General features: G+C 57.3%; 82 protein-coding genes, 1 tRNA gene and 2 pseudogenes (1 of these 85 running past the window's edge). 34 read left to right on the top strand and 51 right to left on the bottom strand.

Features of this window, described 5'->3' with window-relative positions; translation table 11 throughout:
* The 3 genes from L1A08_RS00445 to L1A08_RS00435 form a co-directional block, all read left to right on the top strand.
* On the top strand, positions 1–3,736 hold the 3' portion of the coding sequence (locus L1A08_RS00445) for an outer membrane protein assembly factor BamB family protein (RefSeq protein WP_238752993.1). 1,382 nt of this gene lie to the left of the window's left edge; 3,736 of the gene's 5,118 nt are visible here — the last part of the coding sequence; its start codon lies beyond the left edge, outside the window; the stop codon is at positions 3,734–3,736.
* 74 nt (positions 3,737–3,810) lie between these two features.
* Positions 3,811–4,746, top strand: a complete 936-nt coding sequence (locus tag L1A08_RS00440; protein WP_238752992.1) for a cation diffusion facilitator family transporter — start codon at positions 3,811–3,813, stop codon at positions 4,744–4,746.
* A 199-nt stretch (positions 4,747–4,945) separates the two neighbouring features.
* On the top strand, positions 4,946–6,025 hold the full coding sequence (locus L1A08_RS00435) for a hypothetical protein (RefSeq protein WP_238752991.1): 1,080 nt from the start codon (positions 4,946–4,948) through the stop codon (positions 6,023–6,025).
* A 186-nt stretch (positions 6,026–6,211) separates the two neighbouring features.
* Here L1A08_RS00435 and pruA read toward each other — a convergent pair whose 3' ends face one another.
* A complete protein-coding gene (gene pruA, locus L1A08_RS00430) occupies positions 6,212–9,220 on the bottom strand; it encodes an L-glutamate gamma-semialdehyde dehydrogenase (protein WP_238752990.1) in 3,009 nt (1,002 codons plus the stop codon).
* 312 nt (positions 9,221–9,532) lie between these two features.
* Here pruA and L1A08_RS00425 point away from each other — a divergent pair, with 312 nt between their 5' ends.
* The 3 genes from L1A08_RS00425 (at position 9,533) to L1A08_RS00415 (ending at position 11,956) form a co-directional block, all read left to right on the top strand.
* Positions 9,533–10,063, top strand: coding sequence for a GNAT family N-acetyltransferase (locus tag L1A08_RS00425; protein WP_238752989.1), 531 nt, complete (start codon positions 9,533–9,535; stop codon positions 10,061–10,063).
* Positions 10,064–10,157: 94 nt separating this feature from the next.
* A complete protein-coding gene (locus L1A08_RS00420; RefSeq protein WP_238752988.1) occupies positions 10,158–10,655 on the top strand; it encodes a CAP domain-containing protein in 498 nt (165 codons plus the stop codon).
* Between the two features lie 149 nt (positions 10,656–10,804).
* Positions 10,805–11,956, top strand: coding sequence for an FAD-dependent oxidoreductase (locus tag L1A08_RS00415; RefSeq protein ID WP_238752987.1), 1,152 nt, complete (start codon positions 10,805–10,807; stop codon positions 11,954–11,956).
* A gap of 478 nt (positions 11,957–12,434) precedes the next feature.
* Here L1A08_RS00415 and L1A08_RS00410 read toward each other — a convergent pair whose 3' ends face one another.
* Positions 12,435–13,979, bottom strand: coding sequence for a S41 family peptidase (locus tag L1A08_RS00410; protein WP_238752986.1), 1,545 nt, complete (start codon positions 13,977–13,979; stop codon positions 12,435–12,437).
* Positions 13,980–14,592: 613 nt separating this feature from the next.
* On the opposite strand from L1A08_RS00410, the gene L1A08_RS00405 reads away from it, so the two are divergent.
* The 3 genes from L1A08_RS00405 (at position 14,593) to L1A08_RS00395 (ending at position 18,159) form a co-directional block, all read left to right on the top strand.
* A complete protein-coding gene (locus L1A08_RS00405) occupies positions 14,593–15,420 on the top strand; it encodes a hypothetical protein (protein WP_238752985.1) in 828 nt (275 codons plus the stop codon).
* Positions 15,421–15,675: 255 nt separating this feature from the next.
* Positions 15,676–17,097: a sigma-54-dependent transcriptional regulator gene (locus L1A08_RS00400; protein ID WP_238752984.1), complete on the top strand. Its 1,422-nt coding sequence runs from the start codon at positions 15,676–15,678 to the stop codon at positions 17,095–17,097.
* 126 nt (positions 17,098–17,223) lie between these two features.
* Positions 17,224–18,159 carry a hypothetical protein gene (locus tag L1A08_RS00395; protein ID WP_238752983.1) on the top strand — a complete coding sequence of 312 codons (936 nt, stop codon included), beginning with the start codon at positions 17,224–17,226 and terminating at the stop codon, positions 18,157–18,159.
* Positions 18,160–18,280: 121 nt separating this feature from the next.
* Here L1A08_RS00395 and L1A08_RS00390 read toward each other — a convergent pair whose 3' ends face one another.
* The gene (locus L1A08_RS00390; RefSeq protein WP_238752982.1) at positions 18,281–18,928 is read right to left on the bottom strand and encodes a hypothetical protein; all 648 of its coding nucleotides are present in this window, start codon (positions 18,926–18,928) and stop codon (positions 18,281–18,283) included.
* A 73-nt stretch (positions 18,929–19,001) separates the two neighbouring features.
* Positions 19,002–20,195, bottom strand: coding sequence for a hypothetical protein (locus L1A08_RS00385; RefSeq protein ID WP_238752981.1), 1,194 nt, complete (start codon positions 20,193–20,195; stop codon positions 19,002–19,004).
* A gap of 236 nt (positions 20,196–20,431) precedes the next feature.
* On the opposite strand from L1A08_RS00385, the gene L1A08_RS00380 reads away from it, so the two are divergent.
* Positions 20,432–20,932, top strand: coding sequence for a hypothetical protein (locus L1A08_RS00380; protein ID WP_238752980.1), 501 nt, complete (start codon positions 20,432–20,434; stop codon positions 20,930–20,932).
* Positions 20,933–21,031: 99 nt separating this feature from the next.
* On the opposite strand, the gene L1A08_RS00375 is transcribed toward L1A08_RS00380, so the two are convergent.
* Both L1A08_RS00375 and L1A08_RS00370 read right to left on the bottom strand, forming a co-directional pair.
* A complete protein-coding gene (locus L1A08_RS00375; RefSeq protein ID WP_238752978.1) occupies positions 21,032–22,450 on the bottom strand; it encodes a hypothetical protein in 1,419 nt (472 codons plus the stop codon).
* Positions 22,451–22,895: 445 nt separating this feature from the next.
* The gene (locus L1A08_RS00370) at positions 22,896–24,095 is read right to left on the bottom strand and encodes a Gfo/Idh/MocA family protein (RefSeq protein WP_390896830.1); all 1,200 of its coding nucleotides are present in this window, start codon (positions 24,093–24,095) and stop codon (positions 22,896–22,898) included.
* 306 nt (positions 24,096–24,401) lie between these two features.
* Here L1A08_RS00370 and L1A08_RS00365 point away from each other — a divergent pair, with 306 nt between their 5' ends.
* The gene (locus tag L1A08_RS00365) at positions 24,402–24,908 is read left to right on the top strand and encodes a hypothetical protein (RefSeq protein WP_238752973.1); all 507 of its coding nucleotides are present in this window, start codon (positions 24,402–24,404) and stop codon (positions 24,906–24,908) included.
* A gap of 7 nt (positions 24,909–24,915) precedes the next feature.
* Here the strand turns inward: L1A08_RS00365 and L1A08_RS00360 are convergent, their stop codons facing one another.
* Genes L1A08_RS00360 through L1A08_RS00350 form a run of 3 tightly spaced genes read right to left on the bottom strand, consistent with a single transcriptional unit; the run spans position 24,916 to position 32,950 of the window.
* The gene (locus L1A08_RS00360) at positions 24,916–26,106 is read right to left on the bottom strand and encodes a class I SAM-dependent methyltransferase (RefSeq protein ID WP_238752971.1); all 1,191 of its coding nucleotides are present in this window, start codon (positions 26,104–26,106) and stop codon (positions 24,916–24,918) included.
* Positions 26,103–29,636: a UvrD-helicase domain-containing protein gene (locus L1A08_RS00355; RefSeq protein WP_238752969.1), complete on the bottom strand. Its 3,534-nt coding sequence runs from the start codon at positions 29,634–29,636 to the stop codon at positions 26,103–26,105. Before L1A08_RS00355 ends, L1A08_RS00360 begins: the two co-directional genes overlap by 4 nt.
* Before the next feature lie 5 nt (positions 29,637–29,641).
* Complete coding sequence (locus L1A08_RS00350) at positions 29,642–32,950, bottom strand: PD-(D/E)XK nuclease family protein (protein ID WP_238752967.1); 3,309 nt, start codon at positions 32,948–32,950, stop codon at positions 29,642–29,644.
* Between the two features lie 286 nt (positions 32,951–33,236).
* On the opposite strand from L1A08_RS00350, the gene L1A08_RS00345 reads away from it, so the two are divergent.
* The gene (locus L1A08_RS00345) at positions 33,237–34,775 is read left to right on the top strand and encodes an SDR family oxidoreductase (protein ID WP_238752965.1); all 1,539 of its coding nucleotides are present in this window, start codon (positions 33,237–33,239) and stop codon (positions 34,773–34,775) included.
* Positions 34,776–34,883: 108 nt separating this feature from the next.
* Positions 34,884–36,878, top strand: a complete 1,995-nt coding sequence (locus L1A08_RS00340) for an outer membrane protein assembly factor BamB family protein (protein ID WP_238752963.1) — start codon at positions 34,884–34,886, stop codon at positions 36,876–36,878.
* 8 nt (positions 36,879–36,886) lie between these two features.
* Here the strand turns inward: L1A08_RS00340 and L1A08_RS00335 are convergent, their stop codons facing one another.
* From L1A08_RS00335 to L1A08_RS00310, 6 genes are all read right to left on the bottom strand, one after another.
* Complete coding sequence (locus L1A08_RS00335; protein WP_238752961.1) at positions 36,887–37,849, bottom strand: hypothetical protein; 963 nt, start codon at positions 37,847–37,849, stop codon at positions 36,887–36,889.
* 218 nt (positions 37,850–38,067) lie between these two features.
* Positions 38,068–38,484 carry a hypothetical protein gene (locus tag L1A08_RS00330; RefSeq protein ID WP_238752959.1) on the bottom strand — a complete coding sequence of 139 codons (417 nt, stop codon included), beginning with the start codon at positions 38,482–38,484 and terminating at the stop codon, positions 38,068–38,070.
* Positions 38,485–38,505: 21 nt separating this feature from the next.
* The gene (locus L1A08_RS00325; RefSeq protein ID WP_238752957.1) at positions 38,506–38,763 is read right to left on the bottom strand and encodes a hypothetical protein; all 258 of its coding nucleotides are present in this window, start codon (positions 38,761–38,763) and stop codon (positions 38,506–38,508) included.
* A 40-nt stretch (positions 38,764–38,803) separates the two neighbouring features.
* Positions 38,804–39,067, bottom strand: a complete 264-nt coding sequence (locus L1A08_RS00320; RefSeq protein WP_238752955.1) for a hypothetical protein — start codon at positions 39,065–39,067, stop codon at positions 38,804–38,806.
* An 82-nt stretch (positions 39,068–39,149) separates the two neighbouring features.
* Positions 39,150–40,550, bottom strand: a complete 1,401-nt coding sequence (locus tag L1A08_RS00315) for a COG3014 family protein (protein ID WP_238752953.1) — start codon at positions 40,548–40,550, stop codon at positions 39,150–39,152.
* 148 nt (positions 40,551–40,698) lie between these two features.
* Positions 40,699–41,364: a penicillin-binding protein activator LpoB gene (locus tag L1A08_RS00310; RefSeq protein ID WP_238752952.1), complete on the bottom strand. Its 666-nt coding sequence runs from the start codon at positions 41,362–41,364 to the stop codon at positions 40,699–40,701.
* Positions 41,365–41,716: 352 nt separating this feature from the next.
* Here L1A08_RS00310 and L1A08_RS00305 point away from each other — a divergent pair, with 352 nt between their 5' ends.
* Positions 41,717–42,196, top strand: coding sequence for a hypothetical protein (locus tag L1A08_RS00305; RefSeq protein WP_238752949.1), 480 nt, complete (start codon positions 41,717–41,719; stop codon positions 42,194–42,196).
* Between the two features lie 87 nt (positions 42,197–42,283).
* On the top strand, positions 42,284–43,279 hold the full coding sequence (locus L1A08_RS00300; protein WP_238752947.1) for a DUF1559 domain-containing protein: 996 nt from the start codon (positions 42,284–42,286) through the stop codon (positions 43,277–43,279).
* A gap of 64 nt (positions 43,280–43,343) precedes the next feature.
* On the opposite strand, the gene L1A08_RS00295 is transcribed toward L1A08_RS00300, so the two are convergent.
* Genes L1A08_RS00295 through L1A08_RS00275 form a run of 5 tightly spaced genes read right to left on the bottom strand, consistent with a single transcriptional unit; the run spans position 43,344 to position 49,294 of the window.
* Positions 43,344–44,168, bottom strand: coding sequence for a metallophosphoesterase family protein (locus L1A08_RS00295; protein WP_238752945.1), 825 nt, complete (start codon positions 44,166–44,168; stop codon positions 43,344–43,346).
* A complete protein-coding gene (locus L1A08_RS00290) occupies positions 44,168–45,070 on the bottom strand; it encodes a radical SAM protein (RefSeq protein ID WP_238752943.1) in 903 nt (300 codons plus the stop codon). Before L1A08_RS00290 ends, L1A08_RS00295 begins: the two co-directional genes overlap by 1 nt.
* Positions 45,058–46,281 (bottom strand): hypothetical protein, encoded by a 1,224-nt coding sequence (locus L1A08_RS00285; protein WP_238752941.1) that lies wholly within the window; start codon positions 46,279–46,281, stop codon positions 45,058–45,060. The genes L1A08_RS00290 and L1A08_RS00285 overlap by 13 nt, the downstream gene beginning before the upstream one ends.
* A gap of 18 nt (positions 46,282–46,299) precedes the next feature.
* Entirely contained in the window at positions 46,300–47,424 is a 1,125-nt protein-coding gene (gene thiO / locus L1A08_RS00280; RefSeq protein WP_238752939.1) for a glycine oxidase ThiO, read from the bottom strand.
* A 49-nt stretch (positions 47,425–47,473) separates the two neighbouring features.
* Complete coding sequence (locus L1A08_RS00275; protein WP_238752936.1) at positions 47,474–49,294, bottom strand: c-type cytochrome domain-containing protein; 1,821 nt, start codon at positions 49,292–49,294, stop codon at positions 47,474–47,476.
* 329 nt (positions 49,295–49,623) lie between these two features.
* Here L1A08_RS00275 and larE point away from each other — a divergent pair, with 329 nt between their 5' ends.
* Positions 49,624–50,505, top strand: a complete 882-nt coding sequence (gene larE, locus L1A08_RS00270) for an ATP-dependent sacrificial sulfur transferase LarE (RefSeq protein ID WP_238752934.1) — start codon at positions 49,624–49,626, stop codon at positions 50,503–50,505.
* Here larE and L1A08_RS00265 read toward each other — a convergent pair.
* From L1A08_RS00265 to L1A08_RS00235, 7 genes are all read right to left on the bottom strand, one after another.
* On the bottom strand, positions 50,494–51,099 hold the full coding sequence (locus L1A08_RS00265; protein ID WP_238752932.1) for a flagellar basal body-associated FliL family protein: 606 nt from the start codon (positions 51,097–51,099) through the stop codon (positions 50,494–50,496). The two genes, larE and L1A08_RS00265, sit on opposite strands and share 12 nt — an antisense overlap.
* Before the next feature lie 347 nt (positions 51,100–51,446).
* Positions 51,447–52,088 (bottom strand): AbiU2 domain-containing protein, encoded by a 642-nt coding sequence (locus L1A08_RS00260; RefSeq protein ID WP_238752930.1) that lies wholly within the window; start codon positions 52,086–52,088, stop codon positions 51,447–51,449.
* A gap of 182 nt (positions 52,089–52,270) precedes the next feature.
* Positions 52,271–53,155 (bottom strand): UDP-N-acetylmuramate dehydrogenase, encoded by an 885-nt coding sequence (gene murB / locus L1A08_RS00255; RefSeq protein WP_238752928.1) that lies wholly within the window; start codon positions 53,153–53,155, stop codon positions 52,271–52,273.
* Complete coding sequence (murC, locus tag L1A08_RS00250) at positions 53,127–54,542, bottom strand: UDP-N-acetylmuramate--L-alanine ligase (protein ID WP_261362665.1); 1,416 nt, start codon at positions 54,540–54,542, stop codon at positions 53,127–53,129. Before murC ends, murB begins: the two co-directional genes overlap by 29 nt.
* Positions 54,543–54,628: 86 nt before the next feature.
* A complete protein-coding gene (locus L1A08_RS00245; RefSeq protein ID WP_238752924.1) occupies positions 54,629–55,123 on the bottom strand; it encodes a Fur family transcriptional regulator in 495 nt (164 codons plus the stop codon).
* Positions 55,124–55,187: 64 nt separating this feature from the next.
* Complete coding sequence (locus L1A08_RS00240) at positions 55,188–55,490, bottom strand: flagellar biosynthesis anti-sigma factor FlgM (protein WP_238752922.1); 303 nt, start codon at positions 55,488–55,490, stop codon at positions 55,188–55,190.
* A gap of 283 nt (positions 55,491–55,773) precedes the next feature.
* Positions 55,774–56,106 carry a hypothetical protein gene (locus tag L1A08_RS00235; protein WP_238752920.1) on the bottom strand — a complete coding sequence of 111 codons (333 nt, stop codon included), beginning with the start codon at positions 56,104–56,106 and terminating at the stop codon, positions 55,774–55,776.
* Between the two features lie 380 nt (positions 56,107–56,486).
* On the opposite strand from L1A08_RS00235, the gene L1A08_RS00230 reads away from it, so the two are divergent.
* Positions 56,487–60,311, top strand: a complete 3,825-nt coding sequence (locus L1A08_RS00230) for a hydantoinase B/oxoprolinase family protein (protein ID WP_238752918.1) — start codon at positions 56,487–56,489, stop codon at positions 60,309–60,311.
* Positions 60,312–60,314: 3 nt separating this feature from the next.
* Here the strand turns inward: L1A08_RS00230 and L1A08_RS00225 are convergent, their stop codons facing one another.
* Both L1A08_RS00225 and alaS read right to left on the bottom strand, forming a co-directional pair.
* Complete coding sequence (locus L1A08_RS00225) at positions 60,315–60,530, bottom strand: hypothetical protein (protein WP_238752916.1); 216 nt, start codon at positions 60,528–60,530, stop codon at positions 60,315–60,317.
* 140 nt (positions 60,531–60,670) lie between these two features.
* The gene (gene alaS / locus L1A08_RS00220) at positions 60,671–63,286 is read right to left on the bottom strand and encodes an alanine--tRNA ligase (protein ID WP_238752914.1); all 2,616 of its coding nucleotides are present in this window, start codon (positions 63,284–63,286) and stop codon (positions 60,671–60,673) included.
* A gap of 460 nt (positions 63,287–63,746) precedes the next feature.
* Here alaS and L1A08_RS00215 point away from each other — a divergent pair, with 460 nt between their 5' ends.
* Together L1A08_RS00215 and L1A08_RS00210 are read left to right on the top strand one after the other, a co-directional pair.
* Positions 63,747–64,973, top strand: a complete 1,227-nt coding sequence (locus L1A08_RS00215) for a PQQ-like beta-propeller repeat protein (protein WP_238752910.1) — start codon at positions 63,747–63,749, stop codon at positions 64,971–64,973.
* A 248-nt stretch (positions 64,974–65,221) separates the two neighbouring features.
* Complete coding sequence (locus L1A08_RS00210) at positions 65,222–65,716, top strand: hypothetical protein (RefSeq protein WP_238752908.1); 495 nt, start codon at positions 65,222–65,224, stop codon at positions 65,714–65,716.
* A 239-nt stretch (positions 65,717–65,955) separates the two neighbouring features.
* Here the strand turns inward: L1A08_RS00210 and pheS are convergent, their stop codons facing one another.
* The 4 genes from pheS to infC form a co-directional block, all read right to left on the bottom strand.
* Positions 65,956–66,957 carry a phenylalanine--tRNA ligase subunit alpha gene (pheS, locus tag L1A08_RS00205; protein ID WP_238752906.1) on the bottom strand — a complete coding sequence of 334 codons (1,002 nt, stop codon included), beginning with the start codon at positions 66,955–66,957 and terminating at the stop codon, positions 65,956–65,958.
* 140 nt (positions 66,958–67,097) lie between these two features.
* On the bottom strand, positions 67,098–67,448 hold the full coding sequence (gene rplT / locus L1A08_RS00200; protein ID WP_238752904.1) for a 50S ribosomal protein L20: 351 nt from the start codon (positions 67,446–67,448) through the stop codon (positions 67,098–67,100).
* 125 nt (positions 67,449–67,573) lie between these two features.
* Positions 67,574–67,879, bottom strand: coding sequence for a 50S ribosomal protein L35 (gene rpmI, locus L1A08_RS00195; protein WP_390896829.1), 306 nt, complete (start codon positions 67,877–67,879; stop codon positions 67,574–67,576).
* 119 nt (positions 67,880–67,998) lie between these two features.
* Positions 67,999–68,484, bottom strand: a complete 486-nt coding sequence (gene infC, locus L1A08_RS00190; RefSeq protein WP_315860528.1) for a translation initiation factor IF-3 — start codon at positions 68,482–68,484, stop codon at positions 67,999–68,001.
* A 402-nt stretch (positions 68,485–68,886) separates the two neighbouring features.
* On the opposite strand from infC, the gene L1A08_RS00185 reads away from it, so the two are divergent.
* Entirely contained in the window at positions 68,887–71,430 is a 2,544-nt protein-coding gene (locus L1A08_RS00185) for a tetratricopeptide repeat protein (RefSeq protein ID WP_238752900.1), read from the top strand.
* A 151-nt stretch (positions 71,431–71,581) separates the two neighbouring features.
* On the opposite strand, the gene L1A08_RS00180 is transcribed toward L1A08_RS00185, so the two are convergent.
* The 3 genes from L1A08_RS00180 to L1A08_RS00170 all read right to left on the bottom strand — a co-directional run bounded on the left by L1A08_RS00180 (position 71,582) and on the right by L1A08_RS00170 (position 75,362).
* Complete coding sequence (locus L1A08_RS00180) at positions 71,582–72,199, bottom strand: riboflavin synthase (RefSeq protein WP_238752898.1); 618 nt, start codon at positions 72,197–72,199, stop codon at positions 71,582–71,584.
* A gap of 46 nt (positions 72,200–72,245) precedes the next feature.
* Positions 72,246–74,732: a glycogen debranching protein GlgX gene (glgX, locus tag L1A08_RS00175; RefSeq protein ID WP_238752896.1), complete on the bottom strand. Its 2,487-nt coding sequence runs from the start codon at positions 74,730–74,732 to the stop codon at positions 72,246–72,248.
* Positions 74,733–75,023: 291 nt separating this feature from the next.
* Positions 75,024–75,362: a hypothetical protein gene (locus L1A08_RS00170; RefSeq protein ID WP_238752894.1), complete on the bottom strand. Its 339-nt coding sequence runs from the start codon at positions 75,360–75,362 to the stop codon at positions 75,024–75,026.
* 213 nt (positions 75,363–75,575) lie between these two features.
* Between L1A08_RS00170 and L1A08_RS00165 the strand changes: the two genes are divergently transcribed.
* Positions 75,576–76,091: a signal protein PDZ gene (locus L1A08_RS00165; protein WP_238752892.1), complete on the top strand. Its 516-nt coding sequence runs from the start codon at positions 75,576–75,578 to the stop codon at positions 76,089–76,091.
* Positions 76,092–76,156: 65 nt separating this feature from the next.
* Here L1A08_RS00165 and L1A08_RS00160 read toward each other — a convergent pair whose 3' ends face one another.
* The gene (locus L1A08_RS00160) at positions 76,157–76,912 is read right to left on the bottom strand and encodes a polysaccharide lyase family 7 protein (RefSeq protein ID WP_238752878.1); all 756 of its coding nucleotides are present in this window, start codon (positions 76,910–76,912) and stop codon (positions 76,157–76,159) included.
* A 223-nt stretch (positions 76,913–77,135) separates the two neighbouring features.
* Here L1A08_RS00160 and L1A08_RS00155 point away from each other — a divergent pair, with 223 nt between their 5' ends.
* The 6 genes from L1A08_RS00155 to L1A08_RS00130 all read left to right on the top strand — a co-directional run bounded on the left by L1A08_RS00155 (position 77,136) and on the right by L1A08_RS00130 (position 85,665).
* Positions 77,136–78,548 carry an efflux RND transporter periplasmic adaptor subunit gene (locus L1A08_RS00155; RefSeq protein WP_238752876.1) on the top strand — a complete coding sequence of 471 codons (1,413 nt, stop codon included), beginning with the start codon at positions 77,136–77,138 and terminating at the stop codon, positions 78,546–78,548.
* A 2-nt stretch (positions 78,549–78,550) separates the two neighbouring features.
* Entirely contained in the window at positions 78,551–81,718 is a 3,168-nt protein-coding gene (locus tag L1A08_RS00150) for an efflux RND transporter permease subunit (protein WP_238752874.1), read from the top strand.
* Positions 81,719–81,738: 20 nt separating this feature from the next.
* Positions 81,739–82,815 (top strand): tRNA dihydrouridine synthase, encoded by a 1,077-nt coding sequence (locus tag L1A08_RS00145; protein WP_238752872.1) that lies wholly within the window; start codon positions 81,739–81,741, stop codon positions 82,813–82,815.
* Positions 82,816–83,050: 235 nt separating this feature from the next.
* Complete coding sequence (locus L1A08_RS00140) at positions 83,051–84,352, top strand: HD-GYP domain-containing protein (RefSeq protein WP_238752870.1); 1,302 nt, start codon at positions 83,051–83,053, stop codon at positions 84,350–84,352.
* 108 nt (positions 84,353–84,460) lie between these two features.
* A tRNA-Val gene (locus L1A08_RS00135) sits at positions 84,461–84,534 on the top strand.
* Between the two features lie 84 nt (positions 84,535–84,618).
* Positions 84,619–85,665: a tyrosine-type recombinase/integrase gene (locus L1A08_RS00130; protein WP_238752868.1), complete on the top strand. Its 1,047-nt coding sequence runs from the start codon at positions 84,619–84,621 to the stop codon at positions 85,663–85,665.
* A gap of 197 nt (positions 85,666–85,862) precedes the next feature.
* On the opposite strand, the gene L1A08_RS00125 is transcribed toward L1A08_RS00130, so the two are convergent.
* From L1A08_RS00125 to L1A08_RS22900, 4 genes are all read right to left on the bottom strand, one after another.
* Positions 85,863–86,657 (bottom strand): hypothetical protein, encoded by a 795-nt coding sequence (locus L1A08_RS00125; RefSeq protein WP_238752866.1) that lies wholly within the window; start codon positions 86,655–86,657, stop codon positions 85,863–85,865.
* Positions 86,658–86,693: 36 nt separating this feature from the next.
* Complete coding sequence (locus L1A08_RS00120) at positions 86,694–88,949, bottom strand: Mov34/MPN/PAD-1 family protein (RefSeq protein WP_238752864.1); 2,256 nt, start codon at positions 88,947–88,949, stop codon at positions 86,694–86,696.
* Positions 88,946–90,082, bottom strand: coding sequence for a hypothetical protein (locus L1A08_RS00115; RefSeq protein ID WP_238752862.1), 1,137 nt, complete (start codon positions 90,080–90,082; stop codon positions 88,946–88,948). Before L1A08_RS00115 ends, L1A08_RS00120 begins: the two co-directional genes overlap by 4 nt.
* Positions 90,083–90,402: 320 nt before the next feature.
* Positions 90,403–90,549 carry a 3TM-type holin gene (locus tag L1A08_RS22900; RefSeq protein WP_390896828.1) on the bottom strand — a complete coding sequence of 49 codons (147 nt, stop codon included), beginning with the start codon at positions 90,547–90,549 and terminating at the stop codon, positions 90,403–90,405.
* 416 nt (positions 90,550–90,965) lie between these two features.
* On the opposite strand from L1A08_RS22900, the gene cas9 reads away from it, so the two are divergent.
* Together cas9 and L1A08_RS00105 are read left to right on the top strand one after the other, a co-directional pair.
* A complete protein-coding gene (gene cas9 / locus L1A08_RS00110) occupies positions 90,966–91,949 on the top strand; it encodes a type II CRISPR RNA-guided endonuclease Cas9 (RefSeq protein WP_390896827.1) in 984 nt (327 codons plus the stop codon).
* A gap of 640 nt (positions 91,950–92,589) precedes the next feature.
* On the top strand, positions 92,590–93,927 hold the full coding sequence (locus L1A08_RS00105) for a hypothetical protein (RefSeq protein ID WP_238752858.1): 1,338 nt from the start codon (positions 92,590–92,592) through the stop codon (positions 93,925–93,927).
* A 408-nt stretch (positions 93,928–94,335) separates the two neighbouring features.
* Here the strand turns inward: L1A08_RS00105 and L1A08_RS00100 are convergent, their stop codons facing one another.
* Both L1A08_RS00100 and L1A08_RS00095 read right to left on the bottom strand, forming a co-directional pair.
* Positions 94,336–96,300 carry a C1 family peptidase gene (locus L1A08_RS00100; protein WP_238752856.1) on the bottom strand — a complete coding sequence of 655 codons (1,965 nt, stop codon included), beginning with the start codon at positions 96,298–96,300 and terminating at the stop codon, positions 94,336–94,338.
* A gap of 202 nt (positions 96,301–96,502) precedes the next feature.
* Positions 96,503–100,381, bottom strand: coding sequence for a patatin-like phospholipase family protein (locus L1A08_RS00095; protein WP_238752854.1), 3,879 nt, complete (start codon positions 100,379–100,381; stop codon positions 96,503–96,505).
* Between the two features lie 272 nt (positions 100,382–100,653).
* Between L1A08_RS00095 and L1A08_RS00090 the strand changes: the two genes are divergently transcribed.
* Positions 100,654–101,754, top strand: coding sequence for a hypothetical protein (locus tag L1A08_RS00090; protein ID WP_238752853.1), 1,101 nt, complete (start codon positions 100,654–100,656; stop codon positions 101,752–101,754).
* 41 nt (positions 101,755–101,795) lie between these two features.
* Positions 101,796–102,803 carry a hypothetical protein gene (locus tag L1A08_RS00085; protein WP_238752851.1) on the top strand — a complete coding sequence of 336 codons (1,008 nt, stop codon included), beginning with the start codon at positions 101,796–101,798 and terminating at the stop codon, positions 102,801–102,803.
* Positions 102,804–102,807: 4 nt separating this feature from the next.
* On the opposite strand, the gene L1A08_RS00080 is transcribed toward L1A08_RS00085, so the two are convergent.
* From L1A08_RS00080 to L1A08_RS00070, 3 genes and pseudogenes are all read right to left on the bottom strand, one after another.
* Complete coding sequence (locus L1A08_RS00080; protein WP_238752849.1) at positions 102,808–103,788, bottom strand: hypothetical protein; 981 nt, start codon at positions 103,786–103,788, stop codon at positions 102,808–102,810.
* An 80-nt stretch (positions 103,789–103,868) separates the two neighbouring features.
* Positions 103,869–104,186 (bottom strand): hypothetical protein, encoded by a 318-nt coding sequence (locus tag L1A08_RS00075; protein ID WP_238752847.1) that lies wholly within the window; start codon positions 104,184–104,186, stop codon positions 103,869–103,871.
* A 492-nt stretch (positions 104,187–104,678) separates the two neighbouring features.
* Positions 104,679–105,014, bottom strand: a pseudogene (locus L1A08_RS00070) (transposase); the annotation flags it as partial.
* A gap of 916 nt (positions 105,015–105,930) precedes the next feature.
* Between L1A08_RS00070 and L1A08_RS00065 the strand changes: the two are divergent.
* Complete coding sequence (locus L1A08_RS00065; RefSeq protein ID WP_238752843.1) at positions 105,931–106,308, top strand: transposase; 378 nt, start codon at positions 105,931–105,933, stop codon at positions 106,306–106,308.
* Positions 106,209–106,754, top strand: a complete 546-nt coding sequence (locus L1A08_RS00060; protein ID WP_315860526.1) for a transposase — start codon at positions 106,209–106,211, stop codon at positions 106,752–106,754. Before L1A08_RS00065 ends, L1A08_RS00060 begins: the two co-directional genes overlap by 100 nt.
* Positions 106,755–107,462: 708 nt before the next feature.
* Here the strand turns inward: L1A08_RS00060 and L1A08_RS00055 are convergent.
* The 3 genes and pseudogenes from L1A08_RS00055 to L1A08_RS00045 all read right to left on the bottom strand — a co-directional run bounded on the left by L1A08_RS00055 (position 107,463) and on the right by L1A08_RS00045 (position 110,717).
* A complete protein-coding gene (locus tag L1A08_RS00055) occupies positions 107,463–108,248 on the bottom strand; it encodes a hypothetical protein (RefSeq protein WP_238752839.1) in 786 nt (261 codons plus the stop codon).
* Between the two features lie 274 nt (positions 108,249–108,522).
* Positions 108,523–109,665, bottom strand: a pseudogene (locus L1A08_RS00050) (IS701 family transposase).
* A 305-nt stretch (positions 109,666–109,970) separates the two neighbouring features.
* A complete protein-coding gene (locus L1A08_RS00045) occupies positions 109,971–110,717 on the bottom strand; it encodes an integrase core domain-containing protein (protein WP_238753211.1) in 747 nt (248 codons plus the stop codon).
* A 119-nt stretch (positions 110,718–110,836) separates the two neighbouring features.
* Between L1A08_RS00045 and L1A08_RS00040 the strand changes: the two genes are divergently transcribed.
* Positions 110,837–110,992 carry a hypothetical protein gene (locus L1A08_RS00040; RefSeq protein ID WP_238752837.1) on the top strand — a complete coding sequence of 52 codons (156 nt, stop codon included), beginning with the start codon at positions 110,837–110,839 and terminating at the stop codon, positions 110,990–110,992.
* A 244-nt stretch (positions 110,993–111,236) separates the two neighbouring features.
* On the opposite strand, the gene L1A08_RS00035 is transcribed toward L1A08_RS00040, so the two are convergent.
* Together L1A08_RS00035 and L1A08_RS00030 are read right to left on the bottom strand one after the other, a co-directional pair.
* Positions 111,237–112,223 (bottom strand): hypothetical protein, encoded by a 987-nt coding sequence (locus L1A08_RS00035; protein ID WP_238752835.1) that lies wholly within the window; start codon positions 112,221–112,223, stop codon positions 111,237–111,239.
* Positions 112,224–112,253: 30 nt separating this feature from the next.
* A complete protein-coding gene (locus L1A08_RS00030) occupies positions 112,254–115,313 on the bottom strand; it encodes an RHS repeat-associated core domain-containing protein (protein WP_238752833.1) in 3,060 nt (1,019 codons plus the stop codon).
* Between the last annotated feature and the right edge of the window lie 30 nt (positions 115,314–115,343).

The raw sequence follows: 115,343 nt of genomic DNA, 5'->3' as shown, positions 1-115,343 counted from the left end.
CCTGACAAACCGGCTCGTCGCGCTTGAGCTGTCCCCGGAAACCGACACGACCTCAGCGGCAGTGCCGGAGTGGTCGATCGACTACCGTGGCCTGTTGACTCGGGTGGACGGCCCCTCTGATGCGCGGCCACATGATCTGGCCGGCCATTTCTTCTTCGGTTCGCCGACGATCTCCGGAACGATCGCCTTTGTTGTCAGTGAGTTCGACAGCCAGATCTGTGTGTCCGCTCTGGAGTCCGCAACCGGTCGGCTGATCTGGACTCAGTCGATCAGCTATGTAGACCGGCCCCTGGCCCATGATGTTGTGCGGGCGAATCAGGCGATTCCGCTCATCTGCACGAATGGTCTGATTCTCTGCGACAATGGCAACGGCCAGCTGATCGCCCTGCATGCCGACCTCGGCACCCTTGCCTGGACAGTTTGCTACGCAGACTCCGACAGCCGTCAGGCTTCGGGTCGCTGGACCTACTCTCAGTCAACACGATACTCGCATCCCGGAGCATTCAATTATCCGGTGGTCTGCGGAGATCAGGTGATTGTCCTGCCGGATCGCTCGCAGTCGATTCAGTGCTGCGATCTGCGTACAGGAGAAGCCCTCTGGTCCATTCCGCGAAAAGGTGCCGAGTATCTGGCGGGAGTCTCGACAACTCACGTCGACTCGCAAAATCGCGAAGAGGAATTCCTGCTCGTTGTTGGTAGCCACAATTGCCGCGCCGTGAATCCGGAGACTGGGGAGAATCTGTGGGAAACGCAGACCGGAATCGTGTGCGGGCACGGAATTCAGGTGGGCGACGTCTTCCTCCTGCCAGTCGCTGATGAGCGGTCGATTCTTCCGGCTACTCCACAGGAGAGTGCCGATTCGGCTGCTCGAGCGGGACGATCGGGTCAGATCATTGCCTTGAATATCTCGGACGGCCGGTCGGTCGGTTCCGATCTGCGGCTGCAGGATGGCCGTCTCGACGAGCAGCCTTCGACAAGCGATCGCTATCAGTTTCCTCTCGGCAACCTCATGTCTTATCGGGATCTGATCGTTTCAGTCGGCATCGACCGAGTCGTGGCCTTCCGCCAGGCTGGAGCCGTCATCAGAGAATTAAACGAGGTTGCCAAAGCCGATGCTCTCAGCGAAACGCAGTTGCAAACTCTCGCGGAAGCCGAGGTCATCATGGGTCGCACCGATGAAGCCGGAAGACATCTCCGCCAGGCGATGCAACTCGCGATGGCTGACCGCGACACGCGTCAGACGACAGTGAATCTGTATCGGGAATTGCTCTACCAGAAACTGGAAGAAGATCGTCGACTCAGCAGCCGCAACGAAAGCGTGGCACTGCTTGAGGAGATCGAAAGTCTGGTTGAGAATGAGGAACAGCGAGCTCGCTTCCTGGTCAAAGAGATTGAACACCTGATCGTCGCGCGGGACACAGCCGGACTGTGGCAGGCGACCGATCGATTTGCCAGCATCGGGCTGCACATCGCCATCCCCGCCAGCGGACATCCCGGTCATGTCACAACTTCGACCAGTTGGATTCCCGGAATCTACAGCCAGTTGCTCGGTGAACTGTCTCGCGAAGAGCGGAAGAAACTGATTGCCGAGATTCGCGATGATCGTCTGTCTCAACTCGGGCTCCTGAGTGTTCCTCAACTGGAGACGTTCCTGGAGCTGCTTTCAGATGACTTCGAGAACCAGAGCGTTTCCGTCGCGTCTGGCGAATGCTCGGAGGAGGAAGGCGGCTGGTCGGAATCGGACTCCAATGAGATTCACGAACTGCGGGATCATGTCGCACGAGAACTGGCTGAACGAGCCGCGAGAACGGGAGCGTATCAGCGAGCCGAGTTAATCCTGCTGAGCATGAAGAAGTCGTGCCTGCCGGCGACGCGGCACTATGCCATGCAGGGACTGATTTCGCTGTATTCGAAACTGGACTGCCACACCCTGGCCGCCGCGAATCTGGCGGAGCTTTCGTCCTCAATGGATACGATGAAACGGCACACCCAGCTCAACTGGCAGCCGGAACTGTTCAACGCCGACAGCGGAGACAGTCATTTCCTGAAACTGCTCGGACACACCACGCCGGATCCGGAACAACTCAGCGTGGTTTCTGCGGACCAGAACTTCATGGTGCACTTCGATCGTCAGCATCCGACGTGGCGGGCTTACCGCCAGGCCAACGGGCCACTGGCTCCCGTGCAAAGTGTTTCCATCACGAGCAGACCTTCCTATCCGTTGCTTCACGACGGGCCGTTCATGAAGTCGCGGCTCCTGCACGAGAACACGCGACAGGGATGGTTGATGGTCCACAGAACTTACGAACGAAACGAACTCGACTCCGGGTCTTCTGAAGTGCTGGCCGCGATGCAGAACAGCGACGACTCGAGCGGATCCTCTGTCGAGGAGCAGCACGTGATGTTCCTCGATCGCCACACCGGCCGTGTCCGTTGCGAGTTCGTGCTGCCGGGATCTCGGGTCAGTCTGGGCAATGGAACTTCGAAGCAGACGGGCCATCTTCTGCCCGTTATCGCAGAAGGTCGCCTTTATGGAATCTCGCTTCTGGAAGGGAAGCCGATCTGGGAACGCGGCGTGGCGAATCACTGCTCGATCCTGGCCAGCAGATCGCTGAGCTGCACCCATGACGAAGCCGGTGTCGCCCGATACACGCCGCATCACGGAGTCCGCTGCGGCGACCGTAAACACCGAGTGGAGCTCGGCCCCGTCGGTGAAGGGTTCTGCATTGTGCAGACATCCCGAGCCGTGACATGCATCGATCCCGGAAACGGCCGCCTGCTGTGGAAGCGAACGGATCTGAACCCGCAGGGTGGATTGTGGGCCGATCGCAACACAGGGTTAATCGGCGACGAAGATGTACTCGCCTATTTCCATCCGGACCAGAACACGTACACCCTGCTTTCAACCCGCACCGGGGAAGTCCTCCGCGAGATGCAACTGGAGCATCCGCCGTACCATGTTCAGCGCACCCGACAGGCCTTCGGACGATGCATGCTGTATCTGGCCGTCTCGGCCGAGTCGCCGCATCAGCGGTCGTTGCGGCTGTGGGATCCGAAGAAGGAAGAACTGCTGCTCGATCAGCCGTTCGGCGCCCACGACCTCTATCACACCTCTGAGAATGAGATCACTCTGCTGCTCGACAACCGGCACCTCAAGATCTTCCGCCCCGACGAAGCCGAGATGGTGATCGATCTTGTCCTCGACAACGATTTCGACCAGGCCAACTATCTGCGAGTCGTGCGATGCGGAACGCGGTATCTGGTGAATCTTTACCAGACCCAGCGCATCGACGAAGCCGATGGCTACACCAGTCGCTTCACCGATGCGCCCTGGGATTTGACACACATAAACGGGCAGGTCCTGGCAGTCGACACTCGCACCAATGAACTGGAGTGGACCCGCGTGCTGTCGCATCGCTCGGTCGTCGAAGATCAGGGAGAAGACCTTCCCTTCCTCCTGTTGTGCGCCACGCATCAGAAGCGGCCCGGTGATCAGAACCGCACGCTGCTGCTCGAGGTTCTCGACCCGGCAACGGGCAATACCCTGTTATCGAGGAACGACCTGGACATGAATCGGCTCCTGCTGCTTAATCATGACCGGGGTCAACAGACGGTTGTGCTTTCCGGCCTGAAAGAGGATCTCGTCATCAACTATGGGGCGGAGAAACTGAGCCGGGCCCGGCGATTCCTCTCCCGAGAGATCATTGCCGCAGAAATGGGACGCCACGATTACTGATTGCTCTCGATCGATTGTGATGACGTGATACACTGGCCGGGCAGTTCCCGAGGTTCCCAGGAGTCACACGAGTCATGCACGATCACGCCCACCACTTCCACTACAATCGGGCCTTCCGATGGGGCGTGTCGCTGAACGTCTTCTACGTCCTCGTGGAAGCCGGTTTCGGATTCCAGATCGGATCGCTCGCGCTCCTCTCCGACGCGGGCCATAACCTGGGCGATGTTCTGGGGCTGCTTCTGGCATGGAGCGGGCACGCTCTCTCCCAGATCCCCCCCAGCTCCAAACGGACATACGGGTATCAGTCGGCCACTATCCTGGCCGCGTTGTTCAATGCCCTCATTCTCCTGATGGCGACTGGCGGTATTGTCTGGGAAGCAATCGGCCGTTTTCAGGAACCGAGCGTGCCAGACAGCCAGACGGTGATCATTGTCGCCGGCATCGGGGTCGTCGTGAATTTCGTCACGACGCTGCTCTTTGTGCAGAAGCATGATCACGACCATGACCTGAATATCCGCGGAGCCTTTCTCCACATGGCGGCTGATACCGGAGTGTCGCTGGGCGTTGTGATTGGTGGAATCGTGATCTACTACACGGGGTGGACTCTGGTGGACCCCGTTCTGAGTCTTCTCATCGCCGCTCTGATTCTATGGGGAACGTGGGGGCTGCTGACCGAGTCGGTCAACATGGCCATGCAGGCGGTGCCGCAGTCGATCGATCTTCATGCCGTAGCCGCCGCCCTGCGGGACGATCCCGGCGTCACGGAAGTGCACGACCTGCACGTCTGGGCGATGAGCACGACGAACATCGCTTTGACAGCTCATGTGATTCGACCTGATTCCACAGGCGACGCTGAGTATCTGAGGGAGATGTCGCGCGTGCTCCGGGAGAAATTCAAGATTCGTCACACGACGATCCAGATTGATCGGCAAGCCGACGCCCCGGACTGTCAGGCGCATTCGGCCTGCAACATGTTCGGGGAAACACCGAGGAATCCCACGACCGACTAAGAGCTTCGCTCGGACACCTTTCCCCCGACATCCCCCGCCTGGCTGCGGTCCGATACGTCTGAACGGGAACCTCGGAGGGTATTCATCAGATCTTCACCAACCGATTTGCCGGGGCGTCGGCGGCCTTCTACCATGCGCACCGCGATAGTCGTTCGCGTTCGTGTCCGCTGCTTCTCCAATCAGATCAGGCTGGCAAGTCATGTCCACCGCCTCCTCCTCGTCCAGCTCCGGCGTTATGAAGCCATCCCCCTCGTCGGAGGTATCTTCACGGACTCTCGGGATCTTCCCGGTCGAAGAATTCCGCGTGGAGTCGAGTTTCGAGTTTCAGGGCTTCCTCCTGCTCTGCGGCCTGATGCTGGTCACCGCATTCGTCACAGGGATCGTCTTTGGTTTGATCCACGCCTTTCTGTGGGTGCTCGTTGTCTCACCGATTTTGATCGGCGTCCTGCACGGCGGCGTCATGCTGAAGTTCCTGCACATCTTCGGCGTGCGAGACATGGGAAGCCTCATTACAGCCAGCGTCCTCGCGGCACTGTTTACACTGACGATTACCTACGCCGTAGAGTTCTTTGTCTCGCAGAGCCGGCTCTCGACTTCGCTGGGGTCTCAAGCAGAAATCTATTGGACCGTCGCGCAGAACTACGAGGCGTTCTCCACTCGCGCAGACACAACCGGTCCCGCCAGAAACGCGTTCGATCATTTCCAGGGCAACCCGGAACTTTTGCAGCGGATGCAGGCCAGCACGTTCCCGCAATACGTTTCGTACACGTTCCGCCAGCCGATTTCGTTCGCTCTCGACGGAAGTTCGGCTCCGAACTCACTCGGCCTGACGGGCTCGATCATCTACCGGTTTACCGAGTTGCTCATCATTGCCTCGCTACCGATTCTGATGGGCATGACGATTCGCAACCGTCCATATTGCAACCGCTGCGGGACCTGGAAAACGTCCCAGATGTTCGGCCCGTTCAAGAGCCGCCGCGACGTGCATGAAACTCTCAAGAGTGGCCGTCTGGTCGCCCTGAACTATGTCGAGTACCCCGACCAGGAAGATGTGTTCGTCGAGTTCTACACCTGCAAGCGGTGCCATAATGAATCGCCGGTCGACATTGTCACGCACCCGGTTGATCCTAAAAGGGCCTTCGCCGGGACGAAAGAGCTCGCTCGGATGACTTATCCAACGGAGGCCTACACGCCGCTCCATCTCGCCTGTTGTGTGTCGCAGACCTCCAGCGAAAGCGGCATCCAACGGATCCGCCTGCAGAACGTCCGCGGCCATTGACCGCTGTACCGGCGGGCATCTCGCAACCGGATGGGTTCGTCACGTTCTGTTAACGTGGCTGCGGCATGCGGAAGATTCCTGTTGTCCGTGCCCTTCCCACTGAGGCGGACGGGCCACGCTTCTCGATGATGCCTCAACCTGATGCGTCTGGAACAGGCAGAGCCGTATCCCAGCATCGGACATCCGTTACGCCTCTTCCGGAGCGAATCCTCGACGAAGCGTATTCTCGGTGATATTCACCGGGATCAGGAATTCGTGGAGGTAATCGGGACCGCCAGCTTTAGTGCCGATGCCCGACATGCGGAAGCCGCCAAACGGCTGACGGAAGACCAGCGCTCCTGTGCAGGGCCGATTCAGATAGAGGTTGCCAACACGGAATTCGGCTCGGGCCCGCTTCAGATTCACCGGGCTGCGACTGTAGACTCCGCCACTGAGGGCGTAGTCGGTGTCATTGGCGATCTTGAGAGCATCGCTGAAGTCGCGGGCATTCATCACCGCCAGAACCGGTCCAAAGATCTCTTCCGTGGCGATTCGATCCTGGGGCCTGACTCGGGTGAAGACATGCGGGGAAACGTAGCACCCCTGCTTCTTGAGTTTGGCGGGGACTTCGACGCTGGCCAGAAGCTCCGCTTCTTCGAGCCCGATTTCGATGTACTGCTCAATGCTTTCCTGAGCGTCCTTGTCGATCACAGCTGGAATCCGCGTGCCCGGTTCGTCGGAGCGTCCGATGGTTAAGCTCTGGATGGCTTCCTTCAGGCGATTGCAGAACTCTTCGTAGACAGACTGCAGGACAATGACCCGTGAACAGGCGGAGCACTTCTGCCCGGCATAACCGAAGGCGCTGGCGAGAACGCCCGTGATCGCTTCATCGAGATCGGCATCATCATCGACGATGATGGCGTTCTTACCGCCCATCTCGGCGATAACTCGTTTGACGCTGCTGTGAGCGGAGGTGGTTTCGGCGGCCTTCTGATTGATCTCGAGTCCTACCGACCGCGAACCCGTGAAGGCCACGACGTCGATATCCGGACTGGTCACCAGTGTTGGTCCGATCTCCTGGCCGTTGCCGGGCAGGTAGTTCACGACACCATCGGGGATGCCGGTCGCGCGAATGATTTCCATCAGTTTGGCGGCGATCACCGGAGACTGTTCAGCCGGCTTCATGACAACCGTGTTTCCCGTCACCAGTGCGGCAGCCGTCATCCCGGTCAGAATCGCCAGCGGGAAGTTCCACGGTGCAATCACGACGGCGACGCCGCGGGGACGGTACGAGTACTCGTTCTCTTCGCCGGGCAGATCGACATGCAGGGAGCGTTCCATTTCACGCATCTGAATCGAATAGTACCGGCAGAAGTCGATCGCCTCGGCGACATCGGCATCAGCATCTTCCCAGGGCTTACCGGATTCGTACACAATCCACGAGGCCATCTCGAGGCGGCGTTCCTGCAGCCCGTTGGCTATCAGATCGAGATACTCGGCTCGATGATCCGCGTCGATCGCCGACCACGATGCCATCGCCCACTTGGCAGTCTCAATCGCTTCTTCAGCCAGCTCGTTCGTTGCCGACGAGACGCGGCCGACAATCAGTTCCTGATCGAAGGGACAACGCGAGTTGAGCATCTGCCGCGTCTCATAGGCTTTGCCGCCGATGACAATCGGATATTCCTGACCGAGTTCTTCGCGCACCGATGCGAGTGCCGCTTCCATCGCTTCCTGATTCTCCTTCTGAGAGAAATCGATGGTCGGTTCGTTCTGGAACGGAAGCGGAGCCGCCCTGGGGGTTGTCTCGGTTTTCTCAGCAGCTTTTTTGGCGGGGCTCATCATGAGTTCCTCGAAAGATCGTTGTTCCTGATAACTCTGGCGAAGGAAGGAATCGTTGGATGTGTTTTCCAGTAATCGGCGAACCAGGTAGGCCATCCCCGGAATCAGCTCGCCGAACGGGGCGTAAATTCGAACCCGGTAGCCCATTTCTGAAAGGACCTGAGCTTCATCCTGCCCCATGCCGTAGAGCATCTGAATCTCAAAGGCATCGCGGGGCACTTCCTTGAGTTTGGCCACGGCAATCGCGTGAGCGATACTTCGCAGGTTGTGACTTCCGATCGCCGGGGCCAGCCAGTCGTAGTTGTCGAAGAGAAACTCGGTCAGTTCCTCGAAGTTGGCATCGGTTTCCCATTTCTGCTCGAACACTGGGACCGGCCAGTTTTTCAATCCCGCCACAATGGTTTCGTAATCCCAGTAGGCGCCCTTCACAAGTCGAACCGTGATCGGCACGCCGCGCTGCTTCACCCACTCGAGTAGACCTTCAAGATCTTCGCGGGATTCCTTCAGATAGGCCTGACAGACGATCCCCACGTTCGGGTAATCAGCAAACTCTTCTTCCAGCAGAATCGTCTTGAAGATCTCATAGGTGAGATCCTTGTAAGCAAACTGCTCCATGTCGATGTTCACGAATACGTCGTGCTGCATCGCCAGCGTCAGGATCGGCCGAAGCCGGGCGGCGACTCGCTTTAATGTGCCAGCCGGATCGATCGGGTTGAAGTCGGCCGTGAGAGCGGACAGCTTCAGCGAAATGTTCATGCGGGGAATCGGCCCGAGATGATCGGAATCGATCTGCTGGGCTTCGGGCAGCGAATCGAGCTTTGGGGCCAGTCGACGAATCAGGTCCAGATAGGCTTCCTGATACGCATCGGCTTCGGGCTCGCTGAGGACCGCCTCGCCCAGATGATCCAACGTGGTTGCGAAGCCGGAATCCCGAATCTTCATCACCGATCGGATGATCTCGTCGGCATTGGCTCCGGCGATAAACCGGTTCGCCATCCGCCGGGCATTGGTCCGGGCATTCACCGCCAGAGCCCGGCCAAGAACGCGGTTACCGTCGGTAACATGCAGAGCCATTCGAGCCGCCAGCGGGAGGTTCTGCTGGACGTCTTCGAAATATTCGTGGAGGTGCCGATTCAGCGATTCGTGATCCCGAAGCATCGGGAGGACATCCACGAAGCGAAACATCTGAACCTTGACCGACTCGTCGGCCATCGCCCAGCCGAGAATGCGATCCTCCAGCCAGCGACGATCGACCAGCGAGGGTCGTTGATGATTCAGGCGTGACCAGATCCTCCGGCCTGTCGCCAGTGTTTCGTCTTCCGCCTGGGGTACTGTCTGTGCTGCCTTCCGCTCTGCCACACTATCACCAGTCATGTCGGCTCCACCGACCACAGTTGTCATCGAAATCTGCAGGACGATCCTGTCCGCGAACGTTCACCCCGGCCAGAAGATGGAGAAATCCCTGAGGTTCCGAACCGGGTGAGCCATTCTAGATCCCCTCCGAGACCAGCAAAAGGGAGTGCCCCCGAAAAGGGCGGAAACCTTACGATTCCCGGCGATTCATCGACGTTCATCGATATCTGTGCAGATTGAATTTCTGTCCCGTCTGGGATTGTAACCTGACCGGAGATGTCGATACTCTGTGGTAGACCTTCATCCCCAACCTCCCCTCCCCATCGGTGCTTGATGACCTGCATTATTCGCAAGGAAAAGGAACAGGATCGCGCTGCGGTCAAAGACATCAACACAATCAGTTTCGGCTCGCCTGCAGAAGCCGATCTGGTGAGGGCGCTGCAGTCGCAGGGATACGAAGTGGTCTCTCTGGTCGCGGAAGTGGACCAGCAGATCGTCGGGCACATCCTTTTCAGTCGCGTGCTTGTCGTTTCTGAGAACAAAACGTGGACCGCACTCTCGCTGGCTCCGATGTGCGTGCTGCCGGAGTATCGTCGACAGGGAATTGGCACACGGCTGATTGCCGCGGGGCTGGAAGCCTGCCGAGCTCAGGGGCATTCCGCCATCGTTGTCCTGGGCGATCCCGCTTACTACTCCCGCTTCGGATTCTCTTCGGAACTGGCTCTCGGACTCGAATCGCCTTACTCGAACTACGGCGGCTGGATGGCACTGGAGTTGACTCCCGGCGTTCTCGCCGGACGCCCCGGTCATGTCGAGTATCCGCCCCCTTTTCAGGCATTGGTCGGGACTGAAACCGCGCACTGACAGCCGCTCAAGAAACGTCTTGCGGCAGCGGCATTTCGGTTTACGATGCATCTACAGTCATTGATTTATCCATCACTGTGGAAGCCTTGTTGCCATGAAGAACTCAATCCCCCTGCTCCTGCTTCTCCTCTGCATTTCTCCCTCCGTTCGCGCAGACGAACCACATAAGGGGCAGGCGCTGTCCGAACTGGAATCGCTTCTTGTTGAGAAGGTAAACGCCTACCGCCAGGAAAATGATCTTGGGACGCTCAAAGTCAACGAGAAGTTGAACGTGGCTGCCCTGGCTCATGCCGACACGATGATTGAGACAGACAACTTCAGCCATCAGGCCGGCGACAGCAATCCTTCTGATCGCGTTGAGAATGCAGGCTACACCTGGATGTTCGTAGCCGAGAACCTCGCCTTCCGCTCCGGGTACGATGGCTATTCCACCGAAGAACTGGCACGAATCACCCTTGAAGGCTGGCAGAACTCGCCGGGTCACAACAAGAACCTGCTCGCCGAACAGCCCACCGAAACCGGCATCGCGATCAAGGAAGACACCAAATCGGGCCGGACTTACACCGTGATGCTGTACGCAACTCCCCGCTAGACTGCGTTCCCTCGGCTGACAACGATCGCTGGACAGCACGCAAGCTGCAGTCTTCTGGAACCAACCCGCCGATTCTGCCATGATGCGGGTCGAAATCATCGGCTGGTCACGGCCGACTCTCCAGAATCGACCACAGCGAAGCGGGCTTCATGAATATTGGAATCTCCGGATGCGGCATCGCCGGCACAGCTGCCGCCGCCTTTCTGGCTGAAGCAGGACACAACGTCACCCTGTTCGAACAGGCTCCCGAATGCCGAGCGATTGGAGCGGGAATTCTGCTGCAGCCGAGCGGACAGGAAGTTCTCGATCGACTCGGTCTTCGACAAACCATCGAAGCAGAGTCGGCGAAGCTCGACGGACTCGACGCCCGGCTGACCAACGGACGTCAACTCGTGCGACTTCGTTATTCAGAGAAGAAAGACGAGTACGGCCTCGGCGTGCATCGGGGCCTGCTCTTTTCACAACTGCTCACACTCTGCCAGTCCCGGAACGTGGAGATTCGCACCGGACAGACGGTTGTCGGTCATCGTGAAACCGAACAGGGAGGCCGATTCCAGCTAAGCGACAGTGCCGAATCGGAAGAATTCGATTTCCTCATCGCAGCCGACGGGTCCCGCTCGCAATTGCGGGCAACATCAGGCCTGTCGTTCACGTGCCGAGAGTACGACTACGCCGCACTCTGGGCGACCGGACCGCACAGCGTCATTCACGATCGGCTGTTTCAGATGGTCGACGGCACAGAACGCCTGCTCGGACTTCTGCCCCTCGGGCAGAATCGAGCCAGCTTCTTCTGGGGCGTGCGAACTGATTCGGTCGATGCTCTTCGGGCCAGTTCGTTCGCCGACTGGCAGCGAGAAGTCTTGGCGATGTGTCCGGACGCAGCCGATCTGTTGCAGACGCTGACCTCGTTCGATGACCTCATCTTCGCCACCTACCGACACGTCGAGATGAAACGCTGGCACACCGGGCGAATCATCTTTATGGGCGACGCTGCTCATGCCACCAGCCCGCATCTCGGACAGGGAGCAAATCTGGCCCTGGAAGATGCCGCCTGCTTTGCGGATGCCCTTCGGTCAGCGAACGATTTTCAGGCAGCCTGTCAGCAGTTCGAACAGCAGCGGAGAGCCAAACTCAACTACTACCAGTGGGTGACGAAACTGCTGACTCCCTACTTCCAGTCGGGTTCTCAGTTGCGAGCTCTGGCGCGGAACGCTGCTCTTCCCCTGTTGCCCAGACTGCCGCTGATCGGGGCGATGATGACGAGCACGCTCGGCGGCCGCCGCAATGGCTGGTTCGGATAAGTAATCTGTCGAGTCGGCGCTGGCGATTGTCACTTGAGCGACACGGCACGGATGGCACAGAGATCCCTCAGTCGATGCCAGTTTCAGGAAGGCTCTGCAGACGAAGACCTTACGGGTGGCCCTGATAGCTGTGCTATCAGGGCGGCGAAGCCGTAGGAAGATGCAACTGCAGCATGCCTCAACGTGCTCCCTTCCGCCTGTTTTTCTGGTGACAATCCTGTCTCTCCATTCGATGTCCAATTGCACTTCGCCAACGGCTGCGCCGCCCCGAAAGAATCTTTCGGGGCCACCCCTTTCGGTAACTCAGGAATGTTCCGACAACGTTGGCAACTACTGATTCCTCTCCGTGTTGCAACGCAACAAGAGGCTTGTCTTGGGCGATGATTTCATCCCGACGGATAGCTCCGTAAAACAAAAAAACCGGCGACCCGTTTCCGAGTCGCCGGTCGGCGATTACCACGTTGTCATTCAGGTTAGCTTAGCTGTTCGGCAATCGCTTGTTGTTGATCTGGTTAACGATGCTCTGTGGCTTTCCTGAGTTGATCAGTTCCAGAGCCTTTTCAATATCGGCATCCTGGCTGGTGATCACTTCAGTTTTTTCCACGATCACATCCGGGGTCACACCAGCCCCCGACATTTCGCGTCCGTTCGGGGAGAAGAACTTGGCGGTGGTCAGTTTCAGGTTTCCCGAAACAGTTCGCAGCGGCAGGTGAGTCTGAACAGTTCCCTTACCGTAGCTCTGACGTCCCACGATCACACCCCGTCCGTTGTCCTGAATGGCAGCTGCGAAGATTTCGCTGGCCGAAGCCGAGTTTTCATCAACCAGCACCACCAGGGGCACTTTCCAGGTCTGAGCGAACTTGGCACCCTGCTGAGTGTTGTCCGAGTAGTTGCGTCCCTTGGTCTGAACGATCGTTCCCTGGGGCAGGAACTTGTCGCACATTTCGACACAGATGTTGAGCAGACCACCCGGATTTCCACGCAGATCCAGAACCAGATTCTTCATTCCTGCATTGTGCAGCTTCCACAGAGCGGCATCGAGCTGCTTGGCCGTTTCGTCAGCGAACTGATCGATGCGGATGTATCCGGTGCCAGCTTCGTCGAGCATACGAGCTTCCGAAACCGACTCCAGAACCAGCTTACCGCGAACCACATGAATCATTTCCGTCCGTTCACCCCGCAGAACATTGAGGAGGACCGGGGTTCCGGCAGGACCGGCGATGAGCCCGGCGATATCCTGCAGAGACTTCGATTCGGTCGCTTCTCCGTTGATGCTGCGGATGATATCTCCACGCTGCACGCCAGCCTTTTCAGCGGGGCTGCCCTGGACAGGACGGACCACCACTGCACCCTGATCGTGCTGCTTCATTTCGACGCCGATTCCGACGAGTTCTTCGCGTGACTTCAGGTCAGCCCGAGGAGCAGACACCTGCACGTTCGGGTTGAAAGCGGAGTACTTGTCGAGCGAGTCGATATTACCGTTGATGAATTCCATACCGACGGCGGTCGGGTTGATGCCGATTCCGCCAGCCAGCTGGTACATGCTCCAGCTCATGGCTTGAGCAGCTTCGTTGGCTGTCCGAACGTTGGTTTCGTCAGCCATCCGACGAAGTTCCGCCCGAGCCCGAACCAGTGTTTCTTCGCTGGCCTTCACATTGTTGGCCTTCAGGAAGGTCGGGTTTTCCAGAGCAGCGGCGATATGATTCAGAGCGTGGCGAGTCCGAACTTCGTAGGTGTTCGGGTCGACGTGACGCTCATCAATCAGGTTGCTCACTTCCATGAACAGGTTACGCAGCTGACTGTCGCTGGTGGTCCGCAGAAAAGTCTGCAGCTTGCTGTCGTTGACCCGGTAGCTGATCCGCTGCTGAGTCGCTTCTGGAGAGAGGTCGGCCACGTAGTTCTTACCGAGCTCGCCGGCCAGACCTGTCGAAGTCATTCCACCCACAGCCAGGACAGCTGACAGAGCCATCAGGCGAAGTTTCGGTTCCCACTTCTTCCAGTTAGTCTTGAACTTGTTCAACATCTCTCGTCTCCTTTCGAATGTTTTTACTGAGTGCGAGTGTCTCACGTTCGCATTCAGAAGTTCGTCTCTCGTCTCAGCGGTGTGCCAGGCCTCAGGGTGTCATCGATTCCTTTGTTCTCTTCGATGACTGGCTTCGTTGTTTGTTACCACCTGAGTTTTCGTCACAACCGTCTTGCCCGTCAGGGCTGTCAGGGCTTAATGCATTGAGCGTGCCAATGAAAAAATTGATTTTTCACTTCATCCATAACTCACTGCTCCACAACACCTTCCGATATGCATGTAACTTTTACACGTGTCGACAACCTGTCGAAATTGCAACTTTGGGGTAGACGTGATCGTGGAAAAAGATACGTGAGAGAAAGTTGACAATTTCGAGCATTTTCCAAGAAATCGTCCCCAAATTTGAAGCTGTAGAACCTGCGAAGACTTTCCGGATGCGGATTTTGCCCGAGTCCGATGTACCGCGACTGCCTTCGTCGGGAGGCTTCGACAGGTCTGAGACCGCATCGAACTGGTCGAAACGGCAAATGGACCGCTACACTGGATCGAGGAACGCCCGCCTCTGGTTTCTGATTGAACAGCGGGTGATCCGCTGTCAGCCCCGGACGCGTACATGCTTAAACTCAGTCCCCGTTCGATGTTGCATTCACCTCCGCAATTCCGGATCGCCACGGTCGCGGCTTCGGCGAACCAGATTGAGCGACTGACAACCAGCCTGCCGGCCGGAATTCCGCTGCATCACTGCGAGGATCTCGATCAGCTTTGCGAAGCCGCGAATTATGACGCCAACCTGATCCTGATCTTCCAGAGCTATCAGGATCAATTCGCGCCAGCGTCGGTAGCTCTGCTGAGGAATCGGTTCCCGCTCGCGCGACTGCTTGTCGTCCTCGACGTTCTTTCTGCTGCGGAAGGACGTAATCGGACCACATGGCCAGTGGCATGGTGTGTTCCCGGCTGGAAACTGCACGACCGGCTTGAACGGGAGATGGAAGTCCTTTCGGGAAATCAGCCTGCGCTCGCATCCACAGCCAGTCGGGATGAAATTGCCGGATTCGAGTTGTCACGAATCGATGGCGATTCCCCGTTGCCCTCCAGGCACGTGATCACCTACTCCGCCGATCCGATTTGGAATGAGACCTTACAGAATCTGCTGGTCGAGCCTGCCCCCGGTCGCATTTCAATCGAGTCATGTAAAGAACTGAAGGATCTTGCTCCTCTTCTCAACGCTTTCCCGCTTGCGGCTCTGGCGTTCGACATCGACCCGCTTAATTCGCTCTCCGAGTGGATTGCATTGAATCCGGCGCGGATCGCTGAACGGCTTTCGATCGCTCATTCCGACTGGGTTACAGCGGAAACCGAAGAGCGACTTTTGGCGGCTGGCTTTCGGGCGGTCGTCTGCAAGCTGAACCCGAACGGCCTGCAACGGGCAATCCTCGGATAGACCGGCGGCTTCTTGAGCTGGTGACGCCGGTCCGCCAGTTCGGCGTTTTGCCCGTGGGAATTGAACACTTTTTCTACAAAACTCGAATTGCTCCGTTTTTTGATATCTGTTATCACCCGCCTCTCACGTGGCCCCGGCCAGTTCATCAGTAATTGAACCGGGCCGCCAAATGGTCCCATCCAGTACCCCTCCCGCGTATTCATGGATGAATCCGCTGTCGGCGTTCCGTCGATTGCAGGTGTCAAGGAGTAGACTTTGAACTCACCATCAGCTGGCAAATTGCGTGTTCTCTTCGTCGATGACGAAGCGCCCATTCGGGACGTCATGAAACTCGAGCTTCCACGCATGGGCCATGATCCGACGATCTGTGAAGACGGTCAGTCGGCCATGAAAGCGCTGGAAAAGCATACATTCGACGCAGCGATCATCGATCTGCGGATGCCGGGATTGAGCGGCTGGGATGTGGTCGATCACATCAAGCAGGTCTCGCCGGAAACCGAAATCATCATCAGCACCGGCCATGGCAGCATGGAAGCCGCCATTCAGGCACTCCGGAAAGGTGCGTACGATTTCATTCCGAAGCCCTGCAAGCTCGTCACCATCGCCAACGTCCTTAAACGTGTGGCCGACAAACGGGCCATGATGAATAAGACAATCGCTCTTGAGAATCGACTGAAAGCTGTCGAGGGAACGTGCCGGATGATCGGCAGTACCCCCGCCATGCAGCAGGTCAAGTCGATGATTTCCAAGGTGGCTCCAACCGACTCCGCGGTCCTTGTTCTCGGCGAAACCGGAACCGGAAAAGAGCTTGTCGCTCGCCGCATTCATGAAGAGAGCCATCGCTCCCAGATGCCATTCGTGGCGGTGAACTGCGGGGCCCTTCCCGAGAATCTCGTTGAGAGCGAATTCTTCGGTCATCGCAAAGGCGCATTTACTGGAGCCGACACTCCCCGAAAGGGACTGTTCGAAGTCGCCAATGGAGGCACTCTGTTCCTGGACGAACTCGGTGAACTCGATCGCAACATGCAGGTCAAACTGCTGCGATTCCTCGAATCAGGTGAAGTCCGACGGGTCGGTGAAAACGAAGCGTTCCATGTCGACGTTCGCATTGTCTGTGCGACGAACCGGCATCTGGAAGAGATGGTCACCGCCGGCTCGTTCCGGGAAGACCTCTACTTCCGCGTGAATACGTTCCAGATTAATCTGCCGCCATTGCGGGAACGCCGTGATGACATTCCGTCCATCGCAAAGAATCTGCTGACCCGATTCATGAAGCGAAATGATGTGCCGGAGAACATCTTCACTCCAGAGACACTGGAAACCCTGAAGGCTCACGTCTGGACCGGCAACGTCCGCGAACTGGCGAACGCCATTGAATATGCGGTGATTCTGTCCGGCGGTCAGGCCATTCTGCCAGAACACCTGCCGACGAGTGTCACGAATCGCGTCACGGTGAACCTTCCCCCCGCTCCGGCTCCCGCACCAGTCGCGGAAGCGGCTCCGGTAGAGCATGAAGTCAAAACGTTGCGTCAGGTCGAACAGGAAATCATCCTGGCTTCGCTCGAACGCAATCAGGGCGACAAACCACAGACCGCTCGCGAGCTCGGCATCGCTTTGAAGACGCTTTACAACAAGCTGAATCAGTACGAAGCTCAGGGACTTGAGATCGCCAGCTGATACGACACACGCACCACTTCCTACTTAGCAGGGACGAGTTCATCTGGAACCTGTCCCTGTTTTTCGTTTCTGCACGGACTAATCCCGAGATCAACGATATCGCGACTGAGCAAACTGGAGTTTCAAGTGCCGACTGTCTTCCGTCTGGTTGTTCGCGTCTTCGCGTTAAGTCTGTTCCTTATTCTCGGGGCCGCGGCGACCACCTGTATTCTCGCCGGGGAATTCCCTGGCGATTCTCCTCGTCAGGCAGACTGGATTCCGGACGACAACGATGAGTTCCTCAGGCTACTGAAAGCCAAAGATTCGGAACTCAACCGGGTCAGAGTCACTGTTCAGAAGAAAAAGACCGTCAGACGAGTCCCACTTCTGGAGCATGCTGAAGACTCATTTAACGCGTACAAATTCGGAGGCGATCCCCCCTCACAGCCGGAGAGCTACAAGCCTTACGAATTGAAGACATCGGCAACATTCCTCCTGACGCTCCAAGGCAACGAGACAACCATCGAGCGGACATCAATGTTCAATGGACGAGGGGAGCGGGAGGATCAGTCGCAGTACAGCAAGACCTCAAATGCCTCCGGAACAACCGAAAGCATCTGCGAAGCACACGGCTACAGGACTATTCTTCGCAATGTTCCGTCGATCGAAGAACACGGATTGTTCTACGAAGCCAGAATGGAACTCGAGTTTTCTCTGGGCGTGGGTTTCGGCAGTCGGCTGGAGTCGATCGAACAGATCGAGCGTGAAGGAGAACTGGCTCGCGTTCACGGAACGATGCGGATCTGGAAAAACGACCTGACGAAGGCAGTTCTCCTCGTCGATCGCAATCTGATCGTCCGCGAGGCAGTCCTTCACGCAGACAGCAGTGGTCATCTCAGCCGATTCGAAATTCAAACTTCCGGAACCATCGTACTCCCGGAAAGAACGTGTTTCGCGAAAGGATCGCAATACAAACGGATCGGATTGGGGCATGTCTGCGAGGGCGAGTTCATTGAGAGAACGACCGTTCTCGACGACTACTCAACGGAAGACCATGAAATTATCGCGTTGTCCGGTGAGTAAAGTTCGCCTCATTCACACGGCTTAGAGCATTTTATGCTTCGGCTGCAGTCGCATAGGCGGCAATCTCCCGCCCATGCTGAATTTGCTCCTGCAAACGCCTGCAGTCGAATTTGAATTTGCTCTAGTCCGTCGACGCCTGTTCGCGGTCCTCTTCTTCCCTGGCTCCTTCAGTCACTCGCAGTGCGAATCGGCTCTTCTTTTTGTCATCGTCGCGATAGACCACGCGAACCTTATCGCCGTTCACCAAGTCTTCAACGGCTTCCGCGTCTCCGGCGAATTCCGTTGCCGATGTCATCACGATTTCCCAGGGGGGAGAAGGTTCTCTCTTCTCAGCGTCGTCTTCATCCGGTCGCGGCTGGACGTTCAGGATTCGATCTCCACCGGACCGTCCGACCGAGATCACGGTGCCTTCGATGACTTCGGAGTTGGACAGGACTTCCACCTGTTCGCCGGTCTGGGTGACCGCTTCGGCGGCAGCATCGGCTGATTCCGCCACTTCGTCGGTGTTCACGGCGACAGTCAAGGCGATCGAGTCGTCGGTCACGTCCCCGTCCATCCAGAACCAGCCGCTGAATAGCCCGACCACAAAAACGATGAGAAGGACGACGGACGAGATGGAGACCGTCCACCCAATCTGCATCATTCTCCAGTTCCACGTTGTCTGTTTCCGGTCGATATGTTCGTTGTCGCGATCGTCCACGTCTCGTCCCTCCTCTTGATACGGATTCCCGGCCAGTTTTGGCAACAGGTCAGAGGGAGCAAATGTCATTCCCCCAGGGGGAATCCCGGATAACAGCCCGAACAGCCCCGAAAACCGCCGGGGCGGAGTCCAGCGCGGACTCTCAGAGACCGGTTTGAGCCGGGGTTTCGGCCTGCGGCTGAGGCAGCACCCGGTTTTCGTCGAGAATGCTTCCAGTCAGGTACGCCTGAAGCAGATGCCGATTTCGTACCTGAAGGTCCCGAGCCTCGCCTGTGAGTTCGGTAACGAGCGGACCAACCTCTTTTACATGAGCAAAGCCGGCCATCGTGCGGATACTTACGCTATTTTGCAGTCGTAAGGTCTGCCCCGCAATCAGGTCGGGAAGTTCAGCACGGGTGAACCAGGCCAGCCCCAGGACGATTACGGCCAGAACGATCGCAATCGAAGTGCTGTAACTCGCAGCGAGGAGAATGAGCGCCATCAGCGTGGTGGCGATCATGACCGGTCGACGCTGTTCCGCGGGGAAGATGGCGACAGCCGCAGCCGTCAGAGCGAACCAGCCGATCGTAATGATCGCCGTGAGCGCCGAGAACGGAAGCAACCAGTTCCAGATCTGGCTGACGGTCGTACCGGTCACAGTCCAGCCCCACATTTCGGAGGCGATCATCAGGACAGGCAGAAGGATCATCAGATAAATGAGGATTCCGATCAGGCGAGCCACGGTATCGGCAAACGACTCTGTCTCCGGGACGAGGACCGGTTCTGCGTTCTTCCCAGTTGGCTCGGCAACTTCCTCTCCGTTCTCTCCGGCGGGCGGTGAAGGATCGGCCTTTAATCGAGGCTGAGCCGGCGACACGGAATCTGAGTCCGGCTCGTTGGGACAGAGCAGTTCAAACTGTCGGCGAACCGAGGCGTTGGCGAAAATCGCCAGGATGGCACCGGCGACAATCCGAGCCAGACCGAAAGCAACGAGGACCGTTAACAGCAGAGACCAGATCTGCCAGGCGAATGTGACGGCTTCATCGACGCCGGGAATCGCCAGTTCATGCTGGTAGTCGAAATGCCAGACCACGGTCAGGATGATCGACAGGAACACGCCCCAACTGACAATCGCCGCGGGCGTTAGATTCGAATGGACCGGCCGACGGGAAAGAGGCTTCCAGGGGGGAACGAACAGCGAATTGAAGTTCATCGACGAAAGCATGTACCAGACTGTCAGGCCAACGACGATCGCTAACAGTCCTCCCGCGATCCCCCACATCAGAAACGAAGTCGAGAGAGCCGCCGACGGCTCGATTCCCGATTCCTGAGCCAGTACATAGAATCGAAGAGACACCGGCCGACTTTCTGGAGCAGGAGAGACAAAGCGTTCAGAAGTATGTGAACTGATCGGGCAGACCGTTGCAAGGATCAGTCCCGGTTACCACTCGACTTCTCCAGGCTGAGAGCCTGTCCGTAAGAATAACCGCCCGTCGTCCAGCGAATTTTCCGATATTTTTGACCCTGAGACCGTTCGTTCACGTTCTTAATGGTGAATGGAATCGCCACGAACTCGTTTCGAAGGGACGAACGATGCCATCCACAAGAAAAATGAACTGGAAATCACTGCGAAAAACGATCGACCGCGTTCTCTGCTGGGTCATCGGCGTGCCGCTGGCATGGCTGGTTGTCACCAGTGTCTATCACTGGCAGTTCAGCTGGTCGAACACGGTGTTCATCGCCTTTTACCTGACCCTGTACCTGGTGATGGCCGCCGTTTCGGTCGCCGCGAGGACGGCCGAGAGTGAGCTTCCAACGATTACCTTCTGGTCGGTCTGCGTCTTCCCGCTGATCGGGATGTCGCGAATTGTTGGCCAGTTGATGCACAGTGAATACGCGACCGGTTCGGGAGCCCCGCTCGGGGCAACTCTCATGACCATGATTCTCGGGACGATCTCGCTCTATTTGTTCATGCGATGGGAACAGAAGAAGGATCTGGCTCGGGATCCTGACTCGGCCGGGAAGAAAGTTCGCTATCTCACGATCCAGCGCCCGACTTCGAGTTGGTCAGCTGATGAAGTCGCCTGGTGGTAAACAAAAAAGAAGCACCGGCGTTTCCACCGGTGCTTCTCCACATCCCCATTCTTTCGCGCTCAATCCTCAAGAGGTCGAGCAAGTCTTACCGCATGGCTCTTAGAAGTAGCGGTTGAACTGAATTGCGAACTCGTGATCGAACAGATGTGTTCCATCAGCGATTTCGTTGACCGGCAGAGTGACGGCACCTGTCAGGGTGCTGTTCTTGCCAATCAGAATCGTCGTACCGGCGGTCAGGTTCAGGACGTCAACACGGTTGAAGGTGTTGCCGAACTGTGAGCCACCTGGGACGGCGATGATGTCAGCGTCGTTCATGGTCGTGGTGTAGTGAAGTTCGAAGATGCTGGCCACGCCGCGAATCAGCGAGGTGTCGCAGTCGCCACCACAGCAGCTGTCGGTGCACCAGTCATCGTTGCAACCGCAGGGATCGTCGAAGCAGCAGCCGTTACCGTATCCACAACCCGGCTTACGCAGCCAGTAGCCGATCTGGTAATCGAGCTTCAGCAGGTGCTGATCGTTCAGGTCGCCAGTCGCGACGGTCGGAGCAACTGCACCATCGGTGTAGTAGAAATCGTTGCCATTCAGGCTGAAGTCAGCCTGGGCGAAGAACTGCGTGAAGAGGCGATCGGTCGGCTGACGCAGAATCGCGAAGTACGGCGTCAGTTCGATCGACTGGTTGCGGACCACACCCGAAGCTCCTGCGGCGGTACTGACGCGAGCGTCGGCACCGGTCGGAGCGGTGAAGCCCATACCAGCGGTCATCACGGTTCCCGTGCAGCAGTCGCGGTACAGAACCTTCTTGAGGATGATCGACAGGTCGCCGAGTTCCATGCTGTAGCCGTCGGTGTCCACGCCAGCGCCTTCGAGCGACTGAGTGTTGTCCGGAGCGCTGTAGAACGGAAGACGGAATTCGATCGAAGCGTCACCGCAATCGAAGGTCTTTTCGAACTGCATCGTGTACAGATCGAGGTGAGCGTCTTCGCCCTGAACCAGGTAAGCGTTATGGAAGTGATTGTAGGTCACTGCATAACGATCGCGTGGCAGCGGGCTGTTGTTCTGTCCGATCTGCAGACGGGTGGCGCCAGCGGAAGGAACCGAATCGTATGTCGGAGAGAATGGTCCGAATGCCGGGGTCAGCACGCCGAAGCCGGGGCTGAGGAAGTCACCGATCATGTTCGGTGCGGTGGTTGACTGCACGCTTGGTCCCTGTGCAGTCTGGATCGGAGCCGGATTCGGCTGGAACGGAACGTCGTTGGCGATTGGAGCCGCATCGTCGCCGGGGAGCACCTGCGGTGCGTCAGCGTCCGACTTGGCGTCTTCCGACTTGCTGGATTCCGGGACCATTTCGGCCTTTGGCGATGGCGGCGGTGGGCATTCGGTCGAATGCTTTGGCGGACACGGCGGCGGACAGATCGGCGGACACGGCTTCTTGTAACCTGGACGCCCGGCGGCGACCAGCGATTGTGTCGGGCACACCAACACAATCAGCAGTAGTACCTTGAGTGAACGAATTAACATTAGCCCTCACTCCGTTGATTCGAAGCTTCAATCCATCGCGAACCGAGCTGCGCGACCACCAGCTCACGGAAGATTGATCATGCAATATGCAGGGCGAACACTCCCCGCCTGTTTTCATAGATTCGTCATCGTCAAATTGTTTTCCTCAATTAACGGTGTTTAGTGGACGAATCGAAAGTCTATTCAGCATTTCATAGGAGGATGCAGAGGATCTTTTATGACCGTCAAAGTCGATCTGATCTTCCTATCCTTCCATTTGGCTCTTCCCGGGCCCAAGCAGGACCGCGTTAACCGTCATAAGTGTTCGAGCTTGCCAGCTCTGGGGGTCTGGGCGCATGAAAAAAGGCAGATCAGAGATCTGCCTCGAGTGTGGGAGTCTTCCCAGTTTTCGCCGTTCGCTTACATTACCCGTTCAGACGACGGTTAATGCATCATCGAAAATATTCTAGCGGCGGGCTTTTTCGTACTTCATGGGCAACCAGGCTCCGTTCTCGGCGCTGCTGGCGACGCACTGCTGGATGAAATACATCCCCTCGGCCCCATCGTAGATGTTGGGATAAATCGTGTCGCGTTTTTCGAAGTCCTTGCCTTCCGCCCGCTGGACCATGGCATCGTACGCAAAGCGGTACACGTTCGCGAACGCTTCAAAGAAGGCTTCGGGATGACCGGCGGGCAGCCGGCAGGAAGAAGCCGCGATCGGCGTCATGAAGTCGGCGTTCGGGTCGCGGGTGTAAATCTTGTGAGGCTGGCCGTTCTCGCGAACGATCATTTCGTTCGGATTCTCCTGACGCCACTGCAGCGCCTTTTTGGTTCCGTCAATCTCGATAAACAGGTCGTTCTCACGACCATGCGAAATCTGAGACGCCGTGACGGTCATCAGACCGCCATTCTCCATCCGAATCACGGCATGGCCGTAATCGTCGAGCGACCGTCCTTCAACCATCGACTTGAGATGACACGAAACCTGTTCCGGCAGCAGTCCGGTCATGTAGCGGCCGAGGTTGTAGGCGTGCGTTCCGATATCGCCAAATGCTCCCGCTGCTCCCGACTTCTTCGGATCGGTCCGCCACGCGGCCTGCTTCTGGTCGGAATCTTCCAGCTTGGTCCGCAGCCAGCCCTGAATGTAGTTCGAACGGATCGCCTGAATTTCTCCCAGCTCACCCGAGAGGGCCATCTCACGGGCCTGTCGCACCAGTGGATACCCGGTGTAGTTATGCGAGACCGCGAAGACGGCTCCCGACTTCTCGACAACGTCGACCAGTTCTTTGGCCTGATCGAAATCGAATGTCATCGGCTTATCGCAGATTACATTCAACCCGGCTTCGAGCGCGCATTTGGCAATCTCGAAGTGCGTATGATTCGGGGTGGCGACGCTGACGAAGTCGATCCGCTCGCCTTCTGGAAGAGCCATTTCCGATTCGACCAATTCCCGATAGCTGCCGTAAGCGCGTTCTTCGGGGATGTCGTAAGCCGGTGCGGAAGCCTTGGCTTTCTCTGGATTGGACGAGAGCGCCCCGGCAACGAGGGCCGCACGGTTGTCGAGCACGGCTGCGGTAGCATGCACGCGTCCGATGAACGATCCCTGGCCTCCGCCTGTCAGGGCCATGCGAAGCTTGCGATTCAAACTGCCGTTGGTGGTTTCCATAATGCTCGCCTGTGAAAGTTGAGAGTCGCGATTGAAGATTGAATGGCGTGACATCGCCAGAACGGTTGAGTAGTGAATTCAGGCAGAATATCTTGATAGGTAGTCGATCTCAACTCTGGAAAACATCGCCCGTCTCACGAAGGACTGGCGGTCAAATTCCGGATGCCGTAAACTGACGGAGGACGGTTGGTCATTCTTTTGCGACCGTTCCGCCCGTCTTCAAGTCGCGAGCGAAGTTGGGCACACACATCTCAACGCCATCTGAGTTTTCTGTCTCGGGCCGTCGCCCAGTTAAGGAGTGAATCAATGCTGAAGTCGGAATCTTCCCGTATGGCCTGGTTTGCGTGCGGAGTCGTCGGAGGGATGATGCTCTCCTACTTCTGGCCCAGCGAAGTGGCCCTGGCCGACGTCGACCGCGACAGTGATGCCAAGTTCGCGATGGTGACTGTTCCCGTCGGTCTGACCGCCGGCGACGCCGTCTTCGTGCTCGACTTCCTCACCGGTCGCCTGTATGGGGCCAGTCTGAATCCACAAACCGCGAAGTACACGCAGGTCTATCTGCGCAACGTGCTGGCCGACTTCGGTCTGTCTCCGGACATTAAGCCGCGTTTTGTTGTCACAGCGGGCGCTCTGAACGTCTCGGCTCGTGGCTCGACACGCAAGCAGCCGGCGACCGGCGGGATCCATATCGCGGAACTCAACAGCGGTAAGGTGATCAGCTACGCCTTCCCGTTCTCCCTGTCGCCGCGAGTTGAACCGCCGGAAACCCTGACAATCGTCGACGGCTTCCAGTTCCGCCAGAACGTCGAATAGTCTTTCGTCATGTCTGCTGTTCGCTGACACGCGAGCAGACGATGACCTTCGACTTCCCGCCGACGCGGGCAAAGATCACAGTCGCTGTCCCTGCTCCCTGCAGAGGCAGCGACTTTCTTGTTTTCTCGACGTCGATCTTGAGATGGCGGCACTTAATCTCCACGCTGCCGATGTCATTGCTGCGAATCCATCGGCGGAGCTCTTTTTCATTCCGCCCCAGGACTTCGTGAACCTCGAAGGCCGCCATGAAGGGCGAAGCGATCAACTCGTTCGATGTGAGATACTCCTCGGCTTCGTCAAGTCGGCTGGCTCCCGTTTCTTCGGACAGATGGTTGATCATCCCTGCTCGCACGACGGCCGGATCGGGATCGTAGATAAACGCGGCGACTTCACCGAACTGCGGATAGGCTGAGAGCGGGTCTCCGACCAGTGACGCTCCCGCTGGCAGAACCGTGGCCCGCCACTGTTCGGGCTCCGCGAGTTCTCCACACCAGATGAGAGCCTGTTTGCACTCGCCTCGCCAGCTGACCAGTTCCACTTCGCATTCCGGAAACTTGCCGCCAAAATTACTGGCCGGACTGAGCTTGATCACCCCTGCCCGGCAGCTCATCGCCAGTTGCTGCATCTTTTCCAGGTTCGGCTGAATCAGTTCGAGCCGCCGCTGGCGCTTTCCAGACGCATCCCGCTGATCAGGATCCAGGTGCAGAACACGCCCGGCAACCTCAACATCGTTGACATCCTGTTGGCGGAACTCGATCCGATCGGCGACTCCGTAGGTCTCGGCATTCCAGCGGGCCAGTTGCAGAACGACTGGATCAAGATCGTAAGTGATCACCGTCCCGCCAGCCGCGAGAGCAATCGCGTCGGCTCCCAGTCCGGTGCAGAAATCGAGGACGGGTTCATTATCGGGCACAGCCGTCCGCAGCCGCCGGGCTTTGTAGATGGCAAGTTCTTCTGAAGAGGACTGCTCCAGGGACTGGCGCGTCATCCAGAGTTGATCAGCGAGAGAGAACTTCAGTCGCGCCTGTTCGCGCAGGCTGGTCAACTCCAGTGCGAGGCGGACGAGTTCCGCCGGATACTGAGAGCGCAGTTGTGTCTGCCGCTGCAATTCGGATCCCTCGGCCGCCGCGATGGCGTCGAAGATCTCCGGAGTCGAATGCAGTTGTTGCCAGAGTTCGAGAGGGCCGTCGGAATTCACGCCTGGACTGTTCGCTGAAGGGATTCGGGGGATGGTTCCTCAACCGGCATCGGAAGTAATGAGTTCCGAGCCTGTCGGAGCGCAGCATGAATACGCGAGCGGAATTGTGCAATGATTGCGTCGGTGATTTTCAGCTCGACTTCGCGAATCGTCTCTCCCAGCTGAATGATTCGGATCGACGCCGGATAGTTCCCGGTCCATTCCTGAATCGCCAGAGCGTAGAGACACATTTGGATGCCGAACTTCTCCAGCACGGCTTCAGGAGTCTCCGGCAGCCGCCCTGTTTTGTAGTCGATCAGATGCCATTCCCCGCGTTCGTTCCGCAATAGACAGTCGACGGTCCCGACGACCGTCGCTCCTGGATCACCGTTCTCGCCGGCCCAGCGGAGCAAAAATTCAGCTTCGCGGTGCAACTGGGGTGCTGTGGCCAGCTCTTCAAGCAGATCTGAAGCGAACAACTGCTTGAGTCGTTGAGCGGCTGTTCGCTGAACTTCCGCCGGCAGAGTTTCGCCAAGTTCATCGGCGGCCTGCTGAAGCACGCGATCGATCTCTCCGGGCTCGTTCGCATCGAGATGTTCCATAGCCGCATGCAGAACGTGGCCCAGCAGCTCCGACTCCTGCAGTGACAGTTTCACATCCGAAGCCGCGATCATGCCGGACGACTTCTGTCCGTCCGAAGTTCGAAGCTTCGCATCAAGGTCTTCGAGCTGCGAAACCGAGATTCGCAGCGGCTGCAGCGATGTCGGCGTCGCGGGAAGTGCCATCAATGGCGGCCGGACGGGCTCTGAACTTGAGAGCAGCTCTTCCCACTTCGAGAGCCGGGTTGGCCGCGGTTCGGATTCCGGCCGCCGTCGCTCAGGTTTCTCGGACGTGATGGTGATATGCGGAAGCCGCTGCGGTTCCATCCCCGGCTGCTGCATCTGCCCCAGCAGCGGATCGTGACGCGCCAGGCCTGTCGTGAGGTCGAATCGATCGGCAAGCAGAGTCATCCACGGCCCCGACAGACTTTCATCGGGATGCCAGTACGCGGACAGAACCAGCAAATCGGCTGCTCGAGTGGTCGCGACATAAAAGAGACGAATCGCTTCCGATTCGTCTTCGGCAGCTTCCAGATCGCGGTGCATCGTAAGAACAGGATGAGTGAGTTGCTCGCCCTTGATATAGGGCAACGAGAGCAGCGGACCGAGCCGGGGATGCAGCACGGACGTATCGCGATTCGCGTTTTGTCGACGGTTAATATCGGCGACAAAGACAACCGGAAACTCGAGTCCTTTTGACTGGTGCACGGTCATCAGTCGGACGACATCGCCGCTCTCGGCATGAGTCGCCGCCAACTCTTCCTTGGCATCTTCCGAAATCGATTCCAGCAACCGATCGCTGAACTCGGAGAGTCCCAACAGAGCCACCTGATCGAACTGGTCGGCCATCGAGAGAAGCTTCTGCAAGTTCGCGACTTTTCGCTCGCCGAGAAACTCGGTCAGCAGCGCCCCGTCGTATCCCGTCTCAGTGACCGCGTGACGAAGCAGCGTGCCAATACCCACCCGATGCCGCAGGTCCATCAGCTCGCTAAGGATCTCCCGGGTTCGCCCCACGACTCCCGCCTGAGCGGCATCGCTGACCGACACCCGTTCGTTCTGGCTCAGCGTCTGCCAGAGTCCACCCGAGTGATCGGCGACTTCGGCAATGGTGTCATCGGACCAGCCGAACATGGGGGAACGGAGAATGCCGACCAGGGCGACTTCATCGGAATCGTCATCGAGGAACCGACAGAGATTCGCCAGATCGAAAACTTCCTGTTGAGCAAAGAACGCCCGTCCGCTGACAACGTAATATTCAATCCCGGCTTTCCGCAACGCATCTTCGTAGACGCCAAGATGACTAAAGGCCCGAAACAGGATCGTGATATCCCCGTTCCGCACCGGACGCAGTTCGATCTGGCCGTCGGCGTTTTTCTCCCGGATTCGCGGCGTGTCGTCTTCCAGCAGTGTCTGAATTCGCGAGGCAATCCATTCGGCTTCAATGCGCCGCTTGTCGCCGACTGTCGCACCGTCATCGACATCCGGATCGCTCGACCAGAGGAACTCGACTTTGCTTCGCGGCGGGTACTCGTTCTCATCGAATGCGGTGAGACTGTCGTACTCACCGGGCATCGCCGGGGCGAACAGGAAGTTCACAAAGTCCAGCACGCCCTGCTGGCTGCGAAAGTTCCGTGTCAGCGAGAGTTGCCCCGGTCTCGGAATCTGTTCCCGTAACTGGCGGAACACAGAAGGATCGGCTCGACGGAAGCGATAAATCGATTGCTTGACATCACCTACGAGGAACAGACCGCCGGATGTGAGCCGGTCGCCGCAGATTGCTCGAACGATCTCCGTCTGTACCGGATCGGTGTCCTGAAACTCGTCGAGCAGTAGAAAATGCGTTCCCTGCTGCAGGCTCTTACGGACTGATTCATCCGTCTGCAGCAAATCCCGCATCATCAGCAGCAGGTCGTCGAAGTCGAGAGTCGCCTGATCCCGTTTCTGTTGCTGATAGGCTCGTACAATCTGGGTCGTCATCCGCAGGGCCTGCAGGCCGAACATCGCCCCCTGCTGCAGTGCAACAGGATCGAGTTCGAGCACCGGGAGCAACGCGTCAATTCGAATTCGCAATTGTTTGAGGCTATCGCGAACCTGTTCGTAGATCTCTTCGGAAATCCATTTGTTCTTGTGAACATGCTGGACGGTGCAAGCTTCCCGCAGTTCCTGAAGGGACTCCACGGTTAACGAGCCGGTATATTCGAGCGCCCCCAGATGCTCGCGGAGAATCTGCTGACGATCCTTCCATTTCGGCGTCGAAGCGAGATCGTTCCCGAGCATCGGCTGCAACTGCGAGACTTCGGGAGATTCCTTCAGTTCGTCGAACTTCATCGGTAGATACTGCTCGCGATGAAAGCGACGCCAGAAATCGATCAGCTCCGCTTCCGCCGAGGCGACACTTATGGTTTCCGGAAGCTGAAAACGCTGCCGAGTCAGTTCGCGGAGGCGACGGAGTGTATCTTCCAGTCCATACCGGAGCACGAAACTGAAAGCATCTTCGTTTTTGGCCCGCAACAGGGTTTCGAGTTGCGTTTCCACCGTCTGCGAAAGCAGCGCCGTCGCTGTGGGCTCATCGAGGACTGAGAACTCGGGATCGATGCCCAGCTCGGTCGAATATCGCCGCAATGTCGACGTACAGAACGAGTGAATCGTCTGAATGCGTGCGGTTTCAAGATCCCGCAGAATTGCCTGCCAGCTGGCCACTTCGTCGTCCTCGCAACTGGCGAGTTGCTCCCGCACCCGTTCGCGAATCCGATCCCGCATTTCCCGGGCGGCTCGATCTGTGAACGTGATAGCCATGAGTCCGTCGAGCGTTTCCGAACAGGGCTTTCGCATCAGCTCGGCGACAAAGCGTTGGGTCAATACAAACGTCTTCCCGCACCCGGCTCCAGCGGCCAGGGCGATCGAGACATTCCGCGTTTCAATGGCAGCAGCCTGCTGCGGTGTGTAGGGCATCGTGGTTAGCTGTTCTCTTCAGGCTGAGTCTGAACGGTCCAGAGTTTTTCGAGGGGCTCGGCGACCGCTCGGACCTGATTGACGCGACAAACGGTTGAGTACGGACACCGGCTCGTGCATTCCTCATCTGGATTGATCACGGGAAACTCGGCATTCCGCAGGGAACGGATGAGCTTCGGCAGAATTAGATCGAGTTGTTCCGCCCAGATCTTCAGGAACTCCTCGCCAAGCGGATCCGGGTTCCGTTTTCCGCCCAGGAACCGCGGCTCGAATCCATCTTGACGGACACCCCAGTAGCCGACGAACCAGGGGACGGCGTCTTCACCCAGCAGTTGCAGTCGCATGATGGCCACCGTGTAGAGCGCCAACTGCAGATGAGTCCCGCGCGAGACATCGGCATCCTTGAACTTCGGCGGCTTGCCTGTCTTGTAGTCGATCAGCACAAAGGTATCGCGTCCGCCGGTTCGTCCGACATCAATCCGGTCGATGCGACCTTCAATGAAGACGCGCTCATCTTCCGAACCGAAGGCGACGGGAGGATACCCGGCCGGCTCTTCCGTTTCTCGTCGAGAGCTGCTGCTCCCGAATGCAATCTCGCGGAACTTTGGCTCCAGTGGCTGTTCCCATTCAACGTCGAACCGACCGGTGTACTGCTCGGTTTGAGACTCGTACAAATCGGCCCACTCCGAAAGCAGACTGGCTTCGATCTCATCCAGCGACTGTTGCAATTCGTTGCCGGAGATGTTGCGTCCGAATCGCTGCTGCAGCAGGTCGAGAAATTTCGTCGACAGCAGCGTGCTCTTCCCCTCCGCATCGGCGGCCAGCAACTCACGCAGTTCGGTTTCGTGAAGTTCGGCCAGCAGATCGTGGATGATTGTTCCACGCTTGCGATGATCGGTCTCGAGCCGGGGAGCAGACTGCGGTTCGAGTTCAAGCACGGTATCGAGATGAAACCGGTACGGACAGCTCGCGTACGATTCGAGCTGAGTCGCGCTGAAGGTGTACTGCGGCGTGAACCAGTCCATCAATCGTTGCCGCACGGCCGGACTTCGCAACATTCCTTCGTAGGGCGTAAAACCGTGGGATTCGAATCGCGCGGCATTCATCCGGGCAGCCGCCAACAGGCACTGAGACTGCCGGTCGTATTTCTGCTGCGACAACATCCATCGCAGCAGCACCGGATCGCCGTCGCTGATCGACTTCACGGCATACAGCCGGAGATCGGTCTCGGTGAGCAATTCGCCTGCGCGCGGCACCGGCGAAAGCTGATCGATCTTCGTTTCGACCCGGGGATCTGCGAACAGACTTCGCGTCGCCTGATAGAACGGGCTGGCGTACTGCGGCTGGCCGCGTGAAGAAACGAACGAATAAGCCAGAGTCAACTGCTGCGACGGGCGGGTCGCCAGTCGATAGAAGAACTGCATTTCATCCTGGTAATGCCCCGCTCTGTGATCGAGCGGCACGCCGAGTTCGATCCACTGCTGCCGTTCCTGCTCGCTGTAAAACGGCTGATGTTCGCGGGATGACGGGAAAGTCCCTTCCTGCAATCCGCATACGAACAGATACTTCGCCCGCAGATGCCGGGCGTCGCTCGCTTCGAGTATCTGCACTTCTCCCGGACGCGGACGACGCGGCGGCAGATGCTGCGTTCGGAACTGCTCATCGGCCCAGCTCGCGAATTCCTGCAGACTGGCAAGCTGTCCTGAGGCGGCCAGCAGATCATCCTGAAAGCGGCTCGCGTCTCGCAATAGACCGACGATCAGGTCGAACTCATCCTCGGGCCGAAGGATCGCGAACGGAGTCGGTTCGGTATCGGTTTTGTTCTGCCGGAAGAGTTCCCGCACCCGGGCGACAAGTCGCTGCACATGTTCGGTCCAGGTCTGCTTCTGCTGAAACGGCTTGAGCAGGTCATCCAGCTCGGTAAGAACTTCGAGCGAGGTTTCCAGGGCCGACACATCGGCGTCCGAGGAGCCGCCGCGCGCGACGAGCGAGTTCAGGGTCTCCAGAATTTCGGCTCGATTGCGCCGCAGATTGAGACGGCGAAGCGTTCTCAGCGTGATGCGGGTGCGGACATCATCCCCCTGAAAGCGGATTGTCGTTTGCGTCAACAGTTTCTTGAGGGAAGCGTACGACCAGTCGCTCACACTCACGGCAAACAAAGCCGAGATCGATTTCGCCAGTGGCAACGAACTGACGGGCCGGTTCACTTCGAGATGAAACGGCACGCCGGCATCGGACCAGATTTCTTCGATTAACGGGGCCGCATGCTGCAGGTCGCGCGTCGTTACGATGATGTCTTCCGCGGGAACATGATGCAGCAGCAGCGATTTAACCCGCCGGACCACCTCCCGCATCTCGGCGCGCGCTCCGGATGCGGCAACCAGTTCCACTCCCGTGGATTCGTCCGAAGGCTGAAGCTTCCGCGGATTGGCGAAAAGATTCTGGCGAATCGTCACCAGCCCCGTGGCCTGCATGCCATCGGTCTCCGGAGACTCCGGGCGAACTTCGATCTCATCGACATCCACCCCCTGTTTCTTCGCATGTCGCCGGAGGGCATGTAATGACCGGAGCGGTTTCGAGAACAGATCCTCACGACTGTCGTTCCGTTCGACCGGAAAGGTCACATACATCTCATCGGCGTGTCGGGCAATCAACGACAGTGTGACGTACTGCGTCGCTGTGAAGTCGGTGAAGCCATCGACGACAACGAGCCGCAACCGGGGAAACGCGTTCCATTTCCCTTCCGCCAGAAGAGTGCGGGCCAGCCAGAAGCGGCCTTCGGCATCGTATTTGTTCCATTCTCCCAGCGTGTCCTGATACCGTTCGTACAGCCGACAGAGTTCCTCGTCTTTTGCCGAGGGAGGACGCCGTTCGAGTGCCCGACGCAACGCATCTGGCCAGGTCTCTTCCCGCTTCAGTTCAGAAATGAACTGCGAGAGCAGGCTGACGAAACCGAACGTACGGGCCACATTCCGGAAATGTTGCAGTTCGCCGGCCTGAAGCGACTGATTGACCAGATATCGGAGCAGCATCCACCGCTGGAACGGCTTGAGCATCGACGCGGCGTGGCCTGAGCGATTCAGCACCCGCTCGGCGAACTGGTCGAACGTCATCACCCCCGGGTCGAAACAACAGCGGAGATCCTCATCGAACAGCGATTCGATGACCTGCTGGACCGAACGATGCGTCGGCGTAATCCACAGCGTCTGGCCCATATCACCGTCATCGGCCTGAGCGCGAAGGGCCTGGCGATACGATTGCAGACATTGCGCGGTCTTACCCGAGCCCGTCAAACCGCTGACCAGATGAAGCATTCCCGAATCCCGTCTGTGTGGAAACATCGTCCCTGTTGTTCACTACTTTGGGCACTATTGTAGCAGTTCGCCGCCTTGTGAATATCCGTCGGACGGAATCTGTTCTCACATTGCGTTCCCGGCAGCCGAAACCGTGCTTGTGAACCGCCGCAGTCTCTCTATAACTAAAGAGACACCTCGAGCAGTGCGGATCGGAATTCTCCGAGGGGTCGCTTTCGCGATCACGAATTGCAGCCAGAACGCTGGCGATAGTCCACGTTGACGAATAAAGAAACGTCTTTTCTCTATGACGACTTCCAGCAAGCAACGTGTTCTCGTGACCGGGGCGACCGGTTATATCGGTGGTCGGATTGTCCCCAGACTACTCGAACTGGGATATCCCGTCCGCTGTCTGGTTCGCAGTCCTGAGAAGCTTGAGGGGCGTATCTGGCGTGATCACCCATTGCTGGAAGTGATTCAAGGGGATGTGAGCGATGACGGCACTCTCGACGAAGCCTGCACGGATTGTGAAGCTGCTTACTACCTCATCCATTCAATGGAATCGGCCGGCAGCAGTTATGCCGAACGGGATCGTGAACTGGCCCGGTCTTTTTCGAACGGAGCCCAACGCTGCGGCGTGAAACACATCGTTTATTTAGGCGGACTTGGCGAGATGGGCCCCGGCCTGAGCGAACATCTTCGCAGTCGTCGTGAGGTTGAGAGCGTGCTGCGGGAGAACGGCATGCCAGTGACCGGGTTTCGAGCCGCGATGATCATCGGGTCCGGATCCGCCTCGTTCGAGACACTCCGCTATCTGGTCGATCGCCTCCCCGTGATGGTGACACCGAAATGGGTTTCAACCGAAACCCAGCCGATCGCGATCGAAAACGTTCTGGTGTATCTCATCGATTGTCTGGAAATCCCGGAATCCCATGGTCAGTCGCTTGATATCGGTGGCAGCGATGTCATGCGGTATCGGGATGTCATGCGGACCATGGCCGGGGAACTCGGGTTGCCGCGACGCTGGATCGTACCGGTACCGGTGCTCACTCCGTGGCTCAGTTCACTCTGGATCGGTCTGGTGACTCCGGTCAGCCCCAAGATTGCCCGTCCTCTGGCCGAGGGGCTCAAGAACAAAACTGTTTGCCGAAATGATCTGGCTCGCCAGCTGTTGCCGCAGAAAAAACTCTATTCTGTCAGTGAGGCGATTCGATCGGCGGTCAACAATCTCAACGAGGGAGACATCGAGACCAACTGGTCGATGGCCGGCAAAATGACCGGCGACCCGGACTGGGCCGGCGGCACGGTTTTTCGCGACGTTCAAACTATTGACATCGATGCTGATCAGGAAACGGTCTTTCGGGTCGTCAGCAGTATTGGTGGCGAGCACGGCTATTGGGGCGTCGACTATCTCTGGCGACTTCGCGGACTGATGGACCAGTTTATCGGGGGGCCGGGGTTACGGCGTGGCCGTCGGCATCCGACGGTGCTCCGTTATGGAGAAGCCGTCGACTTCTGGAGGGTTCGCCACATCCGATGCAGCTCGCGGCTGACACTCCATGCCGAGATGAAAGTTCCCGGCGACGCCGAGCTTGATTTCCATATCGAGCCGCTCGAAGAGAATCGCTGTCGCCTTACACAAACAGCTCGCTTCCGTCCCAAGGGTCTGGGCGGCATCCTCTACTGGTACAGCGTCGTTCCGCTGCATCACATCGTATTCCGCACCATGATTCGTGGGGCCAAACAGGAAGCCGAAGAGGCGATGAAGAATCGGGACGCGACGTCAACGGCTCCTGCGGATCCGCCAGAAATCGCGGAACCGGTCCAGGGCTCCGCAGCGAACTGACACGGAACTCCCGATCTGCATATCGCCGAGGTCGACGCAGGCGTACAATCGTCTGGTATTCTGACACCTCGGACGTTCGTCCATTCTCCCGGCTGCGGATGATTGCGCATGCAGACGGCACGGCTGGCATTCCTGATTGCTTCATGCCTACTCCCGTGGACCGTGCTGGCTCCCCTCGCTGCCGAAGGAAATCCGTTCCTTCCTGAAGGGACTCCAGATCTCGGCTGGCCTTCCGTCCGCGGAGTGAATCACGATGGGCATTCCCCGGAGATCAATCTGGCCGACTCCTGGCCCCCAGAAGGTCCGCCCGTTCTCTGGGTTCGCGATCTTGGACAGGGGTATTCGGCTTTCGTCGCTAAAGAAGACTCTGTCTACACGCTCGCGCAGTCATTGCAGGGACAGTTTGTGTACTGCCTTGATGCCCGTACTGGCGAGACCCGCTGGCGGTATCGGTACGACTGGCCTTACGAAATCGCCGGTGTCTACCCCGGTCCCCGGGCCACACCGACGCTGGCCGATGGGAAAGTCCTGTTTGCCAGCCCCGCAGGACTCATCGGGTGTCTCGATGAGAGAACCGGGCACCAAGTCTGGTCCCGGAATGTGGTTACAGACTTCAGCGGCGATGGAGGCACCGGTTTCGGATACTCGTGTTCGCCCACTGTTGTCGACGATCTTGTGCTTCTGCCCGTTGGCGGTCCGGGTGCGAGTCTGGTGGCGCTGGATCTTCAGACCGGAAAGACGGTCTGGCAATCCGGAGATGAGCCGGGCAGTTACAGCCCCGCGATGCCGATCACCCGCGGCGGTCGAGACCTGGTCGTCGGCTATCTGGAGAATGCGCTCGTCATTCATGATCTTCGAACCGGCGAGTTGCTGAGCCACATGGAGCTTTCCCATGGCTACGACGAACACTCGGCGTGGCCAATCTATCGCGAACCCCTTCTCTGGATCGCGGCTCCGTTCCAGGCCGGCTCGCAGTTGCTGGAGATCTCCGACGACTTTACACAGACGGCCATTCCCAAAACCGTCTGGCGATCGAAAACACTGTCCAACGATGTGCTTTCAAGCGTCCTGGTTGACGGCGCACTCTACGGATTCGACATCTTCGATCCGCAGGCGAAAACGCAACGGCCGTCGCGAGGCAAGTTTCGCTGCGTCGACTTTCTGACGGGAGAAGAACTGTGGGAACAGGGTTCCGGCAAGCCGCAGCGATCGAACAACGACATCTCCGAAGAACTCGGGCAATCGGGAATTGTTGTGGCGGATGGCAAGCTGATCCTGTTCAACGAACGGGGGGAACTGATCCTGCTCCGGCCGAACCGGGAACGTTGCGACATCCAGGCCCGATGTGGCGTGTTGACGGGCGAGCTCACCTGGACTCCACCGAGTCTGCACCGCGGTTGCATCTATGTTCGCAACCACTCGCGTGCCGCCTGCATCTACATTGGCGAGTCTCACTTGTTGCCGAAGGATCAGACGACGCTGTCAGCCGCTCAAATTCCACAGTCCGCATACGCGGATTGGTCCACGCGAATCGTTCCGGTCGAACCGGAATTCGCCTTCGATCTGCCGTCCGACGAATGGCTCTGGTCCTGGTATCTCTGGACGCTGGCCCTGCTGGGTGCGAGTCTGGTTCTCGCAGCGATTCCAGCTTTATTCGCCCCCACTGATCGCCGATGGTTTACGTGGATTATCTGCTACCGAACGCTGGCTTTTCTGCTGGGAGCGGGCGGCACAACCTGGCTCAGTTTCTGGACGCAGGAATTTCTTTTCACCTGGCCGCTGTGTCTGTTCATTAGCTTTGAGATCGTGCTCGCGAACCTGCGACAACAATCGACGGGCCGCGCTGCTGGTTTCCGAGACCGTCTGCCTCTGTTCGTCTTCGTCGCCGTTTCGCTGTTCTATTACTGGTTGTGCCGCCGGATGAGCCTCGTGTTTGAATGGGCCTTTCTACTGGGTCCCATTGGAGCGATGTTGCCCGGACTGATTGAGTGGCGATGGCAGCCCCGCGGATCGATTCAACTCGCTGGCTGGGTCCTGCTGAAGCTCCTCACCTTCACCTGCTTCTGGGGCACAGCAATCGTCGTCTTTCGACTCCGATATTGAGCGCACGATTACGGGGTTTCAATCCCGGTCGCCTGGTGCAGTTTGAGAATTTCCTGCGGCGTCAGTGCCCGTTTGAAGACGCACAGTCCGGCGAAGCGGCCGATTGTGGCTTCGCGAAGCATGCTGCCAACGGCGAAGCGAGCTCCGACGGTGAAGTCCGAGCCGCCATCCGGTTTTGTTTCGGCGTGCTTCTCCGGGTCGTAGCGGAAAATGCCCCGACCATGATAATACGGGTTCATCCCCCGGGAGCCGCCGAGCGGGCCTTCCGATTTGAAGTATCGATCGTTCCGCTTGTCCTTCACCGGATCGAGCGGGCGGAATTCCATGACGCCGTTGACGTAGGCACTGATATATTCGCCATCGTAGGTGAAGGCGAGCGTGCACCATTCTTCTTCGGGGACTTCGCTGACGCTGGCGGCATAGTCGCAGCACCACGGGAACGCGGACCCATCGGCTCGGCGGGTCACTCCCCCTTCACTCGAAATGTGTGGCACCAGTTGCCGATTTCCGCCGTAGGTCGGCATATTCATCAGCAAGGAATACTGCCGCGTTCCGGAGTCGTCATTGGCTCCCTTTCCTTCCGACCACATCCCGGCAATCGTCCGGCTCTGCCTGAGGTCGACAATCCGCACGACCGCAAACATGCTGACCTGAGCGTCCGGTCCGGAGATGTTCAACTCGCCTGTTTCAGCATAGGGAATCCGAAAGTACTGCTTGCCGTTCAGATCGGCCGAGTACCCTGAGAAGCAGCCTTCGTCGTAACGGCCAATCGGACCATTCACTTCCCGCAGCGGATACTTTTCACCGGAGGTGACCGATTCTCTCGGTTGTCCCGGTTCCTCGCCGAACGTCCAGAACGCGACCAGATCGGGCACACTGAGCACGGTTTCGATTGCCTCGCGATTCTCCTGGGCGATCGCGGAGGAAGTGGTGAAAACAAGAACGGCTAAGAATGTAAAAATGGAGCGCATCGTTATTCCTGGAGCTGTCGAACTCAGTGAATTGAACCGAGAAACACTCTAGAAAAAATCGCATCGGAACGCCACAAGAGGTGTCACTTGTTGGGACGGAAGACTCGTATTCACCGCGACGGGGGGAGCTTACCTGACAAGTCTCACGTAGCGGCGGCATCCTGCTGGAAGGGCCGAAGTGCGGATGAGAGGGGCGAGGGAACTCGACGGGTCGCCTGTTAACCGATCGTCCTCTTTCGAGGATCGGACAACGCGAAGGCCTCGGCTTCAAAGGGGTTGTCGAGATAGGCGTTGCCGCCGCGAAGCAGGATGAGTCCGGAGAGCAGAAAGTACATCGGCACGAAGAACGGCCCCCAGCGTTCGTACTGGCGGACGTGGACGCGCTCGTGATCGCGGGTGAAGTCGAGCGAGTATTGGTCGCGTGCCAGAATCACATGCCCGACGGTAATCGCGATCGCTCCGACCGGCGTTCGTTTCAGCAGCCAGCAGGCGAGGCCGCCGTGGAATTCGAGCGTGTGGTCCACCCGCTTCCCGCCTCCTCCCGTGCAGCAACTGATCAGCCCGATGCCGAGTCCGACCAGACTCCATGGGCTCACCCAGAGCCAGAGCCAGAATTGCCTCAGAGATTTCAACACGCGTTCAACAGATCTTTGAAGTTAGCGGAGAATGTGCGACTCAGCAAATTCGAATTGCACCTCATAGAACCCACCAACGTAAGCGTTATTCATGGAGAGATAGACGAGGGGCACGTACACGGTATCACGAAGAAACAGGAACACCTCGGGAGCGAACGTTTCACAGGCGACGTAAATCGGAACCGGGCTGAGGATATACAACATGACCAGGGAAGAAAGCCCGAAGATCACCTTCGCCAACCCCAGAGAATCCTGCTCGTCTTTCGCACTGCCGAACATGACTGATCCTCACAACACGATTTCAGGAATTGACGAAGCGTTAACCGCCCAGCTTCTCGAGCATCCACTCAACTCCCTCTCCCTGAATCTGGTAGAACATCGAAACCGTATCGGAATGTTCGCAGAGAAAGACAAGCGGAGCATACACCGTCTCTTCCAGTTGTAACTCCAGTTGAGGATTCCAGTAGCCGATCGGGATCAGAACGGGAATCGGACTGAGAATGTAGAGAAGAAGAACTCCAGCGCCCCAGGCGATCCACGCGCCAGCGGTTGTCTTCTTCGATTCTTCAGCAGCGTCCGACACTGGCTGCCCTCCGGCTCACGATTCGATGAACGAATGTCCGCAGGACATCATACGCCGTTTGAGCAGCCGAGGCCAGATAAAATCAGCGATAGGTCTTCAGCTGCACTTCGCCGACGACACGATCTTTCGGGAAGTTGGCCAGCACGAACGTCGAGCGACCATTCTCAACGTTGGCCTGAATTCGCACTGGTTGCCCCGGGCGGCCGGACATCATTTTCGGCGTCAGCACAAGTTCCTGCTGTCCAACCGGAAGTTCGACACGAAGCACTTGAATCCGGTCCGGCAGCACCGACCAGCAGCGGGTATCGGCTCGCTCGGTCGCTTCCCAGGCAATCCCGGCCAGTGTGAGCAGCAGGTTCAGCTCGGGACTCGATTCTACATTCAGGCCGTCTTTCGCCGCGTAGACCGCGCCCTTTTTGACAATGCGTCGGACGACGGCTCGTGCGATGATGTCGTTCATTTCGAGCTTGTTCTGTTCGACGGCCAGCTCGGAGACATTCATGATCGTAGCCGTGTTGCCCAGACTGCGTCCGGTCGTCGAGACATCGATGACATCAACCAGTTGCGGCGGCCGCACGACAATGGGCACTTTGACCGGGGCGATGTTCGGCGGCAGATCGTACTTTCCGATCGCAGAGAGAATCCGGTCGGCGACGAGCAGCGAAACCGTTGTCGCCATCTCGGCCCGTTCTTCCTTGTAGGGTCCTTCTCCGACCATGGCGAGCACGTAGACGACGCCATGATCCGGCGGAGAATGCTGTCCAGATTCAGCTCGGGCAAGGTCGATCTTCGCATCGCGGAAATTCGGTTGCCAGTTGGCGACCTGAACGCGACAACGGGTCACATCGTCGTAATCGAGCGGGGAACTTTCGAGGACAGCTGCACGAAGATAAGAGCCGATCGCCAGCTGTTTCGTTAGCGGCGTGTAATCCTTGACCTGCTCTTCCGGCTTGGCGGGATTGGGTTTCGACATCTGCAGAAACTGCTGCTGCTTACTCGAAATCTGCAGTCCGTAAGCAGAGACGTCGCCTCCGTCGTGCATCAGATTCGACACGGCCAGCATGACACGAATCAGAATCCGTTCGTATTCCTCGCCGGCGTAATTCAGCTGTCGGTCATCGGTGAGCAGCGACTTCGCTTTGTCGGTGACCGACTTGCCTTCCAGCTGATCAAACCGATCGCGGACATCTCGCAGAAGCTTCTCCGCTTCCGCCGGCCGGCCGGAGGTCAACTCCACCATGGCCCGGTCGAGCTTGATGACGTTGGCGTCATGCCCTTTGGCATGCTTTTCCAGATCGGTTTCGGTCAGAGCGGCTGGAATGTTCCCGGAATAGAATGAGGTCCGAATCATCCGGGCACGATCGGCATGAGTCGAGCAGCCGACCGTGAACGCGCAGAGACTGAGCAGGAGCATCGAGACCCACTTCCGTGGACCGATCGTGCTTTGACCTCGTTTCAGGTTAGCAAACAACTTGCCAGCCATATTAATCAACCGGTCCTGGGTGCCCTGCGTGCGTCGTGCAGCGGAGCGGTCATTCCATCGAACGTCATTCAACTTGAGGGATGCGACGTTCCTGAAATCCGATCAGCGTCGCCCAGGCGAGATTAACCGTCCCCCGGCACGAGTTCGATTAGTAGTTCGTGATCTTGCCGAGAACTGACTTGTGATAGCCCTTGCGGATCGTCGCCGATTCCTTGTCGTAGGAGCCGTCGTAGACGTTGACCAGTTCGAGCGTCAGCACGTAATCACGTTGGTAGTTCTTGTTCTTCTGCGTGGTGCCCGACGTGATCTTGGCGAACAGCAGATAATCGAACGGCTGCTGCATTTGTTCCATCACGGCTGCGAACTGACGCTGATTGTTGGGGACGAACAGATCGCCGGGAGCGACATGGGCTTCCCGCAAACCGGCTTCCACGAAGCGGCGGCTGATCATTCGGAACGTGCCGGACTCGTTCACCATCGAGTCGATCCGCTCGTAGATCTGCTCCTTAAAGTCGCCAATCTCTTCGACGCTCTTGTTTTCGACGCCGAGGAAGCAGACGTGCTTGCAGACGGGCGGCAGCCCGCCCGGGCCCTGATGAGCAACCGTCTGAATGGCCATCGACTGGCGGCCGAGCAGTTTGCCAACTGATTCGTCGATCAGCGGCTGCCAGGTTTCGGCTCCAGCGGTGTGGCTGCCGACCATGTCCTGATCGTCTCCGTCGAGCACATGGGCTACCTGCCGGCCTTTGCAGCCGACCAGGGAGAAGAGCGAACCGGAAATGGCAGCGTGGACGAGAAAGGAGCGTCGATCCATGACGGGACTCCAGCTTGATATCTGATTTCGGGAGTTCGGCAGTCCGGGACACTCGGGCTTCGAACCGCGGAACTATAACGCCTGCGGTCATTTGCCCCAATTCGAGTTCATCAGTACACTAACCTGAACCGAATTTTGTAATTTTTACCCGGACAATTGCGGGGCCACCTTCCGTGGCAGCCCCTGTGCTATTGCATATCGACCACCCGACGCCAATACTTTCGTTATCATCCGGTCTTAACTTCCAGCCTGCCTGAATTACCACCCAGCGAGTATCTCCAGCACGATGCAGTGCCAGCAGAACAGTTCGGCAATCCCTTTCAGCGCTCGATTGCGAACGCTGGTGCTGGCCATGTGGTTCCTGCTGACGAATCTGGGCCTCCCCGTGTTCACCATCGCCGCTCCGCATCCCGGCTGCCCGTGCGGGTGCCAGGGATCCGATGAGTGCGGGAAAGAAACCGCTGAGACCTCGAGCCCGGGAAGTTGCTGCCGTTCCGATTCTTCGTCGAATGCGTCCTGCTGCCGAAAGGCCAGACAGGAAGCAGGTTGCTGCTCACAGAAAGCGACCGCCGCCTCGTCCTGCTGCTCATCGTCGAAGCCAAACGAGGAAACGCAACTTCGTGCCCTGTGTCGCTGCGGAAAGTCGGGGCACGACCTGCTTTCTCTCACGAAGTCGCTCGACATTCCTCCCGCCGTGCCCACGATCATCGGCCCAGGTTTCGTGACCAGTCAGTCGTTCCGCGGCGACCTGAAATCGGATCTGTTCTACCCGCCCCAGACGCCGCCCCCAGAGAGAGTTGCTCCTGTTCTCTCTGTTCTGCCAGCCATTTGATCAGCCTCTCCGCTGAGAGGATTCTCTGCGCACGCTGACAGTTGGCAGAATCTGCACGATTTCTGCAAACTCACAGGAGTATTCTTCATGAGGATTTCCCCTCGTCGATTCCGTCTGCGCGACGGCTTTACATTGATCGAGTTGCTCGTCGTCATCGCCATCATTGCCGTGCTGGTCGCTCTCCTGTTGCCAGCCGTCCAACAGGCTCGCGAGGCGGCCCGACGATCCAGCTGCAAGAACAATCTCAAGCAGATTGGTGTGGCTCTGCATAACTATCACGACACGTTCTCGGTTCTGCCGCCCGGTTACATCGTCCGCAACATTGCTCCTTCCGCAATGGCGAGCATGGAGACGGCTCAGAACGGCCCCGGCTTCGCCTGGGGGACGATGCTGCTTCCCATGCTCGAACAGTCCGCTCTGTACGACAACATGAACTTCGACCTGAACTCCAATCAGTCGCCGAACGTCGACAATGGTCGTCAGTCGATCGCGACATTCCTCTGCCCTTCTGATCCGGCTCCGCTGACATTCACTGTCAACGATGGCACGAGCGATCTCGAACTCGCTTCAGCCAACTATGTCGGCGTGATGGGTTACGGCAGCGTGTCGATGGCTCCTGGAAGCCCGATGGGAAAGGGGCCGTTCTACCGCAACAGCAGCACACGCTTTCGAGACATTACCGACGGCACCAGTCAGTCGATGCTCGTTGGCGAACGCCGAGCGGAACATGACTTCATTCAGGGCATGAACGCGGTCGATTCCAACTCGACGTGGTACGCGGCTGTGCCTAACGTGGAACGCCCGGCCGGGATGATGTCGATGCCGATGATGACCGAATGGCAGGGCTCGCTGGTTCTTGGACATGTCGGGCAGCCGGCGATGACGACTCCAATGTCGATGCCGGCGATGTTTCACACGCCCAACACCACAAACCACATCGTGAACTTCTCCAGCCCTCACCAGGGAGGGATGCAATTCGTGATGGCCGATGGCTCCGTGCACTTCCTCAGCGAGAATGTCTACTTCGATACGTACCGCTCGCTGGGTACGATCGACGACGGCGAAGTCCTCGGCGAGTTCTAGACATCCGGAGCCACCAGCAAACGGGGCGTCTCCAGTTCGAGACGCCCTGTTTCATTGGTGACGATCAGAATTTGCCCCGCAGCCGCTCTTTGACGGGGAGGACTTCCATGCAGGTGGTCCACCAGCCGGTCAGAATCGTCTGCACGAACTCCTCGGGGAGACCTTCGCTCCGCATCTCGATGGCCAGGCGTTCGTGATCGTAACTCACAGGACGGAACTCGACCGTCAACTGTGGTGCAGTGCTGGAATTCCATTCGACGGTCAACAGCGTGTACCAGACGCAACATTGACCGTCGTTCGCCGGGCGGCCGAGAACCCCGACGTTTACGAATAATCGGCCATCGCTCAACTCCCGCTGCCAGTGAAGTCCGGTATGCGTGGCGAGGATGACATCGGCTTCGTGCACATCGGCCAGCCGATTGAGAAACGCCGTGCTCGTCGTAGACTCCCAGAGGAATTCATTGGTCCGCCTTGGGCTGCCATGACAGAGTAGAAACTGCAACCCGGCACATTCGAAGCGAATCTCCTTCGGAAGGCCTCTCAGCCATTCCCGGTTATGGTCGCTGGTTTTTCTCAACGTGTAATCGTAGCTGATCTGGGCGAAATGATTGTCGCGTGGATCGGTGTAGCCGCACTGGCAGTCGTTCAACCCGTTACCGATGCTGTCGTCGTAGTTTCCCTGCACCGTTTGAATGCTGTACTCATGGAGAAGCGGAAAAACACGGTCCGGATACGGGCCAAAGGCACCGAGATCACCAAGGCAGTAGAACCGCGTGGCTCCGTGATCCAGTGCATCCTGAATGGCGGACTCCAATGCCGGAGCATTACTGTAGATGCCTCCGAACAATGCGAACACTTCACGGTTCGACTCACCATCCTGCGATGCCATCAGCCGTGCCCCTGACGCTTCGTGGAGGGATTCGTGCAGATCGATCCGAACTGATAGCACGTGTAACAGGCCCCATGGGCCAACGGAAATGCTTCGGTCGACTCCCCCAGAGTCGCCCCCAGCAGAGCCTCCGGGGAATCGAGCAGAATCGGGCAGACGGCTACCCCCCGATCGGTCACGACGCGACTGTAACTGCACAGCAGTTGACTCTGATCGAAGCCTTCCATCATCTCCGGCGTAATCCGTTCCAACTCGCCGTAGCCACACGTCCGTTCGGCTTCTGCACCGATTCGAATCCGTGGAAGAATCTTGAGTCGTGGGCGCGCATGTCCGACCTCGCGAAGCACCTGCCGGAACTTGGCGAGCACCTCTTCGTTCTCATCGTCTTCCCACGTCTGGGTCATCGTGATGATGGGAAGGAATCCGAATTCGCAAAGTTTGCGAATTCCCTGCAACGCCCGTTCAAACGTGCGGTCGCCGCGAATCGGATCGTTCCGTTCCGCATCCGGCCCATCGATCGACACTCGAAACTCGAGACTGTAGGTCGAGTTCTCCACGGCTGCTCTCAGTCGCTTCAGCCATTCCTCCTTGAGAACAGTGCCATTGGTCAGCACGGTGACGGGTCCGAACTGGAGTGTTCGTTCGAGCATCGGCACCAGGGCTGGATTCAGGAACGGTTCGCCGCCGGTGAAGTAGTATTCCTTCACACCGTAGGAAACCGACTCTTTGAGAGCATTCTCGACGGTTTCCAGAGCGAGAAACCCGAAGGTCTTGTTAGTCGGGCTGCAGCTGATGAAGCAGTGACGGCAAGTCAGATTGCAGATCGTCCCGGCCACCTGAAACCAGAGAACATCGAGGGAATCGAGAGCGACATGCGGCGTTTCGCGAGTCATTGCGCACATGAGGAGCCTCCCGTCGACACGGCTCCAGCTGGTTCCGATCGGCTGGCCAGCAACCTGATCACGGCCGTCACCTGGGCATAGCCGTTCTGGAGCAGAAACCGCGAGGACCGTCCGTAGCTCTTTGCGCCGAGGATGAAGTAATCTCCTTCCGGATTGACCAGCACACCAACTCCACTGGAGGTGACCTGCGTGCAGTCGCCGCCCGACTGTCCGATCAACTCGGCGGCAAGCTTGATGGGGCCTTCTGTTGCATAGCATTCGTGAATCTGCAGTTCGCGAGCCAGCTCTCGATCGGGACGGAACCCCGTACAGGCCAACACGTGGTCGACAACGAGTTCCTCGACCTGCTGCGTCCGGAGATTCCGCAAACGCACTCCCAACGCCTCGCCTTCACGTACAACGGAATCAACAACGGTTTCAGCCAACCAGCGGACCGGGCCAGACGGCTCGCTCACCAGCCGATTGGCTCTCAAGCTCAGTTGATTACGTGCGGGGAGGGAATCGTCCGGAATCGGAATAAGCGGCCCTTCTGGGCGACACGACCGGGTCGACCAGATCACCTCGGCTTGCTGATCGCCGGCTCGCTTCAATAATTCCGAGACCATCGTCGCGGCTGAATATCCACTGCCCAGGACGAGAACTCTCTTTTTCTCCGCGATCGTTGCGAACCGCGATGCGGTCGGGACGCCGTACTCAATGAGATCGGCATTCGACCGTTCTCCCGGACAGCAAATCCCGCCGGCTCCGGCACGGGAGGGAGTGCTGAAGACTCCACTGCAGTCGAGCACGATGTCGGAGGTGTGGATCGCCTCCTGATCGGCGGTCTCAATGAGGAGACGGAACGGCTGTCCTGACCGTTCGCCGATTCGATCCCCTTTCAGCCAGTCGCTTCTGCTGATGCCGCGAACGCGGGTTCCTGTCAACACTTCTGCGCGAGACTCGATCCAGCGGGCCAACGGTTCCAGATAGCCTGTGGCGAACTCGTCGCCCGATTCACACTCTTCCAGCGGCACCTCGTAATCGATGGCAGTTCGCCCGCCCGGCGTGGAATTCCATTCCCGTGGAGAGAACATCTTCACGTATCCCCACCGATGAATGGCATCGGCGATACGTCCCTGCTCGAAGACCGTAACGGACCAGCCCTGTTCGATGGACTGTCGAGCCGCTTCAAGACCGATGGGCCCGGCTCCAATGACTGCGATTGACGGCATAGGTATTCCGGGTGGCTTCTAGACGTGTTCAGCAACAGGCTCGGCGAAACGTTCCGGACGGAAGTCATGGAGATCGAATTCCACGTCCCGTCCCAGGGCTAGATCGCTGAGAATTCGGGCGGTCACAGGACAAAGGGAAAGTCCTGCCCGATAATGGCCCGTCCCGATGATGACGTTCTCGATTCCGGGAGCCTGGCCGAGAACAGGCAAACGGTCGGTCGCAGCGGGCCGAAACCCGCACCAGGACCGTTCCACCGGGAGCCGCTCAACCTCCGGAAGAATGCTCGCGGCAAACTCCTGCAGAACCTCGATCGTATCGGGCTCCACGGTGCGATCGAACCCAACCAGCGATTCGGTCGAGCCAATCAGCAGGCGACCATCCAGCCGGGGCACGAGGTATCGTTTGCCCTGCTCGACGATGAACGGAAATGGTTCCGGCAACTGCACCATAACCAGTTGACCACGGACCGGTGCGACGGGCAGCGTGACGTTCAGCAGCTCCCCGAAGAAGCCCGACCAGGCTCCAGCCGTGATGAGAAACCGATCGCCCGAGAATTCTTCGTGTTCAGAGCTGACCGAGACCAGTCGGTTCCCCTGAACCGTCATCCGTTCGATCGACTCATCTTCGCGGATCTGCACGCCGAGTTTTCGGCAACCGGCAATCAACGCTTTGAGATGACGGGGATTGCGAACCTGCGCCTGTCCCGGCAGCAGATAGGCCCTGTCCAGCCCTTTGAAGAACCGCGAACTCGTCTGACGGAGTTGATCACCCTCCAGCAATTGCGTTTCGATCTGCTGAGTGTGCCAGTCTGCGATCTCGTCGCCAATCGCTGCGGGATCATCGGCAGGCGGAAGAATCACCGCTCCACAGTTGTGGTATTCATCGTCGATGCCGGTCAGTTCGTGCACACGGGCAGAAAACTCGGGCCAGAGAGCCGAACTCGCGATGGCGAGCTGACGATACCCCGGACTGGCCAGATGGATCTCTCCTGGGGGAATCATGCCGGCGCCGGCCCAGGACGATTCACGGCCAACGGCCTGTCGATCCACGACCGTTACCGTACATCCCTGCTCGGCCAGTTCCAGTGCGGTGGCCAGTCCAATGACTCCGCCCCCGACAATGATGACATCACTTGTCGTCATAATCCTGTTGCGGCCTTACGCCGCGATTTGCCTTTTGAAGTCCGTTCGATCAGTTCAAACTCGCCGCGACCGCCCGCCCCAAATCTTCCGGCGTCGTATTATAGATCCGGCAGGCTTCCTCGATAGTGCGGCCCGACAGCAGAGCTTCGGAGAACCGTTTGAGCTGCTCTCCCGATCCTCTGCTCATTAGCAGCCGCACCGTCACCAGTCCAACGTGCTCGGTCACTTCGGGCGAAAACGTGCCGGCTTTGAACAGGTCGTCGGGTCGGTTCACGCCTTTAATGGCTCGGGCCGCCGAAACAATGAGCGCTCGTTCGAACTCGGCATTGCGAAGCTCGGAATCAGCCAGTGCCCAGCCGGTCCCTTCGGTCAGCCAGTCCATCCGGGTTGTCGAACCACGCTGCAGGGCAGCCGAGATCATTCCTTTGGACAGGGTCCACTTGAGAGACGGTGTCGTCGCCGAGGAAACATCGCCGGTGTCGAGCACCGCGACATAAGCCATATCGTAACTCGCCGTCACGCGGGCATGACCAAACATCAGGTCCGTCGCCTGGCGGTTCTCAATCGAGCGGTTGAACTCTTCGTAGTCGTAACGATCCTTGAAGACGTAGATCGCCAGTCGCCCTTTCCATTTGGGTTCCTCGGCAAGAGCAAGCTTCGATTTCAGACCGGAGCGCATCTGCTCGGCCCAGTCGAGGACGGTCTGCAACCGTTGAGGCTCGACGTTCCCCATCACGAGCAGATCGTCGTTCGTAACCGAAGCCGGGTTGGCAGACGACAGCGTCCGTCGCCAGTGCGAATCGCCCTGTTCGCGACGGTGCTTCTCGAATTCCTGCGGCGTCATATTCGCCAGCTGCATCCGACGTTCGTCGCTGGCCGAGGGAACCATTTCGAGCAGAGGCTGCTTCGGATCGTTTCCATCGAACTTGATGCCTTCACTGATCCAGGCTTTCAGGTCTTCGTAGTTCTTTCGCGTGATGCGGGCCTGCCCCTGCGGCATTCGGGGATTTTCGAGTCCGCCGGTCAGTCGAAACAGGCGGCTGTCTTCCAGGTTTCCGGGAATCAGCACTTCGCCACTGTCGCCGCCGATCAGAATCTTTTCGAACGTCTCGACAGAAAACCCGCTGTTCGGATTGGCTCCACTGTGGCAGCCGTGACAGAAGGTCACGAGCATGGGAGCGATATCTTTCGTGAACGAGACGGTTTCGGTGCCATCCGGCTTGGCCACTTTGATCTCTGTCATTTTCTTGTCGTCGGCTCCCGTTGCCAGATCCGACATGGTCGTGTTCTGATCTTTCCCGTCGAACTTGGCTCCCTGGGTGATCCAGGCAGCGATCGTTTCAATCTCCTGCTGCCCCAGTGGATTGCCATTCTTGGGCATGCGAGCGGGGGGATTGGCGATTAACTTCAGGGCGAGCAGACTTCGGTTTGCGGAACCGGGCACGAGCAGGATGCCGCTGCGCCCCCCTCGCCGCATTCCAGCAAATGTATCGAGCCGCAATCCGCCGGCCGCACCGTCATCGTGGCAGCCGACACAATTCTCAGCCAGAATCGGGGCGACATCTTTGGAGAAGCTTACTCCGGCGTTGCCCGGCTCCCCGTCGCCGGTGGCTCGTGCCAGATTCTTTCGTTGAATTTCAATCGTTCGCTGGATTGACGCAAGAGCTCGATCATCCTCTTCCAGGCCGGCTTCACTGGCGACTTTCTGCAGGGCTTGTTCCGCTTCACTGAGGGCAGCCTCGGCCTCATCGTAATCCTTCCGGCGGATCAGCGAAGAGACTCGGGAAACGTCGCGACGGAGTTCAGTCAGTGTGCGACGATGTTCCGTCGTCAGTTGAGCCTGCAGGTCCGAAGTGTCAACCAACAGCATCCCGCAGAACACCATCAAGGCCAGCAAGCCGGGGAATGTTCGGGGAGACCGTCGAGCTACGGAATGGTTCATCGTTTTCGCCTCGTGTTCTGCCAGAACTTCCACTTGAGGAGGGAACCGGAGCCGGGGAAAGATTTGTATCGGCTCTGCGGATGCGAATTCATGCCTTGGTCGTTAGTTTATACCGCCAGAGGTCGGTTTCGCAATCGCCTCATTTTTCGCCCCGGCGGGCGTTTTGTGTAGAATTCCTGTGAACAGGTCGCCTTCAAGCGGACCGGCTGACGGGAACGAGTGAAAATTTGAGCAGACAGTTGCCAGAGTCGAAGCCCATGAGTGTCCGGACAGTTGAGCAGAAGCGGGACGAGCTACTGCAGATTCTTCGCGATTACGGACGCGTCGGCGTCGCCTTTTCCGGCGGAGTCGACAGCACCGTCGTGGCGAAAGCCGCCGCCGTCGCCGCTCCCGGAAACGCCACAGCACTGATCGCCGACAGCCCATCGGTTCCGCGAGGCACTGTGGAAGAAGCACGCGACATTGCGGAACTGATCGGCATTCCGCTCGTGGTTCTGAAAACGACGGAGTTCGAGAAGGACCAGTATCGCGCCAACGTCGGAGACCGTTGCTTCTATTGTAAAGACACGCTTTATTCGACTATCACCGCTCACCGTGCCGCGGCTCTTCAGCAGCAGGGCCTGAACCTTGATGTGATTGTGAACGGCACCAACATCGACGATCTCGGCGACTATCGACCGGGGCTCAGGGCGGCTGCCCAGCACGACGTTCGCAGTCCGCTCGTCGAAGCGAGTTTGAACAAAGCCGATGTCCGCGAGCTGGCTGCTCATTGGGAGTTGCCGGTCTGGAACAAGCCCGCGTCCCCCTGCCTTTCGAGCCGAATTGCACATGGCCTCGAAGTGACCGTCGAACGGGTTCGTCGCGTCGACGAAGCGGAGCGGTTCCTCAAGACACGCTTTGGTCTGTTCGAACTGCGAGTCCGCCATGAGTTCAATGAGCTGGCCCGGATCGAAGTTCCCCGCGAGGCCATCGAGCGGCTCTCAACGACGGAAGCTCGGGACGAAATCGTTCAGCAGTTCGAGGCACTCGGCTTCCGCTATGTGACAATCGATCTGGCGGGCTTCCGCTCCGGCTCCATGAATGCCGTGCTGCCGCTCAACGTGCTTGAAGATCAGCGGCAGGTCGGATCAATCCCCTGAGTGGGCCGACGACCGCAGTGTGTAGCGGGTGAAATGGGAGAAGTTCACCTCGTTGATCTTCTCTTCGCCAATGATCGAGTTCACCGCCACTCTGATCTCGGTGCGAAGTTGCGAAAGACTCGGCTCGGCAATTTTCTCGGGCGAAGCAGAATTGATCACCGCTCCGACCTCGGCCCGGATCCGGTTCTCCCGTTGTCGGATTGATGTATCCGCGGCCATGTAGTCCTTCACCGTCCCCTGAATCGTAAGCACGGCTTCGTAGTTGATGACGTCGACACTGTCCGGTGCGTGCACACTCGGGACCATCGATTCTGCCTCGCCGAGCGAGATCTCAAAGAACTGGTCATCCTGGTAAGCTTCGACGATTTCCCGCCGATCCTGGTCCATCTGGTCCTGGCTGGCGGCCGTCTGCGGATGGACGAACGAGAGCATCAGCAGGGCAATCACCACGAGAACAGTAATCATTCCGAGCAGAATGAGATTGTCGGTGCTGAACGCGAACCGCAGTTGCGGTCGCAGCTGTTCCTGCTGAACGGCGCGATGAATTTCCCGGAGACGTTCGATTGTTTCGTTGGACAAGACAAAAGACTTCATTCAAGACTTACTTTACTCGTGGAGCGGCAGCGTCGACACGCATGACGTTGCTCTGAGACGGCAGGACGCAAAATTGAGGCGGTTTGGCTGGACCCCTGATGTCGTCTGGCAACATGTCTGTTTTCCGGAAACGTCAGTGCAGGAGCGGTGGCTGAAGGCGGGTCTGATCCCCGAAAGAATCGTAGGTCATGATGACCCGAAGGCCGAAAAGATTCCCATGATTGCAGCAGCTCACGACGTTCCCGATCGATAGAATCGGCAACACAGGTGCAATGTGTTCAGTATCCGTGAAACGAGCTGCGGAGATCTACTGAGACGCCTTCGTTCGGGGGGAACGATCGCATCCATCAGTCGGCATCCGTCTGTGTTTTCCGGTTCTGCACAGCGGCTTCAAGATGCGACAGCAGTGTCGTTGCATCGTCAGGAAGTTCGAACTGATCGAATGCCATTTCTGATCCCAGGAACTCCATCCGGAAGCAGTTCACGTAGTCCCGCATGGCCACGAGAGCATCGTCGACATCTTTGCGCGAAACGCCAAGGATCGGCGTCTGGTACGCCCCGAGAGCGGCTCGCTGATCCCGGTGAGCGATACGGCGGTTACGAATCGTCCGCAATTTGCCGCAGCACTGCTCGACCAGTTCCCCCTTTTGTTCGAGCTGTTCGACGAGCTTCGCATAAGCCTCGCGATCGAGCTTTTCATAAAGTTGCCGGAGAACCAGATTGTCCCGTCCAAAAGACCGGGGCCGGTCAGTCAGACTGCAGATCTCCAGCACCACGTAATCGAGCCACAGAAATTGCAGCATGCCGAAGAATGTCGGTGCGGACTGATTCAACAGGTCGAGCGTCTGTTGATCGGCTCCGAACAGCTGCCGGTACATGATCCACCGCCCGTGCAGCCACGTCAGTTCGTTCTCAATTGTTTCGAAGATCTCCCGAAGGGGTTCGGGAATCTGCGAGTAATCCAAAGCGGGGGGATGAGACTGTTCCATCAGCGGGTTCTCCTGTTCGCGGTCCTCGAACAGTAACAGCGCAGAAAAAAACCTCGCAACCGAGTCGCGAGGTTTTCATCGTTCGATCTCGCAATGGAACTAACGAGGGAGGCCCGTTCGTCACGGACGGGTCACCCTTCTCGATGATGTCTTAACCCGGTGCGTGTGGGAGACGGTTTCGCCTACGGCCAGGTTTTGATCTCGAGTTCGAGTTCGATGTCGTGCGTATCCTGCACCTTGGAGCGAACCAGGTTGATCAGTCGCAGGACATCGTCGCTGGTGCAGTTCTCGTGGGTGATGATGAAGTTCGCGTGCAGATCGCTGACTTCGCAGTCCCCCACGCGCGTTCCCTTCAAGCCCGACTGTTCAATCAGCGAACCTGCGGAAAGTCCGCGTGGATTCTTGAAGACACAGCCCGCAGACTGCGACGAAAGAGGCTGCGAAGCCTTTTTCATGATCCACGTTTTCCGCAATCGCTTCGTGATCTCGTTCGGATCATCTTCGCTCAGCTGCAATGTCGCGGAAATCACGATGGCATTGCCCAGGTGGCTGTTGCGGTACTCGAAGCCGATCATCTCGCTGGACAGCGTTTCGATCTTACCTTCGTGATTCATCACATCGATGGAGACGACCTTGGTTCCGATCTCTCCGCTGCGCGTCCCGGCGTTTCCGATAACCGCTCCGCCGATCGTTCCGGGGATTCCGGCCAGTTCTTCCAACCCGGTCAGTCCACCAGCCACGCTGCGGGAAATGACATGCGAAAGCAGAGCCCCTGCTCCGGCTTTGACCGTTGTCCCGTCGACTTCCACTTTGCAGAAGTCGCCGTTGTTGAGTCGCAACACGACGCCGCTGACGCCTTCATCGCGAATCAGCAAATTCGAACCTTCACCCAGCACATGGACCGGAAGTTTTTCTTTCTGGCAGCACTGCAGCACAGCGGCCAGTTCGTCCATGGTCCGGGGCTCGATCAGGTACTGAGCCGGTCCGCCCAGCTTCAGCCAGGTGTACGGGGCCAGGGGTTCATCCTGTCGAGTAATTTCAGCAAAGGAATCCAGGCAGCTCATCATAGATCCGATCAATGTTTCCTGCTCCGAGCGTCACTATCACTTCTGCTCGGGATCCTGTCATAACGTGTCGTGAATCGTCCAGTCTGGAACGCATTTGGTCAAGGCTGGGACAGAATGCAAAGCGTCCTCCGCGGCTGTTTCCGGCTTCGACCAGTTTTTCGGCCGTCGAGCGAACCCGGTCATCCGGGGTTTCGCGCGCAGCGAAGATGGGCAGGATAGTGGTCTCGTCGGCTTCGAGCAAAGCATCAGCGAATTGATCGAGGAGCATCTCTGTCCGCTGAATCTGATGCGGCTGGAAAAAGGCTCGAATGTAGCTGCCGGGAAAACGCTGCCGAACCGCCTGAAACGTGGCCCGCAGTTCCGAGGGGTGATGGGCGTAGTCGTCGATCAAGTAGGCCCCATTCCGCCGCCCGCGGAGGTGGAAACGGCGATCCACGCCAGGAAACGTTCGCAGTCCTTCCGCGATGGACTCCCATGAAAGTCCAACCTGACGGGCCAACAGCCCTGCGGCAGTGGCGTTCATGACCTGATGACGCCCGCAGACCGTCAGAGCCAGCGAGAGAAGTTCGTCGTTGTGACGCAGCGTGAATGAAGTGCCGGTTGCCGACTCCACGATCTCGGAAATTCGCCAGATCTCGGCATCGGGTAAGAACGTTGCGGTGGGCTCGGTCGTAAACAGAGCGACGGAACACCGCGAATCCGCGATGGTCCGCAACGTGGCGGCGCAATCGGCATTGGCGATGAGCAGGCCCGATCGGTCAATGCGATGCGTGAAATCCCGGAACGCCTGAAGAAGCGAACGCCCATCCGGATAGCAGTCGAAGTGGTCGGCTTCGACATTTAACACCGCCGCCAGCCGAGGCTGCAGTTGCAGAAACGAGCCGCGAAACTCACAAGCTTCGACGATCAGTTCCGATTCACGTCCGAAGTGTCCCGAGTTGTCCTGCTGCTGAAGCTTTCCCCCGGCAATCAGTCCCGCATCGTACCCCGCGGTCTGCAGGAGATGATGAAGCAGCAGCGAGCAGGTTGTCTTGCCGTGCGTCCCCGCGATGGCAATCCCGCGTCGATTCTGGAGTGTCTGCCCGAGATACTCCGCGTAGCTGAACGAGGGAACGCCAGCTCGTGTCGCCGCGATCCGTTCAGAGTTCTCTTCTCCGACTGCCAGACTGTAAATGTGTGCGGAACACTCTGGCGGTACATTTCCCGCCTCGTGTCCCTGATGGACCTGGATTCCTCGACGCAGAAAATGCTGTCGGACAGAAAGCGGGACGACGGCGTCAGAACCGGAAACCATCCAGCCGCGATCGCAGAGATAATCTGCGAGCGATCTCATCCCCGCTCCGCAAATCCCGGTCAGGTGAGCACTTGGGGTGGACAATACGAGCATCCAGACAAAAACAGGAAAGCTGCTCGCACGATTCCGACGCTTGCCGGGAGCAGTAGCAGAAGCGATCAGGCCGAAGATCGGTCCGGTTAGATCATATCGAGCTTGCGATGGCGACGGACAGGAGCCCGACGACAATTGCTGCATAAGCCGAAAACTTCCAGACGGTGTCCATCCATAAAGAACCCCATCTTATCGGCGACCGTTTCCAGAATCGCTTTGATCTCGTCGTTGTGGAACTCTTGAAGTTCCCCGCATTTCCGACAGATCAGGTGATCGTGCTGCGGGTAACCGTAGTCGTGCTCCCAGATTTCGCTGCCGTTCGGACGGGCAACCTTGCGAATCAAGCCAGCGGATTCCATCGACTCCAGCGTGCGATAAACAGTCGAACGGCTGACTCGCTTCCGACCGCTGGCCCGAAGACGCTCAGAGAGTTCTTCCGCATCGAAGTGTTCGTGGTTGTCGAAGACTTCATCGACGATGATCTCCCGCTCGGGAGTCAGACGCATTTTCTGTGTCGCCAGGTATTCCCGAAACTTTTCCTTGGGACTGGCGGTAACGGTGACATTCCCCAAACCACTCACGATGTGCACTACTCCCAGGAGCCGATCTTGGCTCCGTCTGCGATTGTCTCGTCAGCCGCGTCTATCAGCTATCGTTTTGAACCTGGCGGAGAAAGTTCGCCAGTGCCGCTTCCAGCTTCTCATCGGTATCATAGGTGCCATTCGCAATTTCGTCGCGAATCCGGGCAATCAATTCCGAGCGGGAAGGGTCATTCTCCTCGAGAGATTGCAGTTCAGACATCATGCGTGCCATCGGAGAGATGTCCAGCTGATCGGTCGGAACGCGAATTCCTCCCGGAGTCGGCTGAAACGGTGTCTGTTGAACCGGGTGATTGACGCGGGACACCGGCATATTGCCGCCGGATCCCCCAATACCTGAAATGGCCATCCATGCCTCCTGTTCATAATCGTCCGACGAGAGCGAGGCAGCGAAGCCGGTACGTCATCCGTACGAGCGTTTGCCACAGCGAGAGAGTTGCTCCGGCCGTGCGTACTTTCCCCACATCAATTCGTCGGACAGGGAACTTCCCGAATTCTAAGCCCAAAGGCATTCCGACTTCAACAGGGAAAACAGAAACGGACCGAACGGGAACAATCGTCCAGAATGAAAAAAACGTTGCAGGGAGTCAAACTCCGCTGCAACGCTTGCATACTCAACTGTGATTGCCGACTCAGTCGTTGTCCTTCGGGCCTTCATTCACAGGCACATCACAGGCGATTTCACATTCGTCGAAATCGCAGTCATCCACTTCATCCATTGCCGCTGAACCTCGGGTGTAAGCTTTGAAACCGTTGCCAAAACCCTTCTCGCTGGAGAACCCGGTGTACCAGTAGCTCTGGTTAGAACTGCCCACCGCATCTCCGACATCGTTCAATTCTGATACAATCGCGTGCTGAATTGAACTCAGCCCGACGATCAGTCCCAGAATCAGGATGGTGCCGATCAGCACCAGTTCGGCCGAGATGATGAACCCGGCTTCGTCTTCATAAATTGCTTTAAACATTGTGGCTACCCTTTTTCCGCTAGGCTGGACGATCCATCGCCACGAACTGTGTGATTCCTCCGACTTCCGCGCCTCGAATAACCAAACGTGGCAAAAAGTGTACCATGTGGCAAAAAAGGCACAATCGCAACGTGTACAGATAGCACCGAAGGCATATCTTCGCGTTTTCTGCGAAAAACTCAATGTCAAATTCGCCCTGCGCACTTTTTTCACATAGTGATCGAGGCCGTGTGACGATCGACATCCGCTCCCCATGAACGGTGAGCAACCACAAACCCGACGGGACGGCTTCATTTTGCCGCCAGGTTTCAGTAAGTATGGATCGCGCCCAACCTGCCCGACGTTCCTTTTTTTGAGCTCTCAGACAAGGCATTTGATTCTTGACTGCCTCTTCCACCACCTGCTGGAAATTCGCCATTGATGCCGGCGGCACCTTTACGGATCTGGTTGCCCGTAGCCCATCCGGCCAGGCGTTGACACACAAAACACTTTCGTCCGGCGTGGTCATCGGCGGTGTGGCGTCTTCGGTCGCTCGATCCATCCACGATCCGAGTCGCCGGCAGGATCCCCCCGGAGTCTGGAGCGGGTATACGTTTCGTCTTAGCGGCGAGACTCCGTTCGAGACCACGGTGGTGGACTCTGATCCCTCCGGCGGACTGACTCTCCGAGACCGGCTGCCGGATGAGTTCGTCGGTCGGAACTACGAACTGGTCGGGGGAGAAGAAGCTCCCGTAGTCGGCATCCGGTATCTGCTCGGACGATCGCGTCACGAAGCCATCCCGGCGGTACAGGTTCGCCTTGGAACGACGCGGGGCACCAATGCCCTGCTCGAACGCCGGGGAGCACGCTGTGTTTACGTCACCACGGCCGGCTTCGGTGATGCTCTGAAGATCGGACATCAGGATCGGCCCAGACTGTTCGATCTGGAAATCGAGAAACCCTCCCCGTTGTCGGAGTCGATCCTCGAAGTCGACGAACGAATCGCCGAAGACGGCAACATTCTGGTGTCGCCGAATTTGAGACAGGTCCAACGAGATCTGCAGCGTCTGTATGACGACGGCTTCCGGGCAGTCGCAATCTGCCTCGTGCACGCCTGGAAGAATCCGGCTCACGAGGAACGTATCGCCCGGGTTGCCACGGAAATCGGGTTCCTGCACGTCAGCGTCTCTCATCGCGTCAGCCCACTGATCGGGTTGATTGCCCGAGGGGACACGACGTTGATCGACGCATATCTGAATCCGGTCCTGCAGAGGTACATTGCATCCATCCAGCAGTCGCTGCCGGGGAGTCAGCTGGAGCTGATGACCTCCAGCGGCGGACTCGTAGCTGCGGATCACTTTTTTGGGAAGGACAGCATTCTTTCCGGTCCGGCGGGCGGCGTGGTTGGCATTGCCCAGGTGCGGGAGGAATACGACCTGAAACAGGCTATCGGGTTCGACATGGGCGGCACGAGCACCGATGTCTGTCGGTTTGATGGCCGATTTCATCGAGAATATGAATCGGTGAAGGCTGGCATTCGCATCGCCACTCCAATGCTTGCCATCGAAACGGTAGCCGCGGGGGGAGGCAGCATCTGTCACTTCGACGGCGTCCGTCTTCTGGTCGGCCCGCAGTCGGCTGGCGCAGATCCCGGCCCCTGCTGTTACGGACGCGGCGGCCCGCTCACCGTGACCGATATGAATCTGATTACAGGGCGAATCATCCCGGCCCACTTCCCCTTCCCACTGAACGAAGCCGCCGTCCGAACCAAATTGCAGACCCTGTGCGATGACGTCGCCGCGTCTCCACTGGGGCGGCGCTATTCCGTGGAAGAACTGGCGGAAGGGTTCCTGGAGATCGCCAACATTCTGATGGCCCGGGCCATTCGTCGCGTCTCGGTTGCTCGAGGCTACGATCCGGCGGAACACACGATGGTCAGCTTCGGTGGAGCCGGCGGGCAGCACGCCTGTGCGCTCGCGGTTGAAGTCGGATTCCCTCAGATCCTGATCCATCCCCTCGCGAGCCTGTTCAGCGCATACGGAATCGGCTGTGGAAATCGACGGCAGATCGCTGCCCGATCCGTGCTTCGACGTTACGAGGAAACGCCGGCCGAGCAACTCGAAGAACTATTCACCTCACTACGTGACGAGGCTCGGACCACTCTCACGGCACAGGGCATTCCCGTGGAAGAAGCGGTCGCCGAACTCCGCTCCCTCGACTTGCGTTATCTCGGCACGGAAACGCCGCTCACCATCGAACGGCCTGCCAATGGCGATTTCCGCTCGGCTTTCGACGGGGAGTTCTTCAAACGGTTTGGCTACCGGCGAACCGGACATCCCCTGGAGATCGTCACGGCTCGTGTCGAACTGGTCGCCGCCACACAACAGGCGTTAATCGGAGACGCACAGACGCCGGACGACAACACGGACCAGCAAGAGCAAACGACCCGGGTCTTCGTGCACGGCAGTTGGCAGGAAGCTCTCGTCAAACAGCGAACCCGCCTGCGAGCGGGCCTTAACGTCGGCGGTCCCGCGTTGATCGTCGATGCTCATTCGGTCGTCTTCGTCGAGCCGGGATTCACCGCAGCCGTCGACGGGAAAGGCATGCTGAAGATCACGCAAACGGCAACCACCGCCAGCCACCCTCGGAACGAAGAGCCTTCCGAAGAGACCTCGCCAATTCTACTGGAGTTGTTTCATAACCAGTTCGCGTCCATTGCCGAACAGATGGGAGAAACCCTCCGACAGACCGCTCAGTCGGTCAATGTGAAAGAGCGACTCGACTACAGTTGTGCGGTGTTCGATCGCACGGGAAGTCTCATCGCCAATGCGCCGCATGTGCCGGTTCATCTTGGAGCCATGAGTGAAACCGTGCGGCACATGCTCCAGGCGTTTCCGAAAATGCGAGCCGGCGATGTGTTCGTCACGAACGACCCGTATCGTGGCGGCTCTCATCTGCCGGATATCACCGTCGTTACCCCGGTGGTCGGAGACAATGGGCGGCTGCAGTTCCTCGTCGCTTCGCGAGCCCACCACGCAGACATCGGCGGAATTACGCCGGGAAGCATGCCGCCGTTCTCGAAGAATCTCGCCGAGGAAGGTGTCGTTATCCGTCCCATGTTGCTGCAGTCGTCTGAACGGGATTATTTCCCGGAACTGCGAAACATTCTGAAAGAGGCTCCCTGGCCGGCCCGACGCATCGAAGAGAATCTGGCGGACCTGCGGGCTCAGATGGCGGCGAATGAGATCGGCGTCCGACAACTGCGGGGACTCGTCAACGAACATCACGAAACGACCGTCTTCCACTATGTCGCGCAGATCCGGGCCGCAGCAGCCGAGAAGACGCGACTGGCTCTCTCCGCATTTCCTCAAGGAGAACATCGCTTCGTCGATCACCTTGACGATGGAAGTCCCATCGCCGTCACGATTGCCATCGGCGAGGGACGTGCCCGCGTCGACTTCACCGGCACAGGTCCCGTCCTGTCCTCCAACCTGAACGCGAATCGAGCCATCGTCACAGCCGCCCTGCTCTACGTGTTCCGCTGCCTGATCAACGAAGATGTCCCCCTCAACAGCGGTGTACTCGATGTTATCGATCTCGAGCTGCCCGAGTGCCTGCTGAATCCTCCGGCAAAGCCCGATCCGGCAGATTGCCCGGCTGTTGTCGGCGGGAATGTCGAGACCTCGCAGCGTGTTGTCGATGTGCTTCTGGGGGCTCTCGGGCGAGCCGCGGCCAGTCAGGGGACGATGAATAACCTCACGTTCGGCGACCGGACATTCGGCTATTACGAAACGATCTGCGGGGGATCGGGTGCGACCCCCTATGCTGCCGGCTGCGATGCGGTGCATACGCACATGACGAATACACGCATGACGGATGTCGAGATTCTGGAACATCGTTTTCCAGTCCGCGTTCGCCGTCATGCAATCAGAACAGAATCGGGCGGAGATGGCCAGCATCCGGGCGGAGACGGACTGCTACGAGAACTTGAGTTCCTCACAACCCTCTCTGTGACACTGCTCGCGCAGCGACGGGGGCAGTTCGTGCCGTTCGGGCTCAACGGAGGTTTGTCAGGCAAGCCTGGCGAGACTACTCTGGTGGACTCTGACGGCAACGAGTCGCCACTGCCCGGCTGCTTCGCTGTGCAGATGAAAGCAGGTCAACGTCTGAGAATAGAAACACCGGGCGGCGGTGGCTGGGGACCGCCCGCATCAGGCCGCGACTAAGAACTAAGTAGGTTGCTGAGGATCCTGCTGCTCCGTGGCATTGGCGGGCTGATCCGATGTCGAGCCTTTTCCGTTAGATGATCCGCCTGTGAGTGCCCGATAGGTCTCTTCATCAGCGAGACAATAGACGCCACTCTGCGTCATCTTGAGCAATTTGAGTCCTTTGTGACTGCGCAACGCGCGGGCAATCTGGCCGTCGGGCTGGGCCTTGATGATCATCTAAATTCCTTCGAGTCAGTTTCTCGGGCTCTCTCGTGGCCCGGGATCGGATCATACCCAACGGGCAGATGATTCAAAGGAAAAGGAGAACGTATCAAACGGATTTAACACGTTCTCCATGATCTTCACCGGCCGTTCATTTAAGAAGACAGCTGACTGCGGAAGTTCTCCAGCCCGGCTTTCAGAGCCTCGTCGATCCTGGAAGGATCCTTCCCGCCGGCTTCGGCCAGATCAGGACGTCCACCGCCCCCGCCCTGGACGAGTTTGGCGGCTGCTTTGACACAGTTCGACGCATTCATGCCTTTCGTCTTTATCAGGTCTGTGCTCACGCCGGCGAGCAGTGCGACGCGACCGTCGATATCCGTAGCCAGAATAACTGCAGCTGGAGCTTTCTTTCGCAATCGATCCGCGTAATCTCGCAGCACATCCTTATCGACGTTCGGCACGAAGTGAGCCACCAGAGCGACGCCGTCGACCTTCTCGGCTTCGGCGAGGAGATTCGAGACGTCATCGCCAATGGACTGCCGCATTTGTTCCGACAGCTTTCGTTTCGTTTCTTTGAGCTCATTCTGCAGCGACTCCAGTTTGCGAAGCACTTCGTCGGCCGATCCGACTTTGAGTTCGCTCATGATGTCCCGCAGCAACGTCTCCTTGTTCCGCATCTCGGCCATAGCCTTCTCGCCAGTGTAGGCGACAAGACGGCGCACGCCTTTGGCAACCGGCTCTTCGGCAACAATTTTGAACATGCCCACCTGGCCGGAGTTCGCCAGATGCGTTCCGCCGCAGAGTTCCTTGCTGAACTCGCCAATCGAGACCACGCGGACTTTGTCCGGGTACTTCTCGCCGAACAGAGCCATCGCCCCGACTTCACGAGCCTCTTCAATGGCCATCAGCTTCGTGGTCACGGCTGAACCTTCAGCGATGTGAGTATTCACGATGTCTTCAATGCGGCACAGTTCTTCGGGCGAGAGCGGCTTCTTCTGAGCGAAGTCGAAGCGGAGTTCGTCCTGCTGAACCTTGGAACCACGCTGCGTCGCGTTATCGCCCAGAGTCGTTCGCAAAGCGTAGTGCATGATATGTGTCGCCGAGTGGGCACGGCGAATGGCGTGTCGTCGCTCATCGTCGACTTCACACTTCAGACTCTGTCCGACTTTCAGCGTACCCTGCTTCAGATGGCCAATGTGCAACCACAGATCGCCATCCTTCTGCGTGTCCTGTACGGTAAACTCAATGCCGTCGGCGGTCAGTGTGCCGGTATCGCCAACCTGACCACCCGACTCGCCGTAAAATGCTGTCTTGTCGAGAACGACAGCGATGAGGTCGCGATGGCCGACTTCCGTCACTTCCTCGACGAGTTGCTTTTCAGCGATGATCCCCACGACTTTCGCCTCGCACGACGAGGACTCATACCCAACGAATTCGGTGCCGCCGGACGTCTTGCGAATGGCATCGAGCGGGCCTTCAGCCATGACTGACTTCTGCTTGCCGGCGTTGCTGATGATCCCGTGCTCTTCCATCAGTTGCTCAAAGCCCATCCGATCGACTTTCAGATTGTGACGAGCGGCCAGAGCATCGGTCAGTTCGTACAGGAAGCCGTCAGTCGTATGCAGCTGGAAAGCATCTTTCCCGGTGATGATTCCGGTCGACTTCGCATCGTCCAGGCATCGCTGAAAGCGGTTGAGCCCGCGTTCGATCGTGTCGAGGAAGGCGTCTTCTTCTTCCTGAATGGCCGACTGCACCGAGCCGACCGACTCTTTGAGTTCCGGATACGGCTTGCCGAGCATCTCGACCACTTTCGGAACGAGCTTGTGCAGCACCGGTTCCTGCTTGCCGATCAGGTAGGCTTCGAGCACGGCTCGCCGGAGCAGCTGACGCACGACATAGCCCTGCTCCTTATTATCCGGCAGCACGTTCTCGTGCACGCACATCGTGACTGCACGCACGTGGTCGGCAATTCGACGCATCGCCCGGCCGTGCTCGCCGGAGAAGTCGTACTTCACGCCGAGGACGTCGCCCACGGTGTCGCAGAGCGGGCGGAGCGAGTCGATCTCGAAATTGCTTTCGACGCCCTGCAGCACGGCTGCGGTTCGTTCGAGTCCCATCCCGGTGTCGATGTTTTTCATCGGCAGCGGTTTCAGGTTGTCCGGCGGGCTGCCGACGCGATTGAACTGCGTAAAGACCAGGTTCCAGATCTCGACTTCTTTGCCTCCAGTCGGCGGATGGTAGTAGATTTCGCTGCACGGACCGCAAACACCGTCTGGTCCGTCGGTCGGCGCACCGGCTGGCCAGAAGTTTTCGTACTCGTCTTCGCGGGAGATGCGACTCCGATCAAGCCCGATTTCCTTCTCCCAAATTTCAAAGGCTTCATCGTCATCCAGATAAACCGTGACTGTCAGCCGATTGGGATCGAGGCCGAGCCACTTCTTGTCGGTCAGAAATTCCCAGGCCCAGTGGATGGCTTCCCGCTTGAAGTAGTCTCCGAACGAGAAGTTACCGAGCATCTCGAAGAACGTGTGGTGATAGGCCGTTACACCGACGTTGCCGATGTCGCCGGTTCGCAGACATTTCTGGCAGGTGGTCGCCTTGGTGAACTCGAGTTTGCCGATGCCGAGGAACTCGTTCTTGAACTGGTTCATCCCCGCCGGCGTGAACAGGACGGTGGGATCGTTGGGCACCAGAACATCACTGGGCCGGCGGATACAGCCTTTGCCGACAAAGAAATCGAGATAAGCGTCGCGCAGTTCGTCTGTTTTCATAGTGGATTCGCCATTGAACTCCGCTGCGAAAGCGGAAGCCGGAAGGTTGTCGCAGATTCCCGCCCATGCAGGATCTGAGAAGCAGAAGGATTGGATTTCTGTTGCGTCGCGGTGAGATTATGGTGATCAGCGGGAACTCGATCAAGCTAGGGCTATTTCCGCCCGCCGCTGCAGTCTCATCGACACAATCGCCCTGTCGCCGTTCAGTCGACTCTCGCACTTCCGCCAGATTCTCGCGAGCCGCCCCTCATCCCGGTCAACCTCTAACTCGTTTCGGCTTCCCGGGATAGACTCAGTGGTGAACACCAGTGGGATTTGATATGTTAAGTTTCCTGCGTTCCCACCCGGCTCGCCAGATTCGTCTCAGGCCTTGTCGATCGCGCTCACCCCCAGTTCCGGACGGTACCCACGGGTCCCACGCAGATCATTATCCCGGCTCTTGTGTTCCAAGGAGTTCCTCATGCTTCGCTGGTGTTTCACGGTGTTGTTTCTGTCGACGGTACTGCTCATCGTGGAGCCTCTCCAGGCGGACAACTGGCCTCGCTTTCGCGGCACCAATGGACAGGGAATCTCGCTGGAAACCGGATTTCCGACCACCTGGACCGAAGACGATTACGCCTGGACCCTCGAACTGCCCGGCATGTCCCACTCCTCTCCCATCGTCTGGGAAGAGGATCTGTATCTCACGACGGGGCTGAATGATGGCGAAGTCCGCCGGCTGATCTGTCTGGATGCGGCCACTGGAAAGCAGAAGTGGGAACGGGATCTGGCCCTGAACACGGTCCATGTCCACAACAAGAACAGCTTCGCATCCGGATCACCTTCGACCAACGGCACCCACGTGGTCGCGGCTTTCGCCGATGAAGGTCAGTTCATCGTCGCCTGCTGGACTAAGGACGGCAAAGAACTCTGGCGGAACGATCTGGGCGAATTCATCAGCGAACATGGCCCATCCTGCTCCCCGATCATTCACAACAATCTGGTCCTGGTGCCCAAGGACATGAAGGGGCCGAGTCTGGTCGCCGCGTTTGACCTGCAAACCGGAAAGGAAGCCTGGCGAACCGACCGGGAATTCCGCCGCACGTCGTATGCGACGCCGATTGTGCGCACACGAGCCGATGGCGTTGAAGAAGTGATCTGCGTCAGCGGGATGATGGGAATTTCGGGCCTCAACGTGCAGACCGGTGAGATGATCTGGCGAACCGAAAGCTTCCCGGAACGGACCGTCGGTTCCCCCGTGCTCTGTAAAGATCACGTTGTGGCCGTGAGTGGCGGAGGCGGAAAAGGCCGCAATCTGTTCGCCGTTCCGCTTGATCAGAAAGGGACTGTCGAACCGACACTGAAGCTCACCCGCAGCATTCCGTACGTTCCGACCCCGATCTACAAGGACGGACTGTACTTCATGATCCTGGACGGCGGCATCGCCTCCTGCGTGGAATTGCCGTCGGGGAACGAACTCTGGACGGAGCGGATCGACGGGAACTTCAGCGGTTCGCCGATCTGGCTCGAAGGCCGACTCTACATGATCGACGAAGCGGGGACAGTGGTCGTCCTTTCCGCCGGACGCGAGTTCAAGGAACTCGGACGCGTTGCCCTGGGCGATCTTTCGTACTCGACGCCGGTCGTGGCCAATGGACGGATGTACCTGAAAACCTCCACAAAGTTGTTCTGCCTGCCGCGAAAGTAGTTCTCATTTCATCGCGGAGCCCTTACACTTTACGATTGTTTCGCGCACTACCCATCTGGCCGGATTGATTCGACCAGATGGTTGCTGGTGCATTGCAGCAGGCGAATGCGGGCCAGATTTCGCCTCGGCGCGTTCAACGCGATCACCAATCCGCGGGTCTCAATTCCTTTTTTCATTTCCCGAGACTCCCGCGCAATCTTCCGTTATTTTTCATCAAGTCTACGGTCTGTTTTTCAAGGAACTCTGCCATGCCAGCCTGGCCGGGTGGTCCCTGTCCAGAATGCGGGGACGACATGCCACCCAATCTGATCACCTGTCAAACCTGTCGGGCTCTGTTGAATTCAGACCTGCAGCAGAGTTATGTGGACATCCCCCAGTTCGTGCCACTGGAGGAAATCACAATCGATGAGCAGACCGACTCCCAGGGCTCCGTCGTCATGCGGTCGCCCCTTCATCAGCAAGCCACTCCGATTGTGCTCACCGAGGCCCGAGGCATTTTTCGCAACTGTCCGGTCTGCCGCAAAGAACTGAAGGTTCCTGCGACGTATCTCGACCAGTCTGTCTGCTGCAATCACTGCCAGGCCCCGTTCATCTGCGACTCGACCCGCGTGACGGAATACTTCGTGGCCAGCTATGTGGATTGCCCTCACTGCAGCCAGCGAATTCGGGCAGACCGCGAGTTCACCAATCAGAACGTGCTCTGCAATCACTGCTCCAAGCCGCTGCATATCCAGCTGAAGTAGAGCGATTCACCCCGAAACGAAATGCCCGCGAGCAGTGCGGGCATTTTTCATGCGCGTCCACGAAAGGGAGTCGCACGTGAATGGCAATCCAGGCGATGGGAACAGCGCGAAATCGTAGAAGCACGGCGCTGCAGGCTTTAGAGCATTTTCATGCTTCGCCTGCAGTCGCATGGGCGGCAATCCCCCGGCCATGCTGAATTTGCTCCTGCAAACGCCTGCAGTCGAATTTTGAATTTGCTCTAGAACTGCGACAGGAAGCGGACGTCGTTTTCGTAAAGCAGGCGGATATCGCGGATGCCGTAACGTTTCATGCAGAGACGCTCGATTCCCAGGCCGAACGCAAAGCCGGAGACTTTTTCAGGATCGTAGCCGACGGCCTTCAGCACGTTCGGATCGACCATCCCTGCTCCGCCGACTTCCATCCAACTGTCGCCCCACTGAATATCAACTTCAACCGACGGCTCGGTGAAGGGGAAGAAGGACGGACGGAAGCGGATTTCGATGTCATCGCCGAGATACTGCACGGCGATCATCTTGAGAACGGTCTTCAGGTTGGCCATTGTGACACCGGAATCGATGTAAAGACCTTCCATCTGATGGAACATGCAGGAGTGCGTCGCATCCACGGTATCCGGGCGATAAACGCGGCCTGTGGAAACAATCCGCACCGGAGGCGGCGTCTTTTCCATCACGCGGATCTGGACGGTCGAAGTCTGACTTCGCAGCAGCCACGGCCCCCCGGATCCGGCGTTGGCAACGGCCAGATAGAAGTTATCGAGCGGATCGCGGGCGGGGTGATCTTCCGGAATATTGAGCGCGACGAAGTTGTGGTAGTCGTCTTCGACTTCCGGACCGTCGGCCACATCGAAACCCAGGCGGCCTGCGATATCCTTGAAGTCATCGACCGTGCGGGTCACCGGATGACGCTTACCCAGCAGCATCGGTTGCCCGGGCAGACTGACGTCGAGTTGAACGATCTCGGCCTGAGGCTGAGCGAGTTCTTCTTTCCGTGCTTCAAGAGCAGATTCAACGGACTGCTTGGCGGTATTGAACCGCTTGCCGAGTTCCGGGCGTTCTTCTGGCTTTGCGGTGGCGAGCTGGGACTGAATATCCTTCAGCCGGCCCTTTTTCTTGCCCAGAAAGCGAATACGGACATCCTCAAGATCAGCAGGCTCCCGGCAATCGGCAATCGCCTGCAGTGCTTCGGCTTGATACTGATCGAGGACTTCGGGCAGGTTCATCGGATCCAATCTTTGCGACGGGCGGCATCCCGGCGGACGCTCACAGGCGGTAGCAAAAAAGAAAGCGACGGTGGATCTGCGGGAGTTCCGACCGTCGCCCTGAATTCACAGCAGCTGTGCTGGACTCGCGTTCCGGCAGCTTACAGGCTGCTCTTGACCACGGCTACGACTTCAGCGAAGACGGCCGGCTCGTGGAAGGCCAGTTCGCTGAGCGACTTGCGGTTCAGTTCGATTCCGGCCTTGCCCAGACCGTTGATGAACTCGGAGTAACGCAGGCCCTGCTCGCGGCAGGCTGCATTCAGACGAATGATCCACAGGCGACGCATTTCGCGTTTTCGCACGCGCCGGTCGCGATAAGCATAAGCACGAGACCGGAGAATGGTCTCGCGGATCGTGCGGTTCAGATTCTTCCGTCCACCGAAATTGCCCTTGGCTTCACGGAGCAACCGCCGTTTGGACCGCAAGCGTGCCTTGCCACTTCTAACTTTCATGATGATTCTCTGCCGCGTGATACAAGTAAAATGTGAGAGTCGCCAGCGCTGATAACTGCCTGAGACTGGGAAACCCTCTGGTTCTTCAGAGGATTGTCGTCACCAGGTCTTCTGCCGCGCACCAATTACAGACCGGGACGCAGGGCATCTGCGATTTTCTTGGCCACTGTTCCCGTAACGACGCCGTCGTTTCGCAAGCTCCGCTTACGATCGCCCGTCTTTTTACCCAGAATGTGCCCCCGGTTCGCCTTACGATGCTTGGCCTTGCCACTGGCCGTAATTTTGAACCGCTTCTGCATTCCTTTGTGTGTTTTCTGCTTTGGCACGATATCACCGCTAAAGTTGTTGGTCCGCCCCTGCTGACCGGGGTATATACATTCATCGACGAATTCACGCCCCGCAAGCGGAGTCGGAATTCCTCGACGACACATTGAGACTGAATCGAGCCGGGCAGTATAGCGAAGGGGTCGCTGCACTGGTAGTGAAACGGCCGGTGATCCCGAAGATTTTCGTTCGACCGGCCTTCTCCGAGCTCCGCGGGATTCTGGCGTCAGCGAGGAGCCAGAATTGCCGTCATCATGCGACCGTCCATGCTGGGTGGTTTCTCCAGCTTGGCGATATCTTCCAGATCAGACACGATCCCGTTGAGGATATCGCGGCCCCGATCGTGGTGGGCGTTCTCCCGGCCTTTGAACATCACGGTCAGTTTGACCTTGTCGTGATGCTGGAGAAAGTCCCGGGCTTTCTTCATTTTGAACTCGATGTCGTGATCGCCGATCTTGGGACGCAGCCGAATTTCCTTGAGCTGCGTCTGATGCTGCTTCGTATTCTTCGTCAGCTTCTTTTTCTGTTCGTATTTGAACTTGCCGTAATCCATGATTCGGCAGACGGGAGGCCGTGCTTCCGAGGCAACCTCAACCAGATCCATTCCCGCTTCCGTCGCGAGCGTCATGGCCTCTGCGGTTTCCATCACTCCCAGCATTTCGCCATCCTGATTCACAACTCGAATTGGTGAGATCCTGATTTGATCATTCACCCGGTGCGTAGTCTCGATCTTTGACTCCTTGAGCTCGACTCAGATAATGAATGCGGCCTGCCACGACCCATCGTGACAGCCATTCACTTTAAAATAGACGGATTGGACCGGCTTGGACAGAGACAAAGTGTCATGCCGCCCCGAAAAAAGTTTAATCTGGAAACCAGCTGCCGGTCAAGAATCACTGAACAGAACGGTATCTGGTCCGGTAAGACCTGTTATTGGGATTCGACGGGCCGACCGGTAAACATGAGGGCCGGACAGGCTCTCTTGGTAAAATACGGCAAACGTGCTAAAAAAACCCTTCGGAGATAATCTTCAACCGGGGACCTGGAGACTGCGACAGGCCGTCGCTCAGTCCGCTCCACGGAAGACATTCGCTCACAGGACAGGAGCTTGAGTATGCAGATCCCTCTTCCCGCCTTTCGCCACCCCCGCCTTACCGGTCGCGTACGAGGTCGCTTCTCATCCTGTTTTCTGGTACTCGTCGCCCTCGCGTTCACCATCCCCTGCCATCTGGGCCCATCCGCCTGGGCCGATGAACCCGAAGACGCCGCGCCGTCGGAGAAGTCGAACGACGATTCCAAACTGAATCGTCTGCTCGAAATGCTGAGCCAGCCGGGGGACGACAAACTCGACAGCATTCCCTCGGAAACAGAGTCGAACGAGGACGAAGCGAATCGCCGCAAAGCCGTCGCCCATTACATGACGGGCCGGACCATGGAGCGGGCCAACAAGTTCCAGGAAGCTTACCAAGCCTACAAGAACGCTCTCGAGATCGATCCGAAATCGATCGCCATTTACCGCTCCATCATTCCGCTGGCCTTCCGTCTGGACAAGATCGACGAGGGCATCCAATACGCCCGCAAAGCCGTCGAACTCGATCCGAACAACTTCGAACTGCTCAGCCAGCTCGGGATTTATGCGCTCCGGCAGCGAAACGTGGCCTCTTCAATCGAGTACTTCGAGAAAGCCGTGGAAAGCCAGACGGTCGACAAAAAGGCCGGGCCGTACATCTCGATCATGAGCCAGCTCGGCCAGCTGTATCTGACGCTCAACAAGACCGAAGAGGCGGCTCGTTCGTTCGCAATCGTCTTCGAAGCCATCACCAATCCGAACGACTACTCGCTCGACTTCCGCACGCAGCGGGCTCTCGAGACACTTCAGGGCAACAAAGCCGAGACGTTCGAGTCGTTCGGCGAACTGTTCCTGATGACCGATCGAAACGAGCTGGCCGAGCGGGCCTTCAAGCTGGCCGCCGAGTCCTCGCGCACGAAGCCGGAAGTTTACAGTTATCACCAGGCCCGCATGCTCCTGAAAAAGGGCGACAAAGAGGCGGCTCTCGACAGACTCCAGAAGTACTTCGATGCCAAACTGGAAACGAAAGGGAAAGGTCCTTACCTGCTGCTCACCGAACTTCTGATCGCCCTCGATCGCGAGGACGAGATCATCCCCCGGCTCGAGAAGCTGGTCGAGAACAATCCTCGGAACGATACGCTGCGTCTTTATCTGGCGGAGCGATACATCACGGCTGAGAACCTGGAAAGCGCTGAAGAGATCTATCAGGAACTGAAAGACAGCGAGAAGCAGGATGAGATCCAGCTCGGCCTGCTGAAGATCTACCGGCAGCAGAATAAGCCAGCCGAGACCCTCCAGGCACTTACACAGGCAATGATGGCCGGCGCCAACTCTGAACGCCTTGAAGCGGAACTGGATCTGATCAGCCAGGACAAGGAACTGGCTAACAGGATCATCGAACTTGGTCGTGGCGAGGACCAGCCGGAGGATGAACGGGCGGCATTCACGCAGTCCTACCTGACGGCCAAACTGGCCATGCAGCAGGAACGTGTCGAAGACGTTCTGGCGCTGTACTTTCAGGCCATGGAAATCCGCGGCGAACGGCAGATTCAGGTCACTCTGTACGCCGAACTGATCGACTACCTCGAATCGATCGAACATTACGAAGACCTGATCGAAGTGATTCAGAAAGCGATCGACTCCCCGACTCTCGTCGCCGAGCGACAGGCCTTCCAGTTACAGCTGATTCAGACCTATGTCGCCGCGGAAGAAACGGAAGCCGCAATCGAACTGATCGAGCAGGTTCAGGAATCTGACCCGGACAACCTGATGTGGGAATACCAGAAGGGTCGCGTCTATTACCTCAGCGAAGACTGGGAAGAAGCTTCCGAGATTTTCGCCGAAGTCCTGGCCGATGCGAATGCCTCGACGAATGCGGCGATCATCCGCGACTGCTCCTATAACCTGTCGCGGTCACTCACCTTCATGGGCATGCCCGAAGACGCCCTGAAGCTGATTGATCGAACCATTGAGAATGAACCGCGTGAACTTCTGTGGCGGTTCCAGAAGGGCTGGATCAACTACTACACCCACAACTGGGACGCGGCGATCAAGGCTTTCGAAGACCTGCTCGAACTCGAGATCGGCAGCCCGAATGACACCATCATTCGACAGGCAAGATTCTCCCTGTCGGCCGCTTATGTCCAGAACAAGCAGTACGACAAGGGTGAAAAGATCCTCGAAGAGTATTACGAACAGAACCCTGACGACACCTCGGTCTGCAACGACCTGGGTTACCTCTATGCCGATCGCGGCAAGAAGCTTGAACAGGCTCGCGAAATGATTGAGAAGGCACTCAAAGCTGAGCCCGAGAACAACGCCTACCTCGACAGCATGGGCTGGGTGCTCTTCAAGCTCGGCAAATACGAGGAAGCTCTAACGTATCTCGAAAAGGCGGTCGAAGACTCCGATGACGGCGACGCCGTCTTGTTCGACCATCTCGGCGACTGCTACGACGCCCTGGGCAAGACCGACAAAGCGCGGGATGCCTGGAAGAAGGCCCTGAAGCAGGAACGGGACGCCAAGTTCAGCAACCAGGAGCTGATCGAAACGATCGAATCGAAGTTGAAGGGCGAGTCCGACAGTTAATCGGCGGAAGCAGGACGGTGGTCAGAGCATGCCCACCTGAGCGTGGGCATGCCAACCCGTTGGAGGAATCGTATCCCGGTCCGACACGACACGTGAACAGGGTATTGAAGATGCGTCGTGAGCTCTCGCAGGCTCCCCTGAACGCTCTCTTTTAGCGCGACGCGGTCTGCCCCAGCATCTTCTGAACGTACTTGCCGAGGATGTCGGTCTCGATGTTCACCGGGTCGCCGACGTTGCGGGTGCCGAGAGTGGTCACGCTGAGCGTGTGGGGGATCAATGCGACACTGAAGCGGTCTTCTTCGACGTCAACCAGCGTGAGGCTGATCCCGTCAACGGTGATGGAGCCTTTGCTCACCATGCAGTTGGCGAGGGCGGGCGGAACCTCAAACCACATATTCACCCAGTCGCCGTCGGCATCAATTGCCGCGACATTGCCCTGCCCGTCGACATGTCCCTGAACGAAATGTCCGCCCAGACGACCGTGAGCCGGCAGAGCCCGTTCCAGATTGACGACGTGCCCGGCCTGAAGGCGGCCCAGATTTGTTTTGCTGAGAGTCTCTTCACCCGCCTGGAACTGCCAGACGTCGACGTTCATCTCAATCACAGTCAGACAGCAGCCGTTGATCGCGACACTGTCTCCCAGCGCAGCAGGTCCCGAACTGGTTTCTTGCAGCATCTCGGCTGGAATGCGAATTGAGAGACGAATTCCCGCCTCTTCGGTTTCCAGATCCGTGACGGTCCCAAGGCCTTCGATCAAACCCGTAAACATGCTCTCGACAGATCCTCTGTGTGTGCCGCCCGTGGCGACAGCTGTGCTATTTCCGGGATTCTTTCGAAGCCGGCGTTTTCTTCTCGGATTCGACGCCAACCGGCTTCGCGGAAACGACTGGTTGCTCTTCGGCTTCGTCGAGCTCATCGGTAACTACCGGCTCCGGCTCGTCGTCTTCTGCCACTTCGGCCGTCGTTTCGCTGGACACGATCTCAGTCTCTTCCCCAGCGTCTGCCGTCGGGACGACCACTTTTTCGCCTGGTTCGATCACGGTCGGCTCGTCGTCCGGTTCGGCAACCGGCTCGACGACGACGTTCTCGACTTCCGGCTCCTCTTCCTGCTCAGGAACGAACAGCGTGCTGGCCATTTCGGGCTGCATCCAGCGAATCAGGCGGGCCGCCATCCGTGAGGCGACCGTCTTCAGTCTCAGCACCACCATCGCATGTCCGGGCACCCGATAGATCTGCCCTTCCCGCATCAGTCCGGTCGACTTGGAACTATCGCTGGTATCCAGCACCGGCTTCCAGAACTCGTTTGACCCGTGACCGGGGAGCGTGAAATCGATCGAATGGTTGTGAGCGTTGAGCAACATCAGGAATGTGCTGCCGCCGATCTGCCGCCCCTTTTCATCGACTTCGTCAATCTGATCCCCTTCGAGCCGAACGGCCAGACAGCGGACGTGGGGCTCGTGCCAGTCGCGATCGGTCATGATCTTTCCGGTCGGCGTCAACCAGGTAATATCCTGGACTTCCTGGCCACGGATCTGACGTCCCTGGAAGAACTTTCTACGCTGGAAGACCGGACTTTCCTTCCAGAGCTTGACCGCCCGCTTCACGTACTTGAAGTAACGCTCTCGATCAGGCGTCATCTCCCAGTTGATCCAGCTGATCTCGTTGTCCTGGCAGTAGGCGTTGTTATTGCCGCCTTGAGTCTTGCCGAGTTCGTCACCGGCACAGATCATCGGCACGCCCTGCGACAGTAACAGCGTCGTCATGAAGTTCCGCTTCTGACGTTCGCGGAGCTTGCGGATATCCGGGTTGGTCGTCGGCCCTTCTTCGCCGCAGTTCCAGCTGCGGTTGTGGCTCTCACCGTCCCGGTTGTCTTCCCCGTTCGCCGCGTTGTGCTTTTCGTTATACGAGACGAGATCGTTGAGCGTGAAACCGTCGTGACAGGTTACGAAATTGATACTGGCATAGGGCCGCTTGCCATTGTGCTCGTAGAGGTCGCTGCTGCCCGTGATCCGAGTGGCGAACTCGTTCATCGTGCCGCCGTCACCTCGCCAGAACTCGCGGATACAGTCTCGGTATTTTCCGTTCCACTCGGTCCACAGAATCGGGAAGTTGCCGACCTGATACCCCCCTTCTCCGAGATCCCAGGGCTCGGCGATTAGCTTCACCTGCGACAGGACCGGGTCCTGATGGATGATATCGAAGAAGGCGCCCAGTCGGTCGACTTCGTGCAGTTCGCGGGCCAGAGCACTGCACAGATCGAAGCGGAAGCCATCGACGTGCATCTCGAGCACCCAGTATCGCAGCGAATCCATGATCAGCTGCAGAACGTGCGGCGTGAGCATGTTGAGCGTGTTGCCACAGCCCGTGTAGTCCATATAGAACCGCTCCTGTCCGTGCACGAGCCGGTAATAGGAGCTGTTGTCGATCCCGCGCAACATCAGCGTGGGGCCAAAGTGGTTCCCTTCCGCGGTGTGGTTGTAAACGACATCGAGAATGACCTCGAGCCCAGCCGCGTGGAGCTTCTTGACCATCGTCTTGAACTCGTTGACCCCCGCCTGCGGGTCCCGTTTGGAACTGTAGTTCAGCTCCGGCGCGAAGAAGCCGAGTGTGTTATAGCCCCAGTAGTTGGCGAGCCCCTTATCGACCAGATGGCGGTCCTGCAGCTTGGCATGAACGGGCATCAGTTCGACAGCGGTGACGCCGAGATCGAGCATGTGCTGAATGGAGGCGTTGGAGGCAAGACCGGCGTACGTCCCTCGCAGTGCTTTGGGAACGCCGGGATGCTTCATCGTCTGCCCTTTGACGTGCGTCTCGTAAATCAACGTCTTGTGCCAGGGCGTCCGGGGTGGCTTGTCGTTTCCCCAGCGGAACTTGTTGTCGATGACGACACTCAGCGGAGCCGAACCGGCGTTGTCGCGGGTATCGAACGACAGATCGCCGTTGGCGTGCCCGACGTTGTAGCCGAACATGGCGTCGGTCCAGCGGACCCCCCGGGCGATCGACCGGGTGTAAGGATCGAGCAGGACCTTGTGGGCATTAAAGCGGTGACCGTGGTGCGGCGCGTAATCGCCATGAACCCGGTAGCCGTAGAGCTGACCCGGTTTCACATCGGGCAGATAACAGTGCCAGACGAAGTCGGTGCGTTCGGGGAGCGAGATGCGGATCGATTCACGGTTATCGTCGATCGAATCGAACAGACACAGTTCGACCTTGCTGGCGTTGGCCGTGTAAAGTGCGAAATTGACCCCGGAACCATCCCAGGTCGCGCCCAGCGGATATGGGCTTCCCGGCCAGACTCTCATGTCAGCTGCCTCCAGTCATCGACATTCAATATCGTCAGCACCAGTTGTGATCATGAAGTCTCCTGCTGCGGAGTCACTCCCTGAGTCGATTCCTGCTGAGTGTCGTTCTCTTCCGTGATCCTTGCAAGTTGAACTCGACCGAAAACGCGAGGCTTCTCCACATTCACAACGAAGTCAGATATGTTGATGGGACCAGCGAACTTACGCAGATCCCGCATTCCTCTGTTATATCTGCGCAGCAACGCCTGGCAAGCGGAGCTTGAGCGGATCGAGGACTTAAAGCAGACAGCCTTAGTATGGCACGGTGCCGGGGTATTGCGGCGGCGGTGTGACCGGAGGCGGCGCCATGCCGGGCGGAACTGTTCCGGGAACCGGAGGCACCTGGGAGGCATTGACATCCCGGCTGCGGCGGGTCTGATCGCGGGGCACCGAGAAGTCGCGTGGTCGCGTGTAAGTCTGTGGTCCCACATCCGAAGCGGCGAAGGGGTCGAACTGCTCCAGCCGCCGCTCTTCGTAGCGGTGATCTTTCGCGTATGGCGTAGGAAACTCGGTATTCCAGGGACGTACGCAGCCCGACAGCATGATCAGGCCAAGCCCGCCTGCTGTCCGAATTGCTGAAGATGTCTTCATTTCGCCCCCAATCAAAGCCCGAAAGTCTCGGCTGACCGGGTTGATATCAGATATTGCCATTCTGGTCGATATGAGTTCTTCGGCCCCTCCGGCGACAATTTTCCAGAATCAGGCCCGCCGCTGTCCCCTTCGGCGCCCGCTCCACGATTTCCAGTTTGTAAGAGGCGATTCAAAACAAAAAAACTCACACACGGAAATCAAAGGAACTCAACCATGTCACGCATCACCCTGACTGTTCTGGCCCTCGCCGTTGTTTCGACCACGCTCACTGCCGACGTCTTCGCAGGCGGTTGCGGCAAGAGCTACGGGCACGGTGGACACGGCTACCGCAAGACCAGCCACCACACTTACAAGCACGACTACGATTACCACCATCATCGCAAGCCGGTCTATGTGAAGCCGGTTGTGATCGAGAAGCCGATCATTCGGGAAGTGATCATTGAGAAGAAGTGCTGCCCTGCTCCGATGCCGTCGCTGGGTATCTTCGGCGTCATCTGTGCGGAGGGCATGTTGGTCAAGGAAGTGGTTCCCAACAGCGAAGCCTGTCGCCTCGGCCTGGCTCCCGGCGATGTTATCAAGACGGTCGACGACATCCGTATCATCTGCGAGGACGACTGGTTCCACGCCTTCAAGCACTGCGGTCCGACAACCTGCCTGATGGTCATCCCCTGCGGCGAACACAAGCTCATCGAACTGCACGCTCACTTCGACAGCGGCCTGAAATACTAGAGCGGACGCTCTGCAACTCTCCGACGAAGACGCCACGAAGACCGGTCGAAAGGCCGGTCCTTTTTTCATTGGCCCAGCGTCGTCTTCCCGTGATGCTGAATGTGAAGCGCGTAGATCCAGACTTCAGCATACGCCTCCGGGCGATCCCCCTGCTTCACGTTTGACTGCGTATAGCATCCCGCCTTGAAGTAGCACCTCTTCTTCGACACTTTCCAGTCGAGCTTCTGTTCTCCGTTATAAGAGACCCGAATGCGTCCCTGGCCGGCTTCGATGCGAAGCTTGACCCGGTCGCCCAGCTGATAGTCCGAGTCGAGCAGGACGTCGCCGATGTCGTTGCGTTCCACGAACAGTTTGTTCCGTTCCAGGCGGACCATCAGAATGTCGTCTTCCTGGTCGTGGATCTGGGCACAGACGACGTGCTTCTTCTTCTCCGGAAGTTGCTTGATCGCGAGTTCCAGTTCCAGCACGTGCGACCCGGAGTCAGTAGTCGACCAACCGATTTCATCGCCGCCATCCGACGTCATTTCACGCAGTTCACAGCGAGGATAACCCGAGTTCTTCGTTGGAACGCCGCCACAAGGACCGCGGAAGACGATCGCGTCATCGGCCGGGTTCATAAAAAAGCACTCCGGATCTCGATAGTCCTGTAACTCCGGCTGCAGAATTTCGTCCGGCTTGCCGTCCTGATCGCCATCAACGGGAACCGTCAATTTCCAGGCGGAGAGATCGAAAACCCGGCCGGGAGGTTCGGCTGCCGAAGCGAATGCTTCAGAGATAGAGAAGAGAACGATCAGTCCGAAAACACGAGATCTGCTGAGCATCGATTGAGCCCTCAAGAAAGTTGGAATGCGAGTGCATTCTACCACTCGGCAAGCCATTGCGCCATACAAAGAAGCTCACATCTTAAGGAGGTCTTCCTCGAATCTTGCTTTTGACAGAGATACTGGACACATGCCTTTCGGCCGGGTACCGTGCGAGCACATCTCAGCGGCGTGGCCAACCGCTCCTGGACCACGAATCACCTCAATCGAAAATAGACGACTCATGAACAGACCCGGTGTGCGATGGGCTTTGTTTCTGCTACTCCTGTGTTCTCTGAGCGGCTGCCAGCCAGAACAGTCCGCTGCTCCTGACCCCGGGCCGCCTCAGGTCACCGTGGCAGAAGTCCTGGTCGCCCCCATCGTGGAATGGGATTCATACACCGGCCGCCTCGATCCGATTGAAACCGTGGAGGTTCGTTCCCGCGTCAGCGGTTATCTGAACTCGCTGCATTTCAACGAGGGCGATCTTGTTGAGCAGGGTCAGTTGCTTGCCATCATCGACCCCAAGCCGTTTGAAGCCGATCTCGCCCAGGCGGAAGCCCAGGTGGAGGAAGCCCGTGCGAGACTCGCCGAGTCGGACGCACTGCTGAAACAGGCCGAAGCCGAAGAAGCGGACGCCCAGGCTCAGGTCACGCTGAAAACACGGCAGCGGGCACGAATGGAGCAACTGTTCGAGCAGTCCGCGGTATCGCAGGATGATGTCGACATCGCCGTCAGTGAAGAGCTGCAGGCCAAGGCGTCGCTGCAGGCGGCTAACGCTCAGATCGAATCGGCGAAAGCCGGGATCGAAACCTCGAAAGCCTCCATCGTTACCGCTGAGGCGAACGTCAAAACCGCCCGGCTGAACGTCACCTACACACAGATCCGCTCCCCGATTGACGGACGCATCAGCAGTCAACTCGTCACGCAGGGTAACCTGATCAGCGGAGGCAACGCCCAGTCGACACTGATGACGACCATCGTTTCGCTGAAGCCGATCCATTGCTACTTCGACGCCGACGAGCAGGCCGTTCTGAAGTATATGCGATTACTCCAGAGCGACGAACATGGCGGATCCCGTGACGACAGGAATCCGGTTTATCTCTCTTTGATCGACGAAGAAGGCTATCCGCATCAAGGGCACATGGACTTCGTCGACAACCGCCTCGATCCCAATACCGGGACGATGCGGGCCCGAGCGATATTCGCCAACGAGGATGGACTGCTTGTTCCGGGCCTCTTTGCGGACGTGCGGGTTCCGGGAACCCGTCGATACGACGCCAAACTGATTCCGGACGCCGCAATCGGCAGCGATCAGGCTTCAAAGTTTGTCTACGTCGTGGATGATCAGAACAAGATCAACCGCCGGGTCGTCAAACCGGGGCCGATCAAGGGTGGGCTTCGCGTGATTCGCGACGGACTGGACGGGAGCGAAACCGTCGTCACAAAAGGAGTTCAGCGGGTCTTTCCAGGCGCAACGGTCGCCCCCCAGCCGGAAACTCTCATCCTGGCCGACGACGGCGATCTGCCCAATGACTACTCGCCCGTACCGGAGGAGGAACGAATCTCGCGACCGCCGACCGCCATTCCCGATGGCCTCGAAGCCATCACCCGCCCGGCGGGAACGTCGACCGGTTCGAATTCGGGAGGAAACTGATCATGAAGTTTCCTCACTTTTTCATCGACCGTCCCATTTTCGCCGGCGTCCTCTCCATTGTGATTGTACTGATCGGCCTGCTGGCTTACTTCGCCCTTCCGGTCGCCCAGTATCCCGAAGTCGCTCTGCCAACCGTCGTTGTTTCGGCGAGCTACCCCGGTGCGACGGCGGAGACGATTTCCCAAGCCGTGGCGACTCCGCTGGAGCAGGAGATCAACGGGGTCGAGGACATGCTCTACATGGACTCGCAGGCGACGGCCGATGGCTCGCTGAAGATCACAATTTCCTTCGAACTCGGCACCGACGTCGATCAGGCGCAGGTGCTGGTCCAGAACCGCGTCGCGAAAGCGGAGCCACGACTGCCGGAGGAAGTTCGGCAGATCGGTGTCACGACAGCGAAGAGCTCCCCCGACCTGATGATGGTCGTGCATCTGGTCTCACCGGATCAGTCTCGCGACCAGCTCTACATCAGCAACTACGCTTACCTGCAGATTCGCGATGTTCTGTCGCGAATTAACGGCGTGGGCGACATGCAGGTCTTCGGGTCCTCCGAATACAGTATGCGGGTCTGGCTGGATGTCGATCGCCTGGCCTCTCTGGATCTGACTCCGGGCGATGCGGTGAAGGCTTTGAAGGAACAGAACATTCAGGTCGCCGCCGGAGTGATTGGTCAACAACCGTTGACCGACCCGAAAGAAGCTTTTCAAGTCAGCGTGAGCACTCAGGGGCGGCTGCCGGACGCCGACGCGTTCGGCCGCATCATTCTGAAAGCCGACGACGAAGGGCGGCTCGTGCGACTGGACGACGTGGCACGAATCGAGCTCGGAGCGACCGATTACTCGGTTCGCAGCTATCTGGGCAAGAACAACGCGATCGCCCTGGCGCTCTACCAGCGCCCCGGGTCCAATGCACTCGCGACAGCCGATAAGGTTCTGGAAACGATGGAGGAACTGGCCCGGAACTTCCCTCCAGGCCTCGAATATCAGGTCGTCTACAACCCGACGGAGTTCGTGTCAGACTCCATCGACGAGGTCTTTACCACGTTGTGGCAGGCTGGTGTGCTCGTCGTCCTGACAGTTTTCGTCTTCCTGCAGAACTGGCGTTCCACGCTCATTCCCGTCGTGGCGATTCCCATTTCTCTGGTCGGCACATTCGGAGCAATGCTGGCGATCGGCTTCAGTCTCAATAACCTCTCGCTGTTCGGTCTCGTTCTCGCCATCGGCATCGTGGTCGATGACGCCATTGTTGTCGTCGAATCTGTTGAACGTTTGATCGCGGAAGGACTCAGCCCCCGGGACGCGACCCGCAAAGCGATGGATGAAGTCGGCTCGGCTCTGATCGCCACGACACTCGTACTCATCGCGGTCTTCGTGCCCACGGCCTTTGTCCCGGGAATCAGCGGACAGTTTTATCGACAGTTCGCAATTACGATCGCCGTTTCGACCGCGATCTCCACGTTCGTTTCGCTGACGCTGACACCAGCCCTTTGTGCTTTGTTGCTGCGGCCGCATACCCAGGGCAAAAAACATGGTCGACTGCGAAGCCTGTTGGAATGGCCATTCGATGCATTCAACAGAGCCTTTGAGGCCACCAGCTCGGCCTACGCCCGCCTGGTTCGGCGGGTGCTGCGTTATTCAGCTGTCATGCTCCTGATCTATGGCGGTCTGATCGGTCTGACATACGTCGGCTTTACGCGCGTCCCTGTCGGCTTCATTCCGATCCAGGATCAGGGCTATGTCGTCATCTCAATTCAGCTGCCCGCCGGAGCGACACTCGATCGCACCGATGAAGTCACGCGTCGCGCAGCCGACATTGCGCTGGAGATCCCGGGAATCCGCAATACGGTGTCGTTCGTCGGCTTCTCCGGAGCAACTCGTGCAACCAGTTCGAGTGCTGCGGCCATATTCCCCGTTCTGGGAGACGCCAAGCAACGCGCTCGTGACGGTCATGGACTCGATTTCATCGTCGGGCAGCTGCGGCAACAGCTCTCCTCGATACCGGAAGCCTTCGTTGTTGTGATTCCACCGCCACCAGTTCCCGGCATTGGCACCGGGGGCGGCTTCAAAATGCAGATCCAGGACCGTTCCGGAGCTGGTCTTCTGGCTTTGCAGGAAGCGACGAACGCGGTTGTCGATCGAGCGAGGAAAGAGCCGGGACTCACTCAGGTCTACACGAATTACAGCATCGGCACTCCGCAGTATTATGCAGAAATCGACCGAACCAAGGTCCGCATGCTGAATGTGCCGATCGATAATGTGTTTGAAGCCCTCCAGATTTATCTCGGCTCCTCGTACGTCAACGACTTCAACTTCCTCGGCCGCACCTATCGGGTCACCGCTCAAGCCGAAGAACAGTTTCGCGATGAAGTCGAAGACATCGATCGACTGCGAACGCGGAGCAATACCGGAGCCATCGTTCCCTTAGGATCTGTGGTCACGGTCCGGGCCAAAACCGCGCCCGATCGCGTGGTGCGATACAATCTGTACCCGGCTGCCGACGTGAATGGCGACACACTGCCGAACTACAGTTCCGGGCAGGCCATCGCCGCCATGGAACGCATTGCCGAAGAGACTCTGCCACCCGGATTCGGCTTTGCGTGGACCGACCTGACCTATCAACAGAAAGCAGCCGGCAATACGGCCATGTTTATCTTTCCGCTATGTGTCTTGTTCGTCTTCCTGGCACTCTCGGCTCAGTATGAAAGCTGGCTGCTGCCGCTGGCGGTGATCCTGATCGTGCCGATGTGTCTGCTCGCCGCGATCACTGGCGTCTGGCTCCGCGGGATGAATAATGATATCCTTGTTCAGATTGGCTTCGTGGTGCTCGTCGGCCTGGCCTGTAAGAACGCGATCCTGATTGTCGAGTTCGCCAAAGCGGAGGAAGACGCGGGACGCAACCGATTCGATGCCGCCGTGGAAGCCTGTCGCCTGCGATTGCGACCGGTGATGATGACGGCGTTCTCGTTCATTCTCGGCGTGATTCCCTTGCTGATCGCCACCGGCGCCGGCTCGGAAATGCGGCGGGCCCTGGGAACAGCCGTATTCAGCGGAATGTTGGGCGTGACCCTGTTCGGACTGGTTCTCACGCCGGTCTTTTACGTCGTGCTGCGTCGCTTCGCGAAATCGAACCCCTCGAAAATAACAGAGACTCCTGATACGACGGCTGACTGAATTGCGCCGCGATAATGTTCATGAATGACGTCCTCGCCTCTCACACGGATCGTGACTCGATCGACGAGATCCAGATCGGCAACCGCCGGCTGGCCAGCCGTTATTTTCTCGCGCCGCTGGCCGGCTACACGCATCTGCCATTAAGAACCGCTCTGCGTGAACTGGGTGGGCTCGGACTGGCCACGACCGATCTCGTGCTCGCTCCGCAACTTTTGGCTGAGAGCCGAAAGTCGATGGCTCTGATTCGAACCAGCGAGTTCGATCGGCCCCTCTCCGTCCAGATCTTTGGCGGCAGCCCCGAAGAACTTGCGGGTGCCGCCCGAAAACTCGAATCCTTCGGCTACGAGGGCATCGACATCAACATGGGTTGTCCTATGGGAAAGGTCAACAGCAGTGGAGGTGGAGCACGACTTCTTCGGAGCTGCGACAATGCAACAGCCCTTGTCGCACATGTGGTCGAAGCAGTCGATGTCCCTGTGACCGTCAAGATGCGACTCGGCTGGGACGCCGATGACATCTCCGCTCCCCTGCTTGCCGCCAACTTTGAAAAGGTCGGAGTCGCCGCAATCACGATTCATGGCCGCACCCGCCAGCAGGGATTTCATGGCCACGTCGACCTGCAGGGGATTCGCCAGGTTGTCGAAGCCGTCAATCGGATTCCGATCATCGGCAATGGAGATGTCCGTAGCGTGGACGATGCGATCGACATGCGACGGATCACCGGTTGCGATGCCGTCGCCATTGGCCGTGGTGCGATGCTCGATCCCTGGATCTTCCGAAAACTCTTCCAGCAGAGTCGGGGAGAAGCGTTTGCCGAGCCGACGCCTGCCGAACAACTCGCGTTTCTCGCCCGTCACTTCGAACTGATGGTCGAACAACACGACGAATACGCCTGCGTCCTGTTTCGCAAGTTTGCCGCCTGGTACGGCTCGCGAATGGGCATTCCGGAAGATCTCGAGGACCGCATGCGTCTTCTTGAAACGCCAGCCGATTTCGAGCTGCTGCTTCGTGAAATCGAATCGCGACACGGAGAACGACAGTCTTCGATCCCCACCGCTCTGGTGAAGGTGCCGAACGGCCCCAACGCCCATTGGTAACCGCCAAACTGGTCGCTTAATGGAGCCGCGGTTCTGAGCCTGGACGTGTCTGAAACAGACCCCAGCTCCATCGATCGACATAACCGGAATAACTCTTACACCATCCTCTGGTCAATTTGCAGATTCCCCGCGCCGTTGGGACTCTTTGGAAGCTAGGCTCGAACTATCGTGTTCATCGCAATTCACGATCGAACATTGTCGTGTGACACTTTCCTGCGTCCGAGCGGATTCTTCAATGGCTGCAACGGTAATACCACTCAATGAGCTTCGCCTCGGCGCGGTGCTCCCTGCAGCCATCTACGATGTCGACAATCCGGGCGTCATGCTGCTAAATCGCGGCATGAAGGTCACCAGAGACAACCTCGATCGTCTCCGGGCCCGTAACGTTTCGGCGGTCTCGATCGACAGTCGGCACGTTAACGCCGTCTGGGCCAATCAGGTTGGCACCGCGACACAAGTCCGCCTGCAGAAACACTACCTCGCCGAGCAGAGACGGCAGCAGCAGTCGACTCAACAACCGCTGACCAATCGTCTCAAGAAACCGCCGCAGCAAGAATATAACGAAGTTCTCGCCGAGCAGTTCGCCACGAACGCCCGGGAACACAACGAGTGCCTCCAGGGATTCTATCAGCAGTTGCAAACGGCCGGACGTTTGCGGGCCGATTCCCTTCGGGATGTCTCGCTCGATTCGATTGACATGCTGCTCAGCGATCTGGATCTGTTCGTCAAATCGACCATTGAGAATGTCGGAAAAACGCAACTCTCCGAACATTCCTGCAAGGTCGCCAAGCTCGCCATGTCCATCGCCGCCGTCCTCGGATTCACCCAGGACGATGTCTGCCAGTTGGGCATCGGCTGTATGGTTTCCCGTGCCGGCATCTCACCGGAAATCCAGGCACTGATCGAGTCACCACGCAAGTTGACCGCTCTGGAACGCCTTGAGATCAAGAAGTACCCGGTTCAGACCTGGCATGTGCTCGACAAGATCACCGATCTGTCCAACACCGCCCGCCAGGTCGCCTGGCAGATTAACGAACGCTGGAATGGTCAGGGGTACCCCCGCGGCCGCACCGGCAAGCAAATTCATCCTCTGGCCCGAATTGCCGCCGTCGCCGACGTATTCATCGCTCTGACTTCTGATCGCCCCCAGCGTCTGGCCCTGACGCCCTATAAAGCGATCACACAAATGCTGATGGAAACCCAGCAGGGATTCTTTGAACCACAGTCAATTCGCGGCCTTCTACGAACGACTTGCCTCTTCCCGATCGGCTCCTATGTCGAACTGTCGAACGGCCTCGTCGCCGTGGTCGCCCGCAACGATTCGGATTCTTACGACCGCCCGCTCGTCCGCCCGCTCTACGATCTTCGCGGCGCAGAAGTTTCCGACACCTACGTCGATCTAAGAACCGAAACCGACATTCAAATCATCGACGCCATCTCAGCCGAAGACATCCAAACTCGACTGGGCCAGCGTGAGATGGCGGAACAATCACTCTCCAACGACATGGACTGGGCCGACGAGCTCGTCCTCGACTGAAGCCGCTCCCGACAACCTCCTCCGCCGCATCCCGCACGATCAACGGCCATTGACACGCCCGCCAATCCTACGATAATACCACCCACCGCCGACCCCACGTCGGCACCCGGGCGATTAGCTCAGTTGGTTAGAGCGCTTCGTTTACACCGAAGATGTCGGGGGTTCGAGTCCCTCATCGCCCACTCGGAAAAGCTAGACTTTTTCGCATCCGCTCCGAAGCATTGTTTTGTCCATGCACGAAATAATGCACGAAAAGGAGCTCACTCATGGCACGACCTGCCAAGCCATTTTTCCGGAAGCAGACCCAAAGTTGGTACTGCTCCCTTTCTGGAAAGCAGTTCTCTCTCGGCAAAGACAAACAACTTGCGTTTCAGAAGTTCCACGAGTTGATGGCTAACCGGGAAGAGCATCTTCAGAATCGCTTCTCCCTGTACGAACTCAGCCAAGCGTACCTCGATTGGTGCCAGGCCAACCGCAAACCCGCCACGTACAAGCTGCACCGGCATTTTCTCAAGTCGTTCATTGAGGCGGTGGGAAGAAGACTGCAGGCGTCACAGCTCAAGATCCACCAAGTCACCAAATGGCACGAGGGCCTTGGCGTCAGCTCTACCACCCAGAATGATGCGGTGGCGATCATGCAACGGATGTTGAATTGGGCCGTTGAGCAGAGTTACATCAGCCGCAATCCCATCACGGGAATGAAGAAGCCAAAGCGCAAGCGCCGCGATGTCTATTACACCGCCGAGCAATGGGCACAAATCCGAGAGCATGCCAATGGGTCACTCGTTGATCTGCTGGATTTTCTCTACTGCACCGGCTGCCGCCCTCAGGAAGCTCGGCTGATTGAGAGCCGTCACATCCATAACGATCTGGTGATCTTCCCTTCCGACGAGTCCAAGGGGCAGAATGAGCCACGCGTGATCTATTTGGCTCCCAAAGCCAAGACGATTATCGACAATCAACTACTCAAGTTCCCGGAAGGTCCTCTCTTCCGGAATGAGCGAGGCGTACCGTGGACAAAGAACGCCATCGTGTTGCGTCTACGGAGAATCTCCGAGAAGATCGGATTCCGTGTCATCGCCTATGGCGCTCGCCATTCTTGGGCGACTGAAGCCCTCATGAATGGGGGCGTCGATCCGATTTCGGTCGCACTTTTAATGGGGCACAAGGACACGACCATGGTGTCGAGGGTGTACAGCCATTTGGCGAAAAACCCTGTGTTCTTGCGTCAGCAGGCACACAGAGCGACCCCAACGCGAAATCATGAACAGATATCGTCGTCGGCTGAACCGCCATCGGCTACAGATAAATGATCGAGTCTGATGCGGGCACAAGTTCAAATCTTGTCAACCCGATTCGACCGGGGTCAATTTAGATGCGGGCTCGAAACGTGTAACATGTTTTCAGGAAATGAGTTAAAAAAACAGCATGAAGATGTCAGTTTGTTTGGGCACTTTCTAACGCTAGACTTCCCATCTTGCGTCGGTGTGTCGGACCGACGCGTGCAAGCTCAGGCTGGAGATGCGTCTTCGGGCTCGGGTGGAGCGTCCAGTCCGGCCGCGGGCGGCGGCTCGTCGGAGATGGAGGCCGGAGGCTCAGCAGCCTGCGCTGGAGCTGTCGCGGTAACTTCCCCCGGAAGCTCGGCATAGTCGCGGAATACTTCCTGCGTGTAGTGCTTGAAGAACTTTAGATACCGGTAGAAGAGCACGATTGCGACGGCGACCGATACACCGGCCCACGCAAGCTTGGCAGGCTCGAAACCGGTGCCGGCGGCCCGATCGTAATTCCGGATTGCGGCAAAGGCCAGGATCACGGCGGCGATAAGCGCCGCCATGCAGACATTGCGGCTGAATCCATAGACGTTGAGAAAGGTCACCAATCGCTCAGCGGTGGACTTCTCTCGTTTGACGATTGCAAAGCAGTGGAAAAACAGACCGCGTCCCGGCTTGGTAATCCCCGCAGCAGCTGCTTTAGCGAGCACGCGCTGCTGCGTCTCAGGTGGAAACGGCTTGTAGAAGATCGGGAAGATATACGACCAGAATCCCGACGCCTTCGCCTTAAACAGAGTCTCTTCTGGTGACTTGAGCACCTTTCGCAAAAACATGTGCTCCAGAAAGAAGCTCGAAAGGTGTGCCACAAAGTGACCGAGGACATAGCCAGCCACAATCAGAAATATCAGCATTCCGGTGGGCAGCTTGTCCTTCTCCAACCAGCCACCATCGAAGGCGTAGTCTGCGGCGCATAGAACCACAAAACCGGTGGCAAGATAGGCGAAGAAGTCGTAAACGGAAAACGGCAGTTTCACGAAGGATCTCCAAGAAACGCAGGCCGGGCGGCGGCATTAAGTCCCAAGCTCCCAGCCACCGCTACGGACCATCTCGCCGAGATACCAGGCCACCACCGGCCCCTGTCCTGCAATTGCCATAAGGGCAGGCAAGCCCGCGTCGTCCATATTCGCAGCTAGCCAGTTGAATACTTCTATATCATCGTCACTCGGCCGGCAGGGGCAGCCGTCGGGGTGTGAATGCCACTCGCCGATATACTCAAGCTGGCCATCGGTGATTGCCGACACCTTCTCAACCTCGGCGGCAAGTCCCTTCTTTCCGCGGATGTACAGGGTAGGCCACTCTTCGCTATCTGGCGGCGAGGGAATCGTCTCAACTACATAGACGATCTTTCGTTCGAGGTCATAGGCACCTAGCAGCACGCCCCCAGTTTCGCTCGGCAATTTGGACTGCCGCAGTTCTGCGATGCGGCGTTGAATGGTTGCGTCGACCACCAAGGTCCAGGGGCCGTGCGCATTTCGGTGGACGGGTGAGGGCGTGACATTGAAGAGGCGGACCTCTAACGTTTGCGGGTCTGAGTGCCAAATGTTAATCGTGGCACTCTCGTCCTTGACAGCTTGGCGGATCGCTTCGGAGCCAATGGCGGCATGCATCGATACCGCAGAGTTGGGAATCGACGAGCTGACATCGCGGCATGACCGGGCATACCGAAGGCGGCCCGGTGGCGGAGCCAAATGATTATGAAGCTCGGGAATCTGGCAAATTGAACGATAGTACTGCATCTCCAGGCAATCGAGAGGCAATGCCCGGTGTGCGTCTTCGGTTAGCTGAACAAGATCGATGCCCTGGGGGTTCAGGAACAATGCAACTCGGCGTGCCCCACCGGGCGCGTCGTGTGCAAGGTATCGCGAAACCGGAATCGAGGCAGCCATATCCAGGATGAGACTAGCCGCCCCGAGCCTCTTCTCAAGTTCATCTTTTTTGGTGCTGGGCCTGAGAACATCCGCTTCGACAAAGCTGATCGGCCCTTCCACGGCATAGAATCTTCTCAACTGCGCGGCCACCGCGACGGCCTTAGGAAATCCAACTACACCACTGTCTAGCGAGTGACGCGCCACATTATGCGGCAGCAAGACGTCTTCGTCGACCACACACCAACGCCCGAACCCCGATTGAGCCAGTAATCGCAACGTTTGCGATCCAAGTGCGCCAGCCCCAACCGCGACCATCTCGCGATCTTCGGCAACAACCCCGCTAGAAGCCGCGGCGCGAGCGCGCGAGAGATCAAAGTGCGGCGACAGAATATCAAGTGGTATGCTGCTGCCATCGGCGCCAGGGTCTTTTGACAACGGTGTACCGAGCCCGTGACTCGTCTTCTCCCACAACCCAATACCGACACCAACTTCGGCCACACTTTTCGTCGTCAGGAACATCCAAAGATCGGTGCTCTCAACGAACGCTTGGCCAGCGCGCATGAGCGGAAAGGCAATGATGAGCAGGACGTTCTTGTCCAACATGTCCTTCTGATTCCAGTCCGCCAGCTTTGCGTGGAGCACCTCAATAAGTGGGATACCTGCCGGTGACAAGAACTCGTCCAGCTGCCTTAGATCCCGAGGGGCATGGCGAATAGCCCCGTGCATCTGCGGCTGTGCGACGAGCGATAGAGCGAGAAACGGCATGCCGCCGTCTCCTGCCCCCGCTTCGGCAATGAAGACACGGCAATCCTTGCCGCTATGAGCCGGTGCGATTCTCAGTTCCTGACTACCATCTGCAGAGACGTCGTCGTAAAAGCCCGCAGGCAGGACAATTTTGTATCCACTGCCGAACAGCAACGGCTCAAGCGGCTGATCCTCTTGATGAAGCGTACCTTTGGCAGTTTCGGTGAGCCAAGAGCGTATGCGGTCGATGAATGCTGCTGGGGTCCAACGCAATGAGACCTGCGACCACGCTTCCTCATAGAGGCACAGGCTGCGGGGAAACTCGTCCGCCCGCAGATTGATGTGGGGCACGCGTGGGAAGTCGGGCCGCAATGACACGACTTCCGGATACCAGTCGTCGTCGGCCTTGAACGTAGCTGCGAGCCGCTCTGTGTGATGAATGTCGTGCGCGCGGCGCTGCGGCCGTTCGACCTCAACCTCAAAGACGACGGTCTCCTCCAGCTCATCCCCTTCAGTATGATGCTGCAGACAGTCGATGAGTTTGACGAAGGGAAGACGGCCGAGGCCGAGAGTCCCGGCAAGCGCCAGCGACCTCGGGAGCGTCAAGGCCGACGGCAACACCACGATGCCGGCGGGCTGCAGGAAATCTGTCATGCACCCGCCCGTGGCGCGCTTGTCGACGTAACGCTTGCCGCGCCAATAGCGATCGGCTTTTTGAGCGTGGCACCGGTACCGGTGATCTCCACGACGATCGGCTTCGGATTGGCTACGGACGGATGTTCCATCGTCACCTTCCACTCACCGTCGCGGCTGGTCACCACGTCATCGAAATAGTAGTTCTTCGCCTGCCGGTGCGGCGGCTGGGGATCCTTGTCTTCGTCGCTGCCCTGCTTGGGGATGGGCTTGCTGGTCGAGACAATGACGCACCCATCGTTACTCTGATCCTCGAAGAGCCACTTCACGTTCTCCTCAGCCTCGGTCTTATCGTCACCTTTATCTGGGCCGATAGTCAGGTACGAGCAATGATGCGGAAGCTTAAAAATGTCCCAGTTGAGTCGCTCTTCCTGCTCGTGGCGCTTCGTGGTCAGCACGATCTCCGAAAGCGCCTGCCACGATGCATCTGAGCCAAGCATCACACGAGTGTACTGGCCGCCGGCCAGGAAGGTCGCCTGCATGACCAGAGAATCGTGGTTGCGATCAAACAGCTCGCCGTCCTGGCGCCAGGCAAACGGGCTGTGCACGAAGAACTCGACCTGATCCGTGAAGAGGGAAAGCTCGGGTGCCAGCTTGCCGGCATCGGTGATTAAGTGCTGGCGGCTTTCGAGCGTAAGACCGTGGCTTTCGAGCCAGGCCTTGAGGGCAGCCGGGCGCGAAAATACGCGGATACCGTAGCCCTGTTTCAAGCGATAGCGTGCTTCAGCCTGCAAGGCCTCAGCGCCGTCGCCGAGTCCCGTGCGACTCTCCGTAATGACACCTGCCGGCACCCACAGTGTCTTGATCTTGAACCGATCGTCCCCCTGGTACTTCGCCGCATAGTCGAAATAGAAGAAGGTATCTGCCTTGCAGGTATGGTCATCATCGAGGTGCGTGATGGCCACCACCTCATACGTGTCTTTTCCAGCGCCCTCCATGTCCTCACGCAGGGCGGCACAAAGATCAATTCGCTTGTCGTCTGGATCGTCGGGGTTGCCCTGGCCACCGAAATCGAACAGAATCTTCTTCTCGTTTTCCAGGTCGATCTTGCAACAGTCGGCGTTGCCTAGCGGATAGAAAGTCAGTTTGTGCATCAGCACCTCCGTTTGCAGGGGGAAGCTCCGTAAAGCGAACCCTTAGCATGCGGCGTGCCGAATGGCCGACTTCGCCCCGGCCTAGGCTGTAAGTTTCATCTGTATAGTAATTTGCAGTGCTAGCTGCTACTGGCCGGCCAGATACTGGCGACTGTCATTATGGCAGTATTTGTGTTTGCGATGCTGGCGGAAGGTGCCACATTGGCCGCCATCGGCAGGCGCCTCATCTTTTGGCGCCAAGCCGCGCGTCACGCCCTTCTGCCATTCGAAGGTTCGCACAACCGAGAATACCCACCAGCACCGTGATCAGCGCGTCCATTTCAAAGGCGGGAAGGTCGACCGGGAGTCCGGCGGCCGTCAGGGCAGAAGCAAGTAAGGGCTGCACGAACCCAGCCGATGAACGGCCGCCAGCCCGCCACAAAGATGCTGGCGTGTCCTGCCTCCACCTTGTTGATGTCGGCTTGCATGCTCGAATGGTGACGTTAGGGAAGAGACACAGCCTACCTCTTGTATGTCAAGCAAGCCTCAGGATCGATAGTTCGCCCTTTTACACCTGGGAAACAGCTATTCTGTGTTCCATCCGTTGCTCCTGATTAACTGATTTCGTGCACGTTTCGTGCACAAATCTTCGCCTCAAAGTTTCCTGGGACACTGGGGCCGAGACCTTGATGAGGTCAAAAAATCGCGCACAAAAAAAGCTCCTTCAAGAGGAGCTTAACTCGATGTCCGAAGACAGAGCCGTGCGCGATACAACCTTACTGTGATAGGGCAAGGAAGCACTGCTTGGATACACGCCCGTATATTACACATTTCCAATCGCTTCGCAAGCCTGTTATCTTGAACACTCTCCGTTTTTCAGTTTGACATCAACGCGAGGTTAGAAATGGGCCGACAATCTCCTTGGCGACTTGGGCTGGATTTAGGAACTTCTTCGATTGGCTGGGCGGCCATCGGACTCACGAGAACCAGGGGCGTACAACCGAATTCCATTTGGGCAGCTGGTGTGCGGATTTTTGAAGCGGGTGTCGAAGGTGACATCGAACAAGGGAAAGATAGTTCCCGTGCGACGAAGCGCCGCGAAGCCCGCCAACCGCGCCGCCAGAACTGGCGAACCCAACACCGCAAAGAAAAGCTGTTTGCACGACTCTCTCAGCTGGGGCTATTACCGACCACAGAATCGGGCAAGTCCGAGGATCGAAAGGCGTGCCTGGAAACGCTGGACAGTCAGCTTCGCGAGACGCACCTTCAAAATGGAGACCACGAAGCGTTTCAGAAGCTAACCTATATTCTGCGATCCAAAGCGGCCCAAGAGCCGCTGTCCCCGCACGAAGTCGGTCGCGCCCTCTATGCGCTTGCGCAACGTCGCGGCTATCTCAGTAATCGCAAGAGCCAGGGGGATGATGACGAAAACAGCGGGAAAGTCGCGTCCAGTATCAGTGAACTCCAGGCCGGCATGAACGAACTCGGGGACGAATCGACGATCTCACAATACTTCGTCGCCCGTGTGAATCCGGTTGACGGCTCCGAAGATCGCATCAGACATCGATACACCTCTCGAGACATGTTCTGGCGAGAATTCGATCAGATCCGACAGACCCAGCAGGGTAACTTGGATTTGACTGAAGCGGACTGGGAAGAGCTGCGGGAACTCATCTTTTTCCAGCGACCCCTGAAATCTCAGAAGCAACTGATCGGCCGCTGTGATCTTGAGCAGGGCGAACGGCGCTGCGAAGAATGTCTCCCTGTTTTCCAGCAGTTCCGCATTCTGCAGAAGGTCAATAATCTGCAGGCCAAGCAGCGCTTCCCGGCGAACCACGGCAGCAATCGTGCAAGGGTACGTTATTCTAAAGCCACACTCTTCACATAATGACACATACGCTTTTTGTAGCTCCCCCTCCCGAAGCACCTCACACCAGTACATTCACAAACAATCCCCCATGTGATACCATCTTTTATCCAGATGTCAAACGGGAGTACCCATGGCCGGCTACTCGCCGACATCGTCCACTAGTCTCACGGTTTTACCTGGAGCCATTAGGATAATGACGATCGACGCCCTACGTTTTCGCATATTCCTATACTGGATTGGATTTGCGGTACTTACTTTCATTTTCATCATTCTTGCATCGTTGGTCCGGGCCTCTATCGGGTCCCACCAAGTGATGGAGAATCTCTATACGGTGGCAACAATTTGGCTGCCTCCCCTGTCCTCCTTCAGTGCCTTTTGGTTTCCCGAGCAAGGGACTAAGAGCGCAAAGCGTCCCCTCAATCGGAACCAACAACTCGCCGCCCAAATATTCACACTCGCTTATGTCTCTTTTGTGCTTTTATTACTTGCACAATGCTGCTTTATCCAATCGTACGACTTCGGAGACGCATTGGAACTCCCCCCGGGAAGGAGCTTCGAAGAACAAATCACGTTCACTTCCAAACTTTCTCTCCTCGTCAGCCCGATAGCGTTAGCCCCGACAATCTACTTAACTCGAACCACATCTTAAGGATACGCCATGCAACTCTGCAGCACCTTAATACTGGCCTTTCTGACAACCGTAGCGATGAATACCCCTGCAACAGCCGAACATCCATGCTACATTATCACGAAACACTCTCTCGATCCTGATCCAATTCCTTCAAAGATAAACACAGCGGCGCTCCTACCCATATCAGACACAATTGGCGCACTTCTGGATGATGACATCACACTTTGCCGACTACAAACAACAACAATCGCTCCCCCTACTCTGACCGCACTAAGGACCAATACCCCCTCCACTCCTACAAACCGCCTTTGGCAATCTATTTCGGATATCCTAGCCGACGCCCCATATCCCACAGTGCCCGCGTTCCTCCAAAAGTTGGAAGCGACTGGCGACAAGACTTGGTGGGAAATAGACATCCACCCCAAAGGATCACCCTATAAAATAGTGGCATTGCAGATAGACCTAGAAGACACTTTCGCATGTGGCCTTCAAATCGGCGAATTCGATATTGCTTGGATCGAAATTACAAAGCCGCAGAGCTTTACGCCTCCTCCGAGTACCATTCTATCTCCAATGTTGACAGCAGTACTCATCAAGCACCAGATAACCACCATTCCAATACCACCAGATAGTATCATGTATTCACCCATGAAGATGGGGCTGATCGAGGACTTAGCGAAGGCGATCATTTCAGACGCACGAACGAGTCAAGACACAAGCGTTAGATACCTCGCTGAATGCATTGAAAGCGCCTCAGCACACGTTGATAATGTTGGTGACATTGCACTCACCCTGAGCATGTTGACACCTTCGGAATCCACCCTTCGGTCGGCAAAGAGTCTGGTAAGCAGTCATCTCGTCAAGATTTTTGCAACCGAAATTCCGATCAATACTTTTTGTCCAGACTTAGACGGCCATCCAGATACACGCGCTCAGAAAACGTCTTCACTCGTAATATTTAATTCATCAACCAAGCCTGAATACTTACGAAACGGCAAGATAAACATCGAAAAGGTCTGGGCGGATGTCCTTGCAGAGATTAGCAACGAAAGCAACTTAACCATAAACCCTTCACTTTTCACCTACACTGATTCGTCGGCCGCAGGTGTAACAGAATACATCCGATTACAGGCGCCCGAAGGTCAAGTCCGTCGGTGCAGGCTCCTAATAAAAGCACAGATCGACTCACACTACTTTAGCGGTGGGAAAGACAACGAGACAGTCATCATCTCATGCGAGGAGCAGATCGGAGTTCGTCATCAGTCATATCGCCACTGGACAACCTACACATCAGACAACACAAGTGAAACTATCGCCAAAGAATGCATGAATAGAATTCGGTCGAGAATCTTTAAAGATTTCTAACAATAAACCCTCATCGCTTCAAGCTGGTTATAAAATACACAGTTCAGGTACCACGTATATACCTGCACGATCTCGGCGAGGAAGGCCCGAGAGATACCCCACGCCCAGCAATAAGATCATGGATGAATTCGAACACGTTTTCCGGCTATCAGAACTCGGTATTCGTCCTGACAACAGGCAGAGTCGTCCTACCAGAGTCGCGGACCTTATCGAGATAACAAACGTCGACTATTACGAATCTGCGCGACGCTGAAAATATATCAAGAAATGCACGCGAATGGACATGATATTTTCGGTAAGGCATCGAAACCCAATTAGTCCATGTGCCGCTAAATGCGGCGAAGAGAGCCAACGCCACTCATTGCGACAAATAGTGCTCGGCCCGATTGCAAGCCATTATATCAGATGTTAAAACTGAAGGTCTCGAACCGTGAATTCGCTTTGCAGTTCTCCTCCGACAATACGTCGCAGAGCAGAATTCAAAGTGACAGGATCATCATCGAAGCCTCCATGTGAATTGCTTTGGGACCGCTCTGCGGATTTGCTCGCAACCCTTGCACCAGCGATCACAAGACTGGAAAGTCCTTTCGACTCTTTCTGGAACAGGCTATTCAGCTCAGCATCAGTGTACTCATCGCCCGTCTGACCTTTACTGCTGACAAATCGTTCCATGCCCAGCAGGGGAGTTTCGCGACGACGTTCGAACGCATTGCTCACGAGAAAAAGTAGCGATTTCCCATAGGGGCCTACGGTATCGTCTCGCTCACCGCTGTCGCTGAGAAGATAGAGCGTCGGGAGGGGACATTGGCCCAACTCCACGTAGGGCAGAACCAGTTGCTTGAACAAATCGACCCGGATGGCAGGTGCGAAAAACTGCACTGTCTTCAGTGGAAGCTCGGATTCAAGGATCCGCGGTAATGCATGGGCAGCGAAGATGGCTCCCGCACTGTGCCCGATGACGTGCAGCTCGAACTTTTTGCGATAGGCAGCGTCAAGCTGGCTCAAAGCCTGTTTCACGCGGCTCGCGAGGATCTGCATGCCCCCTCGCCCGTCAGGGTGATTGGACGCCAGCCTCGCGTTCTCCTTCATCTCGTTCCAAAGAGCGGTCCCAGGCAGCGCCGCAGTCAATTCGATCGAGCGGTCCTTCGCCTCAATTAGCCCTTCACGAAAGCGTCTGAGCCATTCGGCAGGCCCACCAGCGCGCTCATCGACGTCGACGAACAGGTCATTGAACATCGCTTTCAGAGTCTCTTCAAACCCGGTTTCCCACATAATGTTGACTGGATAGATCTCGTTGGCAAGCATTCGATTCCGATAGGAGATAATCCGACGGGCGCTATAATCGGCGCTGTTCAATCCCCCGTGCAGGTAGAGGAGAATTCTGATCTTTTTCCACCCGGCTGATCGTTGCGGTATCTCCTCGGTAATCAGCCGTTCGATGTCTTGAGGCGTCGTCCAGTATTGACCTGTTTCCGACAACTCTCCATTGTTTCCGAGGTTGATCACAAACGGACGGATTGCCTGTAGCGGAACAGCCGGTGCTGCACGATGGATCCCGGCAACTTCGTCTGTGTTTCCGGCCCGTTCCCAGAGATTGAGTCGAACTGGAACCCCAAGCTGCGCCACCCACACATCCGTTGCGTGGAGCATGTAGTCCTCATAGGGAAGCAGCGCGAAGCCGCCATTCCCCCAGTCGGTCCCCCAAGAGTTCTGGATTACGAATCCTTCGGGCGTATAGCCCACAATCGCGACGGCGTGACCACCGAGGGCTCTCCCCTTCCTCGCAATGACGGGGAGGTCCAGACGACGCAAATTCCCATTGTCAACGTACACGAACTCCTGCGAATGCGGTCCAGGTTGCTGCCAGCCCTCGTGGACCATCAAGGTCATGTAGAGAATCCCACTTTCGGCCAACGCGGCATGCATATCGCGAACTTCACGATGAGAAACGCGATAGTACGCTCCTCCCGGCGTCAGTAAGGCCTGCTCAGCGATCGTCGAATTGAAGTGCTGGATGCCGGGCTGCGAATAGGGCCATTCTTCTTCCCGGCAGACGCCGTGAGCGATCCAGCCCTTGACGGCGCCTCTGGCTGAGGATCCCTCATACTGCTCTCCCGGCCACTCATCGTAGCGACGCGCGAGCTCGTAAAGCATTCGCGGGCTCACCGAACGACTGAGATTTCGTTGTCTCAAATGGAAATTGATCACCGCAGCCAGCGCGAAACCAGTACAGGCTCCTTCCACCCCCTGATCAAGAACGAAAGGAACGCGATCGCAGTTGATGACGACGTCAGGAAGGGAGTGCAATCCGGGGCGATACACCCAGTCCCGAATATCAATTCGATCGGGAACGGCATCAAACGTCCGCCCCATCAATCCTGTTTGAATTTCCGATTGTGGAGGTCTTCGATCGATCGCCTCCGGTCGTGTCGTTTTCGGACTGGCCTTTGTGCTGCGCTTAGACTTTCGGGGCATGGTCTCATTCCCATGTTGAGTGTATCAAAGGGTGACATGACTTCGAGTCGGATTGCCTACACAATCGGATCTATTTGTTCCGATCAATTTCAAATTCAGGTTAGGTTGAAGCCGCTCGGTTCCACCGCTTCGTGCCCCGCAGTACTTGGAGGATCCCCTCATGTTCCCTCTTCATTTCGGATGTCAGATTTGCCGCTCCGCCGACAAACTCCAGCAATGCACTCAGCGGTTCCTGATAACGCCGCTTCGCCGTCGGGGTCGCCAATAGGCGTTGGACGAGGCGAAACAAGCGCCCAACCTGCTCACGATTGATTTGGATCTCATTGTGAAATAGGACATCGTGCAGCAGCAAAAAGCATTCGCAAGATTTTGCCAGTTCTCCGTCTCCGATCCGCTTACGGGGCTCCTGCGGAATCCATGTGTCAAGCAGATCAAGGAGCCGATCAACGCATCTTCGGTCCCAGTACACGTGCAACTCTCTCAGGCTATTCAGGCTGGCGACGTCAGCGTCGGCTTGCGATAGCGCAGCGATGATCAGATCGGCCGCCACATACGAGTCACCGAGCATTCGCTCCAGTTCTTCCTGGCGTGACTGGATGTCCTCCCCGGTCGTTTGCTCGTCATCGGCGCGCTGGAGATCAGCAATCACTGCTGAAACCTTCTCACGGATCTCTTTGACGTTAATCGGTTCTCCTGACGACTCTTTCGTTGTGGCTGTCCCGCTGTTCCACTTTCCGTCAGTCAGTTCCTCAGCCAGAGTATCCGCATTGAAATAACGGTCACTCGTCCAGAAGGAATCCAGATCACCTCTCGCCCCACTTGTCCGTCCCCGGACCAGATCGATTGCCGTGTGCAGTCCGAGTTGTCGATACGCATCGAACTGAGCGAAGCTAAAGGCCTGGTCGGAAAGTGGATCGTGAGGAAACAGATAGTTTCTCAACGCAAACTCACGGATGGTGAGATCCTCGTCCCCCGTCAGGCAGGGTTTGAAATAGACCAGGAGTGCTTCCCTGCCTCCTGGAACAGCGGAGCTCCCGAGGTCGTCGGATGTGGTGTCCGGTTCCGGATAGCGAATCCGTGCAAAAAAGAAGTGACGGGGATTCTCAGGGTGGTCAACCGCGTCCGGCTTCTGGCCCTCAGGAGGAACTCCCTGTGGCATTGATGTATCCTGCATCTGCTCTAGGGACAACCAGGACCAGCCAAGTTCTTCCAGTTTCTCCCGGCCAGGCAGATCCCGGACCGGAAACTTGCCCCGTGTCTGCAGCGGCCGGTAGCCGTCATCAAAGATCGACTCACCGGCGGAGTCCATTTCCAGAATCTCGATACCCTGCTCAATTCTGAGCCGCTTCACCAGCTTGCTGAAGTCATCAAAACAGTAGTAGGGATCCTGGCCGGCATCCGACACAAAGATCACCCTGCACCGGCGTTCGATCAGTGCCTCCAATCCCAGATTCTCAATATGCCCACCGTCCGTGACGAGCACATACTTCTCGTTGTTCCGGTTCGCCAGTCCTTCCCAGAGAAGTTCGATCAGGCGGGGATCCCGCTTGATGCTGTCAGCACGCTGGGGCGACGGAATCCACTTCCCGGTGCGGAAATTGAGCAATTCCATCATCAGCATGATGAAATGATGCACAAAATAGTTCGGCGAGATCGCCGCGGCGGAAATCGCCATGGTATCGCCGACCGTCAGCGTGCTGGCTCCCAGTTCATCGGTTCTTTGGTATCCAAGATCACGGGAGCCAAAAAAGAGGGGTGACAACAGAAAATGGTGGAAGTCCGGAGCGAGATGATCCGGGTGTCGCATCCAACTTGAGGGCACGCTGACCGCCCCGTGAAACAGCGGATATGGTCCCCCGCAAATATGGGGCTGACAGGAAGTCAGCGGAGGATTTGAGTGCGCATCTTCACTGTCGGCGTCCAGATAAGCTCTACAGAGTCGATCACGATAATAATCATGCAGGGAAGTGTTGTTCGGGCTGATCAACGCACTCGACAGCAGGAAAGCGAGAAGCGCCCCGACACTCCAGATCAGGCGATGTCGCTGATCATGTTCGATCAGCACTGCTCGCCGAATCTCGCTGCGGGGACGAAACACAGCCGGATAGAACTCTTCAAACAGCAGCCGGTTTAACTCCGCATCGTGATACTGACTCTGATTCACCTCTCCGTCCTCATCGGATGCCACCAGTTCCAGCAGATGCGCCAGCCTTGGGTTTTGTGGGGATGTCCCGTGATGAGTTCCGGGATCGACAAGCGTGAGGGTGAAGAGTTGCTTGTCATCCAGAACCTCGTTCAGGCACCGAGCCGTCTCGTTGTGTAACTTCCGCTGAATCGCACTACTGGCCACGAACTGGCTGTAGTTATTGGACAGCTGCAGTGGAGCGCCGATCGCGTGCTTCAACCGATTAAGGAACCGAACGTAGCGCCACATCATCCAGTCGGTGAGGGGCTCCTCCGCCCCCGTCCCAGCCTGGTAAATTCTCGCAGGTTCGTTGACAAACAACTGGTGAGAGCAGGCATCGCCAAGATCGGAAGCGAGGGGTATCGCGTCCTCTAGCCTCAGCCCGCCTTCGGCATCCAGCAGTGCATCGTATCGCGTCTTAAGAGCGGGATAGTCTTTGCAGGTCAGCCCCATCAAATCCAGGAGCTGCGAATCCTCGATTGAGGATGCGAAAAGCGATTGAGGCTGTTCGTTCTCCTTGACCTCACCGGTATTCTCCTGTCTGCTCGCTCCGCCGGAAGCGATTGCATCCGGCGAGAAATCTACTTGCACAACTTTGTCGTCCGTCGTCTCTAGCCACCTTCGGCGAGCCACTGTTGCCTGATCCAGCCCGGCCAGGATCTCCACTACCGGCGTCTCAACGGCCTTGGCGCGCTCCTCCGAGAACGAGTCGATTAGCTCGCCTAACGCGTCAAGCTCTTTGAAATCGCCATAGACAAAATCGGGCCCCCGGTAGGTGGCGAAACCCGAGATGTTCTCACTGGCAAATGCCGCGACCAGCAGCAGGGGAACACCCAAGAACAGTGCAAACGACGTGTAGTAAAACACCCACGACTCGACCGAATTGCGGGGATGGACTCCGCTGCGAAACAATTTCGTTGGCACAAGGATCGGGATCAGTCCGATCAGCACCATTCCGAGCAAAGGCCACTGCAGATAAGACTGCCAGAAAATGCGGGTCTCACCGGCGGTGCGGGCGGGATCATAGGGTTCGGACAGGCTGATATCCCCGCTCACAATCAGCGTCGCCACACCGATAACCAGACAGGCAAATGAGCCCCAGAACACATAGTGCGAGAGCTTCTTCAAGGGACTGCTTTGGAACGCCAGTGCCAGAATGCAGAGCGCGAACCAGAGACCACCGAACACAAGCGAGGGCGCCAATGCCGGATAGACATCCCCGGCCAGGTTCCACGCTTCGAAATGATCACGGACCTGATGGTAATCCAGGCTGCGCCAGACGAAGGCGATGAAAGCACACACAGCCACTAGCAGGCTGATCCGGGGTATGAGGTTCAGAAGCAGTCCAATCACATAGCGGTTGGCCACCAGATCAAGCCGAAACAGATAGTTTCCCTGCTTCGTCAGACGCGTTACCGCCGGAGACGACCGCCCATTATCTTCGACATAAAAGTCGAACAGTTCCGGAGCTTCGCCAAACTCTCGCTTTCGGGAGATCGACTGCGCGAGAGCCGCATTGACATAACTTCCGCCGGACACCGACGAAACATAGTCGATCACTCGCAGCAGCCCGGTTCTATGAAAGGCCTGGATCAGTCCCAGATTGAACGCGGCTGACCGGATTCCGCCCCCGGAGAGGGCCAGGCCGATCAGATTGTTCCGCAGATCAGCGGACTCTGCCGACGCCTCCTGAGATTCCTCAGAGCCGTTCTCCACGGCGACTTTTTCTCTACGGCGTTGCACTTCCTCGAGTTCGGCGGCAAATACCTCGGACTCAGGCACGATCGATGACATGGGCTGCTCATCAGACGAGAGACTGGGAAGATCGGCTTCATTGCCAAGAGTTCACTGCCCTGAGAACCAGCCACGATACAAGAATCCCCTGATCTCCGCAAATGAATACTACTGAACAACATCTTGCGACAGGCACGAAAATGAGCGACGAACTTTCGGACATCCGCTATTCCGCGCAGACTGACTAATTTTTCTTGACAAGAGTACACCACTGCCCCATAACAGCTCATGACCTACCGACCGGTGTTTCTGTTCTATGTTGCGAGAAGCCTATGTCTCCCAAGAAGCGAACTGCGAAGAAGACCACCATCGCCACCAAAGCTCCTCCAGCACCCAAGAAGAGTCTGGCCGAGCGCATCCTCGATGATATTGCCGAGCATGGACGATTTGCGGTCCTCCCCGAATCGTTGCCTTATCTCGCAGCCGTTACGGACATCCGGCAACGCCTCAAGATTGATGCCTCATCGGCTGAGACCTTGGCTGATTCCGAGACTCCCAATAAACCTTATGGTGGTCTGAATGTGATTTCAGCCTATGTGGACTATTTGCTCGATGAGGAAGGGAATCCGACAGACGAACTCGGAGTTCGTGTCTGCCTTCAGGAAATCCCGAAAGAGCCGATTCCCGGCATGGGAACGGGGATCAATCTGCCTGTGCGTGCGGCCAATGGGATCAAGGTCTCCTACGAAGCCACGGGGCGGATCGTCGAACAGGCTTTGCAGCCTGGTGAAGCCATCACCGATGGCAATGGGGAGAAAGGTACGTTCGGAGCGATCGTCACACGGCGGAACAGTGTCGACGCGAATGGGAGCGCGTTTCAGTTTTTGCTCAGCAATCGACATGTCATCGCCAATACCTCTGATCCCGCCCCTCAATCGCCTGTGTTCGATCAACGGACGCGCGAGGTGGTCGCACGACTCTTCACTTGGTCAGTCTTTGCGGAACGGCGCGTGGACTGTGCCATTGCCTACATTACGTCCCCCAATGTTGCCGGCCCCAACGTTGGCTTTTCGATCGATCCCAATCCGATCGGCAGAAACGAGCTGGCTGCGATGTGTGCCGCAGGCTCCGTCCGGGTTCTCAAGTACGGCATCACGACCGGCCTGACTCGAGGTGTCGTTGATGGTCTCGGGGTCCTTATCGACATCCGAGGCCGCGGCCTTAAAAGTGACCAGATCCGGATCGCGGGGCTGAATGACCAGAATCGTCGATCAAGTGTCTTCTCGACGGGCGGTGACAGCGGCGCCCTCGTGGTAGAAGAACGGACCAAACGACCGATCGGCCTTCTGTTTGCCGGCGACGGTCCCTTGTCCTACGTCAATCGCATCGACAATGTCATCGCCAGTATGGATCTCAGCGGATTTCTCGCCTAGGTGCGACTTAACTCCGACTCACCGATAGAAAGATCGTCTCCATGCGAACAGCTATTCTTACACGGCTTTCCCTCGTCATCTGTCTGGTCGGCTCATTGCAGAGTGCGAGCGGCCAGGACAGCCCCTTTGATGGGCCGGGCGCGGGACCGGCACCCGTCCTTCCCGGTGATATGTCCTTCACAGCATTCGAAACGCCGATCACCCAGGTCGCCAGCGTGGCTCCCGCGACGGAAGCTCATAATGTACGCTCCGCAGCCATCGATGAACGACTCGCACGAATCGACGGCTTACTAGTTCAGCTCAAGGAAAAACTGGGGTCCACCGCCACGCTAAGCAGCAGTCATCAGACAGAGGCACCAGAAACCGTCGCTGAGACTGCTACCGATCAGCTTAAAGATGAAGTCATCCGCGCAAAGGCGACTGCAGCGTCTGCAATTTCAACGGAGACTGAGGCCCTTTTCGACCAGCTCGTCGAGTTGCTCGACCGCATCGAAACCAATCAAACTTATCTGCAGGCCACCGAACGCAGGGCGACCTGGAGTGAGGAACTGCGAGAGCAGCGTCGTGCCGTCCGGGAGAATCTCACACAAGCCGTCACCAGAGCTGAAGAACTCCGTGTTCGACTGCTCCCCTTTGTCCGGATTTTGCGGGGAGGGGCAGCTCTGCAGAGCGCGGAGGACGAGATGGCAAGCCTCACGGCGTTCCAGACCTATCTGGCCCGGCTGCCCGATCAAGATCCTCGGAAAGCCGAGCTGAAGCGAAAACTGGCTCGCCGCAACGCCCTGGCGCGACAACTGGAGTCGGTCGACAAGTTTTTGGTCCGCGAAGAACTCAGGACCCTGCAGCTTCGGAACTTGGAGTCTCCATCTCCTGCAACAGAGCAATTGATCGAGGAGAAACGATCCACGCTGTCAAAACTTGCGCGGCTCGGAAAAATGACACGAGAACTCCAAGCGGAAGTGTCGCCGGCCAAGCCAGGGTCCGCCCGTTCGGATTCGACGGAAGCAATCTCGGAACCAGTCGACACCTCGTCGGAATCCGCGGGATAGTTGACTACCAATCGAGCCCCTGCTCAAAACTCCTGAAGGCGGGATGAGTGGGCTCTTCCCTATCAGAGGGATTCACAGGCGGACTAACGACCTCAGGCCGCGGTTCAAGGTGCGACGCAAAATGCACGGGGTTACGCTGCTGTGATGTTGAAGGAGACTGCTGCTCAAGTTGCCGCAAGAGTTTCTCCCGACGCTCAAGGAATAGCCGCGTCTCCTGTTCTTCGGCGAGGCGCTGACAGAGCTCTTCCATTGCTTTGACCTGGCGGTCAAGTTCCGCAGCTTCCTGGCACTTCTTCCGAAATTCTTCCTGAGCTCGTTTCAGTTGTTGCTGAGCCACATCCTGTTCCGGGACCGCCGAAGTTGCATTCGTCCGCCAATTCCCACCGGCACCGCTGAGATTATTCGTTGGCGATGCCAGATTCCCTGGAGTCGTTAATCCCTGCCCGCCATATTCCTTGTGCGGGCTGCCTGTGGCTCTCTCGCTCTGGACTTCTGCAAGCTGAGTCAGAAGGATCTGCAGCCGTGCGATTTCCTGAGAAAGCTGTTCGATCTTTTTCTGGTCAGCGCTGGAAACGCAGCAGCGTCCCGGTTCATCGTCGGGAGTGCTCTGAAGATCCGCTGGAGGAATGTCGGGAGCAAACTGCAACCGGGCATTCGGACCATCGAAAGCCGGGATCGTCGTATTCTCGGTCAGCATCTCCGGACCGCGGCGGTACCGGACCAGGCTCGGAAACTGTATGGTCGGGAACCGGACCGTGGACTCGGGAATTCGGATCGCAAATCCCCGAATGCCGAACGAACGGGAGACGCCCGACGTCTCGCCCTGTGGAAGTGGAGCCATAAAGGTCTGCTCGTCAGGAGCTGACTGTTCTACCGCTGTGTCCGGACACCAGGGAGACTGTGGCACGCAGCTGTTGCCAAAATGCTGAGCAAAGCACGTGGTTGCCGAGAAGATGACGGCGGCACCGATAACGAGTGTCTTCATGACTCTTAATCCCTTTTCCATGGGAAAACACGAGCACTGGGAAGTGAATCGAACTCCGCCCCCTCCAACGGAAGACGCGGTTAGTCGTTCAGGGCGGGATCGCCCGCTGGTGACGGAGCCGGAACTCCCAACTTCGATTCCACAAGAATTCGTGTCAGATCTTCCAGTTTCGCTGCGAGTTCTTCGACCTGCGACTGCAGACCATCAATTTCTTCCCGAACTTCATCCCGTTCGCTCTGCAGCTCGCCAAGAGGGTTGTCCTCGAGTCGAGCCCCAAACTGATAGCCGAATACGGGCTTCGGTGCTTCACAACACTCTTTGCAGCGACGTTTGCAGCGAGCTGGGGACTGGTACGAGTCACAATCGCTTTTCCACCAGAATGGACCAGCAATTGCCATACTGCTCCCGTGTAACGAAATCAATATGATCGCAATGAGGGAATACTTCATGCTCAGAGCCTCCATCTGCATGCGTCCTGTGCTGCAATGTTTCCTGCTCGAATGTATCGGCAAGTCAGGCGAGGTCATGCAAATCCAAACGTTTCGCACAAGCACATCCATTCAAAAGAACAGTAGTCCTCGGCAAATTCCCCACAACCGGGAAAAATTCGCGCAGCGAGCTGCAAACCTGCTGAGGCAACGAAAGACAGATCAGCAAAATCACTGAAGTCGATCGGCCAATTTACGAACGAGATTTGCAGGTGACATCACGACCCGACATTTGGCTGGGCTTCGATTGATGAGCGAAGATGCCAGAGCAGATTGCACTTACGCGCAGCGACAGCCGCTGTGGCGAATGTAGTCGATGTCGTCTTGCGTGAACTCGTCGAGTACCTTGCCGCAGTAGTTCCACAGGCTCTCCATGGTGCGGCGACCGCTGCGTCGAAGCAGCGCTTTGAGTTTCGCAAACGCTTGCTCGATCGGATTGAGATCCGGCGAGTAGGGCCGCAGGAACAGCATCTCGGCTCCCGCGTTCTCAATCTTCTCCCGGGCTTCGGCTCGATTGTGACTGGAGAGATCGTCCAGAACGACGGTGTCGCCGGGGCGTAAGGCGGGGCAAAGCTGCTGTTCTACATGAGCCACGAACAGATCGCAGTTGATCGCTCCATCGATCACCGTAGGTGCCACCCAGCCCTCCGCTCTCAAACCAGCGACAAACGTAGTTGTCTTCCAGTGGTCGTGCGTGGGAACTCTAGCGATCAGCCGGGTGCCCCGCAGCGATCGACCTCGCAGACCGGTCTCTCGTTTGGCTTCCAAATCCCCGAGCGTGATATCCGGCTGCTTGTTGACGGCCGCTCAGTTTTTCCGCCCACGGCGCCCATTTCGTCGATCGTTGCCACGTCGTGGCATTGCGTGTTTTTCCCTGCTCGCGGAACTCCTGATGAACACGCCGAGCCCAGGCCTGGGAGTTCTGCAGCCGCGTTGTAACCTCAGAGGTAGTCAACCCCTGTTGATAAAGAGCAAGCACATCCTTCCGCGAAGGCATGGGAATCGTACGAACCACCAGCGACAGGCTCATCGGCAACTCCTTCTAGTAATGAGACGCAACCAGTCTAACCAGATTGCCCATTTCGCACTAGTGAGTTACAGACACGTCTTTAGAGATTCAAGTGGTCAAACACCCGTTCCTGTACATTCCGGCCCGCTTTGTCGAACTCGTAATTGTGAACGGTGCCTTACTAGCCCACCATGCTCGTCACTTGTTGCAGACGGAGGTCGCCACACTTCACCACGTCCTCGCCGTTGACCGAGTCCGGATAAACCTCCTTCCGTTTCAGCAGCGAACTCGCACCCTCGCACTATCCCAGCGTGGTTCCATAGATATATCCAGCGACCTAGTCGCAGGTATCGAGTTCTCCTCCGCAATCACCATAGTTTCCCTCAATGGACCATATCATGGGAAACAGATATCCATAGTGCACACGCACTCAATCCGAAATTCGCAAGCATGAGAGACGTAAAAATATACACATTTTGAACTCTTGACCATTGAATCGCCAAGACAACCATATTCACCAACAAACTTATCCATGGACCATAAAACATAGCGAATATAACTAGAACCAGTTTCACAACCCGTTCTCAGTGAACATCGAACGGGCACGCCATGTGCATCTCGCTCCAGCAGAAAGGAGTTTTGCACATGTTACCACGATCCTGTCTCCAGGCAGGATCCAGGACGGATTCGACCACGTTTCTCAGCGATGACTGCTGGTTTCTCATTGAAAATTTCTTCCCCAATCAGCCTGTTTCCGCCAAAGGAGGCCGGCCAGAACGCAACAACCGCCAGTGCTTTGAAGGGATTCTGTGGGTGTTAACCACCGGAGCCCGCTGGAAAGATTTACCATCCCATTATCCTTCTTACACAACCTGCTGGCGACGGTTCAAACACTGGACCGAATCCGGCGCCTTTCTACTGGCGTGGACATCGATTCTGGAGTTGTGCCGGCAGATCGACGGGCTGGATACGACAACGCTCTTGGGCGACGCCACGTTTTGTCCTGCCAAAAAAGGGGCCTGAAGGTTGGCAAAACCAAGAGCGGCAAAGGCTCGAAGGTCATGCTGCTCACCGATGCTCATGGTCTGCCTCTGGGCCTGCAGGTCCACAGTGCTTCTCCGCATGATGTCAATCTGATCGAACCATTGCTCCGAGGCTCGCTCCGCTGGGTGATGCGAGCCCGGCGGTTCATCTACGACACGGCCGCCGACTCCAGGCGTCTGCGGCGTCGGGTCTGGCTCTACGGACCTCGCCTCATTGCTACCTACCGGCGAAGGAGAAATGAGCAGCACGCCCGCCGACTCAACTCCCGTGACCAACGCTACTACGATCTCCGCTACCGAATCGAACGGACATTTGCCTGGTTGAGCAATTACCGCAGGCTCAACATCCGCTGGGAATACCACGCTCACCTCTTTGAAGGCTTCTGGCAACTCGCCTGCCTGTTCACTATCCTCAAACGGTTATGAAACTGGTTCTAAAGCAAACCCGACGTCCCACTCCAGCAGCGATGACCCAAAAAAGGCTAGAAAAACGACATTCAACGCGACGGGCAACGCAAACCACCGCCAACTGTCGTGGCCAGAACGGCAATAGACCACCAACGGAACAGAGATAATCAAATACACGACTTGAGCTATCAAGTAACACATATCGTAATAATACACGACTTCCCCCCAACACTACGAGACTTTGCGTCACACATTAGGGACAAGGACATCGACCGTATACCGGTACCTCAACCTGAACAGTGCAGTTTGAAGAAGCGGAATACATACTAACCCACTTCGTCCCAACTTCACATTGAGCGTTGTAGCCTGGCGTACGACCCGTCTGGGAACGATCTGAATTGAAACCACACTCCATACTGAAGCACCCATATGTCCAATTGCTATTCGTCCCCAACGTACTATACTCGTAAGCACTTTTATTGACAGTGTCCGTATAGTCCTCAATACATTCGCACACGTTATCCGGATACTCAACCCCCGAGCTACTGCTCCAGTCCTTTATAGGCCCCACACCTCTTCGCCCCGGCCCCGTACCAATAGGCGTTATCGTCACCACGATATCCGGATCATTCAAAGGATACACAGGATCTTCCGTTGGACCACCATCTACCCATACATAATCATCGAGGATACCATCGCCATCCATGTCAACGTCGGCTTCAACAGTTACTCCACAGTGATACCCCCCGGCACTACTTGATAGCAATGCGTGGACACTATACACTTGCCACCCGAGGGATCAACATTATTAGGCACGAATGTTGCCGCATACAAATTCATGCCATCAACATAACCGAGAGCATCACGCTGCAGCCATCTTTCGAACCGGGGAGAATACCCCCGATAACGACCACTATACACCCCGATCGCATATTCAAAATCCCGCGCCCGGTACAACATTAGCCAATCAATCTCGCTGTACGATAACTCGATATATCCTGGCGATAACCACCGCGGTATCCCATAACCGGAATAGACCATCCTCTCTAGCGTCTGACCATCGACGCCAACAACCGCCACAACGTTCCAGCTAGCATCTTGAATTGCATACTGCCTTTCCCTACTCGCCACACCAATTCGCTCGCGCGTGATCAACTCGTCAATATACCGAAGCCCCCAAATATACTGCAGCTGAGGAGGGCTCGATTCTTCACGGCGCTCTTCGAGCACTTGCCAAGTCGTCGATTGAGTGAAATAGACATGACGAACGGACTGAAAACCGCCCTCATCGACCGAACGGAGCACCAGCCTGCCCAGCCCATCATAGGAGTACTTTATCGTTATGCCGCCATCGACGGCCTTGACCAGCCGATTCCAAGCGTCATATCCGGCAGTAGAGGCCTCAATCGCTTCAAATCCTCCCCATTCGTCCGATGTAAACGCCTTCCACTCGACAGAAGTAAATTGAGCCCAATCGAGGCCGGATGCACTGGCACCCGGAATTATGCTCATATTTCCATTACGATCATAACATGGGCTCGGCCACTCTGCCCCCACGCTCGTCGCGATCCCAGTAATTTCGTTAACCTCATTGTTTACCCTAGTACTACAGTTGCACTTTATCGATCAGGAGGGGCGTGGTCCCGCTTTCGATAGTGACACTGTTGTGCCACGCGTTGATGATGTCGCCGCCAGATTGACCAGATGATCGCACGATCGGCAGGGGCGGCCTGCTTGAAGGCAATCTCCACCAGCAGTCGGCGGACTTCGGGAACCGTCAGCGGAATCAGGGACTGGTCGCTTTTTTGAGAGGTTCACCGCCTTGTCGGGAGCGGATCACCGACAGGGTCGCGTGAGCCAGCATCGAGAGCGTGATGTGCCGATACCAGCCATGCCACGAACGGACTTCGTATTCGTCCAAACCCGTTTCCTGTTTGCTCTGCTCAAAGCATTCTTCAATTGCCCAGCGACTTCCGGCAATCTCCACCAGGCGCGAGAGTGGAGTCCGTTTCGGGCTAAAGGTGTAGTAGTAAGCCAGATCCTCCGGGTCGCTCAAAGACCGACGCACCAGCAGCCCGCGAGTGAAGCGGCCGTTCTCCGCATGCGGCCAGGAAAGCCACGCCCATTCGTACAGTCGCTCGCCTTTGGCGCCGGCTCCGCAAGAGAGCGTTCGCCACTTTCCCGCAGGAATTCTGCTCGCATGTTGGCTGACTCTTGCGCGCACCCCGTTCCAGAACAACTGTGTTCCCGAGGAGATCGCGACCACGTATCCGAGTCCGTGTTCTTCGCAGAGATGCCGGAATTTCGAGTCCGAACCGTACACTTCGTCGACTGTGACCCAGCGGGCCGGCACGCCAGCCACGAGAGCGTTTTGAAGCATCTGACGCGCCAGTTGTGGCTTCGTCGCGAACTCCACCGAATCCGGCACCTTGGCCTCATGGCGACGAGCCATGTCCTCAGTCCACTCTTGGGGAACTTACAACGCGCGAGCGATCAGGGCGTGCCCCGCATCACTCCGGTAGGCCAGGAAGACGCGGATCTGACAGTTCTCGATTCGACCCGCCGTGCCCGAATACTGGCGTTTGACACCAACCGATTTGATCCCCTTCTTGAGAAAGCCGGTTTCATCGACGATGAGAATTCCATTGCTGGCTCCCAGATGCTCGATCACGTACTGCTGGAGATCATCACGGACTTCATCGGCACTCCACTCGGCGCGGGCTACGAAGTGCTGAATATTGGTGGGAGCGCTCTCGCCAAGTTCTTCCGCCAGTTGCCATCCATTCTTGCGTTCAACCCGACTGATCAGGCCCCGCAAATATTGTCCGGCACGAGCCCGCACGTCTTTGCGGGAAAACCGCGAGCCGATCCGCTCGGCCGCAACCTCCAGCTCCCGCGCCCACTGAACGACATCCTCAACCAATACCATGTGTGTCCTCCTGACAGACCCGTCAGAAGGTAGAACATTCCCGCAGATTAGGGAAGTACAGCTGTAGTACTAGCAGGTTGCTGCAAAAGTCGAAGCGGCCGAATTGAAGCAATCTGAATTCGCCATTTTCGGCGTTCAAGTGACAACCTGTCGAACAGAAGCATCACGAAAACGAAATCTCAGACCCCGCTTTTGATGTCAAAATAGTTTTGCAGCAACCTGCTAGATCATATGGACATTCAAATCATGTCGGTCACTGATCTGCTCCCGGAATCTGTACCAACCATTTTGAAAACTTCTGGCCTTCATCTGGCCAGGCTGGCCTGGCCAGATGAAGCGAAATCCTTGGGGACCAGGTTGCCCCGAACGCTATGGGGGCGGTGCTCGTTGTAGTCCACTCGCCAGGATACTATCTTCTCCTGAGCATCTTCCAAAGATAAGAACCAGTTTTCGTTCAGGCATTCCGCTCGGATGCTGCCATTGAAGGGCTCGATGAAGGCATTATCTTTAGGCTTTCCGGGCCTGCTGAAGTCGAGCGTCACCCCATTGACATACGCCCACTGATCCAGGACCTTCGACGTAAACTCCGGTCCGTTGTCCACGCGAATCGATTTGGGCAGCGCCCGATTCATGGCTAATCGCTCCAGGGCCGCGACAACTTCCTGGCCCCGCATTCTCAGAGCGGCCTGCGCATCCTTCGTGGATCTGTAATGATGACTCGAACGAGCCAGACTCACCAACCTGCAAGCTCGACGCTCGCTGATTCGGTAGCATGCTCTCGCTCCTTCAACACATTCACGAACGCGGGCAGGCTTCAGAGCCTTTTTTGCTAGGATGCCCTGCAGAATCTGCTTATCGAGGCTCAGGTCGGCGACCAGAGACTTCAATCGCATGTTCTCCTCTTCGAGCTGCCTCAACCGGCGCAACTCTTCAACGCCCAATCCCACAAACTTTTTCTTCCAGCGGTAAAACGTCTGCTGGCTCACACCGATCTTGCGACAGACCTTCTCGATCGGAGTTCCTGTCTCGGCCTGCTTCAGCGCAAAAGCAATCTGCTAGTCCGTAAACTGTGCCTTCTTCATGGTCGCCATTCTCAAAAATCTGACGACCGGATTCTACCCCCTTCTTCTCATTGCCAATTGCTCAGTTATTTGATTGCAGGTCAACACGCATGGTACTGGTTGAGGATATCATTCAGTGGGCGCGGGAACCGGAGGCTCCCGCCGAGCGGATTGGCTCGCGGTTTTCCCGCAAAGATGTGCGGGCTCGTGCCCGGCAATATTTACGGGGCCTGATCAGTCGGATTGAGCGGGAGAATGGATGGTAAATCTTTCCGGCGAGCTCCGGTGGTCAGCACCCACAGAATACCCTAAAAGCACTTACGACTCTCTCGATCCGGCCGACCGGCTATGGCAGACACTAGAGGTAATCGCTGAGAGAAAAGGTCAAATCCGAATTGATTCCGGTATGGCTACCTGCCGCGAACAGTTATGCCACCTTCCTTATACTTGGGGGGGCTTCTCGCGTGCGAGCGCCCCATATCCACCAAACCAGACATATGGAAATGCCGATCATTCTTTTTTCTGCAGCCTCCATGTCGGCCTATCTCGAAGCAAAACTACTGGCCCTAAAGAACTGCTCCTCTCCCCTGTCTGGTCGTAGCAATCAATGAACACGTTATAGTGCCCATCGGTTGACATGACTGCGATTTCCTCATTACCGGCAATATTGACGAAGCAGGCAGAAAAGTGCGATAACTGAGGATCATCGCAAATTTCAACAACTGCACCGTCACTGGAATCGAGCATCACGACACGTGACCAGCGGCCTAGACCTCCATCTGGCTTTAAGACCTTTCCATCGTTAGATACGTCATAAAGATACCCGTCACCCACAACCCTACTTTTCCTGGTCTCTAGAGGCGATTGAAGTATGGAACTTCGCCCATCCTCTTCGCGCGTCCAAAATAGCATCTTTTGATCTACAACTACTTTCACCTTCCCTTCAATATGTCGGCTGTCATGAATCGACACCGGCTGACTATCTGGCCTCTGCCCGCCCGAGTACGAATACAGCCCCATATCCGAGGGAAACCCGTCTTTCGGATACCCAACAAACAAGAGATCATCACTTCCAATGATGGCAAGTGAATTCACAACGTACTCGCCGATGTGCATCAACCTCATTTCACCAGTTTTAACGCTCAATAGACGGCACTCATGAACCCTCGACATCGGAGACTCCACTATGAACGCTAACAATTGATTACTTGTATCAAACGCGGGAATAATTGCATCTTTGCCTTCGAGGTTCACCAAGGCATCCACGGCACCAGTGGTCAAATCGACGTCATATATACCGAATACCCCATGAAGAGGTAACGCGGCAAACACATGACCATCACCCGCCCCATTACAGATCCCCCAATTGTATGGAGGGACCCGGGAGTCATCACCCATGACATACAGATTCCGAGGAACGAAAAACTGCATTGCAACCAAGGCGCCAGCGCCCCAGAGAATCCAACAACTCGTGCCACGACAAACACCATATCGCATATACACCTCGTGCATTATCTGATTCTCAAATTATATTATGGGAATGGTAAGTGGCGTCATACCCAGTCCAGGATTACAGAAATAGAATGCAATCACAGCCTTCCATCTTACACAGCTGTCTCTGCGCTCTCCGGGCTCGGGATACCAAACGCTACAATCCATCGCCATCGCCGATCCGCAGAGCGCAGCATCGCACTCTGCGATACAACAAGGAGTAAAGACGCAGCCCCAAGTAACACACGCGTCGTGCTCTTTACAGGCGGCATCCAATGCGTCGTCCGGTTTTTCTCCGAATCGGGAGCGAGGCCCACAATATTGGCCATAGCCTGGCCACAATCCAGATCCGTCTGAAAAAATTACAGGCGAGTTGCGCACGTACGAATAAAGATTCACATCTCCGTTAATGAATCGCTCAGGATCTTCACTAGTGAACACCCCTACCACAGGATCATACCAGCGCGCTCGGTAATAATAGATCCCCGCCGCCTCATCCCATTCTCTAGCCGTGTAAGTGTAATATGGCGTGTAGCCGGAATTGGTTTCGGCCTTGATCTCGCCATAGCTGGAGTAGACCAGATGATTGATATTCGTTGTCGTATCATTGGCTGATGCGTAACGAACGACATCAATAATCGTGCCCAACTGCCCCGGTAGCAACCATTGGATCCCTGATTGCTGCTCGTCTGCCAGTGGTTGGTCGATCTCTGACCCGTTCAAGAAGCGGTGCACAATCGACTCGCTCTCATTAAAGATCAGTACGATATCTTCCAGCCCGGGCTTCCAGCCAGCGTCGTAAGCGATTCCTTGAGCTGAGTCGATCGTTCCGTCACCGTTTGCGTCAACCTGCCGCCGGATGCGGCGGTTGTTGACGTCGTAGGCGTAGAATATCTCTTTCGTTTTCGCGTCACCGCTGCTTCGGAATGTTACGGTCGTGAGACGATTGCGGTGATCCCAAGCATAGTTCACATAGTCACCGCTCGCCGTAGTGGTCCGCTTCACGCGGTTGCCTTCGTTGTCGTATTCATAAACGTGCGTCCCGTCGGACAACAACTGATTATTCGGACCGGTTGAGTATCCGGTCATTGTGCGGTTTCCGGTCAGATCGTAACTGAAGCCCTCGTTGGCTTGATAATCGTAGTCCGCATCGAGCAATTCGCCGGCGGCGTCGTAAGCGTATTCAGCAAATCCGTCAGGCACGGTCATGGAATCAATACGGCGGTTCGCGTCATATGTCACCGAATAGCTCGACAGCGTCGTGCTTCCCTTCGCATGAGTTTGACCGATGAGACGCAGGAAGACGTCATAGCTCAACTCCGTCGAGGCGACGAGATTGGCCGTGTTCGAGGATTCGTAGCGGATGATGCCGGTGTTGTAGCCGGGGCTGCCATATTCGAAGTCCACCCGTTTGTCGGCCACGGCACTTCCGCCGGTTTGGCCAATTTGTGTGATCCGTTCCATCCGGCCCAGGGCATCGTAGAGGTAACCATTTCGGAAATCGCCTGCACCGTTAATGGTCGCGGACACGGAAGTGCGTTGGGATAGCCGGTTGTGCGTGAGCGTTAGCAGCACGGTCGGAACTCCTGAGGTGCCGGCATTACTGGCGGTGACCGGCCGGTTACGCCCATCGTACGTGTAGGCGAGGCCGCTGGCAAGATCGGCGGCTGTCAGCACGCTCGATTCGACACTGTAAGTCGTGGTAATCGCGTTGACGGTCGTCGTCCCGTTTTTCCAGCGCTCGACGGTGTTTCGGCCGAGATCATCGTACTCATACTCAGTGAGACGGCCATTCCGGTCGATTTTGGTAATGAGATTCCCAGCGGGTCCGTACTCGTACGTTTGAGCATAATCCAGCTCATTTGCTTCTTTGACGACGCGTCCGATTCCGTCGTAGCTCCAGCTGGTGGTGTTGTCCTCGGCGTCAGTGAGCGTGAGTTGCGTGCCGTTGACCTCATAGGTAAAGGTGGTCGTCGCATTCAAGGAGTTAGTGGTGGTCACCATCCGATTTAACGAGTCATAGGTACGTTCCTGATACTGTTCAATGTCAATCGGCTCCATCTTGTTCACGTTGCCAGCGGCATCGTAAAAGGTGTCGTCCTCCAGTGTTCCCCCGCTCAACTGTCCGGTCGCCGCATCGACGCCGTACTGGATCGTGCGATAAACGCGCCCGCGATTGTCGTATTTGGTTTCAAAACGTGCCACCAGATTTCCGCTGGTGCTGGTGTTGTAACGTTCGGAGAACACAGGACGGCTTAAATTATCGTAAATCGTCTGCTCGAAGTAATCGATTTCGCCATCGATCTCTATCCGACGGTTCCGGAAGTCATATGTGTAATTCGTCACGCGTAGATTGATGGCATCCGCATACTGCGCCTCCTGGGTTAGATTGCCATCGCCGCCATCCTGGCCGTCGTCGTAGACATTCGACGTGATGATCACCATATTATTGGCAGTCGTTGCCAGCAGCTCATCCCAGCCAGCGGCGGTCAGCTCGCCCCATTGTTCAGAGGTGAGGGTCTGCCACGAAGGATTCGCCTGCCCACCTGACGGATCGGTGTTCGTCGCACCAGTGTCATTCGTGCCCACCCAGTAAGACAGCACATTGTTGCGCACATCGTAGACGTACCGGTTGATCGTCCCGCCCGGAGAGATTGTGGCAATCCGCCGTTTCATCTCGTCGTAGTGGTAGCCCGTCTCGGCGTAGTTCACCGATTTCAGCCCCTCGCCCGTCGCCGGGATCTCGAAGTACGCCCGCTCCGACTGCACCTGGCAGCAGTTCGTATACTGGTAGGTCTGCCAGCGCGTATAGCTTGACTGCGCAAACATGTCCGAAGGCTCCAGTTTGCCCGACGTGCTGGCACGCGTTGCCTGGATCTGCTGCTGAATGTGCCCCTGCTTGTCCCAGATTGAGATCGAGACCGGGTTGATCAGCGTGTAGGTGTAGCCGGGTGCCGAACCCGTCGCGTAGCCCTGGCCGCTGCGGCGGATGTCGAACTCGGCAGTACTCTCGTAGACATACCACGCGGCGGTGCGGATCGTCGTGGCCGTCCCGTTCAGGTCGATCTCGTGCGAGGGGCCCAGTGCTTGCGTCATCCGGCCGCGGTCGTCATGCTCGTAGTCGGT

The organism is Rubinisphaera margarita (assembly GCF_022267515.1).
GTDB classification, from domain to species: domain Bacteria; phylum Planctomycetota; class Planctomycetia; order Planctomycetales; family Planctomycetaceae; genus Rubinisphaera; species Rubinisphaera margarita.
The sequence above is the reverse complement of the archived record's forward strand: the minus strand, read 5'-3'. Positions and strand labels throughout refer to the sequence as shown.

Bases quoted from the DNA above. Each gene is read 5' to 3' on its own strand.
- L1A08_RS00365 (WP_238752973.1), top strand. From the start codon at position 24,402: ATGCTGAAGTCGGAATCTTCCCGTATGGCCTGGTTTGCGTGCGGAGTC.
- L1A08_RS00185 (WP_238752900.1), top strand. From the start codon at position 68,887: ATGCAGATCCCTCTTCCCGCCTTTCGCCACCCCCGCCTTACCGGTCGC.
- larE (WP_238752934.1), top strand. From the start codon at position 49,624: ATGAGTGTCCGGACAGTTGAGCAGAAGCGGGACGAGCTACTGCAGATT.
- L1A08_RS00375 (WP_238752978.1), bottom strand. From the start codon at position 22,450: ATGTTAATTCGTTCACTCAAGGTACTACTGCTGATTGTGTTGGTGTGC.
- L1A08_RS00075 (WP_238752847.1), bottom strand. From the start codon at position 104,186: ATGGCAATTGCTGGTCCATTCTGGTGGAAAAGCGATTGTGACTCGTAC.
- L1A08_RS00165 (WP_238752892.1), top strand. From the start codon at position 75,576: ATGTCACGCATCACCCTGACTGTTCTGGCCCTCGCCGTTGTTTCGACC.
- L1A08_RS00130 (WP_238752868.1), top strand. From the start codon at position 84,619: ATGGCACGACCTGCCAAGCCATTTTTCCGGAAGCAGACCCAAAGTTGG.
- L1A08_RS00420 (WP_238752988.1), top strand. From the start codon at position 10,158: ATGAAGAACTCAATCCCCCTGCTCCTGCTTCTCCTCTGCATTTCTCCC.
- cas9 (WP_390896827.1), top strand. From the start codon at position 90,966: ATGGGCCGACAATCTCCTTGGCGACTTGGGCTGGATTTAGGAACTTCT.
- L1A08_RS00100 (WP_238752856.1), bottom strand. From the start codon at position 96,300: ATGGGGCGGACGTTTGATGCCGTTCCCGATCGAATTGATATTCGGGAC.
- L1A08_RS00240 (WP_238752922.1), bottom strand. From the start codon at position 55,490: ATGGCCATTTCAGGTATTGGGGGATCCGGCGGCAATATGCCGGTGTCC.
- L1A08_RS00370 (WP_390896830.1), bottom strand. From the start codon at position 24,095: ATGGAAACCACCAACGGCAGTTTGAATCGCAAGCTTCGCATGGCCCTG.
- L1A08_RS00090 (WP_238752853.1), top strand. From the start codon at position 100,654: ATGTCTCCCAAGAAGCGAACTGCGAAGAAGACCACCATCGCCACCAAA.
- L1A08_RS00035 (WP_238752835.1), bottom strand. From the start codon at position 112,223: ATGCGATATGGTGTTTGTCGTGGCACGAGTTGTTGGATTCTCTGGGGC.
- L1A08_RS00425 (WP_238752989.1), top strand. From the start codon at position 9,533: ATGACCTGCATTATTCGCAAGGAAAAGGAACAGGATCGCGCTGCGGTC.
- L1A08_RS00160 (WP_238752878.1), bottom strand. From the start codon at position 76,912: ATGCTCAGCAGATCTCGTGTTTTCGGACTGATCGTTCTCTTCTCTATC.
- L1A08_RS00300 (WP_238752947.1), top strand. From the start codon at position 42,284: ATGAGGATTTCCCCTCGTCGATTCCGTCTGCGCGACGGCTTTACATTG.
- glgX (WP_238752896.1), bottom strand. From the start codon at position 74,732: ATGAGAGTCTGGCCGGGAAGCCCATATCCGCTGGGCGCGACCTGGGAT.
- L1A08_RS22900 (WP_390896828.1), bottom strand. From the start codon at position 90,549: ATGCAAGCCGACATCAACAAGGTGGAGGCAGGACACGCCAGCATCTTT.
- L1A08_RS00315 (WP_238752953.1), bottom strand. From the start codon at position 40,550: ATGGCTGGCAAGTTGTTTGCTAACCTGAAACGAGGTCAAAGCACGATC.
- L1A08_RS00260 (WP_238752930.1), bottom strand. From the start codon at position 52,088: ATGGAACAGTCTCATCCCCCCGCTTTGGATTACTCGCAGATTCCCGAA.
- murC (WP_261362665.1), bottom strand. From the start codon at position 54,542: ATGCTCGTATTGTCCACCCCAAGTGCTCACCTGACCGGGATTTGCGGA.
- L1A08_RS00440 (WP_238752992.1), top strand. From the start codon at position 3,811: ATGCACGATCACGCCCACCACTTCCACTACAATCGGGCCTTCCGATGG.
- L1A08_RS00065 (WP_238752843.1), top strand. From the start codon at position 105,931: ATGTTACCACGATCCTGTCTCCAGGCAGGATCCAGGACGGATTCGACC.
- L1A08_RS00150 (WP_238752874.1), top strand. From the start codon at position 78,551: ATGAAGTTTCCTCACTTTTTCATCGACCGTCCCATTTTCGCCGGCGTC.
- L1A08_RS00340 (WP_238752963.1), top strand. From the start codon at position 34,884: ATGCAGACGGCACGGCTGGCATTCCTGATTGCTTCATGCCTACTCCCG.
- L1A08_RS00080 (WP_238752849.1), bottom strand. From the start codon at position 103,788: ATGAAGACACTCGTTATCGGTGCCGCCGTCATCTTCTCGGCAACCACG.
- L1A08_RS00275 (WP_238752936.1), bottom strand. From the start codon at position 49,294: ATGCTGTTGGTTGACACTTCGGACCTGCAGGCTCAACTGACGACGGAA.
- L1A08_RS00210 (WP_238752908.1), top strand. From the start codon at position 65,222: ATGCCAGCCTGGCCGGGTGGTCCCTGTCCAGAATGCGGGGACGACATG.
- L1A08_RS00170 (WP_238752894.1), bottom strand. From the start codon at position 75,362: ATGAAGACATCTTCAGCAATTCGGACAGCAGGCGGGCTTGGCCTGATC.
- L1A08_RS00335 (WP_238752961.1), bottom strand. From the start codon at position 37,849: ATGCGCTCCATTTTTACATTCTTAGCCGTTCTTGTTTTCACCACTTCC.
- L1A08_RS00180 (WP_238752898.1), bottom strand. From the start codon at position 72,199: ATGTTTACGGGTTTGATCGAAGGCCTTGGGACCGTCACGGATCTGGAA.
- L1A08_RS00140 (WP_238752870.1), top strand. From the start codon at position 83,051: ATGGCTGCAACGGTAATACCACTCAATGAGCTTCGCCTCGGCGCGGTG.
- L1A08_RS00390 (WP_238752982.1), bottom strand. From the start codon at position 18,928: ATGACATTTGCTCCCTCTGACCTGTTGCCAAAACTGGCCGGGAATCCG.
- L1A08_RS00265 (WP_238752932.1), bottom strand. From the start codon at position 51,099: ATGAAGTCTTTTGTCTTGTCCAACGAAACAATCGAACGTCTCCGGGAA.
- L1A08_RS00225 (WP_238752916.1), bottom strand. From the start codon at position 60,530: ATGATCATCAAGGCCCAGCCCGACGGCCAGATTGCCCGCGCGTTGCGC.
- L1A08_RS00415 (WP_238752987.1), top strand. From the start codon at position 10,805: ATGAATATTGGAATCTCCGGATGCGGCATCGCCGGCACAGCTGCCGCC.
- L1A08_RS00155 (WP_238752876.1), top strand. From the start codon at position 77,136: ATGAACAGACCCGGTGTGCGATGGGCTTTGTTTCTGCTACTCCTGTGT.
- rpmI (WP_390896829.1), bottom strand. From the start codon at position 67,879: ATGTGTCGTCGAGGAATTCCGACTCCGCTTGCGGGGCGTGAATTCGTC.
- thiO (WP_238752939.1), bottom strand. From the start codon at position 47,424: ATGACGACAAGTGATGTCATCATTGTCGGGGGCGGAGTCATTGGACTG.
- L1A08_RS00120 (WP_238752864.1), bottom strand. From the start codon at position 88,949: ATGACAGATTTCCTGCAGCCCGCCGGCATCGTGGTGTTGCCGTCGGCC.
- L1A08_RS00325 (WP_238752957.1), bottom strand. From the start codon at position 38,763: ATGTTCGGCAGTGCGAAAGACGAGCAGGATTCTCTGGGGTTGGCGAAG.
- L1A08_RS00295 (WP_238752945.1), bottom strand. From the start codon at position 44,168: ATGGCATCGCAGGATGGTGAGTCGAACCGTGAAGTGTTCGCATTGTTC.
- L1A08_RS00030 (WP_238752833.1), bottom strand. From the start codon at position 115,313: ATGACGCAAGCACTGGGCCCCTCGCACGAGATCGACCTGAACGGGACG.
- L1A08_RS00115 (WP_238752862.1), bottom strand. From the start codon at position 90,082: ATGCACAAACTGACTTTCTATCCGCTAGGCAACGCCGACTGTTGCAAG.
- L1A08_RS00350 (WP_238752967.1), bottom strand. From the start codon at position 32,950: ATGCTTCATCTGGTCAGCGGTTTGACGGGCTCGGGTAAGACCGCGCAA.
- murB (WP_238752928.1), bottom strand. From the start codon at position 53,155: ATGATGAGCTGCCTGGATTCCTTTGCTGAAATTACTCGACAGGATGAA.
- L1A08_RS00380 (WP_238752980.1), top strand. From the start codon at position 20,432: ATGCCATCCACAAGAAAAATGAACTGGAAATCACTGCGAAAAACGATC.
- L1A08_RS00290 (WP_238752943.1), bottom strand. From the start codon at position 45,070: ATGTGCGCAATGACTCGCGAAACGCCGCATGTCGCTCTCGATTCCCTC.
- L1A08_RS00405 (WP_238752985.1), top strand. From the start codon at position 14,593: ATGCTTAAACTCAGTCCCCGTTCGATGTTGCATTCACCTCCGCAATTC.
- L1A08_RS00085 (WP_238752851.1), top strand. From the start codon at position 101,796: ATGCGAACAGCTATTCTTACACGGCTTTCCCTCGTCATCTGTCTGGTC.
- L1A08_RS00355 (WP_238752969.1), bottom strand. From the start codon at position 29,636: ATGCCCTACACACCGCAGCAGGCTGCTGCCATTGAAACGCGGAATGTC.
- L1A08_RS00285 (WP_238752941.1), bottom strand. From the start codon at position 46,281: ATGCCGTCAATCGCAGTCATTGGAGCCGGGCCCATCGGTCTTGAAGCG.
- L1A08_RS00145 (WP_238752872.1), top strand. From the start codon at position 81,739: ATGAATGACGTCCTCGCCTCTCACACGGATCGTGACTCGATCGACGAG.
- L1A08_RS00345 (WP_238752965.1), top strand. From the start codon at position 33,237: ATGACGACTTCCAGCAAGCAACGTGTTCTCGTGACCGGGGCGACCGGT.
- L1A08_RS00105 (WP_238752858.1), top strand. From the start codon at position 92,590: ATGCAACTCTGCAGCACCTTAATACTGGCCTTTCTGACAACCGTAGCG.
- alaS (WP_238752914.1), bottom strand. From the start codon at position 63,286: ATGAAAACAGACGAACTGCGCGACGCTTATCTCGATTTCTTTGTCGGC.
- L1A08_RS00215 (WP_238752910.1), top strand. From the start codon at position 63,747: ATGCTTCGCTGGTGTTTCACGGTGTTGTTTCTGTCGACGGTACTGCTC.
- L1A08_RS00310 (WP_238752952.1), bottom strand. From the start codon at position 41,364: ATGGATCGACGCTCCTTTCTCGTCCACGCTGCCATTTCCGGTTCGCTC.
- L1A08_RS00235 (WP_238752920.1), bottom strand. From the start codon at position 56,106: ATGTTTAAAGCAATTTATGAAGACGAAGCCGGGTTCATCATCTCGGCC.
- L1A08_RS00095 (WP_238752854.1), bottom strand. From the start codon at position 100,381: ATGTCATCGATCGTGCCTGAGTCCGAGGTATTTGCCGCCGAACTCGAG.
- L1A08_RS00410 (WP_238752986.1), bottom strand. From the start codon at position 13,979: ATGTTGAACAAGTTCAAGACTAACTGGAAGAAGTGGGAACCGAAACTT.
- L1A08_RS00055 (WP_238752839.1), bottom strand. From the start codon at position 108,248: ATGAGCATAATTCCGGGTGCCAGTGCATCCGGCCTCGATTGGGCTCAA.
- rplT (WP_238752904.1), bottom strand. From the start codon at position 67,448: ATGAAAGTTAGAAGTGGCAAGGCACGCTTGCGGTCCAAACGGCGGTTG.
- pheS (WP_238752906.1), bottom strand. From the start codon at position 66,957: ATGAACCTGCCCGAAGTCCTCGATCAGTATCAAGCCGAAGCACTGCAG.
- L1A08_RS00305 (WP_238752949.1), top strand. From the start codon at position 41,717: ATGTGGTTCCTGCTGACGAATCTGGGCCTCCCCGTGTTCACCATCGCC.
- L1A08_RS00435 (WP_238752991.1), top strand. From the start codon at position 4,946: ATGTCCACCGCCTCCTCCTCGTCCAGCTCCGGCGTTATGAAGCCATCC.
- pruA (WP_238752990.1), bottom strand. From the start codon at position 9,220: ATGACTGGTGATAGTGTGGCAGAGCGGAAGGCAGCACAGACAGTACCC.
- L1A08_RS00040 (WP_238752837.1), top strand. From the start codon at position 110,837: ATGGTACTGGTTGAGGATATCATTCAGTGGGCGCGGGAACCGGAGGCT.